Below are 115,343 nucleotides of genomic sequence, written 5' to 3' on the forward strand. Positions count from 1 at the left end.
AGTGTTCGAACAGAGCGGGCGTAATCAGGTTCACGCGCTTGTCGGTGCATTGCGCGCTGAGCACCACGGCCACCAGCAGCTCGTAAGGGCTGCGGTAGTGCAGCTCGGTTTCGGGCTCCGGAAAGTGGGTGGTGAAATAGGCCAGAAAACGGCGAAACCGCTCGGCCCGGGGCATAGAAGCGCTGGGCACAGGCGGTTTAGCTCGAGCGCATGAAGGTGCGCGAATACTGCAAAATGTTATCGACGGCGCGGTCCGAGGGCCCGTGTTGCAGGGCATCGAGCAGGCGCTGGGCCTGGAGCAGGTCGGCGCAACGCGCGGCCAAGTCGGCGTCGTGCAGCAGGGCTTGCTCTATACTTTGGGTCTCCTTAGCCGGCAATTCGTTGTACACATACCGGAGCAGGGTCTCGTGGGTAAAGGTTTTGATCATAGAAGACGGGTTGCGCGGCCATTTTCTTCCGCAGGTTGATGAGCGCGTAGCGCATACGACCTAGCGCCGTATTGATGCTCACCCCCGTTGCATCGGCAATCTCCTGAAAGCTCATGTCGCCGTAATGACGCATAATGAGCACTTCCTTCTGCGCGGCCGGCAGCTCTTGTATTAACTCCCGAAGATGGCTATAGGTTTCCTCGCGGGTCATGGAGGCGTCTACACCTTCTTCGGCCAACGACAACGAGTTGAACGCGTGGCCGGTGGCATCGAGGTTTAGCTGCGGGTTGCGCTTCTGGCGACGGAAAAAGTCGATGGCCAGGTTGTGGGCAATGCGGCAGATCCACGACGAAAACTTCCCCTCTTCATTGTACCGACCGCTCTTCATCGTGTGCACCGCTTTGATGAACGCATCCTGCACCAGGTCTTCGGCAATCACGGGGTCTTTCACGATCAGCATGATCGTGGTGAAGACGCGGCGCTTGTGCCTGTCCAAGAGCAGGGCGAAGGCTTCTTCCTTGCCGGCAATGTAGAGCGAAATCAACGCGGAATCGCTCGGCTGCATAGTTTCCATAAAGGCTACGGTTAGGGGAACGTAGAGCTTTAGGCCATATTGTGCAGGTTGCCGTGAAAGTTAAGTTGAAGAGCCTGTAGAAAGCGTACTGATCAAATGTAGAGTTCTGCAAGCTGCTTTGCAACGCGTATTGTGGCGGGCCCCCAAATAATTTTTTTGTTCCGAAGCTCAACCATAAAAAAAGCCCGCTGAAACAGCGGGCTTTGGGGGCTGCAAAAACCGTGCAGTTACCTTTTCAGCTGGGCATCGAGGGTGCGCAGCTGCTGGTCGTAGCGAGTGCCGTTGGGCACGGCGGCGGCACCTAGGGCGGTGCGCTCGGCAAGCTTATCGGTGGCTTGCTGCAACAGGGCTACGCGCCGCTCAAGTTGCTTGAGCTGCTGGGCTGTGGCGGCCGAAACCGGAGTGCCGGGCACGCTCACGCGGGTTTCGCCGGTGCTGCCGGTTACCTGCACGCTTTGCCGCTCAATGGCCTGGGGCGTGCGCATATCGTCGCGGAAGTTCACCACCACGCCCTGCATGTTCACGGCTTGGCCCTCGGGCAGTTGCTGGCGGGTGCCGTCTTTGCGTACCAGCAAGCCCGATGGGTTAATCACGGAGCCGTCGGAAAGGGCGAGTGGCGCTTGTAGGCGCGTGGCTTTGCCCGCTTTCAGGCGCATTACCACGCCGTTGCGGCGGTAGGCGCCGTCTTTCAGGGCGGTGGCAGTTTGTGCTACCGATACCAACGTGGCGCAGCACAGCAAGAACAACAAAACGAAACGTTTCATGAGGCAAAGGGGCACGCCGCGAAAAGTGCAAGCGGGCGCGCACGCTCCTCTACGGGCCCTAGGTGCCGGTTGTTGTAGGTGTTGATTGGGCGTGCGGTAGGTTTAGCTGGCGGTTGTGCGCAAGCCACTGCATGGCCGATGGTTCGTCGGTGAACACCTGCACGCGGCAGCGGTCGTCGGCCGGCGGGGCGTTGCTGACAACGCTGGGCAGTTCGCTCTCGTGCGCCGGCGAAATCAGGTAAGCCAAGTACACATGTCCGCTAAGGGTAGCCACCAACCGCGGCAAAAACGCCTCCATAACCCAGCGGGTGGCTGCAGTGCTTACCATGCCGCGGCGGCGCATATCGAGCAGCCAGTAACGCGCGCGCCGCGGGGCTGCCAGCGCCAACGAGGCCTCGTAGCCCTGGCGTACTTCGGCGTCATCTACCTGGCGCAGCCAGCGGCTGAAGAGCAAGCCTAGGTCGTCGCGAAACGACAGATCGACAATATCCTGGAGGGCAGCGCTCATGATCAGCAAAGGAAAAGAAACCACAGCGCGGCAAAGCAGCGCAACACAAGCACGAGGAGCACGGCCGAGCACGCTACGCTGCCCGAGCAACAAGGCCAAACACGGTAAGCAGAAGGAGGCACCCGATCGGGACCAGGCCCAGGCGGGGCTGGCAAACAAGGCAACAATAGGTGCGGGCTACGGCGCAGGTGGCGCCGAAACAGCAGGCGGCAAGCTGAGAGGTGCAGCGCAGGGCGTTGTACACAACGATACAAAAATTAGCGGCCTTATCCAAATCGGTGGCGCAAGCAAGTGCCGGACTACCTTTGCGCGCTTTCCCCGTTAGAGGCTTCTTATGAGTACTGCCGACTTGGCCGCGCCCCAGCGGCCCCACGACCCCTACGCTGCGCTGCGCATTCCGGAGTTTCGCCGGCTTATCTCGGCGCGGGTGTGCCTGGTGCTGGCCACGCAAATGCAGGCCGTGGTGGTAGGCTGGCAGATGTATCAGCTAACCAAGGACCCGCTGGCCCTGGGGTTGATTGGCTTGGCCGAGGCCATTCCCAGCATCACGGTGTCGTTGTACGCCGGGCACGTAGCCGACTCGGTGCGGCGCAAAAACATCATCGTGTCGGCCGTAACGGTGTTTATGCTGTGCTCCTTGGCCTTGTACCTGTTCACGCGGCCCGCGGGCGCGTGGGTGCTCGAGGAGTACAAAACAGTGCCCCTCTACGCGGTCATCTTCGTGAGCGGCCTGGCCCGGGGCTTTTTGGGGCCGGCCTTGTTTTCGTTTATGCCGCAGCTGCTGCCCAACCGCCAATTGCTGCCCAACGCCATTACCTGGAACAGCTCGACGTGGCAGTTCTCGGCCGTGATGGGGCCTGCCATCGGCGGTTTGCTGTACGCGCACCTAGGGATATCGGCAGCCTACGGCATCGATTTGCTGCTGACGATTTTGGCCTTGTTGCTGTTTAGCAGCATTGCCGGGCGGCCGCTGCCGCCGCGCGAGGGCGAGCAGCTAAGCCTGAAGGAAAGCATTTTGTCGGGCGTGCGCTTTATCTTCCAAAACCAGATTGTGCTGGCCGCCTTGTCGCTTGATTTGTTTGCGGTGCTGTTTGGCGGGGCCGTGGCCTTGCTGCCCATCTTCGCCGACGACATCCTGAAGATTGGCGCCGACGGCCTAGGTTACTTGCGCGCCGCGCCGGCCGTGGGCTCGGTGCTGATGGCCGTAACGCTCACGTATTTTCCGCTGCACCGCCACATGGGCCGCAAGCTGTTGTGGGCGGTGGCCGGCTTTGGCTTGGCTACCGTGGGCTTTGCCCTGTCCACCAACTTTTGGCTGTCGTTGTTCCTGCTGTTTCTTACCGGCGTGTTCGATTCGGTGTCGGTTATCGTGCGCTCCACGCTTATCCACACCTTCACGCCCGAGTACATGAAAGGCCGCGTAGCCGCCGTCAACAACATTTTCATCGGCTCGTCCAACGAAATCGGCGCCTTCGAATCGGGGGCGGTAGCCAGGCTGATGGGCGTAGTGCCCTCGGTGGTGTTTGGGGGCATGATGACGCTGGTGGTAGTGGGCTTTACGGCTTTGCTGGCCCCGCGCCTGCGGCGCCTGCAAAACGTGAAGGAGGCAGCACCGGCTACCACTACCTAGGGCCGGGCTGCCGGCCGAACACCCGTGTCCGCAACCGGACATATTTGCGGCCTTTGTTCAGCTAGCGTTGTTTCTGAACAACCACATTATCATGCGATTCCGCGAATGGCATTGATTTGGTAATTCGTACGGCTATTCACTTGGGCCCTGTACGATAATGGACAGTTACGCTTCTTTTGCTTCGGTTGCTGTATCGCTGGCTCTGCTTCGGGTAGTCGCTTGGGCGGAAAAGACAATTGAGCCTTCAATAAAGCATAGCGCAAAACATATCTTACGTAGTTTTGTGCCGCGCCCGCCGAGCGGCCCGCGTGCTACCCGCGAGGATATGGCTGCCAATACGCCCGAAATTGATACCGTTGACGCCCTCGAAGCCCGCTTAGCGGAGCTACAGCGCACCAACGGCGAGGCGTTTCTGCAGGAGTTGTTTCGGGCATTTTACCGCCCGCTCGGCAACGTGGTGTACCGGGTAGTGCAAGATCGTGCCGTGGCCGAAGACCTGCTGCAAGATGTGTTCATGCGCATCTGGAACAACCGCGAGTCGCTTGTCATCAGCAGCACTTATAAAGCCTACCTCTACCGCGCTGCTATGAACGCGGCCCTGCGCCACGTGGAGCAGCAAAAGCGCCAGGTAAGCTGGGACGATGCCAACCTGGCCGAAACCGGCCGCGACACCACCGCCGAGCACCTTGAGGGCCAAGAGGCTGAACAATTAGTAGCCACCGCCCTCGAGGCTTTGCCGCCGCAGTGCCGCGCCGTGTTTCTGATGAGCCGGCAAGAAGGCATGAGCTATCAGCAGATTGCCGAAGCCTTGGAAGTAGCCCCCAAAACCGTGGAAAATCAAATGGGAAAGGCTTTGCGCATCATGCGCGACAAGCTCAGTGGCTTTTTTTCGGGCCTGAATTCGTGGCTGTTATAGCGTGGTTGGAAATTTTTTTAGGGGTGGCGTAGGGGTAAGGCCTGGGTTGTGGCTCTTACTACTGAAAACCCTGATAAACCAACCTCTCTCAACCGCTATGAAAACCAACTGGCTCATCGCTCCTCTTTTCTCGGTACTGCTACTCTCTGCCGGCTGCTCGCACGAAGGCGAAGCTTTCGGCCCGCGTGTACGGGGCACCGGCCCTACCGTTACGGAAACCCGCTCGTTCAACAGCTTCAGCCGTGTGGAGCTCAAGATTGATGCGGAAGTAATTCTCACGCAGGGCAGCCGGCAGGAAGTACGCCTCGAAGGGCAGCGCAACATCCTCGATGTGCTCGAAACCGAAATCAACGGCGATGAGCTGCAGATTGAGTACGGCCATGTGCAAGTGCGCAGCCACGAACCCATCAAGGTCTACATCACGGTGCCTTCGCTGTCGGAGGTGCAGGTATCGGGTTCGGGCAAAGTGCGCAGCACCTCGCCGTGGTCGGCCAACTCCTTCCAAGTAGAGGTGTCGGGCTCGGGCGAAGCCACCCTGGACCTCGACCAAGTACAAAGCCTGCGCACCCGCATTTCGGGCTCGGGGGAGGCCCGCCTCAGCGGCGAGGCAGCTAGCCACACCGTCAACATCAGCGGCTCGGGCCAGGTAAGCGCCTACGAGCTGGCTACGCAGGATGCCTACGCATCCATCAGCGGCTCGGGCAAAGCTTACGTGCAGGCTGCCCGCACGCTCAATGCCGAAATCAGCGGCAGCGGCACCATTTACTACCGCGGCAACCCCACCGTTACCACGCGCATTTCGGGTTCGGGCAAAGTACTCAGCGGTAACTAACCCCAAGAACAAACACCAGGGCGCAGCCTAACGCTGCCGTAATCCTGCTTCGCTCCGAACACGCGCTTCTCTCCCTTCTCTCAACTACCGCAACTGCTCCGGCCGGCCTCTGCTGGTTGGCCGGGGTAGCTGCCGCTCCGAAAACAAACATGAAATCATCAATCCACTGGGGGCTGGCCGCCGGGCTGCTACTGACGGCCGCCCCCTCCTGGAGCCAAACCTTGCCCGAAGCCACCCAGCGCGCAACCCTAAGCGGCTACCTCCGCGACGGCGCCACCGGCGAGGCCTTGGTGGGCGCCAGCGTGTTCGTGAAAGCGCTGGGCCTAGGTGCCAACACCGACGAAAACGGCTACTACCAGCTGCAACTGCCCAAAGGCCCGCACACGGTTACCTACCTGGTTATGGGCTACGAGCCGCAGGAGGTGAAAATCAACCTAGGGGCCGATGCCACGAGCTCGGTAAAGCTATCGGCCACGCGGGTGCAAACGCAGGAGGTGGTGGTGCAGGGCCAACGCGCTGAGGACAACGTGCGCAAGCCCGAAATGAGCGTGAACAAGCTCGACATGAAAACCGTGAAGCTGATGCCCGCGCTCCTGGGTGAGGTAGACGTGGTGCGCAGCATTCAGCTGCTGCCCGGCGTAACCACGGTGGGCGAGGGCGCTTCGGGCTTCAACGTGCGCGGCGGCGGCGTCGATCAGAACTTGATTTTGATGGACGAGATGCCCGTGTACAACGTTTCGCACTTGTTTGGTTTGTTCTCGGCCTTCAACCCCGATGCTGTGCAGGACATGAAGCTGTACAAGGGCGGCATTCCGGCGCAGTACGGCGGGCGTTTGTCGTCGTTGCTTGATGTGCGCCTGCGCGACGGGCACACGGCCGAGCGCGCCAGCGTGAACGGCGGCATTGGTTTGATTTCGAGCCGTTTGGCCGTGGAAGCGCCGCTGATTAAGGACCGCACCTCGGTGGTGCTGGCCGGCCGCCGCTCCTACGGCGACTTGTTCCTGAAGCTGGTGCCCGACCAAAAGGACAACCAGGCGTATTTCTACGACCTGAGCGTGAAGGTGAACCACAAGTTCAGCGCCCGCGACCAGCTGCAGCTAACCGGCTACCGCGGCCGCGACGTGTTCAACTTCAGCAACGTGTTCAAGAACAACTGGGGCAACACCGGCGGCACCGCCCGCTGGACGCACCAGTTCTCGCCCCGCCTGTTCGGCAACTTTACCGGCGTGGCCGCGCAATACGACTACGCCCTAGGTGTGCCCAACGGCACGCAAGCCTTCGAGTGGACCTCGAGCGTGCGCAATTACACCGGCAAGGCCGATTTGAGCTTCCAGCTGAACGCGAACAACACCATCAGCGGCGGCGTGAGCGGTACGCGCTACCGGTTTAACCCTGCCACGGTAAAGCCGCTGAGCGCCGAGTCGATTTTTGTGGAGCTGAAGGTGGACGAGCAGAAAGCCGGCGAGTACGCTGCCTACCTCGATAACGAGCAAACCCTTTCGCCGCGCCTGCAACTGCAGTACGGCTTGCGCCTATCGGTGTTCGATTTCCTGGGTACCGGCAAAACCATTTACGACTACCAGGGCGAGGAAGGCAAGCGCAAAGATCCGCTGAACCCGCGCACGCCCCGCAACGGCGAAGTGGTGAAACGCTACGCCAACCTGGAGCCCCGCGCCTCGCTGCGCTTCACGCTCGACGAGAACAGCTCGCTGAAAGCCAGCTACAACCGCACGGCGCAGTACATCCACCTGATATCGAACACCACGGCCGCCTCGCCCTTGGATGTGTGGAGCCCCAGCACCAACAATATCCGGCCCGAGCGCGCCAATCAGGTAGCCCTAGGTTACTTCCGCAACTTCCTGGACAATGGCTACGAGGCCTCGGTGGAAGTATTCGGCAAAACCATGGACAACCAGATCGACTACGTGAACGGGGCCAGCACTCTGCTCAACAAAGATCTGGAAGGCGAACTGCTTTACGGCGACGGCCGCGCCTACGGGGCCGAGTTCTTCGTGAAGAAAAACCAAGGCCCGATTACAGGCTGGGTAAGCTACACCTTGTCGCGCTCGGAGCGGCAGATTGATGGCATCAACCGCGGTGCGTGGTACGCCAACAAGTACGACAAGACGCACAACCTCTCGGTGGTGAGCATGTACCAAGTGGGCAAGCGCCTCACGGTGTCGGGCAACTTTGCTTACAGCACCGGCGTGGCCACCACCTTCCCCAACGCCCGCTTCAGCTACGAGGGCCTGGTGGTGCCGGTGGTAAGCGGCGATGCCCGCAACAACTACCGCGTACCCGCCTACCACCGCCTCGACCTAGGGGCCACGCTCAAGAACCCGCAGCACCCCAGCCGCCGCTGGCAGAGCGAATGGGTGTTTTCGGTGTACAACGTGTACGCACGCCGCAACGCCTACGGCATTTATTTCCGCCAAAACGAGGACGACCCGCGCAAAACCGAGGCCGTGCGCCTCTCGGTGTTCGGCTCGATGCTGCCTTCGGTGTCTTATAACTTCAACTTCTAACGGCTGCGGCCGCCTAGCAATATGCTCGCCCGTTTTTTCTCTCTTGCCGCTGTAGCCCTAACCCTAGGTACGCTGGCCAGCTGCACCGATGTGGTGCAAGTTGAGCTGCCCGAGCCGGAGTCGCAGTTGGCCGTGGAAGGCAACATTACCGACCAACCCGGCCCCTACGAAATTCGCCTGACGCGCACCGGGGCTTACTTCGACGACAAAACGCCTCTGGCCGTGCGCGGCGCCGAACTCACTATTTCGGATAGCCAGGGCGCTACCGAAACCCTGCGCGAAACGGCCCCCGGCGTGTACCAAACCAGCAGCCTGCGCGGCCGCATCGGCAACCAGTACACGCTTACCATTAAGGCCGATGGGCAGGAGTACCGCGCCGCTACCGAAATCAAGCGCGTGCCCCAAATCGACCGGTTCGAGCAGCAGCACAAGGTGGGCCAACCCGGCTGGCGCGATGGGTACTACGTGCTCTACAACGGCCCCGAGCTGCCCGGCGTGGGCGACTACTACCGCTTTAAGCTGTACCAGAACGACACGCTGCGCAACAACCCCGACGAACTGATTGTGCGCGACGATGCCTTGGTTGACGGCAAGTACATCGGCGACGTAGAAATGACCGACCGTCCCTTCCGCATCGGCGACCGGGTGCGGGTAGAGGTGCTCTCGTTGCCCAGGGACTACTATTTCTTCCTGACCGAAATGTTCACGCAAATCAACAACGTAGGCATGTTCTCGTCGCCGCCCGCCAACGTGCGCACCAACATCGTCAACGTCGATCCGAACGGGCCGAAAGCCGTGGGCTACTTTGCCGGTACGGCCGTACGCTCGGCTACGGTCACCATCACGCCATAGCAGTAGCGCGGGCTTTGCAGTCCGCGCTATAACGCGCTAATCGGCAAAAATTACCAACTTAATACCCGATTCTCCGCCACCATGCCCGACCTCTACCCCGATACGGAAGCCCCCTGGGAGCTACTCGCCAAACATTTGGCGGGCGAAGCCTCCGTGTCGGAGCAAGAGGAACTGCACCGCTGGCTAACGGCGCGCCCCAGCCGCCTGCGCGTGCTTACCGATGCCACCCGGGCGTGGGAGCGGGGCGGCACCACGGCCGAGGTTTTCAGCGAAGCCGATGTAGATAAAGCCTGGCAGCGCTTTAGCGCGGCCGCGGGCATAAAAGCCCTAGGTAAAAGTTCGGTAGCCCCGCCCTTGCCAACCCCCGAACCTAGGGTTGTGCCCATGTGGGGCAACAGCCAAACTTGGATGCGCGTTGCGGCGGCCGTGCTGCTGCTGGTAGGCGTTTGGGCTGTGGCCCGCACCTTCTTGCTTAGCCGCAACTCGGCCGAAACCGTAACGGTAGCCGCCGGCCCCGAGCGCAAGCTCAGCACCTTGCCCGATGGCAGCCGCGTGTGGGTAAACCGCAACTCCACGCTCAGCTACGCCGCCGATTTCAACGAAAACAGCCGCGTGGTGCAGCTGCAGGGCGAGGCTTTCTTTGAAATCAAAAAAGACCACGGCCGGCCCTTTACCGTGCTGGCCAACGACACCCGCACGCGCGTGCTGGGCACTTCCTTTAACGTGCGCGCCTACTCGGCCGAAGACTCGGTGGAGGTTTCGGTGGTAACGGGCCGCGTGGCGTTCAGCCCCGATCGGCAGCGCGTAACGGTGCAGGACTCGGTGGTGCTTACGCCGGGGCTGCGCGGTGTTATCAGGCGATCGGCCCCGGCCGTAGCCGTGCAAAAGCCCATCGTCGACCCCAATTTCCGGGCTTGGCAACAAGATGAGCTGGTGTTCGACAACCAGAGCCTCGGCCAGGTGGCCGAAACCCTTACCCGCTACTACGGCACACCCGTGGAGCTAAGCAAGCCCGAACTGGCCCGTTGCCGCTTTACGGGCAACTTCAAACAGGCCCAATTGCCGCAAGTGCTGCGCGTCGTCAGCCTGTCGGCTAACCTGTCGGTTTCGCAAACCGCCGACGGCTATACCCTTGACGGACCGGGCTGCCAGTAGCCCTATCTCATCCTCCAACAGACTTCCAGATCCATGTCTGCTATGCGAAACCGCATATGCCTGGCGGCTGCCATGCTGTGCGCCTTGGCTACCGAGCCCGCCATGGCCCAAGCCCGAAGCGGCTCGGTGCTCGAGCGCAAAGTTACGGTTACGTTCAACGAAGCGCCGCTCGAATCGGTGCTGCGCACCTTGCGCCGGCAGTACGGCGTGCGCATATCGTACAGCAACACGGCCCTGAACTTAAAGCAACCCGTAACGGTATCGGCCAACAACCAGCCGTTGCGTACGGTGCTGGGCGAAGTGCTGCGCGATAAGAACATTGGCTACGAACTGGTAGGCGACCAGCTGGTGCTGCACCCCGTCGCGCCCAGATCGGCTGCTGCCAAACCAACTTCGGCAACAGCGCCAGCTGCCACGACTACTACCGTCAGCAAAGCCGTAACCGAGCGCGCGCCCGATGAGGCAGCGCCTAGGTCGGAGCCGGGCAAAGCCGCCGATAGGCCTGGCGCCGCGCCGGCCGCCAAGCCAGCGCCCCCAGCCAAGGCCACACCCCCGAAGAAGGAGCCAGCCAAAACCGCCAAGGGCCAATCGACGGCCACCAAAGCCGGCAATGCAGGTGGTGGCAAAACGCCAACCAAGGCTGCTTCGCCGGCTAAGAACGCAACGGCAACACCCGCGCAAACGGCCTCCACTGTCAAGCCGAATAACCCAAGCCCTGCTGCTGGTGGCGCAGGAAGCCTCGACCCAGAAGTTGCCCCGGCCACAACACCCGAAACCACTAGTCCGCCAACGGCTGCTACGCCATCCGCAACCACTGAGGCTAAACCTATTGTGGCCAAACAGGATTCGGTTGCTGCGGCGGCGGCACCGGCTGCCGCTACAGAAAGCGAGGAGCCCGCACGCCCCACCTACAAGCAGCCGGCCCAAATTTCTTTCCTAGGTCCGTTGGGCTCCAATGGGCTTCGCAGCGGCCAAACGGTGAACAATTTGTCCATCAACGTGCTGGGTGGCTACTCGGCCGGGGTAGAAGGCTTTGAGGCGGCTGGCTTGTTCAACATCGACCGCGACACCGTGGACGGTGTGCAGGTAGCCGGCTTGACCAACATCGTGGGCAAGCACCTGGATGGCTTTCAGGGGGCAGGCCTGCTGAACGTGCTGGGCGGCGGTGGCCGTGGCTGGCAAGCCGCAGGCTTGCTTAACGTAGCCGCGCGGCCCGTAGCCGGTGCCCAAACGGCTGGCCTGTTCAACTACGTTGGCCCAACCAAGAAACTGCCCATCGTAGCCGATGCAGGAGCCCCGGCCACCGATGCAGCGCCTAGCCGCAAACCCACGGTGCAGGCGGCGGGCCTGTTCAACGTGGCCCTAGGTGAGGTACGCGGCGGCCAGGCGGCGGGGCTGCTGAACGTAGCTGGCACTGTGCACGGCGTGCAACTGGCTGGCCTCCTGAACGTGGCCGATTCGGTAGATGGCGTGAGCATTGCCCCAATAAATTTTGTGCGCCACGGCTACCACCGCGTGGAGGTAATCAACTCCGAAGTGTGGCCCGTAAGCGCCAACCTTAAGCTGGGCGGTTCGGCCGCGTTTTACACGTTCTTCACGGGTGCCTATGCGGGCTTCGGCAGCAAGCCGCGGCGTTGGGCCCTAGGGTACGGCCTGGGCTCGGAGGTATGGGCCCGGCGGCGCCTGAGCGTGGCGCTGGATGCCGTAGCCATGCACGTAAACGAAGAGCAACGCGGCTGGACGCGCGACCTAAACCTCGACAGCCAGCTGCGCCTGCTCCTGGGTGTCGCGCCTTTCAAAAAAGACGGGCACCTGCGCATCGTGTTCGGACCCACCGTGAGCGTGCTGGTAACGCAGCGCTACGATACCACCGAGCAGCGGGTGTATTCCAACCTCGCCGAAGGCCGCAAGCTGTGGCTCGACGAAGGCGATGCCGGCACGCGCGTGCTGGGTTGGGTGGGCTACGCTGCTGGCATTCGCTTTTAAAACCCTAGGTAGTCCACCCGCAAACGCTGTCCTGCGGGCTGGGGCCGGTGCATAAAAAAAGAGCCGCCTAATTGGCGGCTCTTTGCGTTGCGGTGCTGGCTTGGGCAGCTTTTGCTTTGCTGCGCAGGCCTAGTTTGGTTTTGGCCACTTGCGGCGAGGCAGGGCGCTCCACGGGTTTGGCGCTGTGTTTGGCAATCCAGCCGTGGATGAGCACCAACGCCCGGGGCGAGAAGGTGGGCTGAATGTCGCCGTTTACCAGCGGCCACTGCGAGCGGTCCGACTGGAACCAGTGGTTGACGCCCGTTAGCTTGTACACCTCCACTTTTTTGTTGCCTTTGGCGCGCAGGCCCTTTTGCAGCAGCGGCAGGTTGCGGTTGGCCGATACCATCAGGTCGGCGGTGCCGTTGAGGGCCAGTACCGGGCATTTCACACCCGAAAAGCGGGTTTTGGGGTCGAAATCGATGAAGAAGCGGTACCACGGCGAGGTTAGCTGCGTGGCGCGGGCCTGCACCATGGTAAAGTCGATGTCGGCGTTGCTCATGCGCAGCATGGCGGCCACTTTGGCGCGGGCTAAGTCGTTGTTGGGCGTTTCGCGGATGATGTTCAGCATGCGCTCGTGCAGCTGCAGCGCGGCGCTCACCTGGGCCGGCGTCGAGCCGATCAGGCGCATAATCTCGGTTTGCTGCCGGCGCAACAACTCCGACCCCGATTGCCCGCTGCCCGCCAACGACACCACAAAGCTGGGTGCCCCAATGGGCTGGGCCGCCGATAGCAGGGCAATGTTCGCGCCCTCGCCGTGACCAATCATGCCCACTTGCGTTTTGTTTACCTTGTAATGCGCCCGCAAAAAGCCCATGGCAGCCTGCGCGTCCGAAACCAGGTCGGCGGTGTTGGCTTGCTGGTAGCTGCCCGTCGATTTGCCCACGCCGCGGTCGTCGTAGCGCAGCACGGCTACGCCCCGGCGCGTGAGGTAGTCGGCCAGGATGTTGAACATGCGGTAGTTATCCACGGCCGCGTTGCGGTCTTGCGGGCCCGAGTCGGAAATTAGCACCACGCCCGGAAACGGCCCGCGGCCCTGCGGCATCGTGAGCGTGCCCACCAGGCGGAGCTTATCCACTTTGTTCGGAATCACCACTTCTTCTTCGCGGTAGGGCGCGGCGGGCTTAAAAGTGGCCGCGTTCAGCACCGAGCCCGCCGAGCGCTCGAGCACTAGGGGCGAGGTAAGGCCCGGCTGCGACCACGTGCCCTTCATGCTTTTGCCATCGGCGGCAAGCTTGCCCGTAAATCGGCTGCCGGCCTCCTCGATGCGCATGGTTACGTCGGCACCTTTGACGGCTACCTTCACGGGCATGCGGGTAATCTTCTGCTTGGGCACGTCGAGGGTGGCGTAGAGTGTGCCGTTGCTTAGCGGAATGATGGTTATTACCAACTCCGAGGTGCCACCGGTCCCCTTTAGCTCGCCGCGCCATTGGCCACCTAGGGGCGAGTCGGCGGGGTTGTATTTAGCGGCTGTGCCAAGCAAGGGCAGCAGCAGCAAAAACCACAAAAACGGCTGAAGGCGTAAAAAATTCCTCATAAAGTTCAATAAAGTACTTGGCAGAGCGGGGCTAAGCACGCTTTATTCTGGGAGAATACCAAAATTAAGTATTCTTGGCGAAGCCCCATACGTAAGAATACTGCCGAGGTTGGTTGAACTCAGAAGAAAATTCGGGGTGTGCCTTAACTAGCTGCTACTGGCCGGCGCGGTTTTGCCTACGTAAGCGGCTCCCAGGCGCAGCCAGTCGGCGCGTTGCATCTCAAACTTTACCTCGCCTTTGCCGTGCTGGCCCACCGCTTGCCACCCGTTGCGGCGGTAAAAACGCTCGGCGCGCGTGTTGGGCTCTGTGCCCAGCCATACCCTAGGTTGGTTTTGCGCGAAGTACCAGGCCAGCATGCAATCGTGCAGCTGCTTCCCAATGCCGCGGCCCTCAAACTCCGGGTCCACAAACAAAGCCCAAATGTTTTGGTCTTGTAAGTCGGCAATGGCAAACCCCACAACGCGGTCATCAACTTCGCAAACCCACCCTTTGCCGCGGCGGCAGATGTACTCATCGCAGTCTTGGTCGGTAACAAGGCCGGGGTCCGACAGCACGTTTTCCTTTACCGCGTGCCGCACCACTTGCATTTGCTTGATGTCGTGCGGATGAGCTTCGCGGATAAGCATAACGGTGGGGCGGGTGTCGGGTGAGGGTATTCGTTAACGGCCAGCAGCAATAAATGCAAGGTTTGGCAGCAGGCGTGTTTGGCAGTCCGGAGCAATCTACCACGTTCGTACCAAACGCATTCGGCCCCGTTGTACCTTCGCTGCCCCAATCCTCTAACCACGTTAGCCGAAACCTAAGAGGTAGGATTGGGTGTTAGAGGAATCTATGGCCCAGGACAACCTGCAGGTAGCCGCTCCGGCTGCCGATCCGATCGATCAGCTCGATCCGCGCGAGTTCATCATTATCAAGAACGCGCGCGTTCATAATCTCAAAAACCTGAGCGTGGCTTTCCCGCGCAACAAGTTTATCGTTGTTACGGGCCTGTCGGGCTCGGGCAAGTCGTCGTTGGCGTTCGATACGCTCTACGCCGAGGGCCAACGCATGTACGTGGAAAGCCTGAGCTCCTACGCGCGCCAGTTCCTGGGGCGCATGGACAAGCCCGATGTCGACTACATCCGGGGTATTTCGCCGGCCATTGCCATCGAGCAGAAGGTAACGGTGCGCAACAACCGCTCGACGGTGGGCACCAGCACCGAGATATACGACTACCTAAAGTTGTTTTTTGCCCGCGTGGGCCGCACGTACTCGCCCGTTTCGGGCCGTGAGGTACGCAAAGACCAGGTGTCCGACGTGGTCGATTACCTGTTCACCTTGCCCGAGGGCACGCGCGCCATGGTGCTGGCCCCGCTGATACCCTCGGAGGAAGGCCGGCCCTTGCGCAAAGAGCTCGACCTGCTGCTACAGAAAGGCTACGCCCGCGTGGTGATAAACGGCGAAATGGCTTTTATCGAAGACCTCCTAGCCGAAGGGCAGCCCGAGCCCGAAGGGGAGGTGCAGATCATGATCGATAGGGCCGTAATTCAGCCCGGCGACGAAGACCTGCAGTTCCGCCTCAGCGACTCGGTGCAAACCGCCTTCTTCGAAGGCCACGGTACTTGCGTCGTTAAGTTGTCAGTTGCCAGTTCTCAGTTGTCAGAAGGGGAAAACCAGAACAACGCTGGCAACTCACAACGGACAACTGACAACCAATCTGAAACCCGCACGTTTTCCGACCGTTTCGAGCTCGACGGCATCGTGTTCGAGGAGCCCAACGTCAACTTCTTCACCTTCAACAACCCGTACGGCGCCTGCCCGCGCTGCGAGGGGTTTGGCTCGGTGCTGGGTATCGACGAGGACCTTGTGATACCCGACAAAACCTTGACGGTGTACGAAGGCGCCATTGCCCCGTGGCGCACCGAAAAGCAGAGCGAGTGGCTGAAGCCGCTGCTGAAAAACGGAATCCGTTTCGATTTTCCCATTCATCGTCCCTACAACGAGCTGACCGAGGCCGAGCAGCGCCTGCTGTGGGAGGGCAACAAACACTTTCAGGGCCTGCACGACTACTTCGAGTGGGTTCAGACGCAGACGCACAAGATTCAGTACCGCGTGCTGCTGAGCCGCTACCGCGGCCGCACCGTGTGCCCCGATTGCCGCGGCACGCGCTTGCGCAAAGACGCGCAGTACGTGAAGGTGGCCGGCAAGAACATTGCCGACCTGGTGCTGCTGCCCATCCGCGACGCCCTAGGTTTCTTCGAGAACCTTTCGCTCACGGAGCACGAAAAGGCCGTGTCGGACCGCTTGGTAACGGAGGTGCACAACCGCCTGAGCTACCTGGTGCGCGTAGGCCTGGGCTACCTCACGCTCAACCGCTTGTCGAACACCTTGTCGGGCGGCGAGTCGCAGCGCATTCAGCTGGCTACTTCGCTGGGCTCGGCGTTGGTCGGCTCGATGTACGTGCTCGATGAGCCCAGCATCGGCCTGCACCCCAAAGACGCCGAGCAGCTCATTGGCGTGCTGCGCTCGTTGCAGCAGCTCGGCAACACCGTGGTGGTGGTAGAGCACGAGGAGAAGATGATGGAAGTGGCCGACCAAATTATCGACATCGGGCCCGAGGCGGGCTCGGGCGGCGGCAATCTGGTGTTTCAGGGCACGTACCCCGAAATTCTGCAGGACGAAAACACCTACACCGGGCGCTACCTCAGCGGCAAGTTGGAGGTGGCCGTGCCCAAAGTGCGCCGGCCGTGGCGCAACGCGCTGGAGGTAATTGGTGCCCGCGAAAACAACCTTAAAAACCTCACGGTGAAGTTTCCGCTGGGCGTGATGACGGTGGTTACGGGCGTGTCGGGCTCGGGCAAGTCCACGCTCATCAAGCGCATTTTGTACCCGGCGCTGGCGCGGCACCTAGGCGGTACCTCGTCGGAGAGCATCGGCAAGTTCGATAAGCTCGGCGGCGACCTAGGCGCGGTATCGCACGTGGAGTTCGTCGACCAAAACCCCATTGGCAAAAGCAGCCGCTCGAACCCGGTAACCTACGTGAAGGCCTACGACGCCATCCGCACCTTGTTTGCCGATCAGCAGCTGGCCAAGGCCCGCGGCTTCAAACCTTCGCACTTTTCCTTCAACATCGAGGGCGGCCGCTGCGAGGTGTGCCAGGGCGAAGGCCAGGTGAAGATCGAGATGCAGTTTATGGCCGATATCTACCTGACTTGCGAGGCCTGCGGCGGGCGCAAGTTCAAGCAGGATATTCTGGAGGTGAAGTACAAGGATAAGAGCATCGACGAGGTGCTGGAGCTGACCGTGGAAGACTCGCTAGATTTCTTCGCCGATCAGCCCAAAGTAGCCGAACGCCTGCGGCCGTTGTTCGAGGTGGGCCTGGGCTACATCCGCCTAGGTCAATCGGCCAACACTTTGTCGGGGGGCGAGGCCCAGCGCGTTAAGCTGGCGTCGTTCCTGACCAAAGGCGCCACGTTGCAGTCCGATAAAATCCTGTTCGTGTTCGACGAGCCGAGTACCGGCCTGCACTTCCACGACATCAACAAACTGCTCACGGCCCTGAATGCGCTGGTGGAGCAAGGCAACTCGGTGCTTATCATTGAGCACAACATGGACATCGTGAAGGCCGCCGACTGGGTTATCGACCTAGGGCCCGAAGGCGGCACCGGCGGCGGACACCTGCTGTTCGAGGGCACGCCCGAGGCATTTGCCAAGCTGAAGGACGAAAACCACACGGCGCGTTTCCTGGCCGAAAAGCTGTAAGCCAAGCCGCCGAGCTAGGCACTAGCTCAAGCGCCGCCCACATCATCATGCTATTGATGAGCTGGGCGGCGTTTTTGTGCTTTGTGGCCACGGCTGCCTGCGGTTCCGGCCAACGCCGGACCTAGGCGGGCGCTCCACTTAAGCATGTTGGGTTATGCATCACGTTAGGTTGTTGGGTGGGCTGCTGTTGGCCACCGCACCGGTATTGGCGCAGGCACCCGATAGTGCCCGTCAGGCCTCGGTCCATCCGCAGCCCGAGGTACTGTTGGTGCCCCGAATCAGCGTTGCCGGGCAGCCCAAGGCGTTTGTGGGCGCTGGCGTGAGCCGGCTGAACATGCGTATGATGCCGGGCAACAAGCTGCGCGCAACGGGCCAGTACCTCGCAGCCGATGTGCGGGTGGCAGGGCGTGGCTCTTGGTACGGGGTGCGCCTAGGTGCCTTTGCTACCTGGCGCCTGCTGTGCGCCGAGGCATCGGCTGGGTACTACACCAACGGGCGCGGCGGGCAGCTAATACTTACGCCAGCCCTAGGCCTAAGCGGCGGCGGCATGCTAAATTTACTGTACGGCTACAACGCCAGCCTAGGTGGTGCGCAGCTGGCCCAGGCCAGCAGGCATCGGGTAAGCCTTGCCTGGCATTTGCTGCCCATGTAACCTTAGCGCTAAAACATTGCGGCTGTTGCTTGTTGCAATAGGTATGGCAAATGCACTTCACTCCCCCGCATCTGCTGGCGTCCGGGCCGAAGCACCCGCTGCCAGCCACCTTTGGCGCTGGCTAACTGCCGCTGCCATCTTCGGCTGCATCGGGCTGAACTACTGGTGGAACGCTAGCCCACCCAATGGCCAAAACATGGGTGCGGTGTCGGCGCAGTACCCCACGCCGCTCACGCCGGCCGGTTGGGCCTTTAGCATTTGGGGCCTGATTTTTCTTTCCGAAGCTATTTACGCCGTGTGGCAGCTGTTGCCCGCCCAGCGCAACAACCCGTTGCCCGATGCCGTGGCCCGTCCGCTTGCGGTAGCCAACCTTGCCGCTGCAGCGTGGGTGGTCTGCTTCGGCTACGAGCTAATTGCCTTGTGCACTGCCCTCATGCTGCTAACCCTAGGTGCCTTGGTGCTGGCCTACGGCCGGGCCCGGCGCCTGGTGCTGGCCGGCCAATCGGCAAAGCTCTCGAGTTGGCCGGTGTCGTTGTTTATGGGCTGGATATCGGTAGCCACGGTGATAAACTTAACGCTGGCGCTCCGCGACTTTGGTTGGGAAACTCCCATGAATGCAACCGTGGTGCTGTGCGTGGCATTGCTGGCCGTGGTGGTAGCATTGGGCTTAATAATGAGCAACGCGTTCCGCGATGCAGTGTACCCGTTGGTGCTGGCTTGGGGCTTGGTAGGGGTGTGGGCCGCTCGCCGCGCCGAAATACCCGAGCTGGCTTGGGTAGCTTTGGCTGCGGCCGTGGTGGTAGGCGCCGTGGGCGTGCTGCTGGCAAACCGCCGACGAGCCCCTAACCGCGCCGGGGAGTAGGAGAGGGCCGTGGTACTGGGCAATGGGCAGTTAAGCTGATGCGCCTAGTTGCTGCTACCTGGCCGTTCTTGTGATTTTCTGTGTCGCAACCCCGCCCGCCGGCGGGGTTGCTCTTTTTGGGGCACCTAGGGCAACCGCGCCGGTGGGTGCAGCTCAAATGCTTTTCTTTGTACCTCGTCAGATATTTCCCTCCCACTCTATGCGTAAGAACATCGTTGCCGGCAACTGGAAGATGAACATGACTCTTCAGGACGGCCAGGCCCTCGTTTCGGAAATCGTGAACATGGTGCAGGACGAAGCAACCGGCTCCGACGTGGAGGTGGTAATTGCGCCGCCCTTCCCGCTGCTGCCCATCGTAGGCCGCCTGCTGCCCGAGGGTGGCCGCATTCACCTAGGTGCCCAAAACTGCCATCAAAAAGAGAGCGGTGCATTCACCGGCGAGGTTTCGGCCAAGTTGCTGGCTTCGGTAGGTGCGGAGTACGTTATCCTGGGCCACTCGGAGCGCCGCCAGTATTTCGGCGAAGACGACGAGCTGCTGAGCCAGAAACTGAAGGCTGCCCTGGCGGCCGGCCTGCGCCCCATCTTCTGCGTGGGCGAGTCGCTCGAAACCCGCGAGCGGGAAGAAACCTTCAACTTCATTGCCAGCCAGCTGAAAAACGGCTTGTTTCACCTCTCAAACGAAGAGTTTGAGCGCGTGGTAATTGCCTACGAGCCTATTTGGGCCATTGGCACCGGCAAAACCGCTACCAGCCAGCAAGCGCAGGAGGTGCACGCCTTTATCCGCGAGCAAATTGCCCGCGCCTACGACGCCGAAGCGGCCCTGAATACCACCATCTTATACGGCGGCTCGGCCAACGCCCAAAATGCCCGCGAGCTGTTCTCGCAGCCCGACGTAGACGGCGGCCTGATTGGCGGTGCTTCGCTGAAATCGCGCGACTTTACCGACATCATCAAGTCGTTCTAAACGCCGAAAACAGCCTACGTTAGCTGTTTTTGCGAGTGGTAAGTGAGTTTACCGACTAAAAATATTGGTCTGGTAAACTCACTTACATTTGTATAAGGGGTCATTTAGCAAGCGTTGCATTAAGCACCTAGGCCCGAACCAAACTGGCGTGGTACTTGTCGGTACCGGCAGCAACTCCATCCAATTATATGCTCCTGGCTACTCTCGTATCGGCTTTGCTCTGGCTGCCGCCCGCCAGCACACCTAGGGTGCCTTTTGCGGCGGCGCAGCAGCGCGGCGGCTACGTCGATCCGTGCAAAATTTACGGCAGCATTTACCTCGAGCGCGACCCACGCCGCCGGGCGTATTGCTCGGCCACGGTGTTTGTGGAGCAGCACGATGCCTACGCCAGCCTTGTGGTATACCAGGAGGCCAACAAGCTCTTCGCCGACAAGCCCGGCACGTGGTACCTCACCGATGCCCGCGACTTTGCCGATTACACCGTGCTCGTAACCGATAATCGCGCCTTTGCCGATTTCGGCATTTTCTACACCAAAGTGCGCTCGTTTGCGGGTTGCCGCCAAAACTAAGGTTAACATTTGGCGGGCCCTAGGTCCTGCATTCAGCCGCTCCGGTTTAAAGCCGGGGCGGCTTTTTTTACGAACCCCGCAAAACCTGCCGCATCTTTGCACCCGAAACGGGGCGGGGCCCGGTTTTGCTTGTAGCTGAATTCAGAATCTCATCCGCATCATGGATTTTATAGAACTGCGCGTAACGGCCCCGGCCGACCTTACCGATATACTCGTTGCCGAGCTGGGCGAAGTCGGCTTCGACACCTTCGAAGACAACGACGAAGGTTTTTGCGCCTACACCACCGAAGACGCCTTTAACCAGGAAGCCGTGTCGGAGGTGCTGGCCAAGTACGCCACCTGGCCCAGCGGCCACCCCACCGCCGATAGCCGCGTGATTACGCGCCAGAACTGGAATACCGAGTGGGAAAAAAACTTCGAGCCCTTGGTAATCAGCGAGCAGGTATCGGTCCGCGCGCCCTTCCACCCGGAGCGGCCCGATTTGCCCTACGACATCGTGATTATGCCGCGCATGTCGTTTGGTACCGGCCACCACAACACCACGGCCCTGATGATTGAGAACCAGCTGACCGTAGACCACCAGGGCAAGCGCGTGCTCGATATGGGCTGCGGCACGGGCATCCTGGCCATTATGGCGGTGCACCTGGGCGCCAACTACGTGCTGGCCGTGGATGTGGAGCCCTGGACGGCCGAAAACGCCGCCGACAACGCCCAGGAAAACAACGTGCAGGACAAAGTAGAAGCGCGCCTAGGTGACATTTCGGCCCTCGACGGCGAAGAGCCCTTCGATATCATCCTGGCCAACATCAACCGCAACGTATTGCTCGAAGATATGGGCGCCTACTACCGCTACCTGCGGCCCGGCGGCCCTATTTTGTTCTCGGGCTTCTACGAAGAGGATATGCACCTCATCCGCGCGGCGGCCGAAAAGGAAGGCTTCCGCTACCAGTCGATGCGCACCCGCAACGATTGGGTGTCGGCCATTTTCACGAAGCCCGAGTAAGCCCGGTCAGCCATTGTTTGCCAGCGCCCGCAGCCGTACAACGGCTGCGGGCGCTTGATTTTTGTACCATTAAGGGCAAAGCACAAGCGCGACCATTGCGAATGGTTGAGCTGTATATATTATATTTAATATTTGTTAAAGTATATTTTTTGTTCGTCTTTCGTGCCGCTAGCTAGTGAATTATTCGGGGCAAAGTCGATCCGCGCGGCGGGCTTTGCGCGGCACCCAGCCGGGGTGCTTCGTGGCTGACGATGGTTTCGTTTTATCTACATCGAGTATGCAATGAAACAAGTACGCCTTCTTCTATTCGCTTTACTTTGCTTGTTAGCCGCGCTGCCCGTACTGGCCCAACCGCAGCCGCAGTGGGAGTGGGCCAAGGCCCAGCCCTTTACCGTAAGCGCCTTAACCACCGACGCCGTGGGTCGCGTGTACGTTACGGGCAGCTTCAGCGGCACCATTACGCTGGGCGGCCAGCAGTTTACAGCCCAAAGCACCGGCACCGATTTGCTGGTGGCGCGCTTTAGCCCCGAGGGCAAACTCGATTGGGCCACTTCCCTAGGTGCCGCGCCTTTTATGAGCGGCGGCAGCAGCAGTGCCAGCGGTACCGACATTAGCGTGAACCCGCAGACGGGGGAGGCCTCCGTGGTGGGCAGCTACAGTGGCAATCTGATGGGGGTATCTGGCTCCGAGCCCGGCGAGCCGGGCACAGGAATCCGAATGGTGGTTCTTAAGCTGGCCAACAGTGGCCGCATTCAGTGGGTAGTACGGGCTGGCAGCGTTAGCCCGGCCACAATTGGCAATGCCATTGCCTCCGATTTGCTGGGCAACACCCACGTATCGGGCAGCACCAATGGCGGCTTCGACCTAAGTAATGGCAGCACGTTCGGCACGGGTAGCCGCAGCATGTTCGTATTGTCGCTGGGCCCAACTGGCCAAACCCGCTGGATAGTGGGCGGGCAAAGCACCCTAAGTGCCAACGCCGACGACATTGCTACCGATGCCCAAAACAACGTGTATGTGCTCGGCCGCTACTTCGGGCCGTTCAGGTTTGGCAATTTTAGCTTTACGGGCGATGTCAGCAGCAACGGCAATACGTTTCTGGCTAAGCTCGCAAACCAAACGGGCACGCCGTTGTGGGTACGCGATGGTGCGGGCACTGGCGCAAGCTCCTTGGCCGTGGATGCGGCGGGCAGCAGCTACATCGGTGGCCAAGCGGGAAGCAACGTGAGTTTTGGAGGCGTCTCGCTCAACATTAGCTCCGGTTCAGTGGGCTATGTAATCCACGTTGGGCCGAACGGCAGCACCGAGTGGATCCGTTCGGTGGGCGACGCGGCCTCTAATGCGCCGGTTGAAGTGGCTACGGTACCTACCTCGAACGGTGGTGCCGCGCGGGTAGTGGTGGGGCTTACGCGGCCCAACAATGCGGCTACGGTTTTGGCTTTGCGTGCCAACGGCACAATTCTGTGGCAGGAGCAAGCCAGTGGTGGCCAGAGCAACATCCGCGACGTGGCCGTGGCGCCCGGGCTGCGCATTTACCTAGGCGGCACGCTTTCGGGGCAGGTGCAGTTTGGGGCCGATGCCGTTAGCGCCAACGGCCCGACCAATTACCTGGCTGCCTTGGCGCCGCGGGCCAATCCCTTGCGCTTTAACTGGGATGAGCTGAGCGTATTCCCGAACCCGGCCACGGTGCAGCTTTCGGTGCAAGTGCCGCCCCTGCCGGCCGTGCACATCCAGCTACTTAACCTGAATGGCCGCGTGGTGCGCGAGGTGCGGATGCCCGCTAGCCGTCAGCCCCAAACCGCTACGTTCAATGTACGTGAGCTACCCAGCGGCTTGTACACCCTGCGCTTAACTGCAGGCGGCGAAACCATTAGCCGTCAGGTGCAAATACGCTAAGTAAAAACTGCAAAAATTGCTTGGCCCCACCAGCCATCGTGTTGGCCGGTGGGGCCTCATTATAACACCGCAACCAACAGGTCCTGGCGGTGCGGCAGACGTTTTGCTAGCCAACGGGTTGGTGTTGGATGCGAGGAATGACAGGAACATAAATACCTGAAATCTGACAGATTAAAAGGAGATAAGCCGAAGGAAATCAAGAAGTCAGGGAGGCAAGCATCGGTAATGTATTATCTTTAGATGCCCGTTGTCACTGCGCTATTAGGCCATCAGGCCAGTGGTGCGTGCCTCTGATCGGGCTCTGCCGCTTGCATATATGTCGCTTTCCTTTTCACGCTGTTGCTGGCTGTGGTGCTTGTTGTTTTTTCTGTTAGGAAGCAAGCCCTGGGCGCTCAACGCTGCTCCTTCGCCAGCTGCTGACAGCTTGCGTTTGGTGCTGCTTGGAGCCCGCGACCAGCATCTGCGAGCCCTGTACCGGCAAGCGCAGTTGCAGCGCGTCGATAGCGTGCGGGCTTTGGTGCAGCAACACCCGCAGGCCGATGCGAAGCGGGTAGTCCTCCTAACGCACCTAGCAAGCGAACTTACTTCTTACGATGTACGCGCCGCTGGTCCTGTACGGCGCGAGGCGTTGCGCCTTGCTTCCGAACTGCGCGGCGCCGACGACCTTGTGGCCGAAACCCTATTGGATTTGGCCGACCACCACATTGCCTTGGCCGAATACCCAGCGGCCAGGCAACGACTGCAGCAATCCCAAGAAACATTTGCCCAACTGCACGACGTAGGAGGTGTAATGCGTTGCCTAGGTAGGTTAGCCCGCATTGCCGATCAGCAAGGGCACTACGCCGACGCGCTGTCGTACTGCTTTCGGGTTATGGCGATGGGTAAGGGCGGCGACGAACGCCGCTTCCATACCAGCTCCGTTATTCATGTGGGGAGTATTTACACCCGCATGGGGCAATACGCCTTGGCGGAAAATTATTTGCTGGAAGCCCTGCAAGTAGCGCGCGAGCACAACTATCCCGACCGGATGAACCTAGCCCTAGGCGAATTAGGTGAGTTGAGTCGTAGGCAAGGCCGCTGGGCCACCGCTCGGCGGTATTACATGCAGAGCATTGCCGTGAGCAGAAAAGCAGGCGAACCTTCCGTGGTGTTGGCCATGGAGCTCAATCTGGCTGAAGTAAGCGAACGATTAAGCTTATACCCCGATGCGCTAGCCCTGGGCTATGCCACGCTACGGCAGGCCCAGGCTTCAGGCCAGCTATTGTTGATTCCACGAGCTCAGGCACTGTTGGCTCGCACGTTTTTGCATCTCGGGCGCACCGATAGTGCACTATGGTACGCGCAGCGCAGCTTGTATGCCAGCCAGGCGGTGGCCTCAGCCGAGCGGTTGTGCGATGCTTACGAAGTGCTAGCCCAAACCTACGCCCAGCATCAGGATTACGCCCAAGCTTACAAAGCGTACCAGCATTTTGAGGGAGTAAAGGACAGCTTGTTTGGCGAGGAAGTAAACCGCCGGACCATGGCCTTGCAGCTTGGGCACGAGATGCAACAAAAGCAGGCACAAATTCGCCTCCTTATGCAAGAGCGCGAGTTGGAGCGACTGCGCCAGCAGCGGCAGCAAGCCTTGCTGGCCGGTGCTACGCTGCTGGTTGCCCTAGGTGCCGGAGCCGCGCTTTGGGCTTACCGACGTCGGCAGCACAGCCGCGAACTAACCCTACGCAGCCGCATTGCTGCCGATCTGCACGACGACGTGGGTACGCTGCTGTCGCAAATCTCGCTGCAGAGCGGATTGTTGCAAGAAGGACTCGCAGATGCCCTGGGGCAACAGCAACAGCTAAGTCAGATTTCCGATGCCAGCCGCTCGGCCGTGCGCCAGCTTAACGACGTGGTGTGGAGCCTCGATGCACACAACGACCACCTGCCCAACCTGCTGGATCGTATGCGCGACTACGCCCACGAGGTGCTTGGCCCCGCAGGGTTAGTGGTGGTGTTCGAGTTGCCTATTGCCCTGCCGAGCCAACGCTTGCCCGTGCTGTTGCGCCGCAATTTGTATCTCATCTACAAAGAAAGTTTGCACAACATCATCAAGCACGCCACCGGAGCTCGGCAGGTAACGATACGTTTGGAATGCAGCCCGGTGAACGAACTAACGTTGGAAGTACTGAACGACGGGGACTTTGGCGAAGTACTTGAGCAAGCAGACGGGCATGGCCATACACGCCGTTCGGGGCACGGCCTTCGCAACATCCAGGCACGAGCCAAAGCCATGGGTGGGCGTGTTACGCTGGGCCGCGCGGGTACAGGCTTCTGTGTGCGGGTAGAGGTGCCCTTGGCATCAGGTTGGAAGGCAAACCGTAGGATATCCAGGCTCAGCAAGTAGGCTACTCGCCGCCTACCCCGCATCATCATGCGATATTCCCGCGCCTGAGGGAGCGGTACTTTTGAAGTATGAAAATCCGACTGGCCATTGTCGAGGATCAGCCCGCTATCCGTCAGGCTCTTAGTGTTTACTTATGCGCCCAGCCGGAGTTTGAGTGCACTTTGGTGGTAGGCTCGGTAGAAGAACTACTGGAGGCCTTGGCCGATGGGGTACCCGCACCACGTTTGGTACTCTCCGACATCGGCCTGCCAGGCATGTCAGGTATCGAGGGCATTGGGGTACTGCGCGAGGTAGCGCCCGGTGCAGAGGTCGTGCTGATTACAGTCTATCAAGACGCCGACCGCACCTTCAAAGCGCTGTGCGCCGGCGCCGTTGGCTACTTGGTGAAGAGCACCCCCTTGCCCGAGATTAAACAGGGGCTGCTGGATGTATTAGCGGGCGGCTCGCCCATGTCGCCGGCCATTGCCCGGCACGTGATGCGCTACTTCCGCCCAGCGCCCGTCGCTGCCGAGAACAGCCTGACGCCGCGGGAGCAGCAGATCGTGGAGGCTTTGGAGCAGGGGCTGAGTTACAAACTGGTAGCCGACCGGCTAGGCATCAGCATCAATACCGTTCGCGCCTACATCCGCACCGTGTACGACAAGCTGCAGATCAATTCCAAGGCCGAATTGCTGAATCGCAAACGACACGGCGGTAGCTGATTAGAACATTCCGAAGCGAATAGGAAATTGCCGGGGTCGCATCAACATGCGATGCCGCCGCATCGGCAGGGAGGGGACCTTTGTAGCGTGGAGTTGGGCCGTTCCAATTCCGTTGCCACTTAGCTGTTTGAAACATTCTTACTCCCTTACGGCCCCTGATCCGACATTGGTCCGGGGGCCTATTGCAAGCCATGCGTCGCCTTCGGTCCGGCCGGGTCCAACTCTGTGGCGCTTTCTGCTCCTGCTCCTGCCGTTACTGGCAAGTGTTTTTGGCGCCCACGCGGCAAACCCACAACTCATAATCAGGGCCCTAGGCTCAGCCGCTGGGGGCAATGACGTCACCGCTTTTGTTGATCAAGTTGAAATTGTGCGGGTTTCAGACGGTTCCTCGGTGAGCGGTGCTGTGGCGAATTTCAGCTTTGAAACGACGGGGGCACTGAGTAATGGCAATTACGGCTATAATCCATCCGGTGCGTCGTGGGCTTTCAACGCGCGTTCCGGAATTGCTTTTAATGGCAGCAACTTCGGGGCGCCTAACGCCCCCAATGGTTCGGCAGTAGCTTTTGTGCAGAGCGGACCCGTCGGCAACGACGGACAGCTGCAGCAAACTCTCACCCTGGGCGCCGGCATCTACCAAGTACGCTTGCGGGTGGCTCAACGCACGTGTTGCAGCACCAACGATCAGCGCCTGAGCGTGCTGATAGACGGGACATCAGTAGGCACGCTGCAGCCTACCAACACTAGCGGATACGATACCTACACGTCCTCTTCCTTCGTAGTGGATGTGCCAACCGTGACCACCGCCGCCGCTTCGGGTGTTACCAGCGTGCGGGCCGTGTTGGGCGGCAACGTAACGGCCGCCGGCAGCGCCACTGTTACTGCCCGTGGCGTGGTATATAGCAGCACCGACAACACGCCCAACATCGGCGAGTCGGGCGTGATACAGGACGCCAACCCCACAGCGGGCACCGGTGCGTTCTCCGAAACTATTGCGGGCCTGACGGGCGCTACCACTTACTACATGAGTGCCTACGCTACCAACTCGTACGGTACTTCCTATGGCAGCGTGGCGAGCTTCACCACGCTGGCTGCCCTGAGCACCACGGGTACGCAGGCGAACGTGAACTGCAACGGTGGTAGCAACGGCTCGGCTACCGTGACGGTGAGCGGGGGCGTCGCCCCGTACTCGTATTCGTGGAGCCCTAGTGGGGGAACTGGCGCCACCGCCTCGAACCTGACTGCAGGCACTTACACCGTGACTGTTAACGACGCCGGGGGGGCGAGCATCACCCGCAATTTTACCATCACGCAGCCGTCGGCACCCGTGTCGGGCACCAGTGTAGTGACGAACGTGGCCTGCTTCGGCGGCAGCACCGGGGCTATCAACCTGACGCCCACGGGCGGCACCGCGCCCTACACCTTCAACTGGGGCAGCGGCGTAACGACTGAGGACCGCACGGGGCTGGCGGCCGGTACCTATACCGTTGTCATCACCGACGCCAACAGCTGCACCGCTACCCGCAATATCACCGTTAGTCAGCCGACCAGCCCAATCAGCGGCACCACCGTGGTATGGAACGTAGCCTGCTTCGGGGGCTCGAATGGACGGATCAACCTGACGCCCACGGGTGGCACCGGGCCCTACACATATAACTGGGCGGGGGGGCCGACGACCGAGGACCGCACTGGCCTGATAGCCGGCACCTACACCGTCACCATCACCGACGCCAACGGCTGCACCGGCACCGTAACGGCCACAGTAACGCAGCCCGCCGAAGCCCTAACGGTTACGCCCGTCTCGCAAACCAACGTGAGCTGCAACGGCGGCTCGACCGGCGCGGCCACCGTGAGCGTGACGGGTGGTACGGCTCCCTACACCTATTCATGGAGCCCCAGCGGCGGTACCGCGGCCACAGCCTCGAACCTGACTGCAGGCACTTACACCGTGACCGTGGCCGATGCCAACGGCTGCACGGCCCAGCGCAGCTTCACTCTCACGCAGCCGTCGTCGGTAAATACATCTACGATAGTCACGAACATTGCTTGCTACGGCGGCAATACCGGGGTCATCAACCTGAACCCCGTCGGCGGCACCGCGCCTTATACGTTTAACTGGGGAGGCGGCATCACCACCGAGGACCGTACCGGCCTAACGGCCGGCAATTACAACGTTGTCATTACCGACGCGAACGGCTGCAGCATTACCCGCAGCTATACCGTGAACCAGCCGAGCACGCCCGTGACGGCCACCGGCTCGCAAACCAACGTGACCACCTTCGGCGCCGCCGACGGCACGGCCACGGTAACAGCCGCGGGCGGGGAACCCTACAGTGGCTACGCCTACAACTGGGCGCGCCTCTCGGCCCCGGCCGGTAGCCTCAATCAGTACACCGCCACGGCCACGGGCCTGACGGCTGGCACATACCGCGCCACCGTATACGACGGCAACAGCTGCACCGCTACCGTTGACTTTACCATTACACAACCCGCGGCCACCGCGCTGACGGCCGTAGCCCCTAACCCCGGCGGACTGGGGCAGAGTATTGCCCTGACGGGTACTAACCTGAGCAATCCTACGGCCCTGACCGTCAACGGCGCCAATGGTCTGACCGGCATCCTCAGCAACACCGGCAGCAGCCTGGTGGTGCGCGTGCCGATGACGGCTACGGCCAGCGGTACCGTGAGCATTACCACAGCCAATGGTACGGCTAGCCTGCCCTTCACGCTGCTGCCCGCCCCGGGTAACGCCTTGGCACTGGACGGCGCAAACGACTACGTGCGCGTTCCGGACCACAGCAGCCTGGACTTTGGCAGCGGCAACTTCACGGTAGAGGCCTGGGTGCTGAAGCAGGCCAACTCCATCGGCTACGGCCAGGCGGTGGCCCCCGGCGGCAAGTGGAACACAGGCGCTACGTCCGGCACCAATGAGTGGTTGCTGCAAACCACCTCCGACGGCAACAACAATATTCCGTCGTTCTGGGTGGAAAGCGGCACCACCCTCCACACGGTAAGCGCCACTACCCCCATGACCCTGGGACGGTGGTACCATCTGGCCGGCGTGCGCTCCGGTGGCAGCCTGCTGCTGTATGTTGACGGCGTGCTGCAAGGCACCACAGCCATTCCGGCCGCGGCGGCTGTCAACAACATCACGGGCCGCGATTTGCTGCTGGGTGCCATTGCTAATAACTCAACCAACAGTGCCGCTTACTTCGCCAACGTTCGCCTCGACGAGCTGCGCATCTGGAACGTAGCCCGGTCGGCGGCCGAGCTGCAGGCAAGCATGATTAGTACAGTAGCGGCTACAGCGCCCGGGCTAGTGGCCTACTACAACTTCGACGCGGGCACTGCCGGCGGCGACAACACCGGCCTGACTACCCTGTATGACCTGACGGCCAACGCCAACCACGGCACGCTCACCAACTTTGGTAGCCCTGGCCTGGGCAGCGGCAACACGACTTCCAACTGGGTGGAAAGCTATGCCCTGGTGGTGCCCACCGCCACGGCGGCCACAGCTCGCACCGCCGCCGGCTTTACGGCCACCTGGACGGCGCCGACCCTGGGTACGGTGAATACTTACGCGGTAGATGTAGCGACCAACGCGACCTTTACAACCAACTTAACGACGCGTAACGTAACCGCGCCGGCTACCAGCGTGGCGATTACGGGCTTGGCCGCTAATACCACGTACTATTACCGCGTACGGGCCGACAAGACCTCGGTAACCGGCCAGGGTGCCTATTCGAACACCGTGACGGTGTGCCCGCTGCCTGTAGCCCTGACCCGGAACGCCAGCGTGACGCTGGGCGCGAACGGCAACGCCACCGTGGCGGCCACGGACGTGAACAACAGTAGTACCGCCAACTGCGGCACGGCTGCCGCTGACGCGCTGAGCGTATCGCCCAGTAACTTCAGCTGCGCCGATGCGGTACCGGCCACCGTAGCCAGCTCATTGACGTTCAACGGGACCAACCAGTACGTTTCTATTCCGGCGACGGCGACCGTACCGGTGGGAAACAGCAGCTACACCATCGAAGCTTGGATCAGGCCTACGCAAATGGGCACCTACGGCATCATCGGCTGGGGCAACTACGGCACGAACAACCAAGTGAATGCCCTGCGCCTGTCGCCCAGCGGCCTGATCAACTATTGGTGGGCCAACGACCTCATCTTGTCCACAGGTAACCTAGCTGGAGCCTGGCACCACGTGGCGGCTACCTTCGACGGCACCACCCGCACTATTTACCTCAACGGCGTAGCCATCGGCTCGGACACGCCTACGGGGCATGCTGTGCCCAACGCCAATAACCTGCGCATTGGCTCGACCAACAACGGCGAGTATTTCCCCGGTAGCATCGACGAGGTACGGGTGTGGAACGTAGCCCGCACCGCAGCTCAGCTAAATGCTGCTAAGGGCGCCGGCCTGCCCGGTGGCACGGCCGGCCTGGTGGCCTACTACCGCCTCAACGAGGGCAGCGGCCTAAGCGCAGCCGATGCCACCGGCACCGCTGCCAACCAAGGCACGCTCGCTAACAACCCCACCTGGAGCACCGCCGCGGCCCCGGTAACTAACGGCCTGCCGGTGACTTTGACCGTAACCGACGCGGGCGGTAACACCGCTACTGGCTCGGCCATCGTGACCGTTACCGACAACATCGCCCCCGCCGCCGTAGCCCAAAACGTAACTGTGGCCCTGACCAGCGGCGGCACCGCTACCGTAACGGCGGCTCAGGTGAACAACAACTCAACGGATAACTGCTCTGTCTCGGCTGTAGGGTTGCTCAGTCCCACCGATCTAGTGGCCAACGGCACTTTCAACACGAATGCCACTGGCTGGAGCCTTGCCAACAACGCAGAGTATCGCAGCTCGGGGGGCAACCCCGGGGGCTACGTGTGGCTCAATTCGGTTGGCACTGCCGGCACCGACCCCACCGCTACTCAAACCCTAACGGGGCTGACGGTGGGCACTACCTACCAGATCAGCGGCTCGTATCGCAACGATGCCAACTGCTGCGGCGCGGGCGTGGGGGCCATTGCCTTCGGTATCGACGTTGGTGGCACGCAGGTGGCCACCCTGCCCGACCCAGGCCTGACTTGGACGCCCTTCACTGTGTATTTTACGGCCACAGCTACCTCGCAGGCGCTGGCATTCCGGGGTGAAATCAACAGCACCGACGTGGACATTGCCATCGACAACATCAGCGTGCGGGCAGTAGCCAGTTCGTTGAGCTTTGCCTGTGCCCAGATAGGAGCCAACCCGGTGACTCTGCTCGTAACCGATGCTAGCGGCAACCGCAGCACAGCTTCGGCCACGGTAACGGTGCAGGACAACACGGGCCCTACGGTTGTGGCCCAAAACGTATCTGTGACAGTGGATAACACTGGCCGGGCCTACGTAGCGCCCACAAGCGTTAACAACGGCAGCGCGGATAACTGCACCTTGGGCGACGTGGCCTTGTCAGCTTCTTCGTTCGGCCCCTGCGCCGCTAGCGCTGGTCTGGCCCTCGACGGTACGAACGACTACGTGAGCTTGCCTGCGGGCTTGTTGGGCTCTGCCCAGAGCTTCACCTTCGAAGCGTGGGTAAATTACCAGGATAACGGCGTTTGGACCCGCATCTTTGATTTCGGCAGCAGCACGAACGTGAACATGTTCCTGACGCCCCGCGCCAACTGGAATGCCGCTTCGGTGGACAAGCTGGCCTTTGGCATTACCACCGGGAGCAGCGCGGGCGAGCAGCGCATCGTGGGCAACACCGGCATGCCTACGGGCTGGCATCACGTGGCCGTGTCAATGGCCTGGAACGCCACCACAAGCCAAGCCGTCGGGACCCTGTACCTCGACGGCGCGGTGGTGGGCACCAACGCCAACATGACCCTGAATCCGGCGCTGTTGGGCACGCTCAACAACGTGTGGCTGGGCCGCTCGCAGTACGGCCAAGACCCCTACCTGAAAGGGCAAATCGACGAAGTACGCATCTGGAACGTGGCCCGCACCGCTGCACAAATCAACCTGTTTGACGACAAGTCGCTGGCTGGTAACACCACGGGGCTTCTTGCTTACTACGACTTCAACGGTGCGCCGGGCAGCACCGTGGCCGACCGCACGACCGCCGGACGCACCGCTACGCTCTTGAACTTCGATCAGGTGGGCACGGCATTTCAGGCGCCCGGCCAGGTGCCTGCCCTGGGTGTAGGGGCTCAGACGGTGACTCTGACAGTGACCGATGCCCTCGGCAACGTGAGCAATGCCACCGCAACTGTAACAGTAAACGAGCCGGTTCAAACCACCGTGACGTGGACTGGCGCCGTCAGCACCGATTGGGCTGACTGCCGCAACTGGAGCTTCGGCAAGCAGCCCAGCACGGCTTTGGGCGTGAACATCCCGACTGGCCTGAGCCGTTACCCAACGTTGGGCAGCGGTACGGGCTCTGCCAACGACCTGACCGTAGCGACCAGTGCGGTGCTTACCCAAGCCACCGGAGCGGTGCTGAACGTGGCCGGTAACTTCCAACAAAATGGCACCGCTACGCTCAACGGTACCGTCGCCTTTGTGGGCACCGGCACCCAAACCATTGGCGGCAGCGCGACACCGAGCTTTACCACGCTCACGGTGAACAAGCCCAACGGAACGCTGCAGCTGCAGCGGAACGTGACCGTGGGGCAAGCACTGAACCTCACGACCGGTACGCTGCTCACCGAAGCCAACAAGATTACGCTGGGCAGCACTGCTACCATTACCGAGTCGAGCAGCAGCTACGTGACGGGTACCGTGGAAACTACCCGCGCACTGAACGTGGCCGGCACCCGCCAAACTTTTGGCGGTTTGGGCCTGGCCCTGACACCGAGCGGCACCACGCTGCCTGGCACAACAACGGTGAGCCGCGTGACGGGCACGGCGCTGTCGGGCCAAGGCACGAGCACCAGCATCAAGCGCTACTACGACGTTACGGCTCAAACCAATACAGGCCTGAACGTAACGCTGGAGTTTGGCTACGCCGATGTCGAGCTCAATGGCTTTACCGAAAGCTCCCTAGGTCTGTTCCGCTCTACCACCGGTACCGCTGGTCCGTGGCAGTTTGTCGCTGCTGCTTCGCGCGACGCCAACGCCAACGTGGTAACGGCCACAGGCGTGACGGGCTTCTCGGTATGGACGCTGGGCACTGCGGCCAACCCGCTGCCGGTTGAACTGGTAAGTTTCACGGCCGAGCGCCGCGGAGCCGATGCCGTACTGCGTTGGGCTACGGCCCAGGAGCGTGACAACGCCTACTTCGTGCTCGAAAGCAGCCTCGACGGCCGCCAGTTTGCGGCCGTAACGCAGGTGCCCGGTCGCGGCACCAGCACGCAGCGCAACGACTACCAGTGGGTGGATGCTGGCCTAGCCCGTTACCGTGCCGCTGCTGTGTATTACCGCCTACGCCAGGTCGACACCGATGGTACCGAACACCTCTCGCCGGTGCGCGTTTTGGCCCTGGAAGAAGCCGGCGTGGCCCTGCGCGTGTTCCCTAACCCCGCGCGCAGCCAAGCCACGGTAACCGGCGTGGCGCCAGGGGCGGCGGTATCGGTGTATGACGTTGCCGGGCGCTTGGTACAGCAGCTAACGGCCGATGCCGCCGGTGCTGCCCGCCTGCAATTGCCTGCCGCGCTACCGAGCGGCGTGTACCTGGTACGCAGCGGGCCGCAGGTTCAGCGCCTCGTTATCGAATAAACTATCAGGTGCAAATACGCTAAGCAGCTTATTGCCCAGTTACCACGCCCGGCTGGTGGCCTTGTGCCGCCAGCCGGGCGTTTGCTTTGGCCCTAGGTACCACGCAGTTGCCTGGCCATTGGCAGATGCAAAATACCTAGGGCCGTGCGGCTAATAAAAGAAGGCGCCGAGCGTTGTAGCTCGTCGAATATTCCACATTTACTACTTGGATGCATTCAATGCAAAATGTGGATTTTCAGTTAGTTGACTAATGGGCTCCAATGAATGCGCCAAATTTTGCCGAAATTGTAGGCGACTCATTTTGCCGTGAAGGCATTTGTATGAAGCACTTCGCCACATGGGGGCTTTGCGCGTTGTTGGCGTGGGGTTCGGCTGTTACCGGCCGGGCCCAGACTACCAAGCCACAACAGCCGGCTACCAATCCTACTCCATCTGTTTCGCCTGTAGTACGCTACAGCACCACCCCTTTTAGCACCGATGCCGAGCAGTTTATCGGGGAAATAGTAGCCCTGATGGCTACCACCAAAAACGCCCCGGCTATAGCGCTTACCGACCAGCTGCGGCAGTTGTGGGCCAGTAACAAGCTCACCACCACGCAGCAAGGCAAAGTCATTGAGCTAGCGCGCCAGATGCAGGCCCGCCGCCTGAAGCCGCGTCCGCACCTAGAGGCCCTGATTGGGCTGGTGGTAGCGGCCAAGCAAGGCCAGTTGGCGCTCAACGACCTGCAAACCGATCAGCTGCTCGACGTAACGGGCAAAGCGCTGGCCCAACAGGATTTGCGCGAGCTGGAGAAATTTGTCAACTCCGCCACGCAGTTCCTCAAAACCAGCCAGCTGTACACCTCGCGTTACAACCGCCTGAAGCTGGCTAGCAACACCCTGGTGACGTTTGCCTACAACGACACCGACTACCCCATGCCGCCCGCGCCCAAGCCCTCCGACGCGCCGGCCCCGCTAACGCCCGAGCCGCTCAAGCCTGCTGCCAAGCCGGCCAAAGCGGCGGCCAAACCCGCCGCGAAGCCGGCTACTAAGCCCGCTGCTAAAAAGAAAAGCAGCGGCTGGGACGATTGGGACTCTGGCGGAAGCTGGGACAACGGCGGTTGGGGCAACGACGACGGCTGGGGCACGCCCGTGAAAAAGAAGGCCGCGCCCGCCAAAAAAACCACCGCCGCCACGCCGGCCAAAACCGCAACGCAGCCGGCCGCCGCGCCTGAGCCCGAGCCGGAACCCGAACCGCAAGCTCCGGCCTACAGCAGCTACTACGCGCCGCCCAGCACCAAAGGGCCCGTGTTGGTGCTGAAAGACGCCGACCTGCTGATTGCTACCGCCTACGACTCGGCGGTAATTCAGAAAACCAGCGGCTCGCTGGTAACCACCACGGGCAAGTACGTGGGGCAGGGCGGCACCTTTGGTTGGCAAATCAACGGCAACCCGCTCACGGCTGAGCTGGGCCCGTTTGATATGGACGTTGACAAGCCCCAATTCAAGGCCGAGCCCGTAACGCTTACGTACCCGGCCGTGCTGGAGGCACCCGTGAAAGGCGCCATGGCTTACAAGAGCGTGCAGAAAAAAGGCGGTGCCGACACGGGCTTCCCTAGGTTCGTTTCGCTCACCAACGATGCCCGCATCAAGAACATCGGCGAAAACATCAAGTACCAAGGTGGCTTTTCGCTCAATGGCAAGCAGATGTACAGCTCAGCGCTCGACGGTTCGTTGTCGCGCATTACCGTGGAGCTCGATGGCAAGCCGCGCTTCCGGGCGGCTTCGCGCAGCTACATGCTCGGCGACACGCTGATTACCGCCGACCGCGCCGCCATTACCATTTTCGAGGACAAGCTAGACTCGCTCACGCACCCCGGCGTGAAGCTGAAGTACTCCAAGCCGCGCCGTGTGCTGGTAATGGCCCGCGAAGAAGGCCTGTACAAAACCACGCCCTATTACGACTCTTACCACCAGATGGAAATAGCGGCGGAGCAGGCCAAGTGGAACCTCGCTACGCCCAACATCGATTTCCAGACCCTGACGGCTAAAAACCAGGTTACGGCCGATTTTGAGTCGAAGGAATTTTACACCAACACGCGCTACCAACAGATCAAGGGCATCAACAAGATGCACCCGCTGCAGATGGTGGTGGGCTACAGCCAATCGCACGGCAATGCCAAGCGGTTTTCGGTGCAAGACCTAGCCCAGTCGCTCAACCTCAAGGAGGCCAACGTGCGCTCGGCCGTGGCCGGCCTCGCCCGCGACGGGTACGTGTCCATCAGCCCCCTGAACAGCAACATCACGTTGCTGCCCAAAGCCCTGCACTACGTAAATTCCTCGCGCGGCAAAAAGGACTACGACCACATTGCCATCAAATCGTTGGCGCCGAACGGGCGCAACGCTTCGCTTAACCTGAACAGCAACGTGCTCACGGTACGGGGCGTCGACAAGTTCAACTTCTCCGACGACTCCATTGCCGTGTTCGTGAAGCCCGACTCGGCCATTGTGCGCGTGCATAAAAACCGCAACATCGAGTTCAACGGCACGGTGGTGGCCTCGGCCTTCGTGTTTAAAGGCAAGGAGTTCAAGTTTGATTACGACGGCTTCTACATCGACATGTTCAAGATCGACTCCATCATTGTGAAGGGGAAGAACTCGAAGGGCTCGGTGATGCGCGCACGCAAGGAAACCGACTTCACGCTGACCAATAAAGACCGCCACTCGGCGGGTCGCTTGTACATCAACGCGCCCAACAACAAATCGGGCCGCAAAAAGCTGGGTGCTTACCCCACCTTCGATGCTACTACTGGTGCCTACGTGTTCTTCAACAAGCCCGAAGTGCTGGGCGGCGCCTACGACACCACGATTTTCTTCGACATCCCGCCGTTCAAGCTTGACTCGCTGAACAACGCCAACCGCACGGCGGTGGGTTTTAAGGGCACGTTCGTGTCGGGCGGAATCCTGCCCGATATCAAAACGAAGCTCTCAATGCAGGACGACGGCTCCCTAGGTTTTGTGTACGCCGTACCGAAAGAGGGCTTCCCGGTGTACGGGGGCAAGGGCCGCCTGTTCAATCAGGTGCGCATGAGCAACCGGGGCATTCAAGGGGTAGGCGAAATGAGCTACCTCTCGAGCACGCTGCAGAGCGACCAATTCATTTTCTACCGTGACTCGGTGGTGACGGTGGGCAAAACCGCTCAAATCAAGGAAGGCACCCTCAACGGAGCTGAGTACCCGAAGGTGGCTTTGCTGCCCGGCTACCAGATGAAATGGGTGGTTAAAGCCGACTCGATGTACCTCTCCACGCCGCCCGGCGGCGAGTCGATGCGCTTCTACGACGGCACCTACCAGTACAAAGGAGTAGCTACGCTCACGCCGAAGGGCCTGTACGGTACGGGCCGCATGGAAAGCCAGCAATCGGTTATCCGTTCGCCTTCGTTTACTTTCCTGCCCACGGAGTACAAGGGCAACAACGCGGTGGTGAGCGTAAAATCGGCGGAGCCAAACAAGCCCGCGCTTACCGCGCCCGACGTAGCGTTTACCTACGACATCAAGCGCGGGTACGCCGACTTTACGCGCGAGCAGAACGCCAAAACCACCATCGAGCTGCCGTACTCGCAATACCGCACCTCGCTGAGCGGTGGCCGTTGGGACTTCAAGAAGAAATCGGTGCAGCTGCGCGTAGCGCCGGGCCAGGACTCGACTTCGGCTTACTTCTACTCGGTGAAGCCCGAGCAAAAGGGCTTGCGCTTCCGGGCTGCCACCGGTATGTACGACCTGAACAAGTACCGCTTGGTGGCCAACGGCGTGCCCTACATTGCCGCCGCCGATGCCTGGATTCAGCCCGACTCGAACAAGGTGTATGTGCTGCCCAACGCCGAGATGCGCGCCTTCCAGAACGCGGGCATCACGCTGGACACCCTTAAGCGCCCGCACCAGCTGTATAAAGGCGAAATTAAGGTGCTGTCGCGTTTGGCCTTTACAGGCAACGCGCTCTACCGCTACAAAACGCCCACCGACTCGTTTGCCATTAAGTTCAGCAACTTCCGCACCGACTCCACCGGCATTGCCGTGGCCAAGGGCGAAGGCAAGAAGCGCGGCGGCCTGCTAAGCCGCGGCACCGACGAAGGCCCCGAGCACCTGCCCACCTTGGCGCAAGCCGATATTAAGGCCGCCGACAAGTTCCGGATTGCGCCCCGCATCCAGTATCGCGGTGCCATGACGATGAACTCGCAGCGCAAAGGCTTTGCCTTCGATGGCCAGGCGCGCCTCGAGTTCAGCAAGCAACAGGCACAAGCCGGTTGGTTCCCGGTGCAGGACAGCATCGACCCGCAGTTCGTCAAGATTCACTTAAAGGAAACCAAGAGCGAAGACGGGACGCCCATGCTTACGGGCTTGTTTGCCAACGAGGGCACCGGCAAACCCTACCCGCTGTTTGTGGCCGCCAAGCCCAACGTTACCGATGGCAACTTCTTCGAGGCAGGTGGCACGCTCACCTACGACCCCAAGAAGCGCGTGTACACCATCAGCCAGCACGATGCGCTGAACACCGAAATCTACGAGGGCTCGGTGCTGACGCTGAATGACACCACCGGGCACCTAGGGTTCCGGGGCAAGCTCAACCTGATCAACTCGAACAAGGACTACAGCATCATCGCCTCAGGCATCGGCAAGGCCAACACCGACTCGAGTCGCTACAACATCGACGCGATGATGGCCTTCGACTTGAACTTCCCCGACAAAGCCTTCGAGGCCATGGCCGCCGACCTGGCCAAGTACGCCAAGGGCTTGCCCGAGGCGCTAACCAGCACCCAAGACGAGTACTACAAGCTGGGCGAGTTTGCCGGTTCGAAAGCCATTGGCGAGTACGCCAACCGCAAAGGCGGCAGCTACGTGCCGCTGCAGAAGGTGTCGGCCAAGTTCCTGCACGACGTTGTGCTGAACCGGGTGAACCTGAAGTGGTCGAATAAGCACAACGCTTGGTACTCGGTGGGCAAAATTGGCCTGGTAAGCGTCGGCAAGAAGGACATTAACGCCCTAATCGATGGCTACATCGAAATCAAGAAAGGCAGCGCCGGCGACGCCGTGGAACTGTACCTCGAAGCCGACCCCGAAACCTGGTACTACTTCAAGTACTCCGAGAACAAGCTGCTGGCCAAAGCCCAGCACGGCGAGTTCGACGAAATCCTGGGCCGGGCCGCCAAAGGCGACTACAACACGGCCACCAACTTTGGCTTCTTCCTGGGCGATGAGCAAGAAAAGGTGCTCTTCGTAAACCACTTCCGCAAAGACTACCTAGGCGAAACCAAGCCGCAAAAGCAGGTAACACGCCCGCAGAGCACCGGCAACTTCGACTTCATGGAAGAGCCTGGCAAGAAGAAAAAGAAGAAGGACGAGGATGCGCCCGTTGCCGATGAAGGCGCCATTGACTACTCGGAGCCCGCCGGCAAAAAGAAAAAGAAGAAAGACGAAGCCGCTGCTGCCGATGGCTTTGGCGACACCAACGCCGCTCCGGCCGAAGAGCCTGCCAAGAAGGACAAAAAGAAAAAGGACGAAGCCCCGGCCGCAGCCGACGAGCCGGTAGCCGAGCCCAGTAAAAAGGAAAAGAAGAAAAAGGAGGAAGCTGCCCCGACGGAGGAGCCCAAGCAAGAAGAAGCTCCGAAGAAGGACAAGAAGTCGAAGAAGAAGGCGGAAGACGACCCCTTCGGCGACACCTGATCCGAACTGCCTAAACGCCCAACAGCCACGCCCACCTAGGGCGTGGCTGTTTTGCTTCTGGGCCGTGGCCGTTGTTTTGTGTGAAAACCGGTTGCCAGCTCGGCCGCGGCTACGTTAGCTCGCTATATTTGGCTGTTCCCATCTTTCCCCGCTATGAATTTGGCTGTAGTTCTACCCTTGCTCGTGCTGGCTTACGTGCTCGGCTCCATCCCAACGGCCCTGTGGGTAGGCCGCCGCTTCTACGGCATCGATGTACGGGAACACGGCTCGGGCAATGCCGGCGCCACCAACACTTTCCGGGTATTGGGTAAGAAACCAGGGTCGTTTGTGCTCTTTATCGATGCCCTCAAGGGTTTCGTGGCCGCCTACTTTCTGCCAATGGCCATGGTGCACCTAGGGGCCATTGAGCCAGAGCACGAGGTGTATTTCCGCCTGGCTTGCGGCGTGCTGGCCATTGTAGGACATATCTACCCTGTGTTTGCGCAGTTCAGGGGTGGCAAGGGCGTGGCAACCGTGCTGGGTATGATGCTGGGCGTAGCGCCGGTTACCGTCAGCGTGTGCATCCTCATCTTCATCACCATGTTGTTGCTCACGCGTTACGTGTCGCTGAGCAGCATGACGGCCGGCGTGGCTTTTGCCTTGCTGCAGCTGTTGCCCGCATTTAGGCCGCCGCAAGAGTTTCTTATTTATGTAGGTTTTGTGCTGGCCGCGTTGCTGGTATACACGCACCGCGCCAACATTGGCCGCCTGCGGGCCGGCACCGAAAGCCGCGTGCCGCTGTTCGGGCGTAAGTAGCCACCTACGGGAGCGGCCTCTGCAGTAGGCCTCCGGTTTATGTAGTGATAATCTAATATTCTTTAATGATTTCTAATCTTGCTTTTATGGATGATAGTGTAACTATCAATGATGGTAGTGGTTTAAGTTTCATTACAAACCACACACTGTTACCATGCACACGCTGAAATCGTTGTTCCTGCTGCTCGGCCTGGGTTTGCTGGCCGAAACCACCGAAGCCCAAACCAAACGCCGCCCTGCAGCCAAGGCCCCGGCTGCCGCCACCGCCCCCGAAAATTCGCCGCAGTGGCGCAAAGAGCACTACGTCGTCGACCGCGACTCGGCCTACGCCAACCCCTACGTGGCCTTGCGCAAGCTGATGGGTGGCAACCGCCGTTTCGTGGAAAACAAAAGCATTAAGCCGCGCCAAGACCGCGCTGCCCTCAGCAATACCGAAAAAGGCCAAAAGCCCTTTGCCACCATCGTGGGCTGCTCCGACAGCCGCGTGCCCAACGAAATCATCTTCGACCAGGGCGTGGGCGACTTGTTCATCATTCGCACGGCAGGGCAGGTAATGGCCGAGGCCTCGTACGGCAGCATCGAGTTTTCGTCGGTGGCGCTGGGCTCTAAGCTCGTCGTGGTGCTGGGCCACCAGAGCTGCGGGGCCGTAGATGCGGCCATTAAGCGCCCCGATGTGCCCGGCCACATCGTGACGCTAGTTAATAGCGTGAAACCCGCCGCCGAGAAAACCAAAAACATGGCCGGCGACCGGCTCGAAAACACCATTCGCCAAAACGTTATCGACCAAGTAATGCAGCTGCGCGACCTGGAGCCTGTGCTAGCCAAAAAGTACCGCAACGGCGAAATCCTGATTGTAGGCGCCGTGTACAACCTGAGCACCGGCAAGGTGGAGTTCTTGCCCGAAACGCTGAAGGATTTGCCCCAATTTCGTGCTACCGCTGCCGCCAAGTAAATGCTGAACCTGCCTTTCGCGCGCCGGCTCCGGGGGAGTCGGCGCGCCGCCGGGCTGGGCCTGGCGCTGCTGAGCGCCGCGCCGGCTGCCGCCCAAAACACGCGCATCAGCGACTACAACCAGATTGGCTGGTACACCAACACCACCACGCTGCGCTTTGCCGAGCGCTGGAGCGGCCACCTAGAGTACCAGTTCCGCCGCGACAACTTCATCACCGACTGGCAGCAGAGCCTGTTGCGCACCGGCCTGAATTACCAAGTGAACGACAAGCTGACGCTGCGCGCCGGCTACGCCTGGATTGAGACGTTTAACTACGGCGACTACCCGCTGCAAGCGGCCGGGTTTCGGTTTCCGGAGCACCGCCTGTACCAAATGGCCACGCTCCAGAATCCGGTGGGCAGCGTGGAGGTAAGTCACCGCTTTATGCTGGAGCAGCGCTGGGTGGGCCGCATCCTGCGCACCCCCGAGGGCGCCCGCAGCTTCGACGAGTGGGTGCACAGCAACCGCCTGCGCTACATGGCCCGGGTGCAGCGCCCCCTGGGCACGCCCGGCCCGGGCGGCCGCGGCCCCTACGCCGCCGTCTACGACGAAATTTTCCTTGGCTTCGGGCGCAACGTCAACGAAAACGTGTTCGACCAGAACCGCCTGGGCCTGCTCGTGGGCTACCGCTTCAGCCCGAAGTTTCGGTTGGAGGGCGGTTTCTTTCAGCAAATCGTGCAGCTGGGCCGCGAAATTACCCCGCCCGGCGCCACCGCCGGGCGCAACGTATTTCAGTACAACAACGGCTTTATGCTGAACACAGTGCTAAACCTGGATTTGCGCCGGCCCGCGCCCGCCCTGCCAGCTGCCAACTAAGCCCAAGGGGCTAGGCACCTAGGCGCAACGCAGCGGCACAAACAGCCCGTTCGGCTGTTACCTTTACGGCCCACCGCATTCCTGTTATTTCCCCATCTGCTGATGACCTCAACCTACCTCACCGAGAATCAAGATCGTTTTCTCAGCGAGCTGCTCGATTGGCTCCGCATTCCGTCGGTTTCGGCCGATCCTAAGTTTCACGGCGACGTGCTGCGTGCCGCCGAGTACCTCAAAACGCGCCTCGAAGAAGTAGGCCTCGACAACGTGGAGCTGTGCCCCACGGCCGGTTACCCCATCGTGTACGGCGAAAAGCTGATTGACCCGGCGCTGCCCACAGTGCTCGTGTACGGCCACTACGACGTGCAGCCCGCCGACCCGTACGAACTCTGGACCTCGGGCCCGTTCGAGCCGGTAATTAAGGACGGCAACATCTACGCCCGCGGCGCCTGCGACGACAAAGGCCAGGTGTACATGCACGTGAAAGCCTTTGAGGTGCTCAACCAAAACGGCGGCGTGCCCTGCAACGTGAAGGTGATGATTGAAGGCGAAGAGGAAGTGGGCTCGAACAACCTCGGCATCTTCGTGCGCGCCAACAAAGAGAAGCTGAAGGCCGACGTGGTGCTGCTCTCCGATACGGGCATCATCGCCAACGACACGCCCAGTATCGAGGTGGGCCTGCGCGGCCTGAGCTACCACGAGGTAGAGGTAACAGGCCCCAACCGCGACCTGCACTCCGGCCTGTACGGCGGCGCCGTGCACAACCCCATCAACGCGCTGTGCCGTATGATTGCCTCCTTGCACGACGAGAACGGCCACATCACCATTCCGGGCTTTTACGACAACGTACAGGTGCTAAGCGAGGAGGAGCGGGCCGAGCTGAACAAGGCGCCTTACAACGAGGAGGAGTACAAAGAGAGCATCGGCCTGCCCGCTACCTACGGCGAAAAAGGCTACACCACGCTCGAGCGCACCAGCATTCGGCCCACGCTCGACGTGAACGGCATTTGGGGCGGCTATACCGGCGAAGGCGCCAAAACGGTAATTGCCTCGAAAGCCTACGCCAAAATCTCGATGCGCCTGGTACCCAACCAAACGTCGGAGGAAATCAGCCAGAAGTTTCAGCAGCACTTCAGCAGCATCGCGCCCGAGGGCGTTACGGTGGTAGTGAAGCCCCACCACGGCGGCGAACCGGTGGTTACCCCTACCGATTCCGTAGCATACCGCGCAGCTTCGCTGGCCATGGAAGACACCTTTGGCAAAAAGCCCATTCCCACGCGCGGCGGCGGCTCTATTCCGATTGTGGCCATGTTCAAGGGTGAGCTGGGCGTTGACTCAGTGCTGCTCGGTTTCGGCCTCGATTCCGACGCCATTCACTCGCCGAACGAGAAGTACGGCGTGTTTAACTTCATGAAAGGCATCGAAACTATTCCGCTTTTCTACCAGCACTACGCTCGCCTGATGAAGGAGCAACAGGCCTAAGCAGGCCTAACCCTTCAGCAGCCCACAAGCACAACGGCCCGGCTCTCCACCTAGGGGAGCCGGGCCGTTGTGCAGTTTAGCGCGTCCGGGTTGCAGCTGCTACTTGCCGAAGAAGTAGCCCAACGACAACATAAACGTGGAGTTGCGCGCGTTGCTGAACTCGTTTTGCGCGGCGTCCTTCTTGCCGTATTTGCTTAGGCCGCCGTTGTAGCGCAAGCCCACGAGCAAGCCCGAATCGGACTGGTAGCCCACGCCCGCGGCATAGCCCAACTCGGTGCGCTGCGCGTTGTCGAGGTTGTCGTAGTTGCTCGAGTTATTCACCACGTTGCCGTTCACCTCGCGCTTCACGTTGTTGCTCACGCTCAGCAAGTAGCCCACCTGCGGGCCGGCCTCGAAGGTGATGCCGTCGGCGTTAATCTTCAGCAAAATCGGCACGTCGAGGTAGTTGTAGTTCACCTTGCCGGTTTCCTTGATGCGGTTGCCGAACACGTCGGTGTAGGAGTTGTCGGCGTATTTGAAGCCCTTCTGCGAGTAAAGCAGTTCGGGCTGTACCGACAGGAAGTTGTCGTCGGTGAGGCCGATGTTTACCATCAGGCCAGCGTGCGGACCAATTTTGCTGTCGTAGCGGTTTTCGTCGGTCAGGTCGCCGGCCAAGTTGGAGTAGTTAACACCCGCCTTCAGACCTAGGCGAATGTCCTGGGCTTGGGCGGCAGCGGCGCCACCTAGGGCCAACAAGGCGAGCAGAAGTAGTTTTTTCATGGCTACTGGTAAAAGTACGGCGCGAAAGTAGGTAGCCCGGGCCAAAGCGGCTCCGGCCACACATGGCCCCTATACGTAGCTGCGGGCACCTAGGCTGCTCAATCGCCGCCGAACAAGAAGCCCACCGACAACAGGAACACCGAGTTGCGTGCGTTCCGGAACTCGTCGCCCTGGTAGCCGTCGTCGGCAAAATCGGTAAGCGCACCGTTGTAGCGCAGGCCAATCATGGGGCCGCTTTTGGCCTGAAAACCAAGCCCGGCAGCGTAGCCCACCTCGGTGCGCTTCACGTTGTCGAGGTTGGAGTAGTTCTGCGACGAGGTTTGCGTTTGGCCGTTGCGCGTTACCTCAACGTCGTCGGTGGCGCTGAGCAGGTAGCCGAACTGCGGGCCAGCCTCAAAAAACAAACCGCCCGCGTTGATCTTCAGCAGCACCGGCACATCGAGGTAGTTGTACGTAAGCTTGCCGGTGTAGCGAAACCGGTCGTTGCCGATGGCCACCTCGCGGTCGGCGTACTTAAATCCTTTCTGCGAGAACAGCACCTCGGGTTGCAGCGACAAAAATCCGTCGTCGATCAGGCCCACGTTCAGCATGAGCCCGCCGTGCACGCCAAACTTGTTTTCGTAGCGGTCCTCGTCTACCACGTCGCCGGCCAGGTTGGAGTAGTTGGCGCCGGCCTTCACCCCAAAGCGGATGCCTTGCGCCGAGGCTGTTAGCGCGAGCAAGGTGCAGATAGTCAGCAGCGAGAAAAAGTGTTTCATAGCAGTAAGCGGGTTTTAGTAAGAGCGCCGGAACGGCCTAAGCCAATACCTCCTTTAACTATTAAACCAATTATATGTTTCGTGTAACTGGTTAGTAGCCAACAACTAAAACGCCCGGCTTCCTTGCGGAAGCCGGGCGCGTTTCATAGCTCAGAGCAGGGGGATGCAGCAACGGGTTATTTGCCCGCAAACAGGTAGTGCAACGACAGCTGGAATGCCGAGTGGCGGGCGTTTTTCAGGTCGCCTTGGAAATAGGTACCGTTATCGGGCTTCACAAAGTCGCTCAGGGCGCCGGTATAGCGCAAGCCAAAGCCCAAGCCGCTGTCGGTTTGGTAGCCCACGCCGGCCACGTAGCCCAACTCGCTGCGCTTTAGGCCGCTTACGTCGTTCTGGTCTTCGGTTTCGCGCACTTCCTGGAAGGTGCCATTGGGCAGCGAGCGGCGCGAAAGCTTGCTTTCGTTGCTCGAGCTGAGCAGGTACGAAAACTGCGGGCCAACCTCAAACACAAAGCCGTCGGCGTTGAGGCGTGCCAGCACCGGTACATCGAGGTAGTTGTAGTTTACCTTGCCCTCGCGCTTTTCTTCAAAGCCAGCGCCCAGCAAGGTGCTCTTGTACGTGGTGGGCTTGTTTTCGAAGCCTTTCTGCGAGTACAACACTTCGGGTTGCACCGAGAAGAATCCGTCGCCGGTAAGGTCGGCGTTCAGGATTACGCCGCCCATAAACCCGATTTTGTTATTGTAGATGCTCTCGTTCTGCACCTCGCCCGCGAGGTTGGAGTAATTGGCACCGGCCCGAAGACCTAGGCGCACGCCCTGGGCGTGGGCGGCCGGCGCGGCCAAAGCAGCAATGGCAAGAGCGGAGAAAGCAAAAACAGCTTTTTTCATGGTGAAAAGGCAGTTTTAAGTGGAGAAATAGGTACTGCGGTTGCTAGCACCGAGGCCATAAACGTGCCAAGCTGGCTTTGATACGGGCAAAAAGTTCCGCCCCTGGGCTAACCCTCAGAAAATGTGGTACAAAAAAAGAGCCGCCCCGGATGGGGCGGCTCAAAGCAATGGGGACGCAGCGGGCCTAGCGGCCTACGGGCAGCAAATAGCCCAACTGCAACGTAAAGGCATTGTTAAAAGCTTTCGGCTCGTTGTCGGCGTCTTTGCTGTCGATAAGCGAGTTGAAGCCACGGGCGTAGCGCAGGGTTAGGCTAACGCCGGCATCCGGAATCATGTAGCCCACGCCGGCCACACCGCTGATGTCGAACTGCGACAAATCAGACTTGTACGCCTCGTCGCGCGAGATGCCGGTGTAATCGCGGAAACCGCTGTTGTCTTCTACCTTATCCTTGGTGCCGTTGCTGTACTTGGTGGTCATTTGGGTTTTGGCCTTCGAGCCGAACAAGTAGCTTACTTGCGGGCCTGCTTCGAAAAACAAACCGCCGGCGTTGATGCGCGCCAGCACCGGCACGTCGATGTAGTGCAGCACGCGCTGCTGCTCCATTTCCATCTTCGAAACGCCGCTGGGCAGGCCCGTCGTTTGCTCCGACTGAATTTCGTACCCCTTGCGGTTGTACAGGATTTCCGGGGCGATGGAGAAGAACCCGTCGCTGCTCACGGGCAGGTTAAACGACAAACCAGCGTTGTAGCCCAATTTCGAGTCGCCGAGGTCGGAGCTGTAGCCGGGGCCGGTAAGCTGCTGTACGTTGTCGCCCGAAACGTTAGAGTACGTGCCACCTACTTTCACGCCGATGCCTAAACCGGTTTGGCCTTGGGCGAAAGCGGCGGTAGTACCTGCTAATGCGAGTGCGAGTGCAAAAAACTTTTTCATAATCGTCGAAATTTTCTTGTTTGGAAATGGCGGGGCGGCGGTTGTTGCGTGCCTGCCCTACGAGCGGTAACCGACAGTTGCCGGTGGCTTACAGCGCCTCTTACGCAATAGCGCTTGCACAATGTTTCGGATCAGTTGGATTATTAATTTGTAATTAACCATATCCAAGCTCAAGGGGGCTTGCACTCGGCTCAGCTACAAGCCCTAACCGGCGGCTATTTATTTTTGTAGCTAATCTGACTGCCCTGCTTATGCCCCTTGCTTTTCGGCACCTTGTTGTTTGGTTGTTGCTGTGGCCGGGGTGGTGCGGCCTGGCGCAGGCACAGGCACCTAGGGCCGCGGAGCCGCTGGTGGTGGGCCTCTACGCACAAGGTGGTTTTATCATAGCGCACTCGCCCCGGGTTAAGCACCTCGTAACGGCACACCCCACCGGCCTCGAGCTAAACCTGCAACGCCAGCTAACCGGCACCCAGCCCTGGCACGCTTGGTACCGCTACCCCAAAGTGGGCGCGGCGCTGGTGTACTACAATTACCACAACCCCCAGATGGGCCGCTCGTACGCCGGCACGGTGTACCTGAGCAAAACCATGTGGCGCACCCAGCGCCAGGAGCTAAGCTTGCGCATGGGCACCGGCATCGGGTACTTTCCGCAGGCATTCGACCGCGAAACCAACCACAAAAACCTGTTCGTCAGCTCGCGGCTGAACGCCACGCTGCAAGCCCGCGCCGACTACGACGTAGCCTTAACGCCCAAATTGGGCCTGTTAGTGGGCGTGGCCCTCAACCACTACTCCAACGGCGCCACCGCCAAGCCCAACCTGGGCGTAAACATCCCCACGCTGGTGCTGGGCCTCAACTACCACCAGCAGCGCCAGTTTACCCCGTTGCCTGCCGATCCTGCCCACGAGCCCACCGACCTAGGGCGCCATTTCCTGAACGTGAGCACCAGCGTGGGCTTTAAGCAGCGCAACGAATCGGACCGGCGCCGCTACTGGGTGAACTCGGTAACCGTGGCCGGCGGCCGCCGCCTCAACCGCAAAAGCAACCTGCTGGTGGGCCTCGAGGGCTTTTACGACCGCTCCCTGCTGGCCGAGCAGCGCGACACCGCCCGCAACACCGACAACCTGCCCGACGTGAAAAAAGCCGGCGTGTTGGTGGGCCACGAGCTGCTGCTTGGCCGCCTGGCCTTCGGCACCCACCTAGGGTTTTACTTCTACAACCCTTACAAAAGCAACAACTTCTACTACGAGCGGCTTAGCCTGAAATACCACGTCAGCACCCGCCTTTTCGGCGCCCTCGATCTGAAGGTGCACCGCGGCGCCGCCGATGTGATTGAGTGGCGCGTGGGCGTGCGGCTGTAGGGCTGTTCCAAACAAACCAGGCCGCCCTCCCCGAAGGAAAGGCAGCCTGATGTAAGCTGCGGAGGCGGGTTACTTGGCTTCGGTTTTGGTAGCTGCCAGCACCGTTCTTTTCTTGGCTTTGTGCGGTCGTTTCTTGCCGAACGAGCCTTTGGTGAGTTTGCCTCGGCGCGATTTCTTGTCTCCTTTGCCCATGATAACAGCAGTGGTGTGAGGTGAGGGAAAGTGTGCCGAATCTCCCAAGCAAAACCCAGAGCAATCGGCTTATCCTTGTTCTACGAGAGCGGTGCGAGCTAGTTCGCGGCACATGCGCTGCACCACGGCGGGGCCTTCGTAAATAAAACCCGTGTAGAGCTGCACAAGCGCGGCGCCGGCCGCCAGTTTCTCCTGCGCATCGGCCACCGAAAAAATACCGCCCACCCCAATAATCGGCAGGGCGCCGCCCGTGCGCTCGTGCAGATACCGGATTACCTCGGTGCTGCGGGCCCGCAGCGGGGCACCGCTTAGGCCGCCCGCCCCCATGTGCTCTACTTCGCTGGCGGGCGTGCGCAGGCCACCGCGCGCAACGGTGGTGTTGGTGGCCACTACGCCGCTCAGGCCCGCCTCCTGCACAATGCCAACGATGTCGTCGAGCTGCTCGTTGCTGAGGTCGGGCGCAATCTTGAGCAGCAGCGGGCGCGCGGTGCGTTGGGCGTGGTTGGCGCGCTGCACCTCGCGCAGCAAAGCCAGCAGCGGTTCGCGCTCCTGCAACTGCCGCAGCCCCGGCGTGTTCGGCGACGACACGTTCACCACGAAGTAGTCAACGGTATCGTGCAGGGCTTGCACGCAGGCCACGTAGTCGGCAGCAGCATCCTCGTTGGCGGTATCCTTGTTCTTGCCAATGTTGCCCCCGATGATGATGCTTGCGCTGCGCTTGCGCAGGCGCTCGGCCGCGGCGGCGGCGCCGGCATTGTTGAAACCCATGCGGTTGATTAGGGCCTGATCGATAGGCAGGCGAAACAACCTAGGCGTGGGGTTGCCGGGCTGCGGCCGGGGCGTTACGGTGCCCACCTCCACGTGCCCAAACCCCAGGGCTGCCAGCTCATCAACCAACACCGCGTTCTTATCGAAGCCCGCAGCCAGCCCAATGGGGTTCTTGAACTTCAGCCCGAACACCTCGCGCTCCAGGTTGGGGTGCTCGTAACCAAATTGGTTGCGCATCACCGCGTGCGCAAAGGGCAGCTTGCCCGCCGCACCTAGGGCCTCGAACGTGAAATGGTGCGCCTGCTCGGGGCTGAGGCGGAACAGCAGGGGGCGCAGGAAGTTCTGGTAAAGCATGGGGTGCAAATAGAAAGTGGCAGCTGCCGGCGCGGGGAGCCGACAACTGCCAGCTCACTACTGACAGCCAATAAAATCAGCCAGCCCAACCTTCGCGGTCGAGCGAACGGTACTGGATGGCTTCGGCTAGGTGTTCAATGCGGATTTCGTCGGAGCCGGCCAAGTCGGCGATGGTGCGCGATACTTTCAGGATGCGGTCGTAAGCGCGGGCCGACAGACCTAGGCGCTCCATGGCGGTTTTCAGCAAGGTGCGCCCGGCCGGGTTTATCTGGCAAATGTCCTTCACCATTTGCGAGGGCATCATGGCGTTGGAGTGGATGTCGGGAAAATCTTTGAAGCGTTCGGCCTGAACCTTTCGGGCTTTATCCACGCGTTCCTGAATGCTGGCACTGCTCTCGGCCCGGCGCGTTTCGGTCATTTGGTCGAAGGTAACGGGCGTCACCTCCACGTGCAGGTCGATGCGGTCGAGCAGCGGGCCCGACACCTTGTTCAGGTAGCGCTGTACCACGCCGGGGCCGCACACGCACTCCTTGTCGGGGTGGTTGTAGTAGCCACAGGGGCAGGGGTTCATGCTGGCAATTAGCATAAAATTGGCCGGGTAGTCGATGCTCACTTTGGCGCGCGAAATCGTAACGCGGCGTTCCTCCAGCGGCTGGCGCATTACCTCAAGCACGGTACGCTTAAACTCGGGCAGCTCGTCGAGGAACAGCACGCCGTTGTGCGCCAACGAGATTTCGCCGGGCTGCGGGTTGCCGCCACCGCCCACCAAGGCCACATCGGAAATGGTGTGGTGCGGCGAGCGGAACGGCCGCGTGTTCAGCAACGATGAATTAGCCCCCAGCTTGCCCGCAACTGAATGAATCTTGGTGGTTTCCAGGGCCTCGTGCATGCTCAGCGGCGGCAAAATGCTGGGCAGGCGCTTGGCCAGCATGGTTTTGCCCGCGCCGGGTGGGCCAATCATAATCACATTATGCCCGCCAGCCGCCGCAATTTCCATAGCCCGCTTGATGTTTTCCTGGCCTTGCACGTCGGCAAAGTCGGCGGCGTATTGGTTGGCCGAGTGCTGAAACACGTCGCGCGTGTCAATCTTAACCGGCTCGATGTGCTGGCGGCCCTCAAAAAAATCGATAGCCTGCTGCATCGTCTCGACGGGTATCACATCGAGATTGTTGACAATGGCGGCTTCGGCGGCGTTTTGCTTGGGCAGCACAAAGGCCTTGAAGCCCTCTTTGCGGGCCTGAATGGCAATGGGCAGCACGCCTTTCACGGGGCGCAGCTCCCCATCCAGGGCCAGCTCGCCCATGATGATGTACTGGCCCAGCGTATCGGTGCTGATTTGCTGCGAGGCGTGCAGGATACCTAGGGCAATGGGCAGGTCGTAGGCCGAGCCTTCTTTGCGGATATCGGCCGGCGCCATGTTCACCACCACTTTGGTACGTGGCATGTGGTAGCCCCGCACGCGCATGGCGGCTTCTATGCGCTGCTGGCTTTCCTTAATGGCATTGTCGGGCAGGCCAACCACAAAAAAGTTGGTGCCTTGCGATACAGCAACCTCAATGGTAATGGTGTAAGCGTTGACACCCTGAACGGCCGAACCGTAAGTTTTGGTAATCATTCGAGCGAAAGCAATCAGCTAAACAGGCAAAAGGAAGCCCGCCTCGGAGGGGGCGGGCTTTACCTTAAGCAAATTTACGAAGCATCTGGCTGCTTGGCTGCTACGAGTTGCTCAATCAGCATAATCAGGATGTGAATCACCTTGATGTGTATCTCCTGAATGCGGTCGGCGTAGCCGGCGTGCGGCGCCCGAATTTCTACATCGGCTAGGCTGGCAAGCGGGCCGCCGTCTTTGCCCGTAAGGGCCACCACCTGCATACCAGCAGCCTTGGCGGCCTCGGCGGCGCGCAGCACGTTGGGCGAGTGGCCGCTGGTGCTAATGGCCAGCAGCACATCGCCCCCGCGACCTAGGGCCTGCACGTAGCGGCTGAACACGTACTCGTAGCCGTAGTCGTTGGCCACGCAACTCATGTGCGAGGCCTCGGTAAGCGCAATGGCGGCCAGGGCGGGGCGGTCGTGCCGGTAGCGGCCGCTCAGCTCTTCGGCAAAGTGTTGCGCATCGCACAGCGAGCCGCCGTTGCCGCAGCTCAGCAGCTTGCCGCCTTGCTGCAGGCTGCTGGCCATTAGCTGAGCGGCTTGCTCGATGCGGGCTAGGTTACTGGGCTCGGCCAAAAAACGCTCGAGCACGGTGCGGGCTTCCGTTAGTTCAGCCCGGATAAGGTCGGTGAGGGTATCTGCCACGCCGCAAAGTTACACGGCGGGGCGGTCGTTCGGGTAGGGCGGCGTGTCGGCGGGGTGCGGATGAATGGTAGTGGGCGGCACGGCACTAGGCGGCAGGTCGGCTGCCGAGGGCGGCGGCACCGCGGTGCGCGGCAAATCCTGGTCGTAGCCTTCGTCGAGCGGGCGCACGGGCGGCATGGTGGTGCGGGCAATGCTGCCCGGCGCCGCTTGCGGCTGCGGCACCACGGGCGCCGGAGGCGCAACGGGCTCGGTGGGGCGGGGCGTGCTGGTGCCGCCCGTGCGCCACGATTGGTCGCGTTGCTCGAGCTGGTGGTCGTATAGCTTAGCTTTCAGTTCGTTAATTTTCGATTCGTAGTGCGTTGCGTTGCGGCGCAATGCCACGGTGTGGGCATTCTCGACGAGCAGCAGCAGCAACAGCAGGCCGGCGCCAATCAGCATCATGTTAAACCAGAAGTCGGCGCGGCTGGTACCAAGCATGCTGATCATGGCGTCGCGGGCGCCGGCCGTTACGGCCAGCAGCAACGCCATCAGCAGGTACACCATTACCAGCACGGTAACTATTCGGCGGAGGGCTGTCATACGGAAAGAGGTTTGTGGAGGAGAGCAGCGCAACTATTTGGCGGCGCTGCGGAAATATACCTGTTTACGTATGGTTGCCCGAACAAGTGGCGCTGGAGTGGTGCGGCCCTGGCCTAAAGGGCGGCGGTGCAGCGCGGAACGGATTTCCGCGCTGCACCGCCGCCCTTTAGGCCAGGGCCGGGTTGCCTTGCATGCGGCTCAAGCGGGCGTACAACCCATCGGGTTGGTTCAGCAGTTCGTCGTGGGTGCCGCGCTCCACAATGCGGCCGTGCTGCAGCACCACAATCTCGTCGGCGTGTTGCACGGTGCTGAGGCGGTGGGCTATTACCAGCGAGGTGCGGTTGGTCATAAGGCGCGTGAGGGCCTCTTGCACCAGCTTTTCGCTTTCCGTATCGAGGGCCGAGGTGGCTTCGTCGAGAATCAGAATGGGCGGGTTGCGCAAAATGGCGCGGGCAATGCTCAGGCGCTGGCGCTGCCCACCCGAAAGCCGCGTGCCCCGGTCGCCGATGATGGTGTTGTAGCCCTCGGGCGAAGCCACGATAAACTCGTGGGCGTTGGCAATTTTGGCGGCTTCAATCACCTCCTGCTCCGTGGCGTCTTGCTTGTTGAAGCGGATGTTATTGAAGATGGTGTCGTTGAACAAGATGCTCTCCTGCGTTACGATGCCCATCTGGTCGCGTACCGAGTGTAGGGTGCAGTCGCGCAGGTCGTGCCCATCAATGAGGATTTGGCCGGCGGTGGGGTCGTAGAAGCGCGGCACCAAATCGGCGAGGGTGCTTTTGCCGCCGCCCGAGGGCCCCACCAGCGCCACGGTTTTGCCCTTAGGCACGGTCAGGTTGATGTTTTCGAGCACCGTACGTTCGCCGTAGCTAAAGGCCACGTCGCGGAACTCTACTTCTTGTTGAAAGCTCGGCAGCACCTGCGCGTTGGGCTTGTCCTTGATAGTCGGCTCGGTATCAATCACCGATAGCACCCGCTCGCCGGCCACCAGGCCGCGCTGAATGTTGCTGAACGCCGACGACAAGGCTTTGGCCGGTACCAGCACCTGCGAAAACAGCACGATGTAGGTAATAAAGTTGGCAGCCGTCAGGTCTGATTCGCCGCCGAGCACCAGCGTACCGCCGAAATACAGCAGCGCTGCCACCACCGATACGCCCGAAAATTCCGAGAACGGCGAGGCTAGGTCGCGGGTGTTGTCGATGCTGCGCTGGGTGCGGGCGTACTGCTCGTTCTGGCCGTGAAACTTGCCCAAAATGTACGGCTCGGCGTTGAAGGCCTTGATAACGCGCACGCCACCTAGGGTTTCGTCAATCACCGAAAGCATCGAGCCCAGGGTTTGCTGGCTTTGCTGGGCCTGGCGGCGCAGGCGCTTGGAAATGCCCGCAATCAGCCCGCCCGAAATCGGCAGCAAAATCAGCGTGAACAAGGTCAGCTTCACTGACATAAAAAACAGCACCGCAAAGTAGCCCACAATGGCTAGCGGCTCGCGAATGACGGCCGTGAGCGAGTTCACCACGGAGGTTTCCACTTCCTGCACGTCGTTGGTGAAGCGCGACATCAGGTCGCCTTTTTGCGCCGAGGTAAAGTAGCCCAGTTGCAGCTGCGTAACCCGCTGATACAAAGCCGCACGCAGGTTGCGGATAACGCGGGCGCGCACCTTGGCCAGCAGGCGCAGTCCTAGGTAGCGGAACACGTTGCTGAGAAACACCGAGGCAATCAGCAGCATGCACACCCACGCCAGCGCCCCGAGCTTGCCCTGCGTTTCGATAACCTCGCGGAAGTGGTATTTGAACGTATCGGTGACAAACGACAGCGAGAGGCTGAACGCCGGCGGCGCGCTCGGCACTTCGGCCAGCATCTTGCCCGTGGTATCGAACAAGATGTTGAGCAGCGGAATGAGCATGCCGAAATTGGCTATGCCAAAAAAGATGCCCAGCACCGTGAAGAGGATGTACTGGGGCAGAAAATCGGCGTAGGGCCGGGCAAAACGCAGAATGCGGAGGTAAGTCTTCATCGGAATTGCAAAGGTAACCCCTGCCAGGGAGCTATTTTCGGCAGTCGGCAAAAGCCTGCGTTTGCTTTGCCTCCTTACCAAAAACGGCGCCCCAACGACCTAGGCCATTGGGGCGCCGTGCGCTTGTGGGCGTGGCCCGGGCAAAGAGCCGCCGCCAGGGTTAAAACTCGAGCAGGCGCTGCGCCGCATTCCAGCGCAGCGACACCGACGGAATGATGGTGTTGCCGAACAAGTTGCTGTTGCGCGCAATTAGCTTGGCATCGAACCAGAGGTTGTGGCGGGCTTGCCAGGTGGCCGTGAGGTCGGCGTGCAGCAGGTTGTGGCGCTGGCCATCGGCAGTGCGGTAGCCGTAGTCGAGGAGGTTGCCGGCGGCGTCGCGCGGGCGGGTGTTGTACGAGCGCAGCACGTTGGAGCCCAGGTTGGTGCCCTCGGCGCGGTCGTCGAAATCGATGCCCTGCTGCACGTAAAAGGCCTTGCCCACCAGCGTGAGGCGGGGCAGCGGTTGGTAGGTGAGCACGCCCAATACCTCGCGCAGGTTGGCGCCCATGGGGTGCGCTAGCGGCTGGCTGTAATGCTGGTAGGCGCGGTACAAATCGGCGTGCTGGTAGGTGTAAGGCCGGATGTAGTTGAACTCGACCTGCAAATCCAGGTTGCGCAGGCCCAGCACATCGATGTACTTGCCGCCCAGTTGCACCGATTGCTTGTTGCCCCACCAGCCGTTGCCGGCCCGCACCTGGCTTACAATCAGCTCATCGAGCACGACTTGCCCGTAGAGCTGGCCGCGCCGCAGGATGTTCCACTTGAAATCGAGACCCAGGATGGCGTTGTCGTTCGAGCCCACCTGCTGCTCGATGGTGCGGTAGAAGATAAGCGGGTTGAGGTACTGCAGCTCGAAGCGGCCCTTACTGCGCCCAAACATCACCGACTCGAACACGCCCACGTTCAGCGACGGCGTGATGTCGAGGCTGAGGTGGTGAAACGCCATGTACTTCTTCTGGAAAATGGTGTCGCGGTTGGCGCGCTCGGCCGTCAGCTCCGCGAAGATGTTCTGGTAGTTGAACTTCCAGATGCGCGTGTTCAGCTTCAGGAAGAAGTACGGCGCCGAGAAGTCGCTCATAATCAGCGAGCGGTAGCCATTGCCCACAAAGTTTCGGTCGTGGCCGAGCTGCACGTTGATGTGCTTGGTGGCCGCGTAGGTAACGTAGCCGCGCGCCGTCAGAAAGTCGTATTGGCCGCGCTTGTCCTTGAACAGCTTCCAGTACCCCTCGTGCGGCACGGCGTTGTCGCGCTCCACGCGCTGCTGCACGTACAGCGGCACCGAGGTTTGGTTATCGACGAAGTACGTGAAGAAGCCCAGGCGCTGATCGATGGTGCCCTCGAGCACGGCGCCGCGCGTGTTCACGAAGCGCAGCCCGTCGGAGTCGGTATCAGAGCCCACCTGAAAGTGCAGCACTGGGTTCACGCGCAGGGTAAAATCGGGCGTGCGCACCTGGTACAAATCGGCCTGTTCATCGCGCAGGTAGCGGCCAAACGACTTGAACACCGAGCCCCCGGCGGCCTCGCCCGCGCCGGCACCTAGGGCGTTGTCGCGCAGCAGGTAGCGGGTGTTAAAGGCATCGGCCCGCGAAAATCCGCCCTCGGTTTGCTGGCCCTGCTGCATGCGCAAGCCCATGCGTGCTACGGCGGCGCGGTTGTAGGGCCGGTTGGCGGTATGGATGTCGCCCACCGAATCGGGCCCGTACTTAATGGCGTAGCGGTCGATGAGGCGGTACACGTCTTGGTCGAGCGGCACGTACACGGGTGCCTGCAGCGGCAGCTTGGCGTTGGTAGCCTCGGTGCGCTCGGGGGCAGGCTGCTGCGTGGGCGCGGGCGTTGCGGTTGAGGGCGTTGGTGCCGGGACCGGGGTGGCGGGTACCTGCACGGTATCGGCGGGCTGGGGCTGAGCGGGCGCGGGCACCTGCTGCGCAAAGCTCGCCGTAGCTGGGGCCAAACCCAGTAAAATCCAGAGGAGGCGGTTGTTCATAGGAGAAAGTAAGCGGGCTGCATACGCAAACCGCTTCGGCGAAGCTACAACTCGGCCGCCGAAAAGCGCCCGGCTGCACCTAGGGCGGTACGCGCACGTTAGATTTGTGCGCCCCGCACTCCGTATACTGCCCCCATGACGACTGCCTTACCCGCCATTCTGCTGCTGCACGGCTTCGGCGAAAGCCGCGAAATCTGGACCGAGTTCACCCGCGAATTTCCCGACGACCAGTACCGCCTGCTCACGCCCAACCTGCTGGGCTTCGGTACCAACATCCACGACATCCGCGACTACTCGATGGAGGCGCAGGCCCGCTACCTGGCCGAGTACCTGCGCCAGCGCGGCTGCGAGCGGGTGTTGCTGGTGGGCCACAGCATGGGCGGCTACGCGGCCCTAGCCTTCGCCGAGCGCTACCCCAACATGGTGGCCGGCCTGAGCCTGTTCCACTCCACGGCCTTGCCCGATTCGGACGAGAAAAAGGCCAACCGCGACAAAAACATCGACTTTGTGCAGCGCCACGGCGTCGATAAGTTCATGGAGTCGTTTATCCGGCCCTTGTTTGCGCCGGCCAACCGCGAGCGGTTGGTGCAGGAGCGCGAGTTTCTGGAAGAAATCGGCAAGGCCACGCCCAAGGAAACCGTTATCGGTGCCCTGCGGGGTATGAAAGACCGCCCCGACCGCACCCACGTGCTGCGCGACGCCCGCTACCCGGTGCAGTTCATTGTGGGCAAAGAAGACGTGGCCGTAACCGTGGAAAGCGTGCTGCCGCAGCTGGCCCTGCCCGCCGAAAGCTACTCCTTGCTGCTCTCCGACGTGGGCCACCTAGGGTACTTCGAGCGCCCCGACGAAACCCGCCGCGCCGTGCTCGATTTTGCCGGCCGGGTGTTCGGCAACGACTAATGACGATGCTGCTCAACACCCAAACCTGGGAGTTTTGGCGCATGGCCTTGGGGCTTGTGTTGCTGGCCGTGGCGGGGCCGATGCTGCTGGGCGGGCTAGCCTATTGGCTGCTGAAACGCCAGTACCCGCTGTACCGGGCCAACCCCTGGCCCAGCCTGTTGGGTGCGGTGGTGCTCAATGCAATTGGGCCGAAGTTTTTGCCAATGGCTACCAGCAGCTTTTTTATGATTTTGGGGATGATAGCCTTGCCGCTCGCTGGAGGGGCCCTGGGTTACTTCTGGGTGCGCCGGCCCGTCTGATGTAAGGCACCGCAGGAATTTCTAGTACTCCGTATCGGGCGGCTCCGGCCTTGGTGCATGCCAAAGCCGGAGCCGCCCGATACGGAGTACCGCTACCTTAGGAAGTGCGCAATCTCGTGGCTTTTGTTGGTGTTGTAGCCGCCCGGGCAATTACTTTATGGTAAAAGTGAAAGGCAGTACTACAAAGCTGCGTACGGGCAGATCCCGCTCCAACGCCGGGTGCATGGGTTTCATCAGCGCCGTTACACGCAGGGCCTCGGCATCCAGCTCCGGTGAAACCGACTGGATAACGGTGGCATTGCTGAGTTGGCCGGCCTCGTCTACCTCTACCAGTACCTTCACTTCGCCCTGCGTTTGGCGACGCAACGCCCCAGTGGGGTAACGCATGTTTTTCGCCATAAACCCAAACTGTTCTTCCTTGCCGCCCACAGGCACTGCCGGCTCGCTCGGAAACAAGTGCACGTAGGGCAGCAACTCCGCGCTGCCCGTTGTGCCATTCAGCACCACTGGCACCACAACCGACCCTGCTGCGGGTTTGCCCTTTTGCTGCGCCGGCTGCCATGCATGGGTCGGCTTAAACGCGGCCCCCGCTGCGTCGAGTAGCTCTTGCAACTCGCGCTTGGTTTGGCCATTGGTAGCAAGCTGAGCCTTGGCTCCGAAGCCAGATAGCGGCCTGGCCGCAATTAGCTGGCCGTGCTCGTTCACGTCCGCTTGCACAAACACCAGCATCGAGGCTTTCTGCCGACGGGCTGCTTCCGGATAATTTAGGTTGCTTTTCAGATGAGCCTCCAACGCAGCTTGCCCGCCCACGGGCTTGGGCGGATACACCTCGGGAGCTGTGCGCGGACCGGCTGGCGGCAGCGGCGGGAGCCGGAACGTAATGGGCAGATTATAAGAGACCGGCACCGCCCGGCCCACTTGCCGGCCCGGCTCCCAAGCCGGCATTAGTTTGATTACCCGAACTGCCTCGTCGTTGAGCAATGGGTGCGGACCTTTCACAACGGTCACGTTTTCCAGAGTGCCGGTTTCGCTCACCACGAAGTTGACAAACACTTTGCCCTCGATGCGCTGCCTGAGAGCTTCCTCCGGGTATCTGAGGTTCTGACCCAGATACTCCCACATGGCGTCCATACCTCCCCGAAAATAGGGCTGTTGCTCCACAACGGTGTACACCGCGTTGCGCGTCGTTGTCCCCGATGCGCCGGAGTTAACTGATTGACCTAGGGCGGCAAAAGTCACGAACAACCCAGCACCGCAGAATAGAGAACGTAATAACATAGCCACAAAAAAAGCCCGGATACGCCAGCATTTGGGCATATCCGGGCTCAAATTTTCACTCGAGCTTACTTAATCAGCCCTTGCCGGAGCATGTACTCGGCAATTTGCACGGCGTTGGTAGCGGCGCCTTTGCGCAGGTTGTCGGCTACCACCCACATGTTCAGCGTGTTCGGCTGCGATTCGTCGCGGCGCAGGCGGCCTACCAGCACGGCGTCTTTGCCGTGGGCATCTTTGGGCATGGGGTAGCGGTTGTTGACCGGGTCGTCAACCACCTCTACGCCTTCGGTGGCTTCGAGCAGGCGGCGCACTTCGCCTAGGTCGAAGTCGCGGGCAAACTCCACGTTCACCGACTCGGAGTGGCCGCCGATTACCGGAATGCGCACCGTGGTGGCCGTAACGCGAATCGTGTCGTCACCCATAATCTTCTTGGTCTCCTTCACCATTTTCATCTCCTCTTTGGTGTAGCCGTTGTCCTCGAACACGTCAATGTGCGGCAGCACGTTCAGGTCGATGGGGTGGGGGTAAGCCTTGGAGGTTACCTCGCCGCCGGCGCGCTCCTGCATCAGCTGATCCACGGCTTTTTTGCCAGTGCCGGTTACGCTTTGATAGGTGCTCACCACCACGCGCTCCACTTTGTAGGCCTCGTGCAGCTTGCTCAGGGCCAATACCATCTGAATAGTGGAGCAGTTGGGGTTGGCAATAATCTTGTCCTCCGGCGTGAGCACGTGAGCGTTTACCTCGGGCACCACTAGTTTCTTGGTGGGGTCCATACGCCAGGCCGAGGAGTTGTCGATTACCACGGTGCCTACTTCAGCAAAGCGCGGCGCCAACTCTTTCGACACCGAGCCACCGGCCGAGAAAATGGCCACGGCCGGGCGGGCGGCAATGGCATCGTCCATGCTTACCACCGCAAACGGCTGGCCTTTGAAATGAATGGTTTGGCCCACCGATTTCTCGGAAGCCACGGGCAGCAACTCGGTTACCGGAAAATTGCGCTCTTCGAGCACTTTAAGCATCTGGCCACCCACAAGGCCGGTGGCGCCTACTACGGCTACTTTCATATTCAGTATCAGCGGAAAGCTGCTTTGGGCAAAGCAGAACGCAAAAGTCGTTAAAAGCGAAGTATTTTTGGAGAATATCTATTGCTATCCTCGATGCTGCTACGCCTACTTTACTTGTTAGGGCTGGTGCTACTGACGTTGCCAGCTACCGCACAATTATCCGAGAGTTTTGCCGACGGCGACTTCAGTCAAAATCCTGCTTGGGCGGGCGACGCAGCCGCTTTTCAGGTAAACACGCAGCAACAGCTGCAAAGCAACGGGCCAGCGGTTACGGGTTCCCAAATTCAGCTGGCCGCGCCGCAGCAAGCGGCAACCGGCACCACCTGGGAGTTTTGGGCCAATTTGCGGCTGGCTACCTCGGGCGGCAACCTGGCCGATGTGTGGCTGATTTCGGAGCAAGCCGACCTGAAAGCTGCCAACAACCGCGGTTACTTCGTGCGCCTAGGTGGCACCCCCGACGAGGTAGCCCTGTTCCGGAAGGACGCCGGCGCCAGCCCGGTGTATCTTATTAATGGCCAGGACGGTACTCTTAGCTCAGCCACCAACAACCTGGTGCGCGTGCGCGTTACGCGCAGCCCCGGCAACGTCTGGACGCTGGAGCGCGACCTGACCGGCGGCCGCGCCTTTACCGGCGAGGGTACCGCCACCGATGCCACCTACCAACGCAGCCAGTACCTAGGCGTGCTGCTCACGTACTCGGCTGCCAACAACCGCAACTTTTACTTTGACGATTTCCGGGTTACCGATGCCACGCCGCCGCAAGTGGTAAGCGCCGCGGCCGTGTCGGCCACGCAGGTTGATGTGCAGTTCACGGAGCCGCTGGCAGCGCCGTTAGCCGCCGGCTCGTTCCGGCTGGGCGGCGGCCCGGTGGCTACCGCAGCGCAGCCCGATGCAGCCGATGCCAGCCTAGTGCACCTCAGCTTCGGCAGCAACTTGCCCCTGGGTCAGAACACCCTGGAGGTGCGCAACGTGGCCGATGCGTTCGGCAATGTGGCGGCGGGGCCGCTTACCGCTGCGTTTCGGTTTAACGGGACGCTGGCAGCACCGGGCGTTAATCAGCTGCTCATCACCGAAATTATGGCCGACGAAACCCCACAGGTGGGGCTGCCGGCCTCGGAATACCTTGAACTACACAACCCTTCGGCTACCAACCAGCTCGACCTAGGGGGCGTACGTCTGCTGAAGCCCGGCAGCAGCTCGGCGGCGGTATTCCCTGCAGGCGCTGTGTTGTTGCCGGGCGAGTACGCCGTGGTGTGCGCCAGCACCCGTACGGCGCAGTTTACCGGTTACGGCAAAGTGTTCGGCCTCGCCAACTTTCCGAGCCTTACCAATACCGGCGACCAACTGCTGCTGCGCGGCCGCGACGGACGTACGCTTTTTGAGGTGCGCTACGCCGACACCTGGTACCGCGACAACCGCAAGAAGGAGGGCGGCTGGGCCTTGGAGCTGATTGACCTAGGTAACCCTTGCGGCGGCGCCGAAAACTGGCAGGCCAGCCTCGACGCCAACGGCGGCACGCCCGGCCGCGCCAACTCCGTACAAGCCGCCAACCCCGACCGCACGCCGCCGCAACTGATAGCCGCGGTAGCCGTTACGGCCACGCGCCTGCGCCTCACCTTTGCCGAAAAGCTCGATAGCACCCTTGCCAGCAACTCCGCCTTGTACCGCTTGCAGCCCAGCGGCGCGGTGCAAAGCGTGGCTGCCGTGCCGTTCGATTTTCGCACTGTGGAGCTTATCCTAGGTGCCCCGCTTGCGCCCAACCAGCCGTACACCGTGCAGGTGCAGCGCGCTACCGATTGCGTGGGCAACGCCGCGGGGCCGCTTACCTCGGCCACCATTGCGCTGCCCGTACCTGCCGCGCCCGGCGATGTGGTCATCAACGAAGTGCTGTTCAACCCGCGCTCGGGCGGCTACGATTTTGTGGAGCTGCTCAACCGCTCCAATAACTACATCAGCCTGCAGGGTTGGCGCCTGGCCCGCGAACTGCCCGATGGCTCGCTCGATGCCCACAACATCAGTCCCGAGCCGCTGGTGCTGGCGCCCGGCCAACTGCTGGTGCTCAGCGAGCGGCCCGAAACCGTGCAGGCGCAGTACCCCAATAGCCACGAGGCCACGGCTTTTCTGCCGGCCACGAGCCTGCCCTCGTTGCCCGATGATGCCGGTGTAATTGTGGTGCTCGATGCGCAAAACCGCATCATCGATCGGCTGGCCTACGCCGAAACCATGCACCTGCCGCTGCTCGATTCGCGCGAGGGTGTTTCGTTGGAGCGCATTCGGCCTGCCGGGCCCAGCGCTGCCGCCAACTTTCATTCGGCAGCCAGCAGCACCGGCTACGCCACGCCCGGCCGCCGCAACTCGCAGTACCAAGCCGAGCCCGGCGGCGACAAGCAGTTTACGCTGGAGCCAGAGGTATTTACGCCCGACGACGACGGCCAGCAGGATTTCACCACCCTGAGCTACCGCCTCGATGCGCCCGGCTACGTGGCCAGCGTAACCGTGTACGATGCCCTAGGTAGGCTTACGCGGCGGTTGGTGCGCAACGAAACGCTGCCCACCTCGGGCTTCTTCCGGTGGGATGGCCTCACCGATGCCAACCGCAAAGCGGCTGTGGGCTACTACGTGCTGCACATCGAGCTTTTTCAGCCCGCCAATGGCATGCGGCGCGAGTACAAAAAAACGGTGGTGCTGGGGGCGCGGCTCTAGCGGCTAGGCCGGTACGCGGCACCTAGGGCTTGGGCAACCGCCGATAAAAGCCGCGTTGCGTCGAGCGCAGCCCGGTGGTTTCGGCTGCTGGCGCCTCAGGATGACAGTTACTATCCAGCGAGATGTCTCGACGGGGCTCGACATGACGTTCTGGGGCGCGACGTGACGCGACCTGGGCAAGCAGCAATTATTACGTCTTTCAGCTGTGCACTGCTGCCACGCCGACCGGCCAGAACACCTAGAAAAGCAAGCTGAGCAATATCCATTTGGTTGTCAGGGCGTAAGAATAGGCAGATTGCAAGGTCCCATCTTTAATTATATCCGACCAACCATGAAAATTCTGTCACCTTCCGCCCACGGCGTGCTCGACTACATAGTTTCCATGTTCTTCATCATGGCTCCGCTGCTGTTCGATTTGCAGCACCCGTACTCCACGGCGTTCTATACGTTGGGGGTTGGCTACCTGCTGGTTGCGCTGCTCACCGACTATCCGCTCGGCTGGATGCGCGTTATTCCGTTTCCGCTGCACGGGGCCATGGAGCTGGTGAGCGGTCTGGTGTTCATTGCGTTGCCGTTCATTTTCGGCTTCTCCGATACCGAACCGGCCGCCCGTAACTTGTTTATCGGCTCGGGCATTGCCTTTGTGCTTTCGTGGTTGGTTACCGACTGGAAAGCCGCGCACGGCCACAGCCGCACCGGTACCCTGCTCACCGACGCCGGCGAAATGCGCCACTAAGCAACCCTGCCTGCAAACCAAAGCGGCCGGACTACCCTAGGTGGTCCGGCCGCTTTTATGTATCGGCACCTAGGGCCTCGGGGCTAGCGCCGCACCGTAAAGCCCACAAAAAACTCGCGGTCCATTTCGCGGTTCAGGGCAAAGTGCCCGCCGAAATCGAATTGCAGGTTGTCGGTGAAGTTGATGATGGGCGCCACGTTGATGGAGCTGCGCCAGCCCGAGTGCTGCGCGTCCCACTTCGTCACGCCCTCGAGCAGCAGCGAGAGTTTGTCGTTCACTTCGTAGTCGACGGCCACCGAGGGCATCACGCGCAAAAAGTGCTCGGCGGCGTCGCGGTCGTAGTTAACGTCGGCAATCAGCTGGGTTTCAAGGTTCCACTTCTGGCCAATGTGCCAATCGACGGGCAGCACCACGCCGCCCTCTACGCCGCCGCTGCCGGCCGCGCCGCCGGTGGGCAGGCGCACAAAGCCTACCACCGCCACGGCCACCGGACCCTCTTGGTCGTCGCCGATAAAGTTGTGCTTCAAGCGCACCGAAAGGTCGCCAAAGCCGCGGTTGCTGCGCCACGTGGGCTCGTCGGCCATGCGCTCCTTTAGCACGGTGTAAAGCGGTGCTTCCAGCTGCACATCGGTGCGGCGCCACAGGCCCAGCTTGGCCGTTACGTAGGCCGCTTTCCATTGCCGTTCGCGCTTGTCGTCGTCGCGGCGGTTTATCAGGCGCAGTATGTCGGTTTCTACCTGCAGGTGGCCGGCATCCACGGTAAAGGGGCTTTCCGTTACGCCGGGGCGGTCGGGGCGCAGCTCGCGCAGTTGGTTGCGCGGCACGGGTTTAAACAAGTGAAATCGGGCCGAGTCGTACGGCGACGATGCGGGGCCGCTGGCTTGGGCGTGCGCCGAGGTGCACCAAGCCAAAGCGGCCAGCAGGCAAATAATGCGGTACATGGTTGAGGGAAGGAATGAAGGGGTTTTGCCCCCGCATACGCTTCTGCTTGCAAACCGGGTAACGCGCCGGTGCAGCTAGGGCGCAAATAGGGCGCAAGTCGGTATTTATAGTGCGTAGCGCATCCCCAGAAATACGCGGCGGCCCTGCACCGGGGCGTAGTTGTACTCGGTGTCGAAGGTGTAGCCGTTGGGGTTGTCCTGCTCCACGTACTTATCGAAGGGGTCGAAGGAGCGCAGCAGCACGTGGCGCGGCAAGAAGTTCAGCAGGTTCTTCACGCCGCCGTACACCTCCAGCCCTTTGCCAAGCCGCTTGGTGGCCTGCAGGTTTTGCAGCGAGTACCACGGCGAGCGGCTGGGGCGGTAGTCGTTGGGTTGCACGGGCAGCTGCATGGGGCCGTTTACCTGGCCGGTGTAGTCGATTGTAAGGCCCCAGCGCTCGGCCGTGTACGAGGCCGCGTAGGTGCCCGACAGCGCCGGGGTGTGCAGCTGCTTGATGTACTCGGTGGGCCCGTCGGGGGTGCGCTGCTCGCGGCGGTACACATCCAAGGCCGTGATGCCGGCCATAATTTTCACCTGCGTACCTAGGGCCAGGTCGGCGTTTAGGCTAGCCCCACGCGATACGGCAAACCCGCGCAGGTTGCGGTACACAATCTGGTTGGGGTCGGTATCGTAATCGGGCGTGATTTTGTTCGTGAAGTACGTCCAGAACAAGCTGCCGTCGAAGGTGAGCGAGCCGGTGGCCGTGCGCAACTGGTGCGTGTAGTTGAGGGTGGTGTTCCAGGAGCGTTCGGGCCGCAGCTGCTCCTCTACCACCACGGTGCGGGCCCCGGTAAGGGCGGCGTGGTCTTCGGTAAACAAATTCACCACCCGAAAGCCGTTGCCCACGCCCAGGCGCAGCACGCGGCTGCCGTCGTCGGTGCCCCACTTATAGTTAACCCGCGGCGACAAAATGGCGCCGTGCCGCGAGTTGTAATCGAGGCGCAGGCCCGCGAGCAGCGTAGCGTGTTCGGTGAGGCGCCATTCGTCTTGCGCAAACACGCCGGGCAGTTGCACCACGTCGGGCTGGTTGCGCACTAGGTTGTTGGTGGCTTGCTCGGTGGCGGGGGTGTTGTCGTCGTACCAAGTGTAGCGGTAGGCCGCGCCCAGCAGCAAGTTGTGCCGAATGCTGAGGGCCCGCGTCCACGTCAGCTGGCCAAACGCTACGTGCTGGGTGGCTTTGTAAAGCGTGGTGCCGTACACGGAGTTTTGGCGGTGGCGGTTGTAGGAGCCGCTCAGCATCATTTTTTGCCCCCGTACGGGCAGCTGGTATTGCCCCAGCAGCTCGTAGCGGTTGGTGTAAATGCTCTCGCCGTAAATGCTGTCGGTGCCCCGAAACTCGTTGCGCCACGGCAGCTGCCCGCCAAACCGGTCTTCGTAGTAGTAGCGGCCGGCCAGCGAGGCTACTTGGTTTTCGGGCCGCGCAAAGCTCCACTTGTTAAATACCGAGGCGCGCTTCTGCGTCGGAATGTCCGTGAACCCGTCGCGGTTCACGTCGCGGCGCTGGTCGAAGTGAAACACGTTGCCGGTGAGCAGCGAGGTAGCCTTGCCGGCGCGCAGGGTGGTGCCCAAATCGAGGTTGGTTTCGCCGTGCGAGGTGGCAAAGCCATCCACCGAAAGGCGCGAAGCCTTCTGCGGGTCTTTGGTAATTACGTTGATGAGGCCACCTAGGGCCTCGGAGCCGTAGAGCGTGGAGGCCGGGCCCTTCACCACCTCAATGCGCTCCACCATGCTGTTGGGGATGCCGCTCAGCCCGTACACCGTGCTCAAGGCCGACACAATGGGCATGCCATCGATAAGCACCATGGTGTACGCGCCTTCCAGCCCGTGAATGTGGATGTCGCCGGTGGCGCACACGCTGCAATTCAGCTGCGGGCGCACGCCGTTCACCAGCGTCAGGTTTTCGAACAAGCTAGGCGAAGGGTTTTTCTGGAAGAACTTGGGCGTGAATATCTCCACCGGTACCGGCGATTCGCTTTTCACCACCTCGCCCAGCGTGCCGCTGATTACCACATCCTGCAACTCGTTAGCCACGCCGGCCAGCAGCAGGTTGTGCTCGAGCGCGGCGCCTGGCGGCACGGTAATGGTGCGCTCGGCGGGTTTGTAGCCCACGGCCGAGGCCACTAGTTGGTAGGTGCCGGCTGGTACTTGCTTTAGGGTGTAGGTGCCGGTTTCGGAGGCGGTGGTGCCTAGGGTAGTGCCTTTGAGGGCCACGGTAGCAAAAGGCACCGGCTGCCCACCCGCGCGCACCTGGCCGCGCAGCGTGGCCGTTTGGGCCCACGTTGCACCCAGGGATGTGCTTAGGAGTACCAGAATAAGTAACAGCTGTTTCATAGCGTATTTAGGAGCGACGGCGTTTGTTATTTAGGCGAGTCTAAAACCCGCATCGGGCGCAAAAAAACGGAGCTGCCCTAGGTGGGCTGGCTCCGTTTGAGGGGTTTAGCCGAAGAACGTTTCGTACAGCAGGTATGCGTTGAGGGCAATGATGATGGCCGATACCGACCACGCTACCACCTTCACCCAGGGCTTGTTGGCAAAGGGACCCATCTTCAGCTTGTCGCCGGTAAATAGCACCAGCGGTACCACGGCAAAGCTTAGTTGCAGCGACAGGATTACTTGGCTGAGTACCAGCAACTCGCCGGTGCCTTTTTCGCCGTACAGCAGCGTTACCACAAAGGCCGGTACCACAGCAATCAGGCGCGTAATGAGGCGGCGCAACCAGGGCTTTAGCTTCAGGTTGAGGAAGCCTTCCATCACGATTTGGCCGGCCAAAGTGCCCGTAAGGGTCGAGTTTTGGCCCGAAGCCAGCAGCGCTACGGCAAACACCACGCTGGCCGCGCCCGCGCCCAGCACCGGGGCCAGCAGCTTGTGCGCGTCGTGAATATCAGCCACCTGAAACAGCCCGTTGCGGTGAAAGGCCGCGGCGGCCAGCACCAGAATGGCGGCATTCACGAAGAAGGCCATAAACAAGGCCACCGACGAATCGATGGTAGCGAATTTGATGGCCGAGCGTTTGCCTTCTTCGTCGCGCTCGAAGGCGCGCGTTTGCACAATGCTGGAGTGCAGGTACAGGTTGTGGGGCATTACGGTGGCCCCCAGAATGCCAATGGCCACGTAGAGCATGGCCGGGTTCGTCACGATTTCGGTTTTGGGTACCAGGCCGGCCGCCAAAGCTGCCCAATCGGGCCGCGAAACAAATACTTCGTAGGCAAAGCAGCCGAAAATGATGAAAATGAGGCCTGCTACCAGCACTTCCAGAATGCGGAAACCCCGGTTTTGGAAGTACAGTACCACCAGCACGTCGAGAATCGTAATGAGTACGCCCAGCGTGAGGGGAATGCCGAACAGCAGGTTCAGGGCAATGGCCGAGCCGATTACCTCGGCCAAGTCGCAGGCGGCAATGGCAATTTCGCACAGCAGCCACAGGGCCATGGCCACCGGCTTGGAGTAATGGTCGCGGCAGGCCTGGGCCAGGTCGCGGCCGGTTACAATGCCGAGCTTGGCCGCCAGGTGCTGCAGCAACATGGCAAACAGGTTCGAAATCAGGATTACCGACAGCAGCGTGTAGCCGTAGCGCGAGCCGCCGGCAATGTCGGTGGCCCAGTTGCCGGGGTCCATGTAGCCCACGGCCACCATCAGTCCCGGGCCCCAAAACGCCATCAGCTTGCGCCAAAACGAAGCGTTGCGGCCCGGCACCCGAATAGAGGCGTACACCTCGCCCAGCGAAGGCGCGTGCCGCGGGCGGCGCCAGCCCGGGTCGGCGGCTTCGGGCGCGGGCGCGGCGGCTAGCGGAGCAACGGGTGGGGTAGGGGTATTGGCAGTAAGCATCAAGTCGATAGGAGATGTCGGGGCAAAGGACGCTAAATTTTAGGTTAGCCTAAAATATTTTTTAAGCCCCCTTAAATACCGTTTGCGCGCCAAAAAGTTTCGTCGGCTTACGGCACGCATCCGTTTAGGTCGGATGTTTACGCTTCTATTGCCCCCTACAGTTGCTTCGCATGTTTGCATCCAAACGCAACCGCTTCGGCCTGCTTTCCTTGGTGGTGAGCGTGGTGCTAGTGGTTACCAAGTTTTATGCTTGGGCACTTACGCACTCGCAGGCTGCCCTCACCGACGCGCTCGAATCCATTATTAACGTATTTACGAGCGGTTTTGCCCTCTACAGCATTTACCTTTCGGGCCTGCCCAAAGACGAAAATCACCCTTACGGCCACGGCAAGGTGGAGTACCTGTCGGTGGGTTTTGAGGGGGCGCTGATCCTGGGTGCCGGGGTGTATATTTTTTCCAGCGCCATACAGGCCTTGCTGCATCCGCACACGGTGCAGCAACTCGATTGGGGCGTGCTGCTGCTGGGCGGCACGGCCGTGGCCAACCTGCTCACGGGCTTTGTGCTGGTGCGGCAGGGCCACAAGCTACATTCGCCGGCGCTGGTGGGCGATGGGCAGCACCTGTACCTCGATGCCGTAAGTACGCTCGTGTCGTGCGCGGCCCTAGGGCTGGTGTACTTTACCGGGCTGGTCATCTTCGATACGGTAGCGGCGCTGATCCTGGGCGTGGTAATCGTGGTGAACGGCTACCGCATGCTGCGCCGCTCGGTATCGGGGCTAATGGACGAATCGGACGTGGCCACGGTGGAGCGCGTAATTGCCGAGCTGCAGCAGCACCGTCAGCCGCCCTGGATTGATGTGCATAACCTGCGCATTGTGCGCTACGGCGCCAACCTGCACATCGATTGCCACATTACCATTCCGTACTATTTCAGCCTTGAGGAAGCCCACGCCGAGGTTTCGCGCATCGAGGAGCTGATCCGGAGCCGCTTTGACGTAGAGGTGGAAATGTTTGTGCACGCCGACCCCTGCACCTTTAGCGCTTGCCCGCACTGCTCCATGCCTGATTGCCCGGTGCGCCAACACGCCTTCACCCGCCTTGTACCCTGGACGCTCGACAACGTGGTGAAAAACGAGCGCCACCAACTCGACGAACCCACAACCGCCTAGGTCACCTAGGGCTGCCCTTCCGGCGCTTCGCCCGCCCGTCATGTCGAGTATGTTGCGCCATCTCGCTAGATAATATTGTCATCCTGAGCCTAAGCGAAGGACCTTCTCACGCCAGCACGATTTTCCCTAGGTTCTTGTCATGCCAAGCTTGTCGGGCATCTTTCGTGCTTACGCCTGATACTAACTGCCCCCTCTCTTGTGGAGAGGGGCCGGGGGTGAGGTCCAACGTGAAAAGGTCCTTCGCTTGGGCTCAGGATGACAGTCGACAATCGGTTGCTATCTGCCGTCAGCACGCGAGATGTCTCGATTCCTTGCTCTATGCGCAACATGCTCGACATGACCGTTCTTCCTCTCTTGCAAATGGGCGCGGCGCTTAGCGCATCAGCTCCACCCAGCCTTTGCGGCGGGTGCCGTTGCCGAGCGTGATTTGGTAATAGTACACACCCGCATCGTGGCCGGCACCGTCCCAGTTGTTTTGGTAATCGGCCCACTCCGCCACCTTGCGGCCCCAGCGGTTAAATATTTCGAGTCGTTGCGCTGGCAGCGCGGGGTCCTTGATGACAAACACATCGTTGACGCCGTCGCCGTTGGGCGTAAATGCGTTGGGCACTTGCGGCACCACACGCACCACAAACGAAGCCGTATCGGCGCAGCCTTGGCTTAGCTCGGTGGGCGTAACCGTTACGGAGTAACGCGTGGTGGTGCCGGGCCGAACCCGGATGCTCGCGCTGTTTACCGGCCCGGCACCTAGGCCGCTGGTGCCCGCTGGGGTGCTGGCCCGCCAGCTGTAAGTATAGCCTACCGGTATGTTGTTTACCGTAAGCGGCCGGTTCGGGCGGGCGGTTAGGCTTATTTCGTCGCGGCGGGCAACGAGCGTATCGCGGCGGAAGCGGCTGCCTTTGGGCGGATTGGTGCCGGCTACTACCACATCGGCAAAGCTGCGCCGGGCTACCTGCACCACAATTATGCGGTTTTGGACGGCCCGCACGGGGCAGGCGTCGTCTTCGATGCGCACCGGAATACGGAAGGTGCGGCCCGCCAGGCTAATGTCGGGGCGCAGGCGCAGCTTGCCCACGGGGGCGTTGGTGCCATTGCCCTGCAGCGTAAACGGCCGGGCAGTTATGTTGCTGGGGTCGCGGTACAGGGCGGCGTAGGCTGGCTGCGTAGGCTCGGCAAACGTTACCGTCAGCTGGTCGGCCGGGTTTGGGTCGCGAAAGTTGATGTCGAGCTCGGTGTACTCGCAGGTTTGCGCCACCACAATGGTCGAGTCGGTGTTGGTAACCACTTGGTTGGCCTCGCGCACCATCGGCACCGCCCTAGGTGCGTTGGGCACTTGATTGCCGCCGCAGTCGATGACGACCACCAGCATATCGCGCCGTACCGAGCCCACTTTGTAGTAGCGCCCGCCCACCCGGCGGTACTCCGTAACCTTGCCCACCACGGCGTACTTGTTGCGGCCGTCGGAGCTGGGCCCGGGGAAGTAGAAGGCGGGCGTGAAGGTGAAGTTGCCGGCCTGCGCGTTGAAGGCAAAGAACGGCGTGGCCGTGCGCACCGGGCAGCTACCCCCAAACGTGTAGGAGCCGATAGGGAAGGTGGGCGAGTACACCGCCGTGCCGCCGGGTATGGTTACCACGCAGGGGGTGGTGGGCGAGTTGCTGGGGTCTAGGATTAGTCCGCCCAGCGGGCTGTACGACTCGTAAGTGGTAAACTGATTGCAGCCCTGCAGCGGCCGATCCAGCGAGTACACCAGCGAGTCGCCGTCGGGCTCGATGGTTGAAAACGTAATCTGGGTACGCTGCCCTACGCACACAAACGGCACCGGAATGTCCTGATCCTGGTACTGCGGCGAGGTGTTGCTGATGGCCAGCGGCCCGCCCGGCAGCGGCAGCAGGTTGTTGAGGGTGGCTTCGTAGCGCAGGTCGGTATAGCTGGGAATGTTGGCCAGCGAAGGGCGGTTGCTTATTTCCACGCTTAGCGTCCATTCGGGCGCGGGCGGCAGCGTAATTTCGGCGGTGTAGCGCGCGGTTTCGTAGTTGGTGAGGCCGTTTACCAAGCACTGCGTAGGCCCGCCCGGCACGTTGGCGCACCAAGGGCTGCCGGCCGTGAGGGGGCCGCGCAATAGCGTAGCCGAAAAGTTGCGTACATCAACGGTGTTGCAGGAAGTAGCCGGGCTGCCCACGCGGCAGTTCAGGGTAAGCTCGGGGTTGGCCTCGTTGCCCGAACAATCGCGGAAAAACCGGCACGTTACGCGGTAGCGGTTGGAGCCAGGCGGGCCAATGGCCTCGTAGGTAAGTTCGCCGCCTTGCGCGTGCGTAGCCCACGCCCTAGGTGCGCTCAGCAACAACAAACAGCACGCGGTAAGCCAGAAAAAGTAAACGGGTAAACGATGCTTCATGAGCAATAGGCAGGCAAGGGAGCAGCCGCTGACAAACAGCGCAACCGAAAGTTACGCACAATTTGGGGCCGCTCGTGCCTCTGCTCAGGGGCGCATAATGCGCCCGCGTAGCTCGGCGCCATCGGGCGTGCGCAAGTGCAGCAGGTAGAGGCCAGGTGCTGTGGGCGGCAGAATAAGCTGCGACGAACCCGAGGCCAACTGGCCCTGCCATACTTGCCGCCCGCGCACGTCGGTAAGCAAGGCCGTAGCACTGGCGCGCAGCGTTGGCAATTGCACAGTGGCAGCCGAGCCGGCCGGCGCCGGGTTTGGGTAAAGCGTTAGGTTTAGGGCTGCCGGCCGGGTGGTTGAGGTGGGCGTGAAAGCACGGTTTTCGAGCACCAGAATGCGGTCGTCGGTGGGGGCGGGGTTGCTGCGGCCGTCGCGGTTGGAGGTAGCCGCGTACACGCGTCCCTGCGGCGACACGCAAATGGCACGCAGGCGGCCGTAGTTGCCCGTCCACAACCGGTTTTCACGCGCTACTTGCTCGCCGTTGGCTGATAGGGGCAAAGCAGAGAAAGTGCCCGCCTTCAGGCTAAGCAGCAGCAGGTTGTTGCGCCACTCGGGTATGGCGGGGTGGTCGTAGTACGCCAGGCCCGAAACACCTAGGGTGGGCGTCCAGGCAAAAAGCGGTTCGCGCACGTTGTTGGCCTGGCAAAAAGTTTGTTCGGCAGCCAGGTCGCAGGCACCCTCCACGTTGGGCCAGCCGTAGTTGCGGTTGGCTTCGATGAGGTTCACTTCGTCGTCGTTGTTGGGGCCGTGCTCCGAGCTGTAGAGCTTGCCGGTGCCCGGCGCCCGCACCAGCCCCTGCGGGTTGCGGTGACCTAGGGTATACACCAACGAGCCGGGCACGGGGTTGTCGGCAGGCGGCGTGCCATCGAGGTTCAGGCGCAGGATTTTGCCCGTGAGGCTGCTGCGGTTTTGCGCCGAGGGCAGGTCCTGCGCGTCGCCGGTGGTCATTAGCAGGGTATTGTCGGGCAGCAAAAGCAGGCGCGAGCCGCTGTGCGTGGTTTGGGCCGGTATGTTGCCCAGCAGCACCTGCGGGTTGCTCAGTGTAGTGGTGCCAACGGTGTACTGGTACCGCACGAGCTTTTCCTTCAGCTGCCCGCCTTCGGTATAGTTGTACACCACAAACACGCTGTATTGGTTGCTTGCGCTGCCCGGCACCACGGCCAAGCCCAACAAGCCGCTTTCGCCGGTTTCGGTTACGTCGGCAATGGTGAGCAGCGGCGTTACGGTGCCGGTAGCCGGGTCGACGCGGCTTACGCGGCCGCCGCGCTCCGTCATCCACAAGAAATTATCGGGCCCCCAAAGCAGCTCCCACGGCGTGTCGAGGCCGGTGCTGAGCGTGGAGACGCTTACGGTGGTGTTGCCCACCTGGTAGCTGCTGGGCTGCGCGTTGGCACTCCTAGGTGTGCAGTTGGCGCCCAATACAAGCAGCAAAAAACATGCGGCGAAACGTTTCATAAGCAGGGGTTTAGGGATGAGCTACGGCAGCAAACAGCAGGCTTACATGCTTAACGGTTTTACAGCCGCTTCGGATTGCTGATATTTCCCGTCGGAGCCGCGATACACGGCTTCTACTTTCCCCACCATGAAAAAACTTTTCCCTTCGTTGCTCGGCGGCGCCGTGTGCTTTGTGGCCGGTGCCCTTACCATGCGCACCGCCGACGCACCTAGCCCTATTACGGTACCCATGCTGCGCGCCGCGCAGGAGCTTATGGGCCTGCAATTTTCGGATGCTCAGCTCGATTCGGCCCGCCGCGAAGCCACCGACTCGCGCAACAGCTACGAAGCCCTGCGCAAGCTCCCGATCGGCAATGGCGTAGCGCCCACCACCGTGTTCGACCCGGTGCCCCTGCGCCTGCGCCCCACCGGCATCGAGAAAATGCGTCCCAACCCCGGCAAGCTGCCCAAAATGGGCAAAGTAACGCTGCCCGCCAACCGCGACGACCTCGCCTTTTACACGGTGCGCCAACTGGGCGAGCTGCTGCGCAACAAGCAAATCAGCTCCGAAGAACTGACCAAATTCTTCCTGGCGCGCCTGAAAAAGTACGACCCCAAGCTGCTCTGCATCACCTCGCTTACCGAGGAGCTGGCCTTGCAGCAAGCCCGCCAGGCCGACGATGAAATCCGGCGCGGCAAGTACCGCGGTCCGCTGCACGGCGTGCCGTTCGGCGTGAAGGACTTGTTCAGCACCAAAGGGTACAAAACCACCTGGGGCTCGATGCCTTACAAAGACCAGATGCTCGACGAGGATGCCGCTGTGGTAACGCGCCTGCGCGATGCCGGCGGGGTGCTGGTGGCCAAGTTTACCCTAGGCGAGCTGGCCATGGGCGACGTGTGGTACGGCGGCATGACGCGCAGCCCTTGGGACATCAGCAAGGGCAGCAGCGGCTCGTCGGCGGGCTCGGCCTCGGCGGTGGCCGCGGGCTTGGTGCCCTACGCCATCGGTACCGAAACCCTAGGTTCCATCGTTAGCCCCAGCACGGCCTGCGGTACCACCGGCCTGCGGCCCACTTACGGCCGCGTAAGCCGCGCCGGCGCCATGGCCCTGAGTTGGTCGATGGACAAAGCCGGGCCCATCACCCGCTCGGCCGAAGACTGCGCCTTGGTATTCGCTGCCTTGGATGGCGTGGATGGGCGCGACCCGGCCACCCTCACGGTTCCGAGCAACGTGTGGCCCTTCCGCTACGCCTTCGATACCGACCTGAAGAAGCTGCGGATTGGCTACGTAAAGGCCGATTTCGACCGCACGTACCCCACCAAAGCCAACGACCAAGCCGTGCTGGAAACCCTGCGCAAGCTGGGCGTGCAGCTAGTGGAGCTGGAGCTGCCCAAGCTGCCCGCCGGCGACATGACCTTCTTGCTCACGGCCGAGGGTGCCGCCGCCTTCGACGACCTCACCCGCTCGGGCCGCGACGCCTCCATGGTGAAGCAAGACCGCAACGCTTGGCCCAACTTGTTCCGGGCTTCGCGCTTTGTGCCCGCCGTGGAGTACATCCAGGCCCAGCGCGCCCGCCGCTTGCTGATTGAAGAGCTCGACGCCCGCATCAAAGACCTCGACGGGTACGTGGCGCCTTCGTTCAGCAGCAACTTGGTTATCACCAACCTTACCGGTCACCCGGCCGTGGTGGTGCCCAATGGTTTCCGCCCGGGCGGGCTGCCGAGCACCATCACCTTCACGGGGCAGTTGTACCAAGAGGCCAAGCTGCTCGCGCTGGCCAAGGCTTATCAGGACGCCACTGAGTTCGACGAAAAGCACCCGCCGCTCAACTTTTAGCCCTAGGTGACAATTCCTGACCAACCCGTAGCAGCCTCGTTGGCCGCACGCTGGCAACAAACGGTAGCTCCGCTGTTGCCCGCCGCGGCCAGCGAGGCTTCTTGGCAGTATGTGCTAGGTGCCTACGCGGGCCCGGCGCGGCACTACCACGCCTTGCCGCACCTGGCCACCATGTTTGCGGTGCTCGATGCCCACCCCGAAAAGCCGCTCGACCCGGCAGTGCTGGAGCTAGCCGTGTGGTTTCACGATGCCGTGTACGACCCGCTGCGCCACGACAACGAAGCCCGCAGCGCCGAAGCAGCGTTGCAGCACCTGCAAGGCAGCGGCCTTGCGGCCGAGCAGCTCGTCCGCCTCGATTACCTCATCCGGCGCACGCAGCACCACGCCCGCACCGAACCCAACGACGGCTCCGACACGGCCTTGTTGCTCGATGCTGACCTGTGGGTGCTAGGTGCCGAGCCCGCGCAGTACGCCGCGTATGCCCGGCAAGTACGGCGGGAGTACCGCTTGGTGCCCAAACTGCTGTACCGGCACGGCCGGGCCAACGTGTTGCGCCACTTGCTCGAGGCGCCGCAGCTCTACCGCACCCGCTACGCGCAGCAGCAACGCGAGGCGGCCGCCCGGCGCAACCTCGCCGCCGAGCTGCAAGCCTGGGAAACGGGCCGCGGCCTCGACGACCTAGCCCGGTGAGTTCAGGCGCGCCTAGGTGCCAAAGTGCAGTAGCTGCCGCAAGCAGGTTGCAACGGCGGCACCTAGGGCTTGTCTTTGGCGATGCGTAAGTTGCGCTTCGTCCTTTTTCCTCCCCCGAATACCATCGTTATGCGTTTTTATAGTGCGCTGCGGCTGCTGGCTTTGTGGCCGGTGGCAGCCGTTGCTCAAGCTCCGCAGGCCGGCGCGCCGCTGGCGCCACTTTCCGTCGAGAAAATTATGCGCGAGCCGGCCCAGTGGCTTGGCGGCCTGCCCTCGGCCCAGTACTGGAGCGAAGACGGCAAGCGCATTTACTTTCAGTGGAACCCCGACCGCGCCCGACGCGACTCGCTCTACTACACCACGCCCGATGGCAAAGCGCCGCGCAAGGTAAGCCTGGCCGAGCAGCGCCAACTGCCCGCTGCGCGCGGCGACTACGACGCCACCCACACCCGCAAGGTGTACGAAAAGGACGGCGACATTTACTTGCTCGATCTGAAATCGGGCCGCACGCGGCGCATTACCAACACCGCCGAGCGCGAGGTGGAGCCCGAATTTGCCCTGCAAGGCCGCGCCGTGAGCTACACCCGCAACGGCAACCTGTTCACCTGGGACCCCGCCACCGGCGAAACCACCCAGCGCACCGATTTTCGGCGCGGGCAGCGGCCGCCTGGGCCGTCCGCCGATAAATCGGAGAAGTACCTGCGGGCCCAGCAGTTGGCCCTGTTTCAGGTAATAAAGCAGCGCGAGCAAGACCGCCAAGCCCGCGAGCGGCTGCAAAAGGCGCTGGCCAAGCTGCGGCCCAAGCCCATTTACCTAGGCAACCAAACCGTCGAGAACCTGCGCCTCTCGCCCGATGGCCGCTACGTAACGTACTCGCTGGTGCAGGCCCCCACCAACGATAAGGTGGCCATTGTACCCAGCTTTGTAACCGCTTCGGGCTTCACCGAAGACATCAACACCCGCAACAAGGTGGGTGCCCCCCAAACGGCCTACGAGCTGGGTATTTACGACATAGGCCGCGACACCACCTTTGTGCTCGGCTACAAAGAGCTGAAAGGCCTCGACGAGCAGCCCGCCTACCGCAAGGAGTACGCCCTAAAGGCAAAAGCCCCCGTGCCCGCCGAAGGCGACAAAGCCAGCACCAAAGACAAGCCCGCCACCGAGCTGCGCCGCGTGGTGCCCCACGGCCCGTATTGGAACGACTCGGGCCAGCGCGCTTTCCTGGTGATGCGCTCCACCGACAACAAGGACCGGTGGATTGTGTCGCTCGACCCCACCACGCAGAAAATTGCCCTGCTCGACCGCCAGCGCGACGAAGCCTGGATTAACGGCCCCGGCATTGGCTACGAGGCTGGCAACGTAGGCTGGATGCCCGACGGCCGCCGCATTTATTTCCAAAGCGAAGAAACCGGCTACTCGCATCTGTACACCGCCGATGCGACTTCGGGCCAGAAGAAGGCTTTGACCAGCGGCAACTTTGAGGTGCAGCAGGCCAAGCTCAGCCGCGACAAGAAGACGTGGTACATCACGGCCAACAAGCCGCACCCCGGCGAGCAGCATTTCTACCGCATGCCCGCCGAGGGCGGTCAGCTCACGCAAATCACCTCGCAAAGCGGTGCCCACGAGGTAGCGCTTTCGCCCGATGAGAAAACCCTGGCCGTGCGCTACAGCTACGCCAACAAGCCCTGGGAGCTGTACGTGATGGACAACAAGCCCGGCGCCAAAATGCGTCAGCTTACCCATTCCACCACCAAGGAGTTCGAAAGCTACAAATGGCGCGAACCGGAGGTGGTAACCTTTAAAGCTCAAGACGGTGCTTTGGTGCACGCTCGCCTGTACCGCCCGGCGCAGCAAGATCCTACGCGCCCGGCCGTCATCTTCGTGCACGGCGCTGGCTACTTGCAAAACGCGCACAAGTGGTGGAGCCAGTACTTCCGCGAGTACATGTTCCATAACCTGCTCGCCGACCGCGGCTACACCGTGCTCGATGTGGATTACCGCGGCTCGGCCGGCTACGGCCGCGACTGGCGCACGGGCATCTACCGCTACATGGGGGGCAAGGATTTGTCGGACCACGTGGATGGCGCCAAGCTGCTGGTAGATAAATACAACGTCGATCCGCAACGCATCGGCATATACGGCGGCTCTTACGGCGGCTTCATCACGCTAATGGCCATGTTTACGCAGCCCGAGGTGTTCAAGTCGGGTGCCGCCCTGCGCTCCGTTACCGACTGGGCCCACTACAACCACGGCTACACCGACAACATCCTCAACGAGCCCTACAACGACTCCGTGGCCTACGCTAGGTCGTCGCCCATCAATTTCGCCGAAGGGCTGAAGGGCAACCTGCTGATGTGCCACGGCATGGTGGATACCAACGTGCACTTCCAGGACATTGTGCGCCTCACGCAGCGCTTGATCGAACTGGGCAAAGACAACTGGGAGCTGGCCGTGTACCCCGTGGAGGACCACGGTTTCGTGGAGCCTTCGTCGTGGACCGACGAGTACAAGCGCATCCTGAAACTGTTCGAAACTACGCTGCGCAACCAGCCCAGCACCGCCGCAGCGGGCGGTGCGGTGGGCAGCAGCGGCAAGTAAGAAAGTGCCGGGCGGCCAACGCGCTTGGCAGGTTCAGCAACCAGCAAAAAGCCCGACGGATGTTTCCGTCGGGCTTTTTGCTGGTGCGTGATCAAAGAGCGGGCTTACTCTTGCAGCTTGCCCAGGCTCCAGCCGAAGGTAAGGGCCGCGCTCATCAGCTTGGTGTCGTAAGCCGCGCCGCCGTAGCCGGTGATGTTGCCGCGTTGGTCGCGGTACACCTCGCGCACAATCATGTTGTCGGCAAAGCTGGCCCGGCCAATGCCTAGGTGCAAGCGGCCCTCCAGCGCCAAAGAGGCCCGGCCGTGCCGCACACCTGCCTCGAAGTACGGCAACAACTGCTGCCAGGGCTGATCAAAGCCGCTTTCGCCGGCTACCCGAACGCCTTCGGCTGCGGTGCGGGCCTGCCCGTCGCCGTAGCGCAGGGTAGAGCGGCTACTCAGGTTCACGTTCAGGCCCACGCCCACGCCGCCGAAGGGTTGCAACTGGCTTGGGTTGCCAAATACCCGGAAGCCAGCGCGGGCCGTGGCCATCAGGCCGCCAAAGTCAACGGTGGCATTGGGCACGGGGTTCATTGTCGGGCGGCTGCCGGGGGCAATAACCTGCGGTTTGCTGCGGCCAAAGCTGCTGGCGGTCAGTTCAAAGTGTAGTGCCTTGCGCCGGCCGGGCTGCAAAATGTCGGCGTACACGCCGCCCAGCGGATGAAAGCGGCCATCGAGCTGCGCGCCGGGCAGCAGCGGCTGTTCGAGCGCGCCGCCCGATTTCGTGGCCGGCGAGGCATCCTGCACGCGGTAGCTGCTGAATACGGCGCCCGCCACCAAACCCAGGCGCGTGCTTACGCGCTTTTGAGCCGTGGCGGGCTGTTGGTACAGCTTGGTGCTTGCTTGGGGTTGCGCGCTACACTGCTGATTGTATGTTTGCACCACCTTGGCCAAGCCCTCGGGCGTGAACTTGGCGTTGGGCAATAGCTGCTGAATGGGCTGGCAGTCGATGAAATAGATGCGCAGCAAGCCCTGGTAGTTGTTGAACACCGTGCGGTGCTGGGCGCCGTCGCGCTCCTGCAAGTAGCCGCGGGCCACTAGCTCGAGGTACTCGCGGTTGGGGCGGCTCACGAAGTAATGCGGCGTGGTGTTTAGCACCACGCGCAGCAGCGAGGCTTCGCCCTCGAGCAGCACCTCGGCCAGCAGCCGGGCAGGCTGCTGCTTGGTTACGAGGCCCACCTTGTACAGGTCGGGGCGCGTTTCGGCTTGGCGGTCGATGGGCAGCAGAGCGGCGCGATAGTAGGCCCCATTGTCGAAGCGGAATAGCTGCAGCTGCTCGGCTTTGTACTCGGTTACAGCACCGGTGGCCGTTGGCCGAAAACGAATTTCGGTGGGAGCTTCTTCCCAGAAGTAATTTTCAATTTCTCCGCGGAGCGTATCGCCTTGGCTGGATACGAGGTAACCTGGCTGAAACGTTTGCGCCGAAGCCGCCGATGCACCTAGGGAGAGCGTAACAAGCAGGCCGATACGAATAAAAAGCGTCATGCAAAAAGGTATTGATAACAGGAGATTCAAGCAAAGCTAGCCCATCAGGAGGTTACTACAAGCCCGTTTGCGCAGCCGCCCTAGGTACCCACTGCCCGCACGGGCACTAAGAGCCACGCAGCCGATACCTGCGGCCGGTGGTTGGTGGCAGCAAGACGGGCGCGGGGGCAAGCGTACCGCACGGGGTTTGCAACGCTGGCTTGGGCAACAAAGCAGGCTAGGCCGTCGGACCGCGAACGGATTGCAGAAGCCGAGGCCGTAGCGGCGGCGAACGGGTAAAGAATTGCACTGAGGTACGCAATCGGAGGGTTGCGCGCTCTACTGGTCGTTGGTTGCTCCAATCAGTGCCAAGGGTGTTAGGGGCATATCTACCTAGGGCAGCGCGCAAAAAAGCCCCGGCCTGGCCTTGGCCAAACCGGGGCTAGCCTAGCAACCCAAGCAGCCTACAGGCGCTTGGTCAGCAACAGCCCGCCGTAGGAATAGCCGTTCGCGTTCAGGCCTTGCACGGGCACCACCGATACGCCGCCGCGGCTTTTTTTGTGCAGTTGTGGCACCAGTATGCCCGAGGCCGCGCCCACGGCGTAGCCCACCAGGTTGTCGGACAAAAAGTGCTTGCCGGCTTTCAGGCGCATGTAGCCCACGGCGGCGGGTATGGCCGCAGCCGCCGTCCAAACGAACGGGCGTGCCGCCGACTCGGGGTGAAAGTCGTGAAATACCTTGGCTACGAAAAACGTATTGGTAGCCGTGGCGGCCGTGTGGCCCGCAAAAAACGAGTTGGTGGCGTTGTTGTTGCCGCGCTGGCGCACGCTCAGCTCGGGGTTGGTGCTATAAGCCAGCGGGCGGCTGCGCGGCACCGCAGCCGTAGCCACCGTAAACAGCGCCCCCGTTACCGCCAGCGTTTCGAGGTACAGCACGCCCACCTGCCCGGCGTTGGAGCGCACGTCGCCGTCGGCCAGGGCCAGCACCAAAGGCGCCGCAAACGAGCCGTAGAACGGGTAGTCGCTGATTTTTTTGGCTGTAAGGTCGTAGTTGCCGGCCGCAAACCGGTCGAAGCGGTTCACGTCCTCGCGGCGCAGGGCGTACACCTCCTGCTCGGTCAGGCCTTTGTCTTTGCGGCCTTGGCTAAAAGCCACGCCTGTTGTAACCAGCAGACCGCCAATTACGGGGCCATCCACGGCGAGGCGGGTTTGGTAGGGCGAGCTGGTTTGTGCTTGCGCCAGAGCGGGCAGGGCGGCGCTCAGGGCCAAAGCGGCGCGCATCAGGAGCGTTTTCATAAGTCGAGAGGAAAAGCAATGGGTATGCTGCCCTAAACGCAAGCTCCGCAGTAGGGTTGAGCCCGGCCGCTGGCCCTAGGTGCGCCAGCCAGGCGCCGGGCACCTAGGGCAGCTTTCGCAGCCAACCACTGATGTGCTTTCCCGATTTTCGGTAGCTTTGCGGCCCGCCTGTGGGTTGCTCTGCCGGGGCTTCTCTGCGGGTTTAGGTTTCACCGTAGCCGGCACTACACCAGCGCAATGCCATATCTGTTTACCTCCGAATCCGTGTCGGAGGGCCACCCCGACAAAGTAGCCGACCAGATTTCCGACGCCATTCTGGACGAATTTCTGCGGCAGGATCCTTCCTCTAAAGTTGCCTGCGAAACCCTCGTTACCACGGGCTTAGTAGTAGTGGCCGGCGAAGTAAAATCGAAAGCCTACGTCGATGTGCAAGGCGTGGCGCGCGAGGTTATCCGCCGCATTGGCTACACCAAAGCCGAGTACAAGTTCGAAGCCGAGTCGTGCGGCATTTTGTCGGCGCTGCACGAGCAGTCGCCCGACATCAACCAGGGCGTGGAGCGCCAAAACCCCGAAGACCAGGGTGCCGGCGACCAAGGCATGATGTTCGGCTACGCCACGCGCGAAACCGATAACTACATGCCGCTGGCGCTGGACCTCTCGCACCGCTTGCTGCGCGAGCTGTCGGCTATTCGCAAGGAAGGCCGCCAGATGACGTACCTGCGCCCCGACGCCAAGTCGCAGGTTACCATCCGCTACTCCGACGACAACACGCCCGAGGCCATCGACACCATCGTGGTTTCGACGCAGCACGACGACTTCGACGCCTCGGAGGAAACCATGCTCCGCCGCATCTCCGATGATGTGAAGGGCATTCTGATTCCGCGCGTGAAAGCCCAGCTCAGCGCCGAAGTGCAGCAGCTCTTCACCGACGAAATCACCTACCACATCAACCCCACGGGCAAGTTCGTAATCGGCGGCCCCCACGGCGACTCGGGCCTTACCGGCCGCAAAATCATCGTGGATACCTACGGCGGCAAGGGTGCCCACGGCGGCGGCGCTTTCTCGGGCAAAGATTCCTCGAAAGTAGACCGCTCGGCTGCCTACGCCGCTCGCCACATCGCCAAAAACCTGGTGGCTGCCGGCGTTGCCGACCAAGTGCTGGTGCAGGTAGCCTACGCCATTGGCGTGGCCAAGCCCGTGGGCTTGTACGTGACCACCTACGGCACCACCAAAGCCGTGGGCAGCAACGGCCAGCAACTCACCGACGGCCAGATCGGCGAAAAGGTGCAGGAGCTGTTCGACATGCGCCCGTACGCCATTGTGCAGCGTTTTGGCCTCCAGAACCCCATTTTCGGCGAAACAGCTGCTTATGGCCACATGGGCCGTGAGTCGCAAACCAAGCGTGTGACGCTGCCCAACGGCGAAACCCGCGAAGTGGAAACTTTCACCTGGGAAAAGCTCGACTACGTCGACCAGATCAAGCAAGCCTTTAATCTGTAGGCAACCCTTGGTGCCGCAACAACAAAGCGCCCTACCTCAGCTGAGGCAGGGCGCTTTGTTGTTGCGGCACCAAGGGTTTAGTGGGCCGTCTGCTTTTCTTTGTGCCGAATCAGCTGCTTTTTAAGTTGTTCGGCAGCCGCGTCGGCGGCGGCCTCAAAGCTGCCGGCATTCTCTTGGCTGAAGAGCGTAGTGCCGGGCACGAACAGCTTGATTTCGACCGTTTTATTATTAACACCGTCGTTGTTCAGGCGCATGATAACTTCGCCTTCCGTAACGCGGTCGTAAAAAGTTTCGAGCTTATCGAGGCGCTTCTGGATGAAGTCGAGCAAATTCTGATCGGCGGTAAAATGCACCGATTGCATCTGTACTTTCATCGGTTGTGGGGTTTTGGGGTAAGACAAAGGAACATTAGGCCTTTGGGTGGGCCTTTTCAAACACAGCTTTCAATTTGTCGATACTCAGGTGCGTATACACCTGCGTAGCAGCCAGGTTGGCGTGCCCAAGCAACTCCTTAATGGCGTTGAGGTCGGCGCCTTTGCCCAGCAAATGCGTGGCAAACGAGTGGCGCAGCACGTGCGGGTGCTGCTGCCCGGGCGCCGAGGTAATTTGCCCTAGGTAGTGCTTTACGGTACGATAAACCAGCTGCGGGTAGAGCGGCTTGCCTTTATCCGTAACGAGTAGGGGGGCAGCGGCGTTGCCCGCCGTTCCAAACTCGTTGGTTTTGCGCACCATATAATTTTCAATGACATTGATCAGCGACGGGTTCAGCGGCACTATGCGCTGCTTGTTGCCCTTGCCCGTAACGCGCACGGTGCGCGCGGCCACGCTCACGTCGTCGTGCCCAATTCCTATCAGCTCCGAAAGTCGAATCCCTGTGCCGTAAAGCATTTCCAGCATCAGTTGGTCGCGTACGCCCGCAAAGGAGTCATCGAACTGAAACGAATTGAGCAGCTGATTTAAGGGCTCCTCCGGCACAAAGTCGGGCAGCTTCTTGCTGGTTTTCGGCGGCGTGATGCGCAGCATCGGGTTGCGGCCAATGCTGCCGGTACGCAGCAGAAACTTGTAGTACGACCGCAGGCACGCAATTTTTCGGTTCACGGTGCGTGGGTCGCGCTGCTGTTCCATCAGCGTCACAATCCACGAGCGAATCAGGGTGTGGTCGGCCGCGGCCGCATCGGTTACCTCGTAAGTGTGCAGCAAGTAATCCTGAAACTGCCGCAAATCCGTTTGGTACGACAGTACCGTGTGCGGCGAGTAGCGGCGCTCGAAACGCAGGTAATCCAAAAATGCTTCCATAGGGGAAGCCGCAACAGCGGCAACGGCAGAGCCCAATGTAGAAAACCCCGACGATAATCAAAACACAAAAAAAAACAGCGGGCCTGCCCTAGGTAGGGCAGGCCCGCTGATGAGCTTGCTAGCAGCTAAACGCTAGGCTAGCCGGGCAACACGGCGCAAAAACTAGTCTTGCGTGCCGTAGGTCGCCAGCTTGTAAGCGGCCTTTTCGCGCTGCTTGCGCTTGGTCACCGACGGCTTCTGGAAAAACGTGCGGCGACGCAGTTCTTTCAGCACACCTGTGCGCTCGAATTTTTTCTTGAAACGCTTCAGCGCGCGGTCAACCGACTCGTTTTCCTTGATTTGGACGATGAGCATAAAAAAAGAAAGCGTGGAGTTTCAGAGTTTGAGGGTTGCAAAGGTAACAGCCAACTCGTTACGATGCAAGCCCCAACGAGGTTCCTCTATTTCAGAATGGTACGGGCAATAACGAGCTTCTGGATTTCGGAAGTACCCTCGCCGATGGTGCACAGCTTAGAGTCGCGGTAGAACTTTTCGGCCGGGTAATCTTTGGTGTAGCCGTAGCCGCCAAAAATCTGCACTGCCTCGTTCGACACGCGCACGCACACCTCCGAGGCGTACAGCTTGGCCATAGCCGACTCGCGGTTTACGTTCAGGCCTTGGTCCTTCATGTCGGCCGAGCGGTACGTTAGCAACGACGCTGCTTCGATTTCCGTCGCCATATCGGCCAATTTAAAGCTGATGCCCTGGAAATTGCTGATCGGCTGGTTGAACTGATGACGCTCCTTGGAGTACTGCAGTGCTGCCTCATAAGCGCCTTGTGCAATACCTAGGGAAAGGGCGGCAATGCTGATGCGGCCGCCGTCCAGCACTTTCAGAGCCTGCACAAATCCGTCGCCAACCTTGCCAATCACGTTTTCCTTAGGAACACGGCAATCGGTGAAGATCAATTCGGTGGTTTCGGAAGCGCGCATGCCCAGCTTGTCTTCTTTGCGGCCAGCCGCAAAACCCGGCGTGCCTTGCTCAATGATGAAGGCCGTCATGCCGTGGGAGTCGCCTACCTCGCCGGTGCGGGCAATTACCACGGCTACGTTGCCGCTTTTGCCGTGCGTGATAAAATTTTTGGCTCCGTTCAGCACAAAATAGTCGCCATCGAGCACAGCCGTGGTGCGCATGTTGCCGGCGTCCGAACCAGTGTTGGGCTCGGTCAGACCCCAAGCGCCAATCCACTCGCCCGAGGCAAGCTTGGGCAGGTACTTACGCTTTTGCTCCTCCGAGGCGTGCTGCAAAATGTGGCCCGTGCAAAGCGAGTTGTGTGCCGCCATCGACAAGCCAATGCTCGGGTCAATCTTCGACAACTCGGCAATTGCCGTAACGTACTCGGTGTAGCCAAAACCGGCTCCACCGTACTCCTGCGGCACCAATACGCCCATCAGGCCTAGCTCGCCGAGCTTGTGAAATACCTCAACGGGAAACTCCTGCGTCTCATCCCACTCGCGCATAAACGGCTTGATGTGGGTAGCGCCGAAGTCGCGCACCATCTGGGCAATCATTGTCTGGTTTTCAGTAGCTACCAGTTCCATGGAAAAGTGATTGTTGTGGGAATGACGGGGAGGTGGGGCTGTAAAACAAACGCTCGTTTGGTTCAAGCGAAGGTACGAATCTCGGCGCCTTTTGTCCTACTTTAAAAGTTGCGGGTTGCGGATCTGGTTTTGAAAGGGAACTTCAATTCGGTTTCTTTGAATTTTATTTGGGAATAATCCGCCCTTAGCTACGTTTTAGAGCCGACATTTTTCGTTTCTCGTCGGCTGGCTTTCGAAATACATGCATCTACACTCCGCCTTGCGTCTGTTTTTCCTGTTTTTGTTGGTGGCTTGCTTAGGCAGTTGCGCGTCATCTCGGGCCTATAAGCAAAACATCATGTTCAGGACCAGCCGGGGCACGCAGCCGGATACAGCTCGGCTACGGGGGGCCCTGTCACAAGCCGAGTCTATATATCGTATTCGCCCCAACAACTACTTAGAGGTACGGGTTTACACCAACCAAGGTGAGCGGCTGATAGATCCAAATGGCGAATTAGGCTTCGGAGCACCCGGTGGCGGGGTTGGGGCCAACACTGGCAACAACAATCGCCTCAACCGCTTGCCCGCCACGCAAGGCCGCGGCGTGCAACAAGGTATTGGCCAGGGCGGCGCTGGAACTCCAGCCTCTACCGACTACTTGGTATACCCCGACGGCGCCGTGGTGCTGCCTATCGTTGGGCGAGTTGCCATTGCAGGCCTAACTGTGCGCCAAGCCGATAGCCTTTTGCGCATTCGGTATGACGAATACTATAAAGGTTCATTTGTACAAACACGTGTAACCAACAACCGCGTGTTTGTGCTGGGTACGCCCGGCGGGGCAGTAGTACCTATGCTCAACGAAAACATGAACCTCTTGGAGGTACTAGCTTTGGTAGGAGGGGTTGACGGCGGTTTTGGTGGTGGGGGAGGCGGTCAATTCAGGGGCGGAGGAAAAGCTTTCAACATTCGGCACATTCGCCCCGAGCCAGATGGAACGCTTGACCGCGCGCAAGTGTCTGTAATTGATTTGACTACGATAGAAGGTATGCGCCGCGCCAACCTTGAGGTTAAGCCCAATGACATCGTGTACATTGAGCCGCTTCGTCGTCCCTTCTTCGAAGCATTGCAAGATATCGGGCCAATACTTGGGCTCGTAACCAGCATTACCGGATTCGTGACGACGCTCGTCTTGATCAACAATCAAAACTAGGTTTTAATTAAGCTTTAGTTTTAAAGGAGACAAGCAAGCATTTGCGGCCTGAAAAGAGTTTTATGGCAATAGATAAAGAAGCCGAGTTGGAAGAACTAATCCGATCGGCTGGCAGTACGGAAGGGCAGGAAGAAGAAACCGACACTGCGTTTGATATCTCCACATTGCTGATGGTGGTTCGCCGCAGCCTGCCGTGGATGATTTTGCTGGTGCTTTTGGGTGTAACTGCTGCATGGTTGTATTTACGTTACACCCAGCCAATTTATCAATCGTCATCAACTCTGAAGATCGACCAAAAAACTCAAACAGCAGTATTGGGTTTAGGGGCTGTGGGTGGAGCTGCCGAAGCGCAGCAAAATTCTAAAAATTTGGCCGGTGAGGTTGAGTTAATTAAATCTAATATTATTTATCGTAAGCTTCAGGATAGTCTTAATTTAAATGTCGGGTATTTTGTTGAAGGAACAGTTCTGGCTAATGAGTTATATACAGACACGCCTTTCAGAGTTCAGTATAGTACTAAAGATGGTTTTTTATTTAACAAAAAAATATATATAAATTTCATCGACGAACAACATTTTTTGCTTTTGTATCGAAAAAACGACGTAGAACAAAAAGTAAATGGTAAAATCAATCAAACCCTGAATATAGAGGGTTCGTCTATTTCTGTTTATTCTACTAATAAATCGCCCCAAGCTGGGGTTAATTATTACTTCGTAATTCACGACGATGCAACTGTTTGGGGTTATATAGGTGAGAATCTTACTGTTGAAATCATCAACCCCGAAGCCAATACTATTGGCATTTCTTTTAAAGATCATAATCCAGGCAAGGCCAGAGATATTGTCAATAAAATTGATACATTATATCTACAGGAAAAGCTTGCAAAAAATTCGTTGGCGACTCAGCAAACACTGGCTTTCCTAGAAGGCCAGCTGGATGAAAATAGGAATAAACTGCAGGGAGCCGAAGTGGCGTTACAGGAATTTGTACGCCGCAACAAAACCTACGACGTAAAGTCGGACGTTGCTAATATTGCTGAGAAGATGGCCGCGTTGCAGGAAGAGCGGGTGGAATTGCAACGCAAAGCGGGGGCTTTAGCGGAAGTAGCCAGCTTAGTACAGCAAAACCGCGTGCTGACACGCGAGGGCGAAACCATTGAGCAGAGTATTCCAGCCTTGACCGTGTTGGAAGATGCTCAACTAAGTCAGCAAATTGCCCTGCTTAACGATCAGCAAGCGGATTTGAATCGTGTACTGGAATCTTATAAATCAACTACTACAGCGGTTCAAATTAAGCAAGAGCAGCTAGATTATACGCGCCGCAGCATCGGACGACTTTTACAACAAGCCCGGCAGCTGTTGCAATCAGAATTAGCGGAACTCGATCGACAGCAACGTGAATTTGAGAGCCGTTTGCAATTGCTGCCCGAAAAAGAAACCGAGCTGGCTCGGCTGCGTCGGCCGTTTGAACTATACGAGAAGTCATATTTGATGCTGATGGACAAAAAAGTCGAGTTCAGCATTCAGAAAGCGGGTACCACACCCGATTTCCAGATTCTGTCGCCGGCTTCGTTGCCCACCGCTCCAATTTCGCCTATTAAAATAATGGTGTACGCCATTGGTTTAGCGGCCGGTATTGGTTTAGGCTTAGGTTTAGTAGCTGTGCGGTTCTTGTTGCACAACTCAGTTTCTAGCCTTCGCGAGTTGGAAAGTGGTTCTGTTGCTCCAGTGTTGGGTGTTGTACCTTCTTATGACAAAGAAAAACTTACGGTATCCAAACTCATTGTAGATAAAAATCCGAAATCAGCTATTTCGGAAGCAATACGCTCAATCAGAACTAACCTCGAGTTTTTAGCGCCATCCAGGCATAAGCGATTAATATCTATTACCTCTACCATATCGGGCGAGGGCAAGACGTTTGTTGCTGTCAACTTAGGTGGGATTATAGCTTTATCCGATCAACGCGTAGTTATCATCGATTTGGATATGCGTAAGCCTAAGGTAAACTTGGCGTTTGAGGCTGAGAACACCAAGGGCGTCAGCACAATCCTAATTGAGCGACATACGGTACAAGAATGCATTCAACGTACCAGTATTCCGACGCTGGACTTTATTTCGGCAGGACCAACTCCGCCCAACCCTTCTGAGCTTATTCTGCACCCGCAATTCGATCGGATGTTGGAAGAGCTTAAGCAGCAGTACGACGTTGTAATTATCGATACACCGCCGGTTGGATTGGTAACAGATGGGGTGCTGATTATGCGCAAAGTGGATATTCCGATCTACATTGTGCGGGCTGGGTATTCTAAAAAGACATTCCTGAAAAATATTAATAAGCTGGTTCGCGGTAGCGGCTTTACGAAGCTGACTACTATTTTGAACGATGCACAATCGGGCGGAGCCTACGGCTACGGTTATGGTTACGGCTACGGTTACGGCACTGGTTATGGGTATTACGAGGAAGAGAAAGCACCAAAAGGATTGCTAGCACGGTTGCGTCGCCGCTTTTCGTAAGTTGCGGTAATACACGCATGGCTTCCTTCCTTCAAAAGCTTTTTGGGCGGCGAAACAACGCAGCGGAACTTGCATTCGCTGAGTTAGGTACGGATATGCACTCGCACTTGCTGCCGGGCCTCGACGACGGCTCGGAGTCGGTGGAGCAATCGGTGGAGTTGCTACAAGCCATGGAAGCCCTGGGCTACCGCAAACTGGTGATGACGCCCCACATCATGGGCGATTTTTACCGCAACACGCCCTCTGGTGTGCACGCGGCGTTGAGCCAGCTGCAACAAGCCGCTACCGCAGCCGGTTGTACAGTAGAGCTTGCCTGCGCCGCCGAGTATTATCTGGATGAGTCGCTGACGCGCAAATTGGCCGCCGGCGAGCAGCTGTTGAGCTTCGGTGGCGATAAGCGCTATTTGCTGTTCGAAACGTCGTACATCAACGAGCCTTTCAATTTGCAAGAAGCTGTTTTTGAGATGAAAGCAGCTGGTTACCAGCCGGTACTGGCCCACCCGGAGCGGTATACTTATTTATACGGCCGGTTTGCCGAGTTGGAGCGGATTCGGGAGGGCGGAGTGCTGCTACAGCTAAACCTGAATTCGCTGGTAGGGTATTACTCTTCCGGGGCGAAACGCGTGGCCGAAAAACTGATCGATGCCGGATTGGTTGACTTTGCCGGCACTGATGCGCACAACCTTAAGCACACCAACTCGCTTCAGCGGGTGCTACAGAGCGAGTACGTAGGCAAATTGTTGCGCTTGCCGCTGCTCAACCGCGAGTTGTAGTAAACGCAACACACCTACTGGTCCTTTCTGAGCTAATGATATTTGTAACGGGCAGCAGCGGCTTAATTGGTTCGTACCTGATACCGGCGCTGCTGGCCCGTGGCTTTGCCGTGCGGGCGTTGTACCGCGAAAAAATACCCGGCCACGTGCAGGGCGCTGCGCAGGTAGAATGGGTGGAAGGCGACTTGCGCGACTCTGGGGTGCTGCGCGAGGCCACGGCCGGCGTAACGCACGTTTTTCATTGCGCCGGGCTGGTGTCGTATGCGCCGCAAGACGGCGAACTGCTGCGGCAAGTGAATGTAGAAGGTACCGCTGCCGTGGTAGATGCGTGCTTGGCGCGCCCGGGCATACGGCTGTGCCACGTGTCGTCGGTGGCGGCGCTAGGTGGGTTACCGGCCACGGCTACTGGGCCCAAGCTCGACGAAAAGGCCAAATGGGACCTAGGGGCCGCGCACCCGGCCTATGCCACCTCCAAATACCTAGGCGAAACAGAGGTGTGGCGAGGGGTAGCCGAAGGCCTTTCGGCTGTTATCGTCAACCCCGCGGTAATACTAGGCGCTACCAACTGGGAGCGGAGCAGCACCCAACTGTTTCGGTACGCCTACAAAGAGCATTCGTTTTACACCCCAGGAAGCGTTAATTTTGTAGATGTACGCGACGTGGTGGAAGCCATGCTGCGCCTGACATTTGAGCTTGACGTGACGGGCGAGCGGTACATTTTGAGTGCCGGTGCCCTGCCGCTGATCGAGTTTTTTCGGCAGGCAGCGGCTTGCTTCGGTAAAAAGCCTCCGACGGTGCAGGTACCCGATTGGGCCGCCGAAATTATCTGGCGGTTCGAGCACGTCCGGGGCGTGCTCACCGGCTCGCGGCCGCTCATCACCAAAGACACGGCCCGGGCGGGCCGCCGACCGGTGGTGTACCAGGCCGCGAAGGTGCAGCAAGCTACTGGCATGCGTTTCCGACCACTCCCGGAAACAATACAGTGGGCCTGCGCCGGTTTGATGGCTGCTCCGAACTCCACGCCCGCCAGCGGGGTTGTACAACCCTAGGGCCTGCCGGCAATTATTGGCAAGCCGTACAGAAGAGGGATGCCGGCCGCTGCCCGCCGCCGCGTCCGTTTGCTGCTAACATGAGAATGAACGAACACTCTGAGGAACAGGACGAAGTATTGGCAACGGTGCGCCGCTTTGAGCGCATGATTGCCGAAGGCGAGCCGGTGTTCTTTGATCTGACCGATTTCGAGAACATCATCGACCATTATACCTCCACGGCCCAGTTCGATAAAGCCTTGCAGGCCTGCGAAGCAGCGGTTGCGCAATACCCGTTTTCCACGGAGCTGCTCATCGACCGCGCGCAGGTGCTGGCCATGCGCGGCGAGTACCAGCAAGCCTTGCAGCAGATAGATGAAGTAGCCGGGCGCGAGCCCGACAGCGCCGACGTGCCCGTTACGCGCGGCATTATTGCCACACAGCAAGGCGACTTCGCAGCCGCCGTAGGCTATTTTCAGCAAGGCATTGAACGGGCTCCCGACCGCGACGACATTTACTTTAACCTAGGGCTGGCCTACCAGCAGTGGCAGAAGTTTAAGAGCGCGGCCCGCAACTACAAGCAAAGCTTGCGCATCAACCCCGACAACGACGCCGCCGTGCAGGAGCTGCTGTTCTGTTTGGAGGTATCGGGGCGGCTGGAGCAAAACCTAGAGTTTTTCCGGCGCTTTACCGACGAAGACCCGTACTCGGCCATTGCCTGGTACAACCTAGGGCAAGCCTACTACAAGGCCGGGCAGTTTGGCAACGCCGCGCAGGCGTTCGACTATGCCATCGTCATCGACCCGAAGTTTTACGAAGCGCATGCGTTCCTGGCCAGCGCCTTCGTGAGCATGGAGGAATACCAGCGCGCCATCGAGGAATTTCAGCTGAGCTTTGAAGAAGGCAAACCTACCGCCGAAGCGCTATGCAACATTGGCGAGTGCCACGAAAAGCTCCGCCAGTGGGATGCCGCCCGCCGCTATTACCGCCAGGCCCTCGATATCGACCCCGATATGGACGAGGCGTGGTTTGGCATTGGTGTGGTGCTCGATGCGCAAGAACATTGGTTTGAAGCGCTGCACTTTTACCGCAAAGCCGTGAGTCTGTACGAGGAAAGCGGCGAGTATTGGCTGGCCCTGGCCAACGCCGAATACCAAGTGGGCAACGTGGTAAGCGCCATCGAGGCCTACGACAAAGCCACGCAGATGGCGCCCGAAATGCCCGAAGGTTGGATAAACTGGAGCGCTATTTTGTACGAGCAAGGCAACTACGACGCGGCTATTGATTTGATGAAGGCAGCCGCCGAGCTGTTGCCCACCGAGGCCGACTTGCTTTACCGCTTGTGCGCCTACCAACTGGCGGCCGGCCGCTACCGCCAGGCGTACGATGTACTCGAAAATGCCCTGTTGTTGGATTTCGACAAGCACAAGCTGCTGTTCGAGTTCTTTCCGGAGCTGGAGCAGCAACGCGCCCTCACCCGGCTGATTGAGCAATACCGCAAGTAAGCCTGGGGCCTGCCTTATCTGGGCAAGTTTCGGCTGACTACACCGTCCGCTTCGTCCAAGATAAGGCCGAAGCGGACGGTTTCTTTTTGTACCCGTTGGTTTGGCTACTTTTGCGCGGCCGCAGTCTGGCCAGGTCGGTGGGGCCAAGCCTCCACGACCCCAAGTTCCCAAGACCCCAGGAATGAACTACGATCTTACCCAAATCCCCGAACGCACCCAGAAACCCCGCGAGCAAGGCTTCACCATGGTAATGGACAAAGGCCTGAGCGTGCGCGAAGTAGAAGACTTTCTGGAGGTAGGGGCGGCGTATACCGACATTGTGAAACTTGGCTGGGCCACGTCGTTCGTGACGCCCAACCTGCGCCCCAAGCTGGAGGCCTACAAGGCCGCCGGCATTCCGGTGTACTTCGGGGGTACCTTGTTCGAGGCCTTCATCATCCGCGGGCAGTTCGACGATTACCGCCGCCTGCTCGATCAATTCGGCATGGAGTACGCCGAGGTGTCGGACGGTTCGATTGAGCTCGACCACGACCAGAAATGCGAGTTCATCCGGCAGCTGTCGGGGCAGGTGAAGGTATTGTCGGAGGTAGGCTCGAAGGACGCCGAGAAAATCATCCCGCCCTACAAATGGATCAGCCAGATGCAAACCGAGTTGGAAGCCGGCGCGGTAAAGGTGATTGGCGAAGCCCGCGAGGGCGGCAACGTAGGCTTGTTCCGCAGCACCGGCGAGGTGCGCTCGGGTCTGGTAGAAGAAATCCTGACCAAGATTCCGTCGGAGCGCATTTTGTGGGAAGCCCCGCAGAAAGCCCAGCAAGTGTGGTTCGTGAAGCTGCTCGGCGCCAACGTTAACCTCGGCAACATTGCGCCGTCGGAAGTGGTAAGTCTCGAAACCATTCGGTTGGGTTTGCGCGGCGACACGTTCTCGCACTTCCTAGATATGGATGCCGTCGACCCGATGTTTAAGCCTTCGGAGAAACCCGGCGCCAAGCCCGGTACCTCCATGCCGCGCGGCTAGCACAGCAGCCCCACCAACAAAAACGCAGCGCACCCGCTGGGTGCGCTGCGTTTTTGTTGGTGGGGCTGCTGTGGCGCCTAGGTGCCCATTGGGTTTGCAGCGCAGGCAGCCCAAAACCGGTAGGTTTGTTTATGCTTACCATTCAACTTTCGCCCGTGCCCGAGCTGCGCACCGCGCGCTTGCGCCTGCGCCGCTTGGTGCCTACCGATGCGCCCGCTTTGCTGCAACTGCGCTCCGACGAACGCGTGATGCGCTACTTCGACCGCGAACCGATGACTACCGAACAGCAGGCTTTGGAGCTGATCGGAAGCACCGACGAGCTGATTGCCGCCAACAAAGGCGTAATGTGGGGCATTTGCATGCCCAACGGTGCCGAAATAGTAGGCACCATTGGCCCCTGGAATATATCGGCCGAGCACCACCGCGCCGAGCTGGGCTACCTGCTGCACCCCGATTTGTGGGGGCAGGGGCTCATGGGCGAAGCCCTAACGGAGGTATGCCGCTACGCCTTCGAGAACCTAGGGCTGCACAGCCTCGAGGCCAACGTAAATCCCGACAACGCGGCTTCGCGGCGGCTGCTCGAAAAGCACGGCTTTGTGCAGGAAGCCTACTTTCGCGAAAACTTCTACTACAACGGGCAGTTTCTCGACTCCGTTATTTACGCGCGCCTCGCCCCGCGTTAGGCGGCAGCGCCGTGCTTTTGCCACTTTGTGGCCCGGGGCGTGTAATTTGGCCAAGCCCTAGGTAAGCGTTCTGTTGTTTAGCCTCATGCCCTACACGTATTTCCGCGGGTACCGCCGCGCGCTGCAGTTGGCGGCGGTTTGCCTGCTGCTGGTTGCTTTTCGGGCTGACAACCCGCGCGACCCCGGCCGGGTGGTGCACCTCGCCGATTTTCAGTCGAAGCACGTGAAGCCCCGCCACGTGGATGTGTGGCTGCCCGACGGCTACCCGCAGCCCGGGCGCAAATACGCCGTGCTGTACATGCACGATGGCCAGAACCTGTACCACCCCGCCACGGCCTACGGCGGCACCGCCTGGGAAGTGGATAGCACGCTCGCGGCCCTAGGTGGGCAAGTGCGCAACACCATTGTGGTAGGCATCTGGAACACCGATTTGCGCTTTGCCGAGTACGCACCCGCCAAGCCCTACCAACTGCTGCCCGCGGCCCGCCGCGAGCAGCTGGCGCAGGAAAGGCCCGGGCAGCCGCTCTCCGATGCTTACTTGCGCTTTATCGTGGAGGAGCTGAAACCCTACATCGACGGGCAGTACCGCACCGATAAGCGCCGCAACGCCACCTTCGTTGCTGGCTCGAGCATGGGCGGGCTGATTTCGTTGTACGCCGCCATGGAGTACCCCAGGGTGTTTGGGGGTGCCGCCTGCGTATCAACCCACTGGCCATTGAGCCTGAAAGACAACACGCCCGCTTTTACCAACGCCATGCTGCGCTACCTGGCTGCTAAACTGCCGACCGGCAAGCGCCGCCCGCGGTTGTATTTCGATTACGGTACCGCCACGCTCGATGCCCGCTACGAGGTGCACCAACTGCGCATCGACAGCCTGCTGCGCGCCAAAGGCTACGATGCCCAACACTGGCAAACGCAAAAGTTTGCGGGCGCCGCGCACAACGAAGGATCCTGGAAAAAGCGCTTTGCCACGCCGGCGCTCTTCCTGCTTGGGGCCCAAGCCCAGCGGTAGCACCATACGGGCAACCCTGCCCCCAAAAGGCAGTACTACTGGAGGTTCACCCACTGAGCCTACCATGAAACAGTTGCCGCACCTGTTGTTGGTTGGAGCCTGCGCCGCGTTGGCCGGTTGCTCGCAACAACAACCCGAAACTAATACCAACGCAGAGACTGCCGCCCCTGCCACCGCGCAGCCGCCGCAGGGCGGCGCCGGCCTGCCCGAGCCGTACGCCACGCCCTCCAGCCAAAAGTTTAGCAAAGTCATCGGGTGGCCGGCCGGCAAAACGCCCACGGCGCCAACCGGCTTCAGGGTAACCGAGTACGCCCGCGACCTGCAAAACCCGCGCTGGATGTACGTGGCCGCCAACGGCGACATTTTCGTGGCCGAATCGAACACGGTACCCCGAACGTCGTCGGCCAAAGGCGAGAAGAAAGAAGGGCTGAAGGAGTCGCGCTCGATGCGCGAAACCAGTGCCAACCGCATCACGCTGCTGCGCGATGCCAACCGCGACGGCAAGCCCGAGCTGCGCCAAACCTTCCTGACGGGGCTTAACCAACCCTTCGGCATGACCATCGTGGGCAACTATTTCTACGTGGGCAATACCGACGCCGTGCTGCGCTTCGCGTACCAGCCGGGCCAAACCACAATTGCCGCCAAAGGCGAGAAAATTCTGGATTTGCCCGTGGGCGGCTACAACAACCACTGGACGCGCAACTTGCTGGCCTCGCCCGACGGCTCCAAAATTTACGTGTCCGTTGGGTCGGCCTCGAACGTGATGGAGCACGGCGAAGAAGAAGACCGCGGCCGCGCCCTCATCCTCGAAATCAACCCCGACGGCTCGGGCAAGCGCGTGTTTGCCGCCGGCCTGCGCAACCCTGTGGGCATGGACTGGGCCCCGCGCTCGAAAGTGCTCTGGACGGCCGTAAACGAACGCGACGAGCTGGGCGACGACCTGGTGCCCGATTACCTCACCAGCGTGCGCGCAGGCGGCTTTTATGGCTGGCCCTACGCCTACTTTGGCCAGCACGAAGACCCCCGCCGCAAGGGCGAGCGGCCCGATCTGGTGCAGCAGTCGATAGCGCCCGAGGTTGACCTAGGGCCCCACACCGCGTCGTTGGGGCTGGCGTTTTACGGGGCCGATGCGTTTCCGGAACGCTACCGCGGCGGGGCCTTCATTGGGCAGCACGGCTCCTGGAACCGCTCGGCGTTTTCGGGCTATAAGGTGGTGCACGTGCCCTTCGGCAACGGCAAGCCTGCGGGCCGCCCCGCCGATTTCCTGACGGGATTTGTGGCCAACGAACAAACGCGCGAAGTGTACGGCCGGCCGGTGGGCGTGGCCGTAGCCCCCGATGGCGCCTTGCTCGTGGCCGACGACGCCGGCAACCGGATTTGGCGCGTGGCGGCAGCGCGCTAAGTTGCGCCGCGCGGCCTTAGGTAGCCGCCGCCCCAAGCAGGCCAGCAGCCGGGGCAGCGTGGCTTTGGCCGCCAGGCATTTACTTTGCAGGATAACTTACGCTCTGTATGGAAATACTCAAGGACTTCGTTGACATTGTCCTGCACCTCGATAAGCACCTGGCCGAGCTGATTCAGCAGTACGATGTCTGGACTTACGCCATTCTGTTCCTGATCATCTTCGTCGAAACCGGCGTGGTGGTGCTGCCCTTCCTGCCCGGCGACTCGCTGCTGTTTGCGGCCGGCTCGCTGGCGGCGCTGCCCAACAGCCCCCTCAACGTGGTGCTGCTCATGGTGTTGCTCATTGTAGCGGCCGTGCTCGGCGATGCGCTCAACTACCACATCGGCGACTACATCGGGCCGCGCGTGTTCCGGCGCGATTTCCGCTTTCTAAAGCGCGAGCACCTATTGCGCACCCAGCAGTTCTACGAAAAGCACGGCGCCAAAACCATCATCATCGCCCGCTTTGTGCCCATCGTGCGCACGTTCGCGCCGTTTATTGCCGGCGTGGGCACCATGAGCTACGGCAAATTTTTGTCGTACAACCTAGTAGGCGGCGTGGTGTGGGTAACCTCGCTCACCATGGCCGGCTATTTCCTGGGCCGCATCGAGTTCATCCAGAAAAACTTTGGCCTGTTCACGCTGCTGATCATCGCCGTATCGGTACTTCCCGTGGTGGTGGAGTTTCTGAAACAGCGCTTTGCTTCGCCTGCTCGTTAATATTTGCACATTCCGAAGCGCAAAACCGCCCCGGCTAACTTTGGCCGGGGCGGTTTTTTTTGTTTTTTCGGGGTAAAATCCGTTTTGGTATGGCTCGTGAATTTGGCCTGATTGGCAAATCGTTGGTGCACTCGTTTTCGCCTACTTACTTCTCTCAAAAATTTGAGCACCTAGGCCTGCACGACTGCACCTACGAGGCCTTTGAGCTGGAGCACGTACGCGACCTACCCGGGTTGGTGGCCGGCCGGCCCAGTTTGCAGGGCCTTAACGTAACCATCCCGTACAAAGAGCAAATCCTGCCTTACCTCGATGCCCTCGATTCGTCAGCGGCACGCATTGGGGCCGTTAATGTTATTCAATTCGATGCCGAGCGGCGCCTCATCGGCCACAACACCGATTACGTAGGCTTTCGCGACTCGCTGCGGCGTTTTTACCCCTTGCGCGCCGAGCGGGCCGCGGCTCTGGTGCTGGGCACCGGCGGCGCGGCCAAAGCCGTGGAGGTAGCCCTGCGCGAGCTGGACATTCACTACCTGTTTGTCTCGCGCGACCGGTTGGCCCTGGGCCTTACCTACGCCGAGCTTACGCCCGAACTCCTGGCTGCGCACACGCTCATCATAAACACAACACCCCTGGGCACTTACCCCCGCGTGGAGGAGTGCCCGGCCATCCCTTACGAGGCCCTGACGCCCCAGCATTACCTCTTCGATTTGGTGTACAACCCCTCCGAAACCGAGTTTATGCGCCGCGGCCGGGCGCAGGGCGCACAGGCGCAAAACGGCTTCGAGATGCTGTGCCTGCAAGCCGAGGCCGCCTGGAAAATCTGGAACCGCTAACGCCCTAGGTAGCCGCCGTGCCGCACCCCAAAACACCAACGGGCCGGCTCTCCTGCGAGAGTCGGCCCGTTGCTATTGGCCTGTCGGTTGTCACTTCGGGGGCAGCGGGGCCGCCCGTGTGCAGGCCAATTAGTTGCCGCCCTGGCCGCCGCCGTCGCCGGCTTTCTGGTCGTCGTTGCGGATGCTGCGTTTCGGGCGTTGCGGCTTGTTCTCGAGCTTGCCAAAGCGGTAGCTAAAGGCCAGGCGCACGCCGCGGTTGTACACCTTGGTGGTGTTGGTTTGCTCGGAAAAGGCCGTGCGGAAATCGTTGGTGAGGCGCACGTACTTGGTGAAGGGGTTATCGGCGTTCAGCGTCAGGTCGCCTTTGTCTTTCAGGAAGTTCTTGCGCAGGCCAAACGAGTACATCTGCCACGGCGACGACTTGCCTTGCAGCTGAATGCGCGGCGAGTTGAGCATGCCGAAGAACTGCAGGCTGTAGCCCTTGTCAAATTTGTAGCCCGAGTTGATGTTGGTGGAATACACCAGGCCGCGGTTCGAGGTGTTCAGCGCGCCGCTTTTCAAGTACACGTAGTATACGCTCACGTTGCCGCTGATGTCCCACTTGGGCAGGGGTTTCACCGAGCCAAACAGGTTTAGGCCAAAGGTTTGGTTGCGGGCAATGTTGCCGTAGGTGGTCTCGACGATGCTAATTTCGCGGCCCTGCGGGTCGGTGCCCGTGGTGGTTTCGCGCTTGGCCTCGATGGCGTTGTTGGTGATGCGCGAGTACGCCGTAATGTTGATGACCGAACCCTTCACGAAGGTGTTCCAGTTCGCCTCGTAGTTGTCCGAGAATTCGGCGTCGAGCTTGGGGTTGCCAAACTGCACGTTGTACGGGTCGATCTGGTTGCGGTAGGGGTTCAGGAAGAAAATGCTGGGGCGCTGAATACGGCGCGAGTAGCTAAGGCGCACCGTGGAGCCTTGCTGCTTGAGGTTGCGCGTGAGCGACACGTTGGGCAGCAGGTTGGTGTAATCGGTGCTGAAGCGGTCGGCCTCGCCCTGAAAGTTGCCGCCCAACTCGGTGCGCTCCAGGCGGCCCCCGAGGCGCACGTTGTATTTTTTACCTAGGGCCGTGCCGTAGGTGGCGTACATGGCCTGCACGTCCTGGTTGTAGTCGTACACGTTGGTGCGCGGGGCGTCTTCTACCAGCGGGCCGCTACCGAAGGCGTTGCTGAGGCGGAAGTCGCTGCGCACGTTGCGCATGATGGTTTTGCCGCCGATTTCCACCGTTTGCTTGTCCGACAGCGGGTGCACGTAGTCGGTTTGGATGGTGGTTTCGAGGTTGCGCGCAATGTTGGGGCTTTCCTCGCGGTAGTACGCGTCGGCGTCGGAGCCACCTAGGGCAAACTCATCAAGGGTGTAGAAGCGGCGGTTGCGGTTGCGCGAGTGTTGGGCCAGCACCGTCCACTCGCGGCGGCTTTGCTGGCCGAAGCTGCGCGTGTACGAGCCCGTAAGGTCGTAGCTCTGCGTGCGAAACTGCTGCGCCAGGTCGCGCTCGAAGTTGTTGCGCGCGCTCAGCGGCTCGCCTTCGGCCACGCGGTATTGGCTCAGCACGTCCACATCGAAGCGGTTGCGGAACATGTTGCCGTTCCAGGTAACGTTGAAGGCATGGTTCGGAGCGGGCTCCCAATCGAGGCCCACGCGGCCGTTGCCGCCGCCGCCGCCGCCAAAGCCGTTGTTGCGCTGCGTCAGGTAGCCTTCGGTGATGATGCGCTTCTCGATGCCGTTGGCGTCGCGCTCCACCGCTACCACAGCACGGTCCACGCGGTCGACGCCCTGCACGCCCGGCGCGTAAAAGCCAAAGCCGTTGAGCGCAGCCGTAAGGCCTACCTTGCCGCGGCGCGCGTTCAGGCCTAGGTTGGCGTTGGAGTTGCGCGTGCCAGCAGCCAAGCCCACGTTGCCGTTCACGCCCTGCAGGTTGTTCTCCTTCAGCACAATGTTGATGATGCCCGCCGTGCCTTCCGAGTCGTACTTGGCCGAGGGGTTGGTAATCACCTCCACGTTCTTGATCTGGTCGGCGGGCAGTTGCTTGAGGGCCTGGGCCACGTCGCCGGCCACCACGGCCGAGGGCTTGCCGTTGATGAGCACGCGCACGTTGCCCGAGCCGCGCAACTGCAGGTTGCCGTCGGGGTCAACGCTCACCATCGGGGCCTTGCGCAGCACGTCGGCGGCGGTGCCGCCGCGGTTGGTAGCATCTTGCGTGGCGTTGTACACCAAGCGGTCGGGCTTGCTTTCCACCACGGGCCGCTCGCCGGTTACCGTTACTTCGTTTAGCTGCTTTGCCTGCGACTGCAGCGCAATGTTGCCTAGGTCGAGGCTCATTTTGCCCTCGGCCAGCGTAACGGGCTGCACCAAGCTGCCGTAGCCAATAAAGCTTACCGACAAGCGGTACGAGCCTTCGGCCAAGCCTTTGATGCTGAAATTGCCTTTGTCGTCGGCCACGGCGCCGTCGAGCGGCTGCTCGCCTTGCGCAGGCAGCAGGGCCACGGTAGCAAACTCCACCGGTTGCTTGGTTGCTGCGTCTACCACCTTGCCGCTAATGCGGCCGTTGCCGCGCGGGGCCGGCGCTGCCAGCAGCGGCGATTTGGCGCTGGCGCCGCCCGGAGCCCCTGTGGGCGCACCCGCCGGCGGGCCAGCAGGCCGAGTAGCCGGGTTTTGGGCAAGGGCATTGCCGGCAAGCAGGCCCGACGAAGCGAGCAAAAGCAGTACGGCGTTTTTCATATTGTTGTAGTACAGTAGCGGCTGGAGAGAGAAGAGGGGAGGTAGCTACAAGGCATAGCAGTAGCCGGCCAAGCATTAGCGAGGCAATTGGGGAGGAGGGGTGCCCGCGCAGTTAGCAGGCGTAATCAGGCATGAGTGCAGTTTGCGGGATATCTACGTAGTACTCGCGCTGCTGCAACTGCTTGCGTAATCAGGCATGAGTGCAGTTTGCGGAGGCAAAAGTACAGGTATGTACTTTGTTAAGCAAGGTAGCTTGTAATGTTTATTTCAATAACTGCTCGCAGAAGTCCAACGGCTGTTATTGCTGATCAATCACCTAAGGATGCGGTACTGGCTTTAGCTCAACTGCCCAAGGATCGGGGCTGTATAGGAAAGGCTGCATCTATTCTGAAATTTTTACCAATGCTATTTCACACGCTCGTGCCGGAAGCCCATGGCCACGTAACCCACCAGCAGGGTACCGGCAAAGCAGGCCAACGAGGTTAGCTCGTTGAGGGGCAGTTTTGAGGCGACTGTAAGCTCTGCCCGTCCCGGTACAAAATTGCCGAGCGACAGCAGCGGCGAGGCGTAGGGCACCCACGCGATGTGCTCCCACCGGAGTAGCGCTAGGGCCGCTACCACGCACCCCATACCAATGGCCACCGGGGCTACAAACGAGCGCCACCACTGCGCCGCCAGGTATTGCAGCGCCAGAATACCTAGGGTAGCCAAGTACGTGTGGGAGAGTTGCAGAGCCACGGCTTGCACGGGCGCAGCATGGTCGAGAAAGTGCAGCTCGGGCCGCAGCACGCCCAACAAATACCCCGACAGTACCAGCAGCACCGCGTAGAGCACTTGCGCCAGCAAGTTGAGGCCCAGCAGCAGCAGCAACTTGCTGCTAAACAGCGCCAAACGGCTGGCCGGCTGCGCGTACAAGTGCTTCCAGGCGTTGGCTTTGTTTTCGATGTGCAGCACCAGGCTGGTGAGCAGCACCACAAACAGCGGCAGCAGCAAGCCCGTGGCCGTTTGCCAGTTCTGCATCACGTACGAGGCCCACGGCGCCTGGCCCGGCTTCAGGATTTGATGCCCCTTGAAGTAGTAGATGCAGAACGACAGCAGCACCGGCAGCGCCCCGCTACCTAGGGCCAGCCACAAGGCAGCCGTGCGGCGCAGCTTAAGCGCATCGGCCGAGAGGCTGCGGGCTAGCTGTTGGGCAAACGAGGGTGAGGCAACGGAAGGTAGGGCAAGGCTCATTGGGCGGTAGCGGTTTCGGTGAGGTGCAGGAAGGTTTGCTCGAGGCTCTGTTGCTGGCAACGCAAGCCGTACAGCGGTTGGCCCGCAGCTACCAGCTGCTGGGCTAAGTAGGCGGCTTGCTCTTGCGAGTGGTAGGGCAAAGCCAGCGTGCCGGGGCCCACCACGGTGGCGGCGCCTAGGTCTTGGGGCAGCAGGTTGCGGCAGGTGGCCGCGTCGTCGGTTTCGATGATGAGCTGCGTGTGGCCGTGCTGCCGGTGTTGCAAGGCCGCCAAGCTGCCCTGAAACACCAACCGCCCCTGCTGAATTACGCCCACGTGGGTAGCCACGCGCTCAATTTCGCTGATGAGGTGACTGGAGAGCAGAATGGTTTTGCCGTGCTCCTGCTGCAGGCGGCGCAGCAGCTCGCGCACCTCGATAATGCCGGTGGGGTCGAGGCCGTTGGTGGGCTCGTCGAGGATGAGCAGCTCGGGGTCGGGCAGCAGGGCTAGGGCCAAGCCTAGTCGTTGGCGCATACCCAGGGAGTACTCGCCGGCTGCCCGGTGCCCATCAGCTGTCAGGCCTACCACTTCCAGCACCTCTTCGGAGCGGCCCTTGGCCAGGCCGCGCAGGCGGCGCGTGGCCTCCAGGTTTTGCAGGCCCGAGAGGTGGTCGTAAAGCGAGGGCATTTCGATGAGGGCGCCCACTCGGTCCAGCACCTGCAGGCGGTGGCGCCCTAGGTCGTGGCCAAACAGCTGCACCGAGCCGGCCGGGCTGGGCAGCAAGCCCAGCAGGATGCGCAGGGTGGTGCTTTTTCCGGCGCCGTTCGGCCCCAGAAAACCGTAGATGCTGCCTTGTGGCACGTGTAGGTTTACATCGTGTAGCACTTGGCGCTGGCCAAAGCGGAAGGAGAGGTGGCTGGTTTCGGCGAGTAGTTCGGCTGTGGGCATGGCAACAGTGGTTGAGCGAAGAACTGACCCAAACCTAGGCGGCCGATTTTGCGCTTGCTGGCTTTTTCGACCAAGCCCTGTATTGCCAGCCGAAACGCCTGATTTCGACCCTCCAACCGCTGCGCCTGGCTCCACAACCAGGTTCCGCTTCCCACGGGCAGTGTTGGTGGCCGGCCCTAGGTGGTTGAGGGTGGCAAATGCCCCGTTGGTTGAAAACACCTAGGCGCAATCGGGTGGCCGCGCTATCTTCCGAGCGTGGAATACTCTGCTACTTCGGCCTCATTACCGGCATCGGCTACTACGCAGCCCTCCTCCGGGCGCCGCCTGCGCTATTTTGCCAAGCTACAGTGGTGGCCCAACGCGCCCGGCCTAGCCAGCGTGCCGGCCTGGGTGCACGTGTTGTGGGTGGTGCTGCTGGTGATATCGGACGTATTGCACAGCTACTCATCCCTCAACGGCAAAAACCCGCCCAGCACCGAGATGATGGTACTGCGGGCGCTACTCTACGATACCATCGCCTCGCTTATCTTTTACCTCAACTGGGTGGTGCTTATACCACGCACCTTGGCCCGGAACCGCCTCGGGGCTTACGTGCTGGGAGTGCTAGGTTTGCTGTTGCTGTATGCGCCGCTGCGCCTAGGTGCTTCGTGGCTGGTCAACAGCGCAGCCTTAACCACCGAACTACAGAAGTATTGGCTACCTGTGCTATTTCAGTTCATCGTGTTTGGGCTGATGATCATCTTCATCAGCTCGGGACTGAAGGTAACGGGCGACTACCTGCTGGCTCAGCGCAACCGCCGCGAGCTGGAGCGCCAGCAACTGCTCACCGAGCTGTCGTTGCTGAAAATGCAGGTAAACCCGCACTTCTTGTTCAACACGCTCAACAACATCTACTCGCTGGCCAGCCAGAAGTCGGACCGGGCGCCCGAGGCCGTGTTGCGCCTGTCCGAAATCATGCGCTACATGCTCTACGAAAGCGCTGCTGATGCTGTGCCGTTGAGCAAAGAGCTTAACCACCTCCGCAGCTTCTTGGATTTGCAGCGCCTGCGCCTGCCCGCCAACGGCGCCGATGCCATCGTGTTCAGCACCGCCGGGCTCAGCCCCGATGCAGCCTACCCCATTGCGCCCATGCTGCTGCAGCCCCTGGTGGAAAATGCTTTTAAGCACGGCGACCTCACGGCGCGGCCAGCAGTAGTAATTGAGTTGGTGCTCGATGCGCAGGGTGTACTGCACTTTGCCGTGCAAAACGCCACCGCACCCGCTCCAGCCAGCCAAGGCCTTGAGCAGCCGGGCGGGGTAGGGCTCGTAAACCTGCGCCGCCGCCTCGAGCTGCTCTACCCCGAGCGGCACCACCTGCACATCAGTGAGCAACCCGGGCAACACCGCGTGGAGCTAACCTTGTTGCCGGCCTAGGTGCCTACACTTACCTACCAATATCTTAGTGCCTATGGACAACGCTACGCCCAGCCGCAAGCTTACCTGCGTCATCATCGACGACGAGCCCTTAGCCCTCGACCTGCTCGCCGGCTACTGCGCCCAGGTGCCGTACCTCGAGCTGAAGGGGCAGTTTCACGATGCGCTGGTGGGCTTGGCGTTTGTGCAGGACAACCCCGTGGACGTGGTGTTCGTCGATATTCACATGCCGCGCATTACGGGCTTGCAACTGGTGCAGCTGCTGCCCAGCCCGGGGCCCAAGGTTGTCTTCACCACCGCCTACGATCAGTACGCAGTGCAGAGCTACGAGCTGAGCGCAGCCGATTACCTGCTGAAGCCCATTGCGTTCGAGCGGTTTGTGCAGGCCGTAAACAAAGTGCGGCAGGCACCAGCTACGGCCTCGGCCGCGCCCGCAGCGGCCCCGCCGCTTCCGGCTTTGGCCGAAACAGCGCCGGTGCCCGTGGTGCCCGATGCCATGTTCGTGAAAAACGAGCACCGCCTGCAGCGCGTCGCCTTTAACGACATCCTCTACATCGAGGGCATGAAGGAGTACCTCATGATTTACACCCTAGGTAGCAAAATCCTCACGCTGCAATCGTTCAAAAGGGTAGAGGAGGTGTTGCCGCCCGATCGGTTTGCGCGCATACACAAGTCGTACATCGTGGCGCTCAACCACATCGAGCACGTGGAGCGCAGCAAAGTGCAGGTGGCCGGCCGCCTGCTGCCCATTGGCGACACCTACCGCGACTCCTTTGCGGCTACCATTAGGGCGTACAACCTGCTGTAATACGGAGTTACGGGAAAACGAAAGCGGGCCGGATGCACCAAACAGCGCATCCGGCCCGCTTCATGTGGTAGCAAGCCCTAGGTACGATTAGGGGCGGGCGAGCTTGCTGGCAATTTCGGCGGTGTACTTGCCTTGGTGGCGGGCGCCTTCCAGCTCGTTTTCGCTGGGCAAACGCTCGCCGCGGCCGCCGGCAATGGTGCTGGCGCCGTAGGGCGTGCCGCCGGTTACTTCATCAATACGGGTTTGGCCTTGCCACGCGTAGGGCAAGCCCACGAGCACCATGCCGTGGTGGAACAGCTCGGTGTGCAACGAGCGAATGGTGGTTTCTTGGCCGCCGTGGGCCGTGGCCGTGCTCACAAAAGCGCCGCCTACTTTGCCTACCAGCGCACCTTTCGCCCACAGGCCGCCGGTGCCGTCGAGGAATGCCTGCATTTGGCTGGCCACGTTGCCGTAGCGCGTGGGCGTACCGAAGATGATGGCGTCGTAATTCACCAGGTCTTCGGGCTTGGCTACCGGAATGTGGGCGTACGCCTGCTGGGCCTGCGCCGCGCCAATTTGCTCCAGCAGCTCCTGCGGCAGCGTTTCGGGCACGCGCATCACGTCAACTTGGTTGCCCTCCACTTCGCGGGCGCCTGCGGCAATGGCTTCAGCCAACGTCCAGACGTGGCCGTAGGTGGAGTAAAACAAAACCAGGGTCTTCATAAATAAGGTATTAGGGGTTCGATGAACAAGAAAGCAGGCGAAAGGTAAGCAATAATATATGTACGTACATACAATTTGCGAGTAAGGTTTCGGTAGCCGCCGGCTTTGCCGGCGCAACCCGTAGTTTCGCAGAAAATATTTCCGGCCGGTGCAACCGCTTGCCTGGCTCCCGACTCTTACCTACGCCGGCCCACACCGCCGGTTGCTTTCGACTATCAGGTGGACCATCAGGGTATGAGGAACACGTTACCAGTACAGGAGTGCGGCGCTGCCGCGGCTCCGGTTAGCTGCGGAACCGGCCGCTTGAACCGGCACTACGCATGAGCGCCTTGGCCGCTGCCTTTGGAGGCACCAGCTTGGGGCGGCTGGTGGGAGGGCTTTCGGCATCGTCGGCAACGGCTGAGCCCGAGGTGAAGCCCGCGCCCGCCCGCCCGCTGCAGCCCTCGAGCCGCTGGAGCGAGGCCGAGCTGATCGACGCCTGCCTCGACGGCAGCCGCGTGGCCCAGAAAGAGCTGTACACGCGCTACGCCAGCCGCATGCTGGCCGTGTGTGCCCGTTACTCGCAAACCACTTTCGAGGCCGAAGATGTGCTGCAAGAAGGGTTTGTGACGGTGTTCAGCAACCTGCGCCATTTCCGGCGCGAGTGCCCGCTCGAGTTCTGGATTCGGCGCATCATGATTAACGCCGCGCTGCGGCAGCACCGCCGCAACGCGCCCATGCTGGCCGTTACCGAAAGCGAATACCCCGAAGCCATAGCCGACGAAGAGCTCATCCTCTCGAACTATTCCTTCGACGAATTACTCAAGATGGTGCAGGAGCTAGCCCCGCGCTACCGCATGGTGTTCAACCTGTTTGCCATCGAAGGCTACGGCCACAAAGAAATTGGCGATATGCTGGGCATATCGGAGGGTACCAGCAAATCGCAGTACTCCCGCGCCCGGGCCATTCTCAAAGCCAAGCTCGAACGTCTCGACCAACGTTGCAATGACACCCGTTTCCAATAATAACAACCACCAACAGCCCACCGGCAACCTGGAGGACTTGTTCCGCCAGCGGTTTGCCGAGGCCGAGCTAACGCCCCGCGCCGCCGTGTGGGAGCAGCTCGACCACGAATTGCTGGTGCGCGAAAACCAAGGCTACCGGAAGCGTTTGCTGGGCTACCGGCGCGCCGCCGCGGCCGCTGCCGTGCTGGCCGTGCTGGGCCTGGGCGGTTGGTATACCCAGCACAACCTCGGCACTGGCAACCCCATCGGCAATGCTACGGCAACGGTATTTACACCCGAAGGGCAGCAAGGCCTGGCCGGTGCCTCCGTTGCCAGCACCGACAACCGCCTAGGGGCCGAAAGCCAAGCAACCGCAGCCACCCCCGGAGCTACGCGCCGGGCCCTAGGTGCCGCTGCGGCTGCCAGCGCACCGGCAGCGCCCAACAACCTAGGCAACGCCGCTGTGGGGAGTGTTGCCATGCAGCCTGGTGTAGCTCGGCGCCGTGCTGCGGAAGTGCTGGCCGATGCCGCTTCAAGCCGCAGCGCAGCGGGCCGTGCACTTGCCGCAATCAAGCAAGCGTTTGGCGGTTCGGCCGAGGGCAGCCTGCAGCAGCCTGGCTTGCTGAAGTCGCGTAACGTTGGCTCACGCAGCACCAGCCGCACGGCAATAGCCCAAGCCCAAGCGCCGGCTGCTGGCAACGGCAGTAGCTACGCCGCCACCGAGCTGCAGCCCATGGCCGCGCAGCTGCGGCAAGCCCGCTTCGGCGGCACCTTGCTCAACCCCGACTCGGTAAAGCGGGCCTTGCTAACCGTGCCGGTGCAACAGCTGGTAGCCCAGGCCGCCCCGCGCCCCGAGCGCGAGGAAAAAACCAACGAAGCCACGCGCCCCAGCCGCTGGCGCTGGCGCGGCGGCTACGCGGCCGAGCGCTTCGTGCCCAACGTAAGCAGCCCCACCGGCGAGGGGCTGGCCCTGCGCGCAGCCGACCCGACGACCAACTTTTTGGCCCCGCCGCCCGCGCCTACCAAGCTGCAGCCCGGTTTGGCACAGCGTGGCCACCTAGGCGGCGCTATTAGCTTGGGCAAGAAGCACTGGACGCTGCTCGCCGGCGTGGAGATGACGCACCTTTCGGGCGAAACCATGCGCGAGACGCCCCGGCAGTACCAAACGTTTTACCCCGGCGCCGACCGCTCCAACCAGGCCCAGCAGGAGGGCCGCTACGCCATGACCACCGCCGGCGTGCCGGTGCAGCTGCGCTACGAAGGCCGCAAGCCTGGGGTATCGGTGTACGCCGCCGTGGGCGCCGCCGTAAACGTGCTGCTGCGCACCCGCACCACCGTAGGCGACCAAGCCACCAGCAACGACGGCGCCTACCGCCGCGTGCTTACCTCGGCCCGCGGCAGCGCTGGTCTGCGCTTCGCCCCGGCCGGTGGCAACTGGCAGGTATCCCTAGGTCCCGAGGCCGAAGCGGGCCTGAGCACCCTCAACACCAACCCCGCCGGCCAGTGGGGCGAGCGTACGCGCCCCTACGCCGTAGGCCTCTCGGCCAGCGTGGAGTTTGGCGGCGGCAAAGTAGCTTTACAACCCTAGTTTCCTACCATTCACTCACCCAAGCAAAACCCCGCAGCCGGTTGCCGGTTGTGGGGTTTTCTTTTGCTGCTTCGGAAACCCCGAGAGGCGCGCTGCAGTTAAGAAGGGTTATCTTTCCCGCTCTCCGAAACCTCCCCGCATGGAGTACCAACTGACCTCCGAATTCAAGCCCACCGGCGACCAGCCCAAAGCCATTGCGCAGCTCGTGAGCGGCGTTGAGTCGGGCGAACCGTCGCAGGTATTGCTGGGCGCCACCGGCACCGGCAAAACCTTCACCGTTGCCAACGTAATTGCCCAAACCGGCCGCCCCGCGCTTATTCTGGCCCACAACAAAACGCTGGCTGCCCAGCTCTACGGCGAGTTCAAGCAGTTCTTCCCGAATAATGCCGTCGAGTACTACATCAGTTACTACGACTACTACCAGCCCGAGGCCTACATTGCCAGCACCGATGTCTTCATCGAGAAAGACTTGGCCATCAACCAGGAAATCGAGAAGCTGCGCCTGCACGCCACCTCGTCGCTGCTGAGCGGCCGCCGCGACGTGATTGTGGTGGCCTCGGTGTCGTGCATCTACGGCATCGGCAACCCTGAGGAGTTCGGCAAAAACGTGCTGTTTCTGAAGCCCGGCATGCGCCACTCGCGCAACAACCTGCTCTACCAGTTTGTGCAGATTCTGTACTCGCGCACCGAGCAGGAGTTTACGCGCGGCACCTTCCGCGTGAAGGGCGACACCGTCGACATCTTCCCGGCGTACCTCGACTATGCCTACCGCGTGTACTTCTTCGGCGATGAAATCGAAGCCATTCACCGCATCGACCCGGCCAGCGGCAAAAAGCTGGGCGAGGAAAAGGACATTGCCCTGTTCCCGGCCAACCTGTTCGTTACGGGCAAAGACACGCTGCACCAGGCCATCAAAGACATTCAGTTCGACATGGTGCAGCAGCACGCCTACTTCGAAAAGGAGGGGCGCGATGCCGAAGCCAAGCGCATTGTGGAGCGCACCGAGTTCGACCTGGAGATGATTCGGGAGTTGGGCTACTGCTCAGGCATCGAGAACTACTCGCGCTACTTCGATGGCCGCATGCCGGGTTCGCGCCCGTTCTGCTTGCTCGATTATTTCCCGAAGGATTACCTGCTCATCGTCGACGAGAGCCACGTAACCATGCCCCAGATTCGGGCCATGTGGGGCGGCGACCGGAGCCGCAAAACGGCGCTGGTGGAGTATGGCTTCCGCCTACCATCGGCCATGGACAACCGCCCGCTTACGTTCAACGAGTTCGAGAGCATGTACCAGCAGGCTATTTTCGTATCGGCCACACCGGCCGATTACGAGCTGGAGCGCTCCGGCGGCGTGGTGGTGGAGCAGATCATCCGCCCCACCGGCCTGCTCGACCCCGAGATTGAAGTACGCCCCAGCATCAACCAGATCGACGACCTGCTCGACGAGGTGGACAACCGCGTGAAGCAAGGCGACCGGGTGCTCGTAACCACGCTCACCAAGCGCATGGCCGAGGAGCTTACCAAGTACATGGAGCGCCTGAACATCAAGGTGAGCTACGTGCACTCCGACGTGAAAACCCTCGACCGCGTGGAGATTTTGCGCCAGCTGCGCCTAGGTGAACTCGACGTGCTCATCGGCGTGAACCTGCTGCGCGAAGGTCTTGACTTGCCCGAGGTATCGTTGGTGGCGATTTTGGACGCCGACAAGGAAGGCTTCCTGCGCGACCAACGCAGCCTGATTCAGACCATGGGCCGCGCCGCCCGTAACGACCGCGGCAAGGTTATCATGTACGCCGACCGCATTACCGGCTCGATGCAACGCGCCATGGACGAAACCAACCGCCGCCGCGCTACCCAAATGGCCTACAACCTCGAGCACGGCATCACGCCCAAAACGGTGCGCAAGTCGCGCGAGGCGATTATGGAGCAAACCTCCCTCTCGGACTACCGCATCCCCGAGCCGCAGGCCTACGCCGGCCCCGACGAGGACGGTGGCGGCTTGGCCATTGCGGCCGAGCCCGTGGTGGCCATGATGAGCAAAGTGGACCTGGAAAAGCTCATCAAGCAAACCGAAAAGCAGATGGAAGCCGCCGCCAAGGAGCTCGACTTCTTGCAGGCCGCCAAGTTTCGCGACGAGCTGGCCTCGTTGCGGCAGTTGCTCAAGAGCAAGCGCGATTAAGCTTAGAATTGATTAACAACGCCGCCCACTTAAGCTTAATTTAGGTGGGCGGCGTTGTTGTGTGCGCTGATATGCTACCGCATCGATTCGCTGAGGGGCCTTGCCTACAGAAGCCCTGAGTCTTAATCGTTGGCTTTCTTCACGGCCGTGATTCCGCCGTCGCGCTCCAGCCGCACGGTGGCTAGCTGGGTTATGTCGTCGGTGTTGGCTGCGCTGCGCACCCCTTCCTGCAAATCGTGCTCGGTGATATTGTGGGCGCGCATGTTGTCGTGGCGCAGCTCGCCGTTTTCGGCCAGCACCACGGCCTTGCCCTTAACTAGCCGACCCAACGCCGAGCTGCGGTAGGTGGCCGAGGCTACCAAGCGGTGCAGGCCCACCATTACCGCGCAAGCCAGCAACGTGGCCCCAAACGGTGACGCCGCCACCACCGCCCGGCCAAGCACCGAGCCAATGATGATTTTCAGAACCACATCGAAGGAATACGTGCTGCCAAACGTGCGCTTGCCCGACAACCGCAGCAACAACAGCGCCACAACAAACACCACCACAGCGCGCAAAGACATTTGCAGCGGCGAAATGCTCTCGGCGGTGGCCTGCAGGCCCAGCAAGTCGTTGAGGAGTTGTTTCATGCGCTTGGCAGGCGGGTAGGGTGGACAGGAACACGCGGGTGTGCACCAAAAATGGCAAGGGGTATACCGCCACTACCAATGAGATGTTGCCTTGGGGTGCCGCATCACATAATTGTGCGTTGGCAACTGCAGCGGGAGCTGGTACTTTTGGGGACCCTAAACTCAACAGCTCTTTTGCCATGCGCAACCACCGTTTCCTCCGCCTGCTGCCCTTGTTGCTTTTGCTGATGCTGCCCTTGCTGCCGCAGCGCGCCCAGGCCCAATCCAAGCCTGCTTATCAGTACATGCAAATGACCACCATCGAGTCGATTGTGGCCGGTGGGTTGGGTCGCTCGCGGGTGCTCTTCACGCCCGAGTTCAAAGGCACGAAAGAAGCCCAGATGGAAAACCTGTTCAGCCTCACGGGCATCAACATCAACAACGTAAAAGCCAACGAAGAAACCATCCTGCGCTACCTCAGCGAGGTGACGGCCGAGGGCTGGGAGCTGTTCCAGGTGACGCCGCTGACTCAAACTCTGCAAAACACCGGCACCACCGGCCAAGGCATATTCCTGACGCGCTACACCTTCCGGAAAGCCAAGTAGCCCGAGTTGCCATTGCCCGCATACAGCAACGCCCTAGGTAAGCACCTAGGGCGTTGTTTTTTAGAACCTGAGGCGGGCGTATGCCCGTGCTAGATTAGTGCTGTTGCTCGCGGAGTTGCTTCAAGCGCACATACGTCTGCTTGGCATGGGCGTACTGCCGCTCCACTTCGGCGCCCAGGGCACCTAGGAGAGCCGGTTCGCGCAGGGTTTTTTCGTACGCTTTCAGGGCCCACTCTTCGCCGTAAATGTTGTCGTCCAGAATGGCCTTCTCGTCGTGGCCGGTTACGGTGGCCTTGGCTTTCATCCAGGCGCGGTAGATTTTGCCTTTGCGGGTGGTGCCGTGCTCGTACTCGGCGGCTTTGTCGCGCAGGTACGTGTTCAGGCGCGCGGCAAACGCGTGGCTTTTGCCCGCCAGCTCGTGGTAGTAGTCGCGCAATTCGGCGTCGCGACTTTCGTGGTGGGCCCGGCGGTAGCCATCCACGCGGTCGTTTACAAACAGCAGCAGCTCGTGCAGGGCTTTGGCCTGTTTACGACTGCGCTTCTGCACGCGCTTCGTTGCTTTGGCCTTGCCGCCGCCGCGCAGTAGCAGCCAGCCACCTAGGGCCAGGGCTCCAGCGGCAAGCAGCTTTTCCGAAGTAGTGAGCCGGCGCCAGGTATCGCCGGAGGTTTGCGTGGCCCGACGAAGCATCTGCTTGGCGTTGTCGGCATTGCTGCCCTGCAGCAGGTTGGTGGCTTTGTCGAGCCAAGGCTGCACAGCGGCAGTCAGCTCCTGGCCAATCTGACCTTGGGTAGTACCTAGGGAAGCATTGGGCTGGCCGGCGGCGTTGTCGGGCAAGCGGCTATCGTTGGGTTGGCTCATGGTGCACGGGTTAGAAAGCGGATGACTAGAGCTATCTAAATCGCAGCACCGGGCGCAAAGGTTACGAGTGCAGTGCTGGCTTTTGAGTTACCGTCCCAGGTGGTTCTTTACCTTCGTGCATCGCGGGTTTGATTCAGGAGGTAAACTGGATTTGAAAGATTCCGAAACAACCAGCGCCCCAAAAGCAAATCAGCCACTCAGTATTGCTGCTAAGTGGCTGATTTAGAATGAGCGGGAAACGAGGCTCGAACTCGCGACCCTCAGCTTGGGAAGCTGATGCTCTACCAACTGAGCTACTCCCGCTGATGATGGTAAAGCAAAAATACGGGGTTAAATCAGATTCGCAACAACGGTGCGGCGCGTATAAGCAGCAAACCAGTTGTTTTGCTGCATGCCTACTTCGCGCCTAAAGCCCGGTTCGCGCCGCCTCGTCGGCTTGTTGTTTATTGTTGCCGGCGGTTTGCTGGTAATTGCGCAGGTGCTCCGGTTTGGGGTGGTAGCCAGCGAGTGGAACGGCGCCGGTTGGGCCGGCGTGAACAACACCTACCTGATCATGTCGGTGCTGATGCTGGTGGTGGCCGTGCTGCTGATCCGCTTCGGGTGGCGCATGCGGCGCGACGGGCACATATCGGACGAACCCGGTGGCGGTGCCATTACCTAACGAGCACTTGCCCGTGGCGGCAGCTTGGTAGTTGCCTGGCCCACCGGCTTGCGCTTCCTAACTTGCCGCGCTATGTCATCTCCGCTTCGCATTACCACCGCCAAACGCAGCGCGGCCACGGCTGCACAACTGGCCGAACTAGGCCGCCGCACGTTTCACGAGGCCTTTGCTGCCCAAAATACGCCCGAGGACATGGCCGAGTACCTCGCGCAAACCTTCGGCCCCGACAAACAGCTAGCCGAGCTGCAGGCGCCGAACGCGACCTTCTTTCTGGCAATGCTGCAGCAGGAGCCTGTGGGGTACGCCAAGCTCATCGTGCCATCGGCCCTAGGTGCTGAGCCGGGCGCCGATGTGAGCACCCGGGCCGAAATTCAGCGCCTGTACGTGCTGGAGGATTGGATTGGTACCGGCTTGGGCGCCTCGCTCATGCGCCGCTGCATTGAAGAAGCGCGGCAGCGTGGTTGCCGCTCGGTGGTGTTGGGCGTGTGGGAGAAAAACACGCGCGCCATCGAGTTTTACCGCCGTTTTGGCTTCAAGCAAATTGGCGGCGTCGACTTTAAGCTGGGCCAAGACCTGCAGCACGACATCATCATGCGCAAGGGACTGTAATACCGAGAGGCTAGGCTTCGTTGGCAGCAGGTGCCTACATTTGGGCAGCTACCGCACCTAGGGCGGCGGCTGCATACAGGAACACTGAACGCGTGCTTATGCTTTGCTGCCAACGCCTGCGGGCGCTGCTAATGCTTACCGGATGCTGGGCCCTGCTTGCCCTAGGTGCTTGCTCGCCGCCAGGGGGGCAGAGCACCGAGGCGGCGCCCCCTACCGGGCACTACGAGGGCACGTTTACGGCAAATGGCACGCCGCTGCGTGTGGTACTCGATGTGCGGCAGGATACCACGCAGGCGTTACAGGCCGAGGTATACTTTCCGGAGTGGTTGCTGCTGGGATTTTCGGCCGAGCAACTGCGCTACGAGCATCCGCAGCTGAGCTTTGTGCACCGCCAACCCGAGGGCCGCACTATGCAGTTCAGCTTGCGGCACGAAGGAAATTTCCTGCAAGGGGCTTTTAAAACCGATTCGTTGCAAGCTGAGGTGCTGTTGATTCGGCGCGACCAAGCACCACCCAGGCCGTACCGCGAAGTGGCCATGCGCTGGCAAACCGCTGCGGGCCCAACTACCGGTACGTTGCTGATACCCAACGATACCGTGCTGCTACACCCCGCCGTGCTGCTGCTCCACGGCAGCAACGCGCCGCACCAGCACGAGCTCA

Annotated in this window: 89 protein-coding genes and 1 tRNA gene (2 of these 90 running past the window's edge); 52 read left to right on the forward strand and 38 right to left on the reverse strand. The window is 60.8% G+C overall.

Annotated elements, in window-relative coordinates; genetic code table 11:
* The 5 genes from nth to D3Y59_RS15505 all read right to left on the reverse strand — a co-directional run.
* On the reverse strand, positions 1–175 hold the start of the coding sequence (gene nth / locus D3Y59_RS15485; RefSeq protein WP_119445867.1) for an endonuclease III. The gene continues 500 nt to the left of window position 1, outside the view; the window shows 175 of its 675 coding nt (coding positions 1–175); the start codon lies at positions 173–175; its stop codon lies off the left edge, out of view.
* 22 nt (positions 176–197) lie between these two features.
* Positions 198–389, reverse strand: a complete 192-nt coding sequence (locus D3Y59_RS15490) for a hypothetical protein (RefSeq protein ID WP_240410398.1) — start codon at positions 387–389, stop codon at positions 198–200.
* A complete protein-coding gene (locus D3Y59_RS15495; protein WP_119445869.1) occupies positions 367–1,002 on the reverse strand; it encodes an RNA polymerase sigma factor in 636 nt (211 codons plus the stop codon). The genes D3Y59_RS15490 and D3Y59_RS15495 overlap by 23 nt, the downstream gene beginning before the upstream one ends.
* Positions 1,003–1,229: 227 nt before the next feature.
* A complete protein-coding gene (locus D3Y59_RS15500; protein ID WP_119445870.1) occupies positions 1,230–1,766 on the reverse strand; it encodes a DUF6799 domain-containing protein in 537 nt (178 codons plus the stop codon).
* Positions 1,767–1,824: 58 nt separating this feature from the next.
* Positions 1,825–2,274, reverse strand: a complete 450-nt coding sequence (locus D3Y59_RS15505) for a hypothetical protein (RefSeq protein WP_119445871.1) — start codon at positions 2,272–2,274, stop codon at positions 1,825–1,827.
* Between the two features lie 334 nt (positions 2,275–2,608).
* Between D3Y59_RS15505 and D3Y59_RS15510 the strand changes: the two genes are divergently transcribed.
* From D3Y59_RS15510 to D3Y59_RS15540, 7 genes are all read left to right on the forward strand, one after another.
* Positions 2,609–3,904 carry an MFS transporter gene (locus tag D3Y59_RS15510; protein ID WP_119445872.1) on the forward strand — a complete coding sequence of 432 codons (1,296 nt, stop codon included), beginning with the start codon at positions 2,609–2,611 and terminating at the stop codon, positions 3,902–3,904.
* 325 nt (positions 3,905–4,229) lie between these two features.
* Positions 4,230–4,820: an RNA polymerase sigma-70 factor gene (locus tag D3Y59_RS15515; protein ID WP_162910829.1), complete on the forward strand. Its 591-nt coding sequence runs from the start codon at positions 4,230–4,232 to the stop codon at positions 4,818–4,820.
* Between the two features lie 97 nt (positions 4,821–4,917).
* A complete protein-coding gene (locus D3Y59_RS15520) occupies positions 4,918–5,652 on the forward strand; it encodes a head GIN domain-containing protein (protein WP_119445874.1) in 735 nt (244 codons plus the stop codon).
* A 149-nt stretch (positions 5,653–5,801) separates the two neighbouring features.
* On the forward strand, positions 5,802–8,177 hold the full coding sequence (locus D3Y59_RS15525; RefSeq protein ID WP_119445875.1) for a TonB-dependent receptor: 2,376 nt from the start codon (positions 5,802–5,804) through the stop codon (positions 8,175–8,177).
* A 21-nt stretch (positions 8,178–8,198) separates the two neighbouring features.
* Positions 8,199–9,029: a DUF4249 domain-containing protein gene (locus D3Y59_RS15530; RefSeq protein ID WP_119445876.1), complete on the forward strand. Its 831-nt coding sequence runs from the start codon at positions 8,199–8,201 to the stop codon at positions 9,027–9,029.
* Positions 9,030–9,110: 81 nt separating this feature from the next.
* Positions 9,111–10,184, forward strand: coding sequence for a FecR family protein (locus D3Y59_RS15535; RefSeq protein WP_119445877.1), 1,074 nt, complete (start codon positions 9,111–9,113; stop codon positions 10,182–10,184).
* A 42-nt stretch (positions 10,185–10,226) separates the two neighbouring features.
* Positions 10,227–12,170, forward strand: a complete 1,944-nt coding sequence (locus D3Y59_RS15540) for a DUF4974 domain-containing protein (protein WP_162910830.1) — start codon at positions 10,227–10,229, stop codon at positions 12,168–12,170.
* A gap of 67 nt (positions 12,171–12,237) precedes the next feature.
* Here the strand turns inward: D3Y59_RS15540 and D3Y59_RS15545 are convergent, their stop codons facing one another.
* Both D3Y59_RS15545 and D3Y59_RS15550 read right to left on the reverse strand, forming a co-directional pair.
* Positions 12,238–13,746 carry an alpha/beta fold hydrolase gene (locus D3Y59_RS15545; RefSeq protein ID WP_162910831.1) on the reverse strand — a complete coding sequence of 503 codons (1,509 nt, stop codon included), beginning with the start codon at positions 13,744–13,746 and terminating at the stop codon, positions 12,238–12,240.
* Positions 13,747–13,893: 147 nt separating this feature from the next.
* On the reverse strand, positions 13,894–14,373 hold the full coding sequence (locus D3Y59_RS15550) for a GNAT family N-acetyltransferase (protein ID WP_119445880.1): 480 nt from the start codon (positions 14,371–14,373) through the stop codon (positions 13,894–13,896).
* Positions 14,374–14,578: 205 nt separating this feature from the next.
* On the opposite strand from D3Y59_RS15550, the gene uvrA reads away from it, so the two are divergent.
* The 15 genes from uvrA to D3Y59_RS15625 all read left to right on the forward strand — a co-directional run bounded on the left by uvrA (position 14,579) and on the right by D3Y59_RS15625 (position 43,997).
* On the forward strand, positions 14,579–17,488 hold the full coding sequence (uvrA, locus tag D3Y59_RS15555) for an excinuclease ABC subunit UvrA (RefSeq protein WP_119445881.1): 2,910 nt from the start codon (positions 14,579–14,581) through the stop codon (positions 17,486–17,488).
* 154 nt (positions 17,489–17,642) lie between these two features.
* Positions 17,643–18,140, forward strand: a complete 498-nt coding sequence (locus D3Y59_RS15560; protein ID WP_162910832.1) for a hypothetical protein — start codon at positions 17,643–17,645, stop codon at positions 18,138–18,140.
* Between the two features lie 43 nt (positions 18,141–18,183).
* Positions 18,184–19,002, forward strand: a complete 819-nt coding sequence (locus D3Y59_RS15565; protein ID WP_119445883.1) for a hypothetical protein — start codon at positions 18,184–18,186, stop codon at positions 19,000–19,002.
* Positions 19,003–19,201: 199 nt separating this feature from the next.
* The gene (tpiA, locus tag D3Y59_RS15570; RefSeq protein ID WP_119445884.1) at positions 19,202–19,966 is read left to right on the forward strand and encodes a triose-phosphate isomerase; all 765 of its coding nucleotides are present in this window, start codon (positions 19,202–19,204) and stop codon (positions 19,964–19,966) included.
* A gap of 188 nt (positions 19,967–20,154) precedes the next feature.
* Positions 20,155–20,535, forward strand: coding sequence for a DUF6150 family protein (locus tag D3Y59_RS15575; protein WP_240410399.1), 381 nt, complete (start codon positions 20,155–20,157; stop codon positions 20,533–20,535).
* A 160-nt stretch (positions 20,536–20,695) separates the two neighbouring features.
* The gene (gene prmA / locus D3Y59_RS15580; protein WP_119445886.1) at positions 20,696–21,538 is read left to right on the forward strand and encodes a 50S ribosomal protein L11 methyltransferase; all 843 of its coding nucleotides are present in this window, start codon (positions 20,696–20,698) and stop codon (positions 21,536–21,538) included.
* 321 nt (positions 21,539–21,859) lie between these two features.
* Positions 21,860–23,434 (forward strand): T9SS type A sorting domain-containing protein, encoded by a 1,575-nt coding sequence (locus D3Y59_RS15585; protein ID WP_162910833.1) that lies wholly within the window; start codon positions 21,860–21,862, stop codon positions 23,432–23,434.
* A 433-nt stretch (positions 23,435–23,867) separates the two neighbouring features.
* Complete coding sequence (locus D3Y59_RS15590; protein WP_240410603.1) at positions 23,868–25,814, forward strand: tetratricopeptide repeat protein; 1,947 nt, start codon at positions 23,868–23,870, stop codon at positions 25,812–25,814.
* Between the two features lie 68 nt (positions 25,815–25,882).
* Positions 25,883–26,515: a response regulator gene (locus D3Y59_RS15595; RefSeq protein WP_119445889.1), complete on the forward strand. Its 633-nt coding sequence runs from the start codon at positions 25,883–25,885 to the stop codon at positions 26,513–26,515.
* A 565-nt stretch (positions 26,516–27,080) separates the two neighbouring features.
* Positions 27,081–34,217, forward strand: a complete 7,137-nt coding sequence (locus D3Y59_RS15600; RefSeq protein WP_162910835.1) for a LamG-like jellyroll fold domain-containing protein — start codon at positions 27,081–27,083, stop codon at positions 34,215–34,217.
* A gap of 320 nt (positions 34,218–34,537) precedes the next feature.
* Positions 34,538–39,916 (forward strand): hypothetical protein, encoded by a 5,379-nt coding sequence (locus tag D3Y59_RS15605; protein ID WP_162910836.1) that lies wholly within the window; start codon positions 34,538–34,540, stop codon positions 39,914–39,916.
* 153 nt (positions 39,917–40,069) lie between these two features.
* On the forward strand, positions 40,070–40,711 hold the full coding sequence (plsY, locus tag D3Y59_RS15610) for a glycerol-3-phosphate 1-O-acyltransferase PlsY (RefSeq protein ID WP_119445892.1): 642 nt from the start codon (positions 40,070–40,072) through the stop codon (positions 40,709–40,711).
* 154 nt (positions 40,712–40,865) lie between these two features.
* A complete protein-coding gene (locus D3Y59_RS15615; protein ID WP_240410400.1) occupies positions 40,866–41,663 on the forward strand; it encodes a carbonic anhydrase in 798 nt (265 codons plus the stop codon).
* The gene (locus D3Y59_RS15620) at positions 41,664–42,518 is read left to right on the forward strand and encodes a DUF2490 domain-containing protein (protein WP_119445893.1); all 855 of its coding nucleotides are present in this window, start codon (positions 41,664–41,666) and stop codon (positions 42,516–42,518) included.
* A 102-nt stretch (positions 42,519–42,620) separates the two neighbouring features.
* The gene (locus D3Y59_RS15625; RefSeq protein WP_119445894.1) at positions 42,621–43,997 is read left to right on the forward strand and encodes a dipeptidase; all 1,377 of its coding nucleotides are present in this window, start codon (positions 42,621–42,623) and stop codon (positions 43,995–43,997) included.
* A gap of 99 nt (positions 43,998–44,096) precedes the next feature.
* Here D3Y59_RS15625 and D3Y59_RS15630 read toward each other — a convergent pair whose 3' ends face one another.
* From D3Y59_RS15630 to D3Y59_RS15645, 4 genes are all read right to left on the reverse strand, one after another.
* On the reverse strand, positions 44,097–44,756 hold the full coding sequence (locus D3Y59_RS15630) for a porin family protein (RefSeq protein ID WP_119445895.1): 660 nt from the start codon (positions 44,754–44,756) through the stop codon (positions 44,097–44,099).
* A 98-nt stretch (positions 44,757–44,854) separates the two neighbouring features.
* Positions 44,855–45,514 carry a porin family protein gene (locus D3Y59_RS15635; protein ID WP_119445896.1) on the reverse strand — a complete coding sequence of 220 codons (660 nt, stop codon included), beginning with the start codon at positions 45,512–45,514 and terminating at the stop codon, positions 44,855–44,857.
* A 176-nt stretch (positions 45,515–45,690) separates the two neighbouring features.
* Positions 45,691–46,398 (reverse strand): porin family protein, encoded by a 708-nt coding sequence (locus tag D3Y59_RS15640; protein ID WP_119445897.1) that lies wholly within the window; start codon positions 46,396–46,398, stop codon positions 45,691–45,693.
* 184 nt (positions 46,399–46,582) lie between these two features.
* Positions 46,583–47,329 (reverse strand): porin family protein, encoded by a 747-nt coding sequence (locus D3Y59_RS15645; protein ID WP_119445898.1) that lies wholly within the window; start codon positions 47,327–47,329, stop codon positions 46,583–46,585.
* Between the two features lie 251 nt (positions 47,330–47,580).
* Here D3Y59_RS15645 and D3Y59_RS15650 point away from each other — a divergent pair, with 251 nt between their 5' ends.
* Positions 47,581–48,690 carry an acyloxyacyl hydrolase gene (locus tag D3Y59_RS15650; RefSeq protein ID WP_119445899.1) on the forward strand — a complete coding sequence of 370 codons (1,110 nt, stop codon included), beginning with the start codon at positions 47,581–47,583 and terminating at the stop codon, positions 48,688–48,690.
* 69 nt (positions 48,691–48,759) lie between these two features.
* Here D3Y59_RS15650 and D3Y59_RS15655 read toward each other — a convergent pair whose 3' ends face one another.
* From D3Y59_RS15655 to D3Y59_RS15685, 7 genes are all read right to left on the reverse strand, one after another.
* Positions 48,760–48,882 carry a 30S ribosomal protein THX gene (locus tag D3Y59_RS15655; protein WP_119445900.1) on the reverse strand — a complete coding sequence of 41 codons (123 nt, stop codon included), beginning with the start codon at positions 48,880–48,882 and terminating at the stop codon, positions 48,760–48,762.
* Positions 48,883–48,951: 69 nt separating this feature from the next.
* A complete protein-coding gene (locus D3Y59_RS15660; protein ID WP_119445901.1) occupies positions 48,952–50,004 on the reverse strand; it encodes a quinone-dependent dihydroorotate dehydrogenase in 1,053 nt (350 codons plus the stop codon).
* A 76-nt stretch (positions 50,005–50,080) separates the two neighbouring features.
* Positions 50,081–51,619 (reverse strand): YifB family Mg chelatase-like AAA ATPase, encoded by a 1,539-nt coding sequence (locus tag D3Y59_RS15665; protein ID WP_119445902.1) that lies wholly within the window; start codon positions 51,617–51,619, stop codon positions 50,081–50,083.
* Positions 51,620–51,693: 74 nt separating this feature from the next.
* Entirely contained in the window at positions 51,694–52,299 is a 606-nt protein-coding gene (gene lpcA, locus D3Y59_RS15670) for a D-sedoheptulose 7-phosphate isomerase (RefSeq protein ID WP_119445903.1), read from the reverse strand.
* Positions 52,300–52,308: 9 nt separating this feature from the next.
* Positions 52,309–52,878: a hypothetical protein gene (locus D3Y59_RS15675; RefSeq protein WP_162910837.1), complete on the reverse strand. Its 570-nt coding sequence runs from the start codon at positions 52,876–52,878 to the stop codon at positions 52,309–52,311.
* A 166-nt stretch (positions 52,879–53,044) separates the two neighbouring features.
* Complete coding sequence (locus D3Y59_RS15680) at positions 53,045–54,892, reverse strand: ABC transporter ATP-binding protein (RefSeq protein WP_119445905.1); 1,848 nt, start codon at positions 54,890–54,892, stop codon at positions 53,045–53,047.
* A gap of 160 nt (positions 54,893–55,052) precedes the next feature.
* Positions 55,053–56,915, reverse strand: coding sequence for a hypothetical protein (locus D3Y59_RS15685; RefSeq protein WP_119445906.1), 1,863 nt, complete (start codon positions 56,913–56,915; stop codon positions 55,053–55,055).
* A 135-nt stretch (positions 56,916–57,050) separates the two neighbouring features.
* On the opposite strand from D3Y59_RS15685, the gene D3Y59_RS15690 reads away from it, so the two are divergent.
* Together D3Y59_RS15690 and D3Y59_RS15695 are read left to right on the forward strand one after the other, a co-directional pair.
* Positions 57,051–57,815, forward strand: coding sequence for an alpha/beta fold hydrolase (locus D3Y59_RS15690; protein ID WP_119445907.1), 765 nt, complete (start codon positions 57,051–57,053; stop codon positions 57,813–57,815).
* On the forward strand, positions 57,815–58,114 hold the full coding sequence (locus D3Y59_RS15695; RefSeq protein WP_119445908.1) for a hypothetical protein: 300 nt from the start codon (positions 57,815–57,817) through the stop codon (positions 58,112–58,114). The genes D3Y59_RS15690 and D3Y59_RS15695 overlap by 1 nt, the downstream gene beginning before the upstream one ends.
* A gap of 150 nt (positions 58,115–58,264) precedes the next feature.
* Here the strand turns inward: D3Y59_RS15695 and D3Y59_RS15700 are convergent, their stop codons facing one another.
* Positions 58,265–59,392: a TonB family protein gene (locus D3Y59_RS15700; protein ID WP_162910838.1), complete on the reverse strand. Its 1,128-nt coding sequence runs from the start codon at positions 59,390–59,392 to the stop codon at positions 58,265–58,267.
* Positions 59,393–59,457: 65 nt separating this feature from the next.
* The gene (locus tag D3Y59_RS15705; RefSeq protein ID WP_119445910.1) at positions 59,458–60,453 is read right to left on the reverse strand and encodes an aspartate-semialdehyde dehydrogenase; all 996 of its coding nucleotides are present in this window, start codon (positions 60,451–60,453) and stop codon (positions 59,458–59,460) included.
* Positions 60,454–60,546: 93 nt separating this feature from the next.
* On the opposite strand from D3Y59_RS15705, the gene D3Y59_RS15710 reads away from it, so the two are divergent.
* Both D3Y59_RS15710 and D3Y59_RS15715 read left to right on the forward strand, forming a co-directional pair.
* The gene (locus tag D3Y59_RS15710; protein ID WP_119445911.1) at positions 60,547–63,156 is read left to right on the forward strand and encodes a lamin tail domain-containing protein; all 2,610 of its coding nucleotides are present in this window, start codon (positions 60,547–60,549) and stop codon (positions 63,154–63,156) included.
* Positions 63,157–63,487: 331 nt separating this feature from the next.
* Positions 63,488–63,892: an SPW repeat domain-containing protein gene (locus D3Y59_RS15715; protein WP_119445912.1), complete on the forward strand. Its 405-nt coding sequence runs from the start codon at positions 63,488–63,490 to the stop codon at positions 63,890–63,892.
* Positions 63,893–63,975: 83 nt separating this feature from the next.
* Here the strand turns inward: D3Y59_RS15715 and D3Y59_RS15720 are convergent, their stop codons facing one another.
* From D3Y59_RS15720 to D3Y59_RS15730, 3 genes are all read right to left on the reverse strand, one after another.
* Positions 63,976–64,833: a transporter gene (locus D3Y59_RS15720; RefSeq protein ID WP_119445913.1), complete on the reverse strand. Its 858-nt coding sequence runs from the start codon at positions 64,831–64,833 to the stop codon at positions 63,976–63,978.
* 105 nt (positions 64,834–64,938) lie between these two features.
* Positions 64,939–67,203 (reverse strand): TonB-dependent receptor, encoded by a 2,265-nt coding sequence (locus tag D3Y59_RS15725; RefSeq protein WP_119445914.1) that lies wholly within the window; start codon positions 67,201–67,203, stop codon positions 64,939–64,941.
* 105 nt (positions 67,204–67,308) lie between these two features.
* Complete coding sequence (locus D3Y59_RS15730) at positions 67,309–68,697, reverse strand: Nramp family divalent metal transporter (RefSeq protein ID WP_119445915.1); 1,389 nt, start codon at positions 68,695–68,697, stop codon at positions 67,309–67,311.
* A gap of 170 nt (positions 68,698–68,867) precedes the next feature.
* Between D3Y59_RS15730 and D3Y59_RS15735 the strand changes: the two genes are divergently transcribed.
* On the forward strand, positions 68,868–69,866 hold the full coding sequence (locus tag D3Y59_RS15735; protein ID WP_119445916.1) for a cation diffusion facilitator family transporter: 999 nt from the start codon (positions 68,868–68,870) through the stop codon (positions 69,864–69,866).
* Between the two features lie 373 nt (positions 69,867–70,239).
* Here the strand turns inward: D3Y59_RS15735 and D3Y59_RS15740 are convergent, their stop codons facing one another.
* On the reverse strand, positions 70,240–72,261 hold the full coding sequence (locus tag D3Y59_RS15740) for a gliding motility-associated C-terminal domain-containing protein (protein ID WP_119445917.1): 2,022 nt from the start codon (positions 72,259–72,261) through the stop codon (positions 70,240–70,242).
* 84 nt (positions 72,262–72,345) lie between these two features.
* The gene (locus D3Y59_RS15745; RefSeq protein ID WP_119445918.1) at positions 72,346–73,764 is read right to left on the reverse strand and encodes a PQQ-dependent sugar dehydrogenase; all 1,419 of its coding nucleotides are present in this window, start codon (positions 73,762–73,764) and stop codon (positions 72,346–72,348) included.
* A gap of 127 nt (positions 73,765–73,891) precedes the next feature.
* Between D3Y59_RS15745 and D3Y59_RS15750 the strand changes: the two genes are divergently transcribed.
* The 3 genes from D3Y59_RS15750 to D3Y59_RS15760 all read left to right on the forward strand — a co-directional run bounded on the left by D3Y59_RS15750 (position 73,892) and on the right by D3Y59_RS15760 (position 78,868).
* Positions 73,892–75,580 carry an amidase gene (locus D3Y59_RS15750; RefSeq protein WP_119445919.1) on the forward strand — a complete coding sequence of 563 codons (1,689 nt, stop codon included), beginning with the start codon at positions 73,892–73,894 and terminating at the stop codon, positions 75,578–75,580.
* A gap of 6 nt (positions 75,581–75,586) precedes the next feature.
* Entirely contained in the window at positions 75,587–76,270 is a 684-nt protein-coding gene (locus D3Y59_RS15755; protein ID WP_119445920.1) for an HD domain-containing protein, read from the forward strand.
* A gap of 129 nt (positions 76,271–76,399) precedes the next feature.
* Positions 76,400–78,868: a prolyl oligopeptidase family serine peptidase gene (locus D3Y59_RS15760; protein WP_119445921.1), complete on the forward strand. Its 2,469-nt coding sequence runs from the start codon at positions 76,400–76,402 to the stop codon at positions 78,866–78,868.
* A gap of 104 nt (positions 78,869–78,972) precedes the next feature.
* On the opposite strand, the gene D3Y59_RS15765 is transcribed toward D3Y59_RS15760, so the two are convergent.
* Together D3Y59_RS15765 and D3Y59_RS15770 are read right to left on the reverse strand one after the other, a co-directional pair.
* Positions 78,973–80,391 carry a hypothetical protein gene (locus D3Y59_RS15765; protein ID WP_119445922.1) on the reverse strand — a complete coding sequence of 473 codons (1,419 nt, stop codon included), beginning with the start codon at positions 80,389–80,391 and terminating at the stop codon, positions 78,973–78,975.
* Between the two features lie 443 nt (positions 80,392–80,834).
* Entirely contained in the window at positions 80,835–81,665 is an 831-nt protein-coding gene (locus D3Y59_RS15770; protein WP_240410401.1) for a phosphatase PAP2 family protein, read from the reverse strand.
* 237 nt (positions 81,666–81,902) lie between these two features.
* On the opposite strand from D3Y59_RS15770, the gene metK reads away from it, so the two are divergent.
* On the forward strand, positions 81,903–83,165 hold the full coding sequence (metK, locus tag D3Y59_RS15775) for a methionine adenosyltransferase (protein WP_119445923.1): 1,263 nt from the start codon (positions 81,903–81,905) through the stop codon (positions 83,163–83,165).
* A gap of 77 nt (positions 83,166–83,242) precedes the next feature.
* Here the strand turns inward: metK and hpf are convergent, their stop codons facing one another.
* The 4 genes from hpf to D3Y59_RS15795 form a co-directional block, all read right to left on the reverse strand.
* Positions 83,243–83,539 (reverse strand): ribosome hibernation-promoting factor, HPF/YfiA family, encoded by a 297-nt coding sequence (gene hpf / locus D3Y59_RS15780; RefSeq protein ID WP_119445924.1) that lies wholly within the window; start codon positions 83,537–83,539, stop codon positions 83,243–83,245.
* A gap of 34 nt (positions 83,540–83,573) precedes the next feature.
* Positions 83,574–84,461 (reverse strand): tyrosine-type recombinase/integrase, encoded by an 888-nt coding sequence (locus D3Y59_RS15785; protein ID WP_119445925.1) that lies wholly within the window; start codon positions 84,459–84,461, stop codon positions 83,574–83,576.
* 162 nt (positions 84,462–84,623) lie between these two features.
* Positions 84,624–84,815, reverse strand: coding sequence for a 30S ribosomal protein S21 (rpsU, locus tag D3Y59_RS15790; protein ID WP_059072097.1), 192 nt, complete (start codon positions 84,813–84,815; stop codon positions 84,624–84,626).
* A gap of 86 nt (positions 84,816–84,901) precedes the next feature.
* A complete protein-coding gene (locus D3Y59_RS15795) occupies positions 84,902–86,041 on the reverse strand; it encodes an acyl-CoA dehydrogenase (RefSeq protein ID WP_119445926.1) in 1,140 nt (379 codons plus the stop codon).
* Positions 86,042–86,300: 259 nt separating this feature from the next.
* On the opposite strand from D3Y59_RS15795, the gene D3Y59_RS15800 reads away from it, so the two are divergent.
* From D3Y59_RS15800 to D3Y59_RS15850, 11 genes are all read left to right on the forward strand, one after another.
* Entirely contained in the window at positions 86,301–87,230 is a 930-nt protein-coding gene (locus D3Y59_RS15800; protein WP_240410402.1) for a polysaccharide biosynthesis/export family protein, read from the forward strand.
* 62 nt (positions 87,231–87,292) lie between these two features.
* Entirely contained in the window at positions 87,293–89,743 is a 2,451-nt protein-coding gene (locus D3Y59_RS15805) for a GumC family protein (RefSeq protein ID WP_119445928.1), read from the forward strand.
* Positions 89,744–89,838: 95 nt separating this feature from the next.
* The gene (locus tag D3Y59_RS15810) at positions 89,839–90,516 is read left to right on the forward strand and encodes a tyrosine-protein phosphatase (protein WP_240410403.1); all 678 of its coding nucleotides are present in this window, start codon (positions 89,839–89,841) and stop codon (positions 90,514–90,516) included.
* A 35-nt stretch (positions 90,517–90,551) separates the two neighbouring features.
* Positions 90,552–91,565: an NAD-dependent epimerase/dehydratase family protein gene (locus D3Y59_RS15815; protein ID WP_119445930.1), complete on the forward strand. Its 1,014-nt coding sequence runs from the start codon at positions 90,552–90,554 to the stop codon at positions 91,563–91,565.
* A gap of 86 nt (positions 91,566–91,651) precedes the next feature.
* The gene (locus tag D3Y59_RS15820; RefSeq protein ID WP_119445931.1) at positions 91,652–93,049 is read left to right on the forward strand and encodes a tetratricopeptide repeat protein; all 1,398 of its coding nucleotides are present in this window, start codon (positions 91,652–91,654) and stop codon (positions 93,047–93,049) included.
* A gap of 181 nt (positions 93,050–93,230) precedes the next feature.
* Positions 93,231–94,064 (forward strand): phosphosulfolactate synthase, encoded by an 834-nt coding sequence (locus D3Y59_RS15825; RefSeq protein ID WP_119445932.1) that lies wholly within the window; start codon positions 93,231–93,233, stop codon positions 94,062–94,064.
* A gap of 131 nt (positions 94,065–94,195) precedes the next feature.
* Positions 94,196–94,747 carry a GNAT family N-acetyltransferase gene (locus D3Y59_RS15830; protein ID WP_162910839.1) on the forward strand — a complete coding sequence of 184 codons (552 nt, stop codon included), beginning with the start codon at positions 94,196–94,198 and terminating at the stop codon, positions 94,745–94,747.
* 85 nt (positions 94,748–94,832) lie between these two features.
* Positions 94,833–95,759 carry an alpha/beta hydrolase gene (locus D3Y59_RS15835; protein ID WP_119445934.1) on the forward strand — a complete coding sequence of 309 codons (927 nt, stop codon included), beginning with the start codon at positions 94,833–94,835 and terminating at the stop codon, positions 95,757–95,759.
* Between the two features lie 64 nt (positions 95,760–95,823).
* A complete protein-coding gene (locus D3Y59_RS15840; protein WP_119445935.1) occupies positions 95,824–97,161 on the forward strand; it encodes a PQQ-dependent sugar dehydrogenase in 1,338 nt (445 codons plus the stop codon).
* A 107-nt stretch (positions 97,162–97,268) separates the two neighbouring features.
* The gene (locus D3Y59_RS15845) at positions 97,269–97,919 is read left to right on the forward strand and encodes a DedA family protein (protein ID WP_119445936.1); all 651 of its coding nucleotides are present in this window, start codon (positions 97,269–97,271) and stop codon (positions 97,917–97,919) included.
* An 89-nt stretch (positions 97,920–98,008) separates the two neighbouring features.
* Positions 98,009–98,752: a shikimate dehydrogenase family protein gene (locus tag D3Y59_RS15850; protein WP_119445937.1), complete on the forward strand. Its 744-nt coding sequence runs from the start codon at positions 98,009–98,011 to the stop codon at positions 98,750–98,752.
* A gap of 129 nt (positions 98,753–98,881) precedes the next feature.
* On the opposite strand, the gene D3Y59_RS15855 is transcribed toward D3Y59_RS15850, so the two are convergent.
* The 3 genes from D3Y59_RS15855 to D3Y59_RS15865 all read right to left on the reverse strand — a co-directional run bounded on the left by D3Y59_RS15855 (position 98,882) and on the right by D3Y59_RS15865 (position 103,668).
* Complete coding sequence (locus D3Y59_RS15855; RefSeq protein ID WP_119445938.1) at positions 98,882–101,509, reverse strand: TonB-dependent receptor domain-containing protein; 2,628 nt, start codon at positions 101,507–101,509, stop codon at positions 98,882–98,884.
* A gap of 405 nt (positions 101,510–101,914) precedes the next feature.
* Positions 101,915–102,742, reverse strand: coding sequence for an ABC transporter permease (locus D3Y59_RS15860; RefSeq protein ID WP_119445939.1), 828 nt, complete (start codon positions 102,740–102,742; stop codon positions 101,915–101,917).
* Positions 102,739–103,668, reverse strand: coding sequence for an ABC transporter ATP-binding protein (locus D3Y59_RS15865; protein ID WP_119445940.1), 930 nt, complete (start codon positions 103,666–103,668; stop codon positions 102,739–102,741). The genes D3Y59_RS15860 and D3Y59_RS15865 overlap by 4 nt, the downstream gene beginning before the upstream one ends.
* Positions 103,669–103,923: 255 nt before the next feature.
* Here D3Y59_RS15865 and D3Y59_RS15870 point away from each other — a divergent pair, with 255 nt between their 5' ends.
* Positions 103,924–105,081: a sensor histidine kinase gene (locus tag D3Y59_RS15870; RefSeq protein ID WP_119445941.1), complete on the forward strand. Its 1,158-nt coding sequence runs from the start codon at positions 103,924–103,926 to the stop codon at positions 105,079–105,081.
* A 34-nt stretch (positions 105,082–105,115) separates the two neighbouring features.
* On the forward strand, positions 105,116–105,889 hold the full coding sequence (locus D3Y59_RS15875) for a LytR/AlgR family response regulator transcription factor (protein ID WP_119445942.1): 774 nt from the start codon (positions 105,116–105,118) through the stop codon (positions 105,887–105,889).
* Between the two features lie 87 nt (positions 105,890–105,976).
* Here the strand turns inward: D3Y59_RS15875 and wrbA are convergent, their stop codons facing one another.
* On the reverse strand, positions 105,977–106,591 hold the full coding sequence (gene wrbA, locus D3Y59_RS15880; RefSeq protein ID WP_119445943.1) for an NAD(P)H:quinone oxidoreductase: 615 nt from the start codon (positions 106,589–106,591) through the stop codon (positions 105,977–105,979).
* Positions 106,592–106,911: 320 nt separating this feature from the next.
* On the opposite strand from wrbA, the gene D3Y59_RS15885 reads away from it, so the two are divergent.
* From D3Y59_RS15885 to uvrB, 3 genes are all read left to right on the forward strand, one after another.
* Positions 106,912–107,595: an RNA polymerase sigma factor gene (locus tag D3Y59_RS15885; RefSeq protein ID WP_119445944.1), complete on the forward strand. Its 684-nt coding sequence runs from the start codon at positions 106,912–106,914 to the stop codon at positions 107,593–107,595.
* Entirely contained in the window at positions 107,576–109,162 is a 1,587-nt protein-coding gene (locus D3Y59_RS15890; protein WP_119445945.1) for a hypothetical protein, read from the forward strand. Before D3Y59_RS15885 ends, D3Y59_RS15890 begins: the two co-directional genes overlap by 20 nt.
* A gap of 139 nt (positions 109,163–109,301) precedes the next feature.
* Positions 109,302–111,341: an excinuclease ABC subunit UvrB gene (gene uvrB / locus D3Y59_RS15895; protein WP_119445946.1), complete on the forward strand. Its 2,040-nt coding sequence runs from the start codon at positions 109,302–109,304 to the stop codon at positions 111,339–111,341.
* Between the two features lie 122 nt (positions 111,342–111,463).
* Here uvrB and D3Y59_RS15900 read toward each other — a convergent pair whose 3' ends face one another.
* Entirely contained in the window at positions 111,464–111,970 is a 507-nt protein-coding gene (locus D3Y59_RS15900) for a DUF421 domain-containing protein (RefSeq protein WP_119445947.1), read from the reverse strand.
* A gap of 179 nt (positions 111,971–112,149) precedes the next feature.
* On the opposite strand from D3Y59_RS15900, the gene D3Y59_RS15905 reads away from it, so the two are divergent.
* Complete coding sequence (locus D3Y59_RS15905; RefSeq protein ID WP_119445948.1) at positions 112,150–112,554, forward strand: hypothetical protein; 405 nt, start codon at positions 112,150–112,152, stop codon at positions 112,552–112,554.
* Between the two features lie 94 nt (positions 112,555–112,648).
* Here D3Y59_RS15905 and D3Y59_RS15910 read toward each other — a convergent pair whose 3' ends face one another.
* Both D3Y59_RS15910 and D3Y59_RS15915 read right to left on the reverse strand, forming a co-directional pair.
* Positions 112,649–113,413, reverse strand: a complete 765-nt coding sequence (locus D3Y59_RS15910; protein ID WP_119445949.1) for a PA2169 family four-helix-bundle protein — start codon at positions 113,411–113,413, stop codon at positions 112,649–112,651.
* A gap of 230 nt (positions 113,414–113,643) precedes the next feature.
* Positions 113,644–113,716: transfer RNA gene (locus tag D3Y59_RS15915), tRNA-Gly, on the reverse strand.
* An 88-nt stretch (positions 113,717–113,804) separates the two neighbouring features.
* Here D3Y59_RS15915 and D3Y59_RS15920 point away from each other — a divergent pair.
* The 3 genes from D3Y59_RS15920 to D3Y59_RS15930 all read left to right on the forward strand — a co-directional run.
* Entirely contained in the window at positions 113,805–114,074 is a 270-nt protein-coding gene (locus D3Y59_RS15920; protein ID WP_119445950.1) for a hypothetical protein, read from the forward strand.
* Between the two features lie 72 nt (positions 114,075–114,146).
* Entirely contained in the window at positions 114,147–114,683 is a 537-nt protein-coding gene (locus tag D3Y59_RS15925; RefSeq protein ID WP_162910840.1) for a GNAT family N-acetyltransferase, read from the forward strand.
* A 131-nt stretch (positions 114,684–114,814) separates the two neighbouring features.
* Positions 114,815–115,343 carry the start of an alpha/beta hydrolase gene (locus D3Y59_RS15930; protein ID WP_162910841.1) on the forward strand. It continues 830 nt past the right edge of the window, so 529 of the gene's 1,359 nt are visible here — the first part of the coding sequence; the start codon lies at positions 114,815–114,817; its stop codon lies beyond the right edge, outside the window.

It is taken from the genome of Hymenobacter oligotrophus (assembly GCF_003574965.1).
In the GTDB taxonomy this organism is placed as follows: Bacteria; Bacteroidota; Bacteroidia; order Cytophagales; family Hymenobacteraceae; genus Solirubrum; species Solirubrum oligotrophum.

Excerpts from the sequence above, each read along its gene's own strand:
- D3Y59_RS15495 (WP_119445869.1), bottom strand. The coding sequence starts at position 1,002 with ATGGAAACTATGCAGCCGAGCGATTCCGCGTTGATTTCGCTCTACATT.
- D3Y59_RS15500 (WP_119445870.1), bottom strand. The coding sequence starts at position 1,766 with ATGAAACGTTTCGTTTTGTTGTTCTTGCTGTGCTGCGCCACGTTGGTA.
- D3Y59_RS15505 (WP_119445871.1), bottom strand. The coding sequence starts at position 2,274 with ATGAGCGCTGCCCTCCAGGATATTGTCGATCTGTCGTTTCGCGACGAC.
- D3Y59_RS15510 (WP_119445872.1), top strand. The coding sequence starts at position 2,609 with ATGAGTACTGCCGACTTGGCCGCGCCCCAGCGGCCCCACGACCCCTAC.
- D3Y59_RS15515 (WP_162910829.1), top strand. The coding sequence starts at position 4,230 with ATGGCTGCCAATACGCCCGAAATTGATACCGTTGACGCCCTCGAAGCC.
- D3Y59_RS15520 (WP_119445874.1), top strand. The coding sequence starts at position 4,918 with ATGAAAACCAACTGGCTCATCGCTCCTCTTTTCTCGGTACTGCTACTC.
- D3Y59_RS15525 (WP_119445875.1), top strand. The coding sequence starts at position 5,802 with ATGAAATCATCAATCCACTGGGGGCTGGCCGCCGGGCTGCTACTGACG.
- D3Y59_RS15530 (WP_119445876.1), top strand. The coding sequence starts at position 8,199 with ATGCTCGCCCGTTTTTTCTCTCTTGCCGCTGTAGCCCTAACCCTAGGT.
- D3Y59_RS15535 (WP_119445877.1), top strand. The coding sequence starts at position 9,111 with ATGCCCGACCTCTACCCCGATACGGAAGCCCCCTGGGAGCTACTCGCC.
- D3Y59_RS15540 (WP_162910830.1), top strand. The coding sequence starts at position 10,227 with ATGCGAAACCGCATATGCCTGGCGGCTGCCATGCTGTGCGCCTTGGCT.
- D3Y59_RS15545 (WP_162910831.1), bottom strand. The coding sequence starts at position 13,746 with ATGAGGAATTTTTTACGCCTTCAGCCGTTTTTGTGGTTTTTGCTGCTG.
- D3Y59_RS15550 (WP_119445880.1), bottom strand. The coding sequence starts at position 14,373 with ATGCTTATCCGCGAAGCTCATCCGCACGACATCAAGCAAATGCAAGTG.
- uvrA (WP_119445881.1), top strand. The coding sequence starts at position 14,579 with ATGGCCCAGGACAACCTGCAGGTAGCCGCTCCGGCTGCCGATCCGATC.
- D3Y59_RS15560 (WP_162910832.1), top strand. The coding sequence starts at position 17,643 with ATGCATCACGTTAGGTTGTTGGGTGGGCTGCTGTTGGCCACCGCACCG.
- D3Y59_RS15565 (WP_119445883.1), top strand. The coding sequence starts at position 18,184 with ATGGCAAATGCACTTCACTCCCCCGCATCTGCTGGCGTCCGGGCCGAA.
- tpiA (WP_119445884.1), top strand. The coding sequence starts at position 19,202 with ATGCGTAAGAACATCGTTGCCGGCAACTGGAAGATGAACATGACTCTT.
- D3Y59_RS15575 (WP_240410399.1), top strand. The coding sequence starts at position 20,155 with ATGCTCCTGGCTACTCTCGTATCGGCTTTGCTCTGGCTGCCGCCCGCC.
- prmA (WP_119445886.1), top strand. The coding sequence starts at position 20,696 with ATGGATTTTATAGAACTGCGCGTAACGGCCCCGGCCGACCTTACCGAT.
- D3Y59_RS15595 (WP_119445889.1), top strand. The coding sequence starts at position 25,883 with ATGAAAATCCGACTGGCCATTGTCGAGGATCAGCCCGCTATCCGTCAG.
- D3Y59_RS15605 (WP_162910836.1), top strand. The coding sequence starts at position 34,538 with ATGAAGCACTTCGCCACATGGGGGCTTTGCGCGTTGTTGGCGTGGGGT.
- plsY (WP_119445892.1), top strand. The coding sequence starts at position 40,070 with ATGAATTTGGCTGTAGTTCTACCCTTGCTCGTGCTGGCTTACGTGCTC.
- D3Y59_RS15615 (WP_240410400.1), top strand. The coding sequence starts at position 40,866 with ATGCACACGCTGAAATCGTTGTTCCTGCTGCTCGGCCTGGGTTTGCTG.
- D3Y59_RS15620 (WP_119445893.1), top strand. The coding sequence starts at position 41,664 with ATGCTGAACCTGCCTTTCGCGCGCCGGCTCCGGGGGAGTCGGCGCGCC.
- D3Y59_RS15625 (WP_119445894.1), top strand. The coding sequence starts at position 42,621 with ATGACCTCAACCTACCTCACCGAGAATCAAGATCGTTTTCTCAGCGAG.
- D3Y59_RS15630 (WP_119445895.1), bottom strand. The coding sequence starts at position 44,756 with ATGAAAAAACTACTTCTGCTCGCCTTGTTGGCCCTAGGTGGCGCCGCT.
- D3Y59_RS15635 (WP_119445896.1), bottom strand. The coding sequence starts at position 45,514 with ATGAAACACTTTTTCTCGCTGCTGACTATCTGCACCTTGCTCGCGCTA.
- D3Y59_RS15640 (WP_119445897.1), bottom strand. The coding sequence starts at position 46,398 with ATGAAAAAAGCTGTTTTTGCTTTCTCCGCTCTTGCCATTGCTGCTTTG.
- D3Y59_RS15645 (WP_119445898.1), bottom strand. The coding sequence starts at position 47,329 with ATGAAAAAGTTTTTTGCACTCGCACTCGCATTAGCAGGTACTACCGCC.
- D3Y59_RS15650 (WP_119445899.1), top strand. The coding sequence starts at position 47,581 with ATGCCCCTTGCTTTTCGGCACCTTGTTGTTTGGTTGTTGCTGTGGCCG.
- D3Y59_RS15655 (WP_119445900.1), bottom strand. The coding sequence starts at position 48,882 with ATGGGCAAAGGAGACAAGAAATCGCGCCGAGGCAAACTCACCAAAGGC.
- D3Y59_RS15660 (WP_119445901.1), bottom strand. The coding sequence starts at position 50,004 with ATGCTTTACCAGAACTTCCTGCGCCCCCTGCTGTTCCGCCTCAGCCCC.
- D3Y59_RS15665 (WP_119445902.1), bottom strand. The coding sequence starts at position 51,619 with ATGATTACCAAAACTTACGGTTCGGCCGTTCAGGGTGTCAACGCTTAC.
- D3Y59_RS15675 (WP_162910837.1), bottom strand. The coding sequence starts at position 52,878 with ATGACAGCCCTCCGCCGAATAGTTACCGTGCTGGTAATGGTGTACCTG.
- D3Y59_RS15680 (WP_119445905.1), bottom strand. The coding sequence starts at position 54,892 with ATGAAGACTTACCTCCGCATTCTGCGTTTTGCCCGGCCCTACGCCGAT.
- D3Y59_RS15685 (WP_119445906.1), bottom strand. The coding sequence starts at position 56,915 with ATGAACAACCGCCTCCTCTGGATTTTACTGGGTTTGGCCCCAGCTACG.
- D3Y59_RS15690 (WP_119445907.1), top strand. The coding sequence starts at position 57,051 with ATGACGACTGCCTTACCCGCCATTCTGCTGCTGCACGGCTTCGGCGAA.
- D3Y59_RS15695 (WP_119445908.1), top strand. The coding sequence starts at position 57,815 with ATGACGATGCTGCTCAACACCCAAACCTGGGAGTTTTGGCGCATGGCC.
- D3Y59_RS15700 (WP_162910838.1), bottom strand. The coding sequence starts at position 59,392 with ATGTTATTACGTTCTCTATTCTGCGGTGCTGGGTTGTTCGTGACTTTT.
- D3Y59_RS15705 (WP_119445910.1), bottom strand. The coding sequence starts at position 60,453 with ATGAAAGTAGCCGTAGTAGGCGCCACCGGCCTTGTGGGTGGCCAGATG.
- D3Y59_RS15710 (WP_119445911.1), top strand. The coding sequence starts at position 60,547 with ATGCTGCTACGCCTACTTTACTTGTTAGGGCTGGTGCTACTGACGTTG.
- D3Y59_RS15715 (WP_119445912.1), top strand. The coding sequence starts at position 63,488 with ATGAAAATTCTGTCACCTTCCGCCCACGGCGTGCTCGACTACATAGTT.
- D3Y59_RS15720 (WP_119445913.1), bottom strand. The coding sequence starts at position 64,833 with ATGTACCGCATTATTTGCCTGCTGGCCGCTTTGGCTTGGTGCACCTCG.
- D3Y59_RS15725 (WP_119445914.1), bottom strand. The coding sequence starts at position 67,203 with ATGAAACAGCTGTTACTTATTCTGGTACTCCTAAGCACATCCCTGGGT.
- D3Y59_RS15730 (WP_119445915.1), bottom strand. The coding sequence starts at position 68,697 with ATGCTTACTGCCAATACCCCTACCCCACCCGTTGCTCCGCTAGCCGCC.
- D3Y59_RS15735 (WP_119445916.1), top strand. The coding sequence starts at position 68,868 with ATGTTTGCATCCAAACGCAACCGCTTCGGCCTGCTTTCCTTGGTGGTG.
- D3Y59_RS15740 (WP_119445917.1), bottom strand. The coding sequence starts at position 72,261 with ATGAAGCATCGTTTACCCGTTTACTTTTTCTGGCTTACCGCGTGCTGT.
- D3Y59_RS15745 (WP_119445918.1), bottom strand. The coding sequence starts at position 73,764 with ATGAAACGTTTCGCCGCATGTTTTTTGCTGCTTGTATTGGGCGCCAAC.
- D3Y59_RS15750 (WP_119445919.1), top strand. The coding sequence starts at position 73,892 with ATGAAAAAACTTTTCCCTTCGTTGCTCGGCGGCGCCGTGTGCTTTGTG.
- D3Y59_RS15760 (WP_119445921.1), top strand. The coding sequence starts at position 76,400 with ATGCGTTTTTATAGTGCGCTGCGGCTGCTGGCTTTGTGGCCGGTGGCA.
- D3Y59_RS15765 (WP_119445922.1), bottom strand. The coding sequence starts at position 80,391 with ATGACGCTTTTTATTCGTATCGGCCTGCTTGTTACGCTCTCCCTAGGT.
- D3Y59_RS15770 (WP_240410401.1), bottom strand. The coding sequence starts at position 81,665 with ATGAAAACGCTCCTGATGCGCGCCGCTTTGGCCCTGAGCGCCGCCCTG.
- metK (WP_119445923.1), top strand. The coding sequence starts at position 81,903 with ATGCCATATCTGTTTACCTCCGAATCCGTGTCGGAGGGCCACCCCGAC.
- hpf (WP_119445924.1), bottom strand. The coding sequence starts at position 83,539 with ATGAAAGTACAGATGCAATCGGTGCATTTTACCGCCGATCAGAATTTG.
- D3Y59_RS15785 (WP_119445925.1), bottom strand. The coding sequence starts at position 84,461 with ATGGAAGCATTTTTGGATTACCTGCGTTTCGAGCGCCGCTACTCGCCG.
- rpsU (WP_059072097.1), bottom strand. The coding sequence starts at position 84,815 with ATGCTCATCGTCCAAATCAAGGAAAACGAGTCGGTTGACCGCGCGCTG.
- D3Y59_RS15795 (WP_119445926.1), bottom strand. The coding sequence starts at position 86,041 with ATGGAACTGGTAGCTACTGAAAACCAGACAATGATTGCCCAGATGGTG.
- D3Y59_RS15805 (WP_119445928.1), top strand. The coding sequence starts at position 87,293 with ATGGCAATAGATAAAGAAGCCGAGTTGGAAGAACTAATCCGATCGGCT.
- D3Y59_RS15810 (WP_240410403.1), top strand. The coding sequence starts at position 89,839 with ATGCACTCGCACTTGCTGCCGGGCCTCGACGACGGCTCGGAGTCGGTG.
- D3Y59_RS15815 (WP_119445930.1), top strand. The coding sequence starts at position 90,552 with ATGATATTTGTAACGGGCAGCAGCGGCTTAATTGGTTCGTACCTGATA.
- D3Y59_RS15820 (WP_119445931.1), top strand. The coding sequence starts at position 91,652 with ATGAACGAACACTCTGAGGAACAGGACGAAGTATTGGCAACGGTGCGC.
- D3Y59_RS15825 (WP_119445932.1), top strand. The coding sequence starts at position 93,231 with ATGAACTACGATCTTACCCAAATCCCCGAACGCACCCAGAAACCCCGC.
- D3Y59_RS15830 (WP_162910839.1), top strand. The coding sequence starts at position 94,196 with ATGCTTACCATTCAACTTTCGCCCGTGCCCGAGCTGCGCACCGCGCGC.
- D3Y59_RS15835 (WP_119445934.1), top strand. The coding sequence starts at position 94,833 with ATGCCCTACACGTATTTCCGCGGGTACCGCCGCGCGCTGCAGTTGGCG.
- D3Y59_RS15840 (WP_119445935.1), top strand. The coding sequence starts at position 95,824 with ATGAAACAGTTGCCGCACCTGTTGTTGGTTGGAGCCTGCGCCGCGTTG.
- D3Y59_RS15845 (WP_119445936.1), top strand. The coding sequence starts at position 97,269 with ATGGAAATACTCAAGGACTTCGTTGACATTGTCCTGCACCTCGATAAG.
- D3Y59_RS15850 (WP_119445937.1), top strand. The coding sequence starts at position 98,009 with ATGGCTCGTGAATTTGGCCTGATTGGCAAATCGTTGGTGCACTCGTTT.
- D3Y59_RS15855 (WP_119445938.1), bottom strand. The coding sequence starts at position 101,509 with ATGAAAAACGCCGTACTGCTTTTGCTCGCTTCGTCGGGCCTGCTTGCC.
- D3Y59_RS15860 (WP_119445939.1), bottom strand. The coding sequence starts at position 102,742 with ATGAGCCTTGCCCTACCTTCCGTTGCCTCACCCTCGTTTGCCCAACAG.
- D3Y59_RS15865 (WP_119445940.1), bottom strand. The coding sequence starts at position 103,668 with ATGCCCACAGCCGAACTACTCGCCGAAACCAGCCACCTCTCCTTCCGC.
- D3Y59_RS15875 (WP_119445942.1), top strand. The coding sequence starts at position 105,116 with ATGGACAACGCTACGCCCAGCCGCAAGCTTACCTGCGTCATCATCGAC.
- wrbA (WP_119445943.1), bottom strand. The coding sequence starts at position 106,591 with ATGAAGACCCTGGTTTTGTTTTACTCCACCTACGGCCACGTCTGGACG.
- D3Y59_RS15885 (WP_119445944.1), top strand. The coding sequence starts at position 106,912 with ATGAGCGCCTTGGCCGCTGCCTTTGGAGGCACCAGCTTGGGGCGGCTG.
- D3Y59_RS15890 (WP_119445945.1), top strand. The coding sequence starts at position 107,576 with ATGACACCCGTTTCCAATAATAACAACCACCAACAGCCCACCGGCAAC.
- uvrB (WP_119445946.1), top strand. The coding sequence starts at position 109,302 with ATGGAGTACCAACTGACCTCCGAATTCAAGCCCACCGGCGACCAGCCC.
- D3Y59_RS15900 (WP_119445947.1), bottom strand. The coding sequence starts at position 111,970 with ATGAAACAACTCCTCAACGACTTGCTGGGCCTGCAGGCCACCGCCGAG.
- D3Y59_RS15905 (WP_119445948.1), top strand. The coding sequence starts at position 112,150 with ATGCGCAACCACCGTTTCCTCCGCCTGCTGCCCTTGTTGCTTTTGCTG.
- D3Y59_RS15910 (WP_119445949.1), bottom strand. The coding sequence starts at position 113,413 with ATGAGCCAACCCAACGATAGCCGCTTGCCCGACAACGCCGCCGGCCAG.
- D3Y59_RS15920 (WP_119445950.1), top strand. The coding sequence starts at position 113,805 with ATGCCTACTTCGCGCCTAAAGCCCGGTTCGCGCCGCCTCGTCGGCTTG.
- D3Y59_RS15925 (WP_162910840.1), top strand. The coding sequence starts at position 114,147 with ATGTCATCTCCGCTTCGCATTACCACCGCCAAACGCAGCGCGGCCACG.